The sequence below is a fragment of the Streptomyces sp. NPDC031445 genome (assembly GCF_055581365.1).
In genome coordinates, this window is sequence record NZ_JBVIJO010000021.1 from 1 (window position 1) to 97,808 (window position 97,808).

Annotated in this window: 81 protein-coding genes and 16 pseudogenes; 53 read left to right on the forward strand and 44 right to left on the reverse strand. The window is 70.1% G+C overall.

Annotated elements, in window-relative coordinates:
* Positions 1–214 precede the first annotated feature (214 nt).
* The gene (locus tag ACZ5DC_RS37160) at positions 215–2,461 is read right to left on the reverse strand and encodes a SpoIIE family protein phosphatase (RefSeq protein WP_468660325.1); all 2,247 of its coding nucleotides are present in this window, start codon (positions 2,459–2,461) and stop codon (positions 215–217) included.
* 420 nt (positions 2,462–2,881) lie between these two features.
* Here ACZ5DC_RS37160 and ACZ5DC_RS37165 point away from each other — a divergent pair, with 420 nt between their 5' ends.
* From ACZ5DC_RS37165 to ACZ5DC_RS37175, 3 genes are all read left to right on the forward strand, one after another.
* A complete protein-coding gene (locus ACZ5DC_RS37165; RefSeq protein WP_468660327.1) occupies positions 2,882–3,484 on the forward strand; it encodes a hypothetical protein in 603 nt (200 codons plus the stop codon).
* A 177-nt stretch (positions 3,485–3,661) separates the two neighbouring features.
* Positions 3,662–4,072, forward strand: coding sequence for an NAD-binding protein (locus ACZ5DC_RS37170; protein WP_468660329.1), 411 nt, complete (start codon positions 3,662–3,664; stop codon positions 4,070–4,072).
* A 238-nt stretch (positions 4,073–4,310) separates the two neighbouring features.
* A complete protein-coding gene (locus tag ACZ5DC_RS37175) occupies positions 4,311–5,429 on the forward strand; it encodes an NAD(P)/FAD-dependent oxidoreductase (RefSeq protein WP_468660331.1) in 1,119 nt (372 codons plus the stop codon).
* 180 nt (positions 5,430–5,609) lie between these two features.
* Here the strand turns inward: ACZ5DC_RS37175 and ACZ5DC_RS37180 are convergent, their stop codons facing one another.
* Both ACZ5DC_RS37180 and ACZ5DC_RS37185 read right to left on the reverse strand, forming a co-directional pair.
* Positions 5,610–5,993, reverse strand: coding sequence for a MarR family winged helix-turn-helix transcriptional regulator (locus ACZ5DC_RS37180; RefSeq protein ID WP_468660333.1), 384 nt, complete (start codon positions 5,991–5,993; stop codon positions 5,610–5,612).
* Positions 5,994–6,694: 701 nt separating this feature from the next.
* Positions 6,695–7,183 (reverse strand): SsgA family sporulation/cell division regulator, encoded by a 489-nt coding sequence (locus tag ACZ5DC_RS37185; RefSeq protein WP_468660335.1) that lies wholly within the window; start codon positions 7,181–7,183, stop codon positions 6,695–6,697.
* A gap of 221 nt (positions 7,184–7,404) precedes the next feature.
* Between ACZ5DC_RS37185 and ACZ5DC_RS37190 the strand changes: the two genes are divergently transcribed.
* A complete protein-coding gene (locus ACZ5DC_RS37190) occupies positions 7,405–8,058 on the forward strand; it encodes a mycothiol-dependent nitroreductase Rv2466c family protein (RefSeq protein WP_468660337.1) in 654 nt (217 codons plus the stop codon).
* Positions 8,059–8,166: 108 nt separating this feature from the next.
* On the opposite strand, the gene ACZ5DC_RS37195 is transcribed toward ACZ5DC_RS37190, so the two are convergent.
* Positions 8,167–9,405, reverse strand: coding sequence for an acetamidase/formamidase family protein (locus tag ACZ5DC_RS37195; protein ID WP_468660339.1), 1,239 nt, complete (start codon positions 9,403–9,405; stop codon positions 8,167–8,169).
* Positions 9,406–9,905: 500 nt separating this feature from the next.
* Between ACZ5DC_RS37195 and ACZ5DC_RS37200 the strand changes: the two genes are divergently transcribed.
* Together ACZ5DC_RS37200 and ACZ5DC_RS37205 are read left to right on the forward strand one after the other, a co-directional pair.
* Positions 9,906–10,073 (forward strand): hypothetical protein, encoded by a 168-nt coding sequence (locus tag ACZ5DC_RS37200; protein WP_468660341.1) that lies wholly within the window; start codon positions 9,906–9,908, stop codon positions 10,071–10,073.
* Between the two features lie 142 nt (positions 10,074–10,215).
* The gene (locus tag ACZ5DC_RS37205; RefSeq protein ID WP_468660343.1) at positions 10,216–10,929 is read left to right on the forward strand and encodes a hypothetical protein; all 714 of its coding nucleotides are present in this window, start codon (positions 10,216–10,218) and stop codon (positions 10,927–10,929) included.
* A gap of 437 nt (positions 10,930–11,366) precedes the next feature.
* Here the strand turns inward: ACZ5DC_RS37205 and ACZ5DC_RS37210 are convergent.
* The 3 genes and pseudogenes from ACZ5DC_RS37210 to ACZ5DC_RS37220 form a co-directional block, all read right to left on the reverse strand.
* Positions 11,367–11,852, reverse strand: a pseudogene (locus tag ACZ5DC_RS37210) (transposase); the annotation flags it as partial.
* Positions 11,853–12,343: 491 nt separating this feature from the next.
* Positions 12,344–13,375: an LLM class flavin-dependent oxidoreductase gene (locus tag ACZ5DC_RS37215; protein WP_468660345.1), complete on the reverse strand. Its 1,032-nt coding sequence runs from the start codon at positions 13,373–13,375 to the stop codon at positions 12,344–12,346.
* Between the two features lie 81 nt (positions 13,376–13,456).
* Positions 13,457–13,636: a hypothetical protein gene (locus tag ACZ5DC_RS37220; RefSeq protein WP_468660347.1), complete on the reverse strand. Its 180-nt coding sequence runs from the start codon at positions 13,634–13,636 to the stop codon at positions 13,457–13,459.
* Between the two features lie 213 nt (positions 13,637–13,849).
* Here ACZ5DC_RS37220 and ACZ5DC_RS37225 point away from each other — a divergent pair, with 213 nt between their 5' ends.
* The 5 genes from ACZ5DC_RS37225 (at position 13,850) to ACZ5DC_RS37245 (ending at position 17,919) form a co-directional block, all read left to right on the forward strand.
* On the forward strand, positions 13,850–14,623 hold the full coding sequence (locus tag ACZ5DC_RS37225; RefSeq protein ID WP_468660349.1) for a hypothetical protein: 774 nt from the start codon (positions 13,850–13,852) through the stop codon (positions 14,621–14,623).
* A 5-nt stretch (positions 14,624–14,628) separates the two neighbouring features.
* A complete protein-coding gene (locus ACZ5DC_RS37230; RefSeq protein WP_468660351.1) occupies positions 14,629–15,321 on the forward strand; it encodes a DedA family protein in 693 nt (230 codons plus the stop codon).
* A gap of 3 nt (positions 15,322–15,324) precedes the next feature.
* Positions 15,325–15,750, forward strand: a complete 426-nt coding sequence (locus tag ACZ5DC_RS37235) for a hypothetical protein (protein WP_468660353.1) — start codon at positions 15,325–15,327, stop codon at positions 15,748–15,750.
* Between the two features lie 176 nt (positions 15,751–15,926).
* The gene (locus ACZ5DC_RS37240) at positions 15,927–16,691 is read left to right on the forward strand and encodes an SDR family NAD(P)-dependent oxidoreductase (RefSeq protein WP_468660355.1); all 765 of its coding nucleotides are present in this window, start codon (positions 15,927–15,929) and stop codon (positions 16,689–16,691) included.
* 319 nt (positions 16,692–17,010) lie between these two features.
* Positions 17,011–17,919 carry a LysR substrate-binding domain-containing protein gene (locus ACZ5DC_RS37245; RefSeq protein WP_468660357.1) on the forward strand — a complete coding sequence of 303 codons (909 nt, stop codon included), beginning with the start codon at positions 17,011–17,013 and terminating at the stop codon, positions 17,917–17,919.
* 49 nt (positions 17,920–17,968) lie between these two features.
* Here the strand turns inward: ACZ5DC_RS37245 and ACZ5DC_RS37250 are convergent, their stop codons facing one another.
* The 11 genes and pseudogenes from ACZ5DC_RS37250 to ACZ5DC_RS37300 form a co-directional block, all read right to left on the reverse strand.
* Positions 17,969–18,118, reverse strand: a complete 150-nt coding sequence (locus tag ACZ5DC_RS37250; RefSeq protein WP_468660359.1) for a thiolase C-terminal domain-containing protein — start codon at positions 18,116–18,118, stop codon at positions 17,969–17,971.
* Entirely contained in the window at positions 18,115–18,534 is a 420-nt protein-coding gene (locus ACZ5DC_RS37255) for a thiolase C-terminal domain-containing protein (protein ID WP_468660361.1), read from the reverse strand. Before ACZ5DC_RS37255 ends, ACZ5DC_RS37250 begins: the two co-directional genes overlap by 4 nt.
* Positions 18,535–18,969: 435 nt before the next feature.
* Positions 18,970–19,812 carry a fumarylacetoacetate hydrolase family protein gene (locus ACZ5DC_RS37260; RefSeq protein ID WP_468660363.1) on the reverse strand — a complete coding sequence of 281 codons (843 nt, stop codon included), beginning with the start codon at positions 19,810–19,812 and terminating at the stop codon, positions 18,970–18,972.
* Complete coding sequence (locus tag ACZ5DC_RS37265) at positions 19,812–21,611, reverse strand: FAD-dependent monooxygenase (RefSeq protein WP_468660365.1); 1,800 nt, start codon at positions 21,609–21,611, stop codon at positions 19,812–19,814. The genes ACZ5DC_RS37260 and ACZ5DC_RS37265 overlap by 1 nt, the downstream gene beginning before the upstream one ends.
* Positions 21,612–21,948: 337 nt before the next feature.
* Positions 21,949–22,439 (reverse strand): annotated as a pseudogene (locus tag ACZ5DC_RS37270) (enoyl-CoA hydratase-related protein).
* A 330-nt stretch (positions 22,440–22,769) separates the two neighbouring features.
* Positions 22,770–23,105: an enoyl-CoA hydratase-related protein gene (locus tag ACZ5DC_RS37275; RefSeq protein ID WP_468660474.1), complete on the reverse strand. Its 336-nt coding sequence runs from the start codon at positions 23,103–23,105 to the stop codon at positions 22,770–22,772.
* Positions 23,039–23,227, reverse strand: coding sequence for a hypothetical protein (locus ACZ5DC_RS37280; protein ID WP_468660476.1), 189 nt, complete (start codon positions 23,225–23,227; stop codon positions 23,039–23,041). The genes ACZ5DC_RS37275 and ACZ5DC_RS37280 overlap by 67 nt, the downstream gene beginning before the upstream one ends.
* Positions 23,228–23,394: 167 nt before the next feature.
* Positions 23,395–23,622: pseudogene (locus ACZ5DC_RS37285) on the reverse strand (enoyl-CoA hydratase/isomerase family protein); the annotation flags it as partial.
* Entirely contained in the window at positions 23,582–23,980 is a 399-nt protein-coding gene (locus tag ACZ5DC_RS37290) for a Zn-ribbon domain-containing OB-fold protein (RefSeq protein ID WP_468660367.1), read from the reverse strand. The pseudogene ACZ5DC_RS37285 and the gene ACZ5DC_RS37290, both read right to left, overlap by 41 nt.
* Positions 23,981–24,208: 228 nt before the next feature.
* Positions 24,209–24,826: pseudogene (locus ACZ5DC_RS37295) on the reverse strand (alpha/beta fold hydrolase); the annotation flags it as partial.
* 185 nt (positions 24,827–25,011) lie between these two features.
* The gene (locus ACZ5DC_RS37300) at positions 25,012–25,911 is read right to left on the reverse strand and encodes a VOC family protein (RefSeq protein WP_468660369.1); all 900 of its coding nucleotides are present in this window, start codon (positions 25,909–25,911) and stop codon (positions 25,012–25,014) included.
* Between the two features lie 497 nt (positions 25,912–26,408).
* On the opposite strand from ACZ5DC_RS37300, the pseudogene ACZ5DC_RS37305 reads away from it, so the two are divergent.
* Both ACZ5DC_RS37305 and ACZ5DC_RS37310 read left to right on the forward strand, forming a co-directional pair.
* Positions 26,409–27,127, forward strand: a pseudogene (locus tag ACZ5DC_RS37305) (IS5 family transposase); the annotation flags it as partial.
* A gap of 113 nt (positions 27,128–27,240) precedes the next feature.
* Positions 27,241–27,618: a hypothetical protein gene (locus ACZ5DC_RS37310; protein WP_468660371.1), complete on the forward strand. Its 378-nt coding sequence runs from the start codon at positions 27,241–27,243 to the stop codon at positions 27,616–27,618.
* Between the two features lie 452 nt (positions 27,619–28,070).
* On the opposite strand, the gene ACZ5DC_RS37315 is transcribed toward ACZ5DC_RS37310, so the two are convergent.
* From ACZ5DC_RS37315 to ACZ5DC_RS37325, 3 genes are all read right to left on the reverse strand, one after another.
* Positions 28,071–28,691, reverse strand: coding sequence for an FMN reductase (locus ACZ5DC_RS37315; protein WP_468660373.1), 621 nt, complete (start codon positions 28,689–28,691; stop codon positions 28,071–28,073).
* The gene (locus ACZ5DC_RS37320) at positions 28,688–29,785 is read right to left on the reverse strand and encodes a CE1758 family FMN-dependent luciferase-like monooxygenase (protein WP_468660375.1); all 1,098 of its coding nucleotides are present in this window, start codon (positions 29,783–29,785) and stop codon (positions 28,688–28,690) included. Before ACZ5DC_RS37320 ends, ACZ5DC_RS37315 begins: the two co-directional genes overlap by 4 nt.
* Before the next feature lie 711 nt (positions 29,786–30,496).
* Positions 30,497–30,964: a MarR family winged helix-turn-helix transcriptional regulator gene (locus ACZ5DC_RS37325; RefSeq protein WP_468660377.1), complete on the reverse strand. Its 468-nt coding sequence runs from the start codon at positions 30,962–30,964 to the stop codon at positions 30,497–30,499.
* Between the two features lie 278 nt (positions 30,965–31,242).
* On the opposite strand from ACZ5DC_RS37325, the gene ACZ5DC_RS37330 reads away from it, so the two are divergent.
* The 4 genes from ACZ5DC_RS37330 to ACZ5DC_RS37345 all read left to right on the forward strand — a co-directional run bounded on the left by ACZ5DC_RS37330 (position 31,243) and on the right by ACZ5DC_RS37345 (position 34,463).
* The gene (locus ACZ5DC_RS37330; RefSeq protein ID WP_468660379.1) at positions 31,243–31,725 is read left to right on the forward strand and encodes a MarR family winged helix-turn-helix transcriptional regulator; all 483 of its coding nucleotides are present in this window, start codon (positions 31,243–31,245) and stop codon (positions 31,723–31,725) included.
* Between the two features lie 179 nt (positions 31,726–31,904).
* A complete protein-coding gene (locus tag ACZ5DC_RS37335) occupies positions 31,905–32,273 on the forward strand; it encodes a DoxX family protein (RefSeq protein WP_468660381.1) in 369 nt (122 codons plus the stop codon).
* 175 nt (positions 32,274–32,448) lie between these two features.
* Complete coding sequence (locus tag ACZ5DC_RS37340) at positions 32,449–33,264, forward strand: alpha/beta fold hydrolase (protein ID WP_468660383.1); 816 nt, start codon at positions 32,449–32,451, stop codon at positions 33,262–33,264.
* A 521-nt stretch (positions 33,265–33,785) separates the two neighbouring features.
* Positions 33,786–34,463 carry a response regulator gene (locus ACZ5DC_RS37345; RefSeq protein WP_468660385.1) on the forward strand — a complete coding sequence of 226 codons (678 nt, stop codon included), beginning with the start codon at positions 33,786–33,788 and terminating at the stop codon, positions 34,461–34,463.
* A 62-nt stretch (positions 34,464–34,525) separates the two neighbouring features.
* Here the strand turns inward: ACZ5DC_RS37345 and ACZ5DC_RS37350 are convergent, their stop codons facing one another.
* Complete coding sequence (locus ACZ5DC_RS37350; protein WP_468660387.1) at positions 34,526–35,011, reverse strand: winged helix-turn-helix transcriptional regulator; 486 nt, start codon at positions 35,009–35,011, stop codon at positions 34,526–34,528.
* Between the two features lie 108 nt (positions 35,012–35,119).
* Between ACZ5DC_RS37350 and ACZ5DC_RS37355 the strand changes: the two genes are divergently transcribed.
* The 3 genes and pseudogenes from ACZ5DC_RS37355 (at position 35,120) to ACZ5DC_RS37365 (ending at position 37,298) form a co-directional block, all read left to right on the forward strand.
* The gene (locus ACZ5DC_RS37355; RefSeq protein ID WP_468660389.1) at positions 35,120–35,956 is read left to right on the forward strand and encodes an enoyl-CoA hydratase/isomerase family protein; all 837 of its coding nucleotides are present in this window, start codon (positions 35,120–35,122) and stop codon (positions 35,954–35,956) included.
* A gap of 394 nt (positions 35,957–36,350) precedes the next feature.
* A pseudogene (locus ACZ5DC_RS37360) lies at positions 36,351–36,563 on the forward strand (enoyl-CoA hydratase-related protein); the annotation flags it as partial.
* Between the two features lie 333 nt (positions 36,564–36,896).
* The gene (locus ACZ5DC_RS37365) at positions 36,897–37,298 is read left to right on the forward strand and encodes an alpha/beta hydrolase family protein (protein ID WP_468660391.1); all 402 of its coding nucleotides are present in this window, start codon (positions 36,897–36,899) and stop codon (positions 37,296–37,298) included.
* Between the two features lie 608 nt (positions 37,299–37,906).
* Here the strand turns inward: ACZ5DC_RS37365 and ACZ5DC_RS37370 are convergent.
* Entirely contained in the window at positions 37,907–38,707 is an 801-nt protein-coding gene (locus ACZ5DC_RS37370) for an enoyl-CoA hydratase/isomerase family protein (RefSeq protein ID WP_468660393.1), read from the reverse strand.
* Positions 38,708–39,041: 334 nt separating this feature from the next.
* Here ACZ5DC_RS37370 and ACZ5DC_RS37375 point away from each other — a divergent pair, with 334 nt between their 5' ends.
* The 3 genes from ACZ5DC_RS37375 (at position 39,042) to ACZ5DC_RS37385 (ending at position 41,986) form a co-directional block, all read left to right on the forward strand.
* Positions 39,042–39,599: a dihydrofolate reductase family protein gene (locus tag ACZ5DC_RS37375; protein WP_468660478.1), complete on the forward strand. Its 558-nt coding sequence runs from the start codon at positions 39,042–39,044 to the stop codon at positions 39,597–39,599.
* Positions 39,600–39,796: 197 nt separating this feature from the next.
* On the forward strand, positions 39,797–40,309 hold the full coding sequence (locus ACZ5DC_RS37380) for a cupin domain-containing protein (RefSeq protein WP_468660395.1): 513 nt from the start codon (positions 39,797–39,799) through the stop codon (positions 40,307–40,309).
* 825 nt (positions 40,310–41,134) lie between these two features.
* Entirely contained in the window at positions 41,135–41,986 is an 852-nt protein-coding gene (locus ACZ5DC_RS37385; protein ID WP_468660397.1) for a methyltransferase domain-containing protein, read from the forward strand.
* Positions 41,987–42,067: 81 nt separating this feature from the next.
* Here ACZ5DC_RS37385 and ACZ5DC_RS37390 read toward each other — a convergent pair.
* Positions 42,068–42,378: pseudogene (locus ACZ5DC_RS37390) on the reverse strand (PIG-L deacetylase family protein); the annotation flags it as partial.
* Between the two features lie 197 nt (positions 42,379–42,575).
* On the opposite strand from ACZ5DC_RS37390, the gene ACZ5DC_RS37395 reads away from it, so the two are divergent.
* Together ACZ5DC_RS37395 and ACZ5DC_RS37400 are read left to right on the forward strand one after the other, a co-directional pair.
* Complete coding sequence (locus ACZ5DC_RS37395; protein ID WP_468660399.1) at positions 42,576–43,169, forward strand: DUF1700 domain-containing protein; 594 nt, start codon at positions 42,576–42,578, stop codon at positions 43,167–43,169.
* Positions 43,170–43,429: 260 nt separating this feature from the next.
* Positions 43,430–43,579 (forward strand): hypothetical protein, encoded by a 150-nt coding sequence (locus ACZ5DC_RS37400; RefSeq protein WP_468660401.1) that lies wholly within the window; start codon positions 43,430–43,432, stop codon positions 43,577–43,579.
* 1,474 nt (positions 43,580–45,053) lie between these two features.
* Here ACZ5DC_RS37400 and ACZ5DC_RS37405 read toward each other — a convergent pair.
* Positions 45,054–46,520, reverse strand: a complete 1,467-nt coding sequence (locus tag ACZ5DC_RS37405) for an MFS transporter (RefSeq protein ID WP_468660403.1) — start codon at positions 46,518–46,520, stop codon at positions 45,054–45,056.
* A gap of 351 nt (positions 46,521–46,871) precedes the next feature.
* On the opposite strand from ACZ5DC_RS37405, the pseudogene ACZ5DC_RS37410 reads away from it, so the two are divergent.
* The 3 genes and pseudogenes from ACZ5DC_RS37410 to ACZ5DC_RS37420 all read left to right on the forward strand — a co-directional run.
* Positions 46,872–47,021, forward strand: a pseudogene (locus tag ACZ5DC_RS37410) (IS5/IS1182 family transposase); the annotation flags it as partial.
* A complete protein-coding gene (locus ACZ5DC_RS37415; protein ID WP_468660480.1) occupies positions 47,013–47,567 on the forward strand; it encodes a hypothetical protein in 555 nt (184 codons plus the stop codon). The pseudogene ACZ5DC_RS37410 and the gene ACZ5DC_RS37415, both read left to right, overlap by 9 nt.
* Positions 47,568–47,574: 7 nt before the next feature.
* Positions 47,575–47,901: a hypothetical protein gene (locus ACZ5DC_RS37420; protein WP_468660408.1), complete on the forward strand. Its 327-nt coding sequence runs from the start codon at positions 47,575–47,577 to the stop codon at positions 47,899–47,901.
* A 460-nt stretch (positions 47,902–48,361) separates the two neighbouring features.
* Here ACZ5DC_RS37420 and ACZ5DC_RS37425 read toward each other — a convergent pair whose 3' ends face one another.
* The 3 genes and pseudogenes from ACZ5DC_RS37425 to ACZ5DC_RS37435 form a co-directional block, all read right to left on the reverse strand.
* Positions 48,362–49,606, reverse strand: a complete 1,245-nt coding sequence (locus tag ACZ5DC_RS37425) for a hypothetical protein (RefSeq protein ID WP_468660411.1) — start codon at positions 49,604–49,606, stop codon at positions 48,362–48,364.
* Positions 49,603–50,703 (reverse strand): HesA/MoeB/ThiF family protein, encoded by a 1,101-nt coding sequence (locus ACZ5DC_RS37430; RefSeq protein ID WP_468660413.1) that lies wholly within the window; start codon positions 50,701–50,703, stop codon positions 49,603–49,605. Before ACZ5DC_RS37430 ends, ACZ5DC_RS37425 begins: the two co-directional genes overlap by 4 nt.
* A gap of 662 nt (positions 50,704–51,365) precedes the next feature.
* Positions 51,366–51,661, reverse strand: a pseudogene (locus ACZ5DC_RS37435) (transposase); the annotation flags it as partial.
* 124 nt (positions 51,662–51,785) lie between these two features.
* Here ACZ5DC_RS37435 and ACZ5DC_RS37440 point away from each other — a divergent pair.
* Together ACZ5DC_RS37440 and ACZ5DC_RS37445 are read left to right on the forward strand one after the other, a co-directional pair.
* Positions 51,786–52,484, forward strand: coding sequence for an alpha/beta hydrolase (locus ACZ5DC_RS37440; protein WP_468660415.1), 699 nt, complete (start codon positions 51,786–51,788; stop codon positions 52,482–52,484).
* A gap of 1,039 nt (positions 52,485–53,523) precedes the next feature.
* Complete coding sequence (locus ACZ5DC_RS37445) at positions 53,524–54,123, forward strand: DUF6058 family natural product biosynthesis protein (RefSeq protein ID WP_468660417.1); 600 nt, start codon at positions 53,524–53,526, stop codon at positions 54,121–54,123.
* 341 nt (positions 54,124–54,464) lie between these two features.
* On the opposite strand, the gene ACZ5DC_RS37450 is transcribed toward ACZ5DC_RS37445, so the two are convergent.
* The 5 genes and pseudogenes from ACZ5DC_RS37450 to ACZ5DC_RS37470 form a co-directional block, all read right to left on the reverse strand.
* Positions 54,465–55,139: an alpha/beta fold hydrolase gene (locus tag ACZ5DC_RS37450; RefSeq protein ID WP_468660419.1), complete on the reverse strand. Its 675-nt coding sequence runs from the start codon at positions 55,137–55,139 to the stop codon at positions 54,465–54,467.
* 1,570 nt (positions 55,140–56,709) lie between these two features.
* On the reverse strand, positions 56,710–57,177 hold the full coding sequence (locus ACZ5DC_RS37455) for a signal peptidase II (RefSeq protein ID WP_468660482.1): 468 nt from the start codon (positions 57,175–57,177) through the stop codon (positions 56,710–56,712).
* Between the two features lie 136 nt (positions 57,178–57,313).
* Positions 57,314–57,517: pseudogene (locus ACZ5DC_RS37460) on the reverse strand (transposase); the annotation flags it as partial.
* 15 nt (positions 57,518–57,532) lie between these two features.
* Entirely contained in the window at positions 57,533–58,270 is a 738-nt protein-coding gene (locus tag ACZ5DC_RS37465) for an IS630 family transposase (protein ID WP_468660421.1), read from the reverse strand.
* A 416-nt stretch (positions 58,271–58,686) separates the two neighbouring features.
* Positions 58,687–59,748 carry a LacI family DNA-binding transcriptional regulator gene (locus tag ACZ5DC_RS37470; protein ID WP_468660423.1) on the reverse strand — a complete coding sequence of 354 codons (1,062 nt, stop codon included), beginning with the start codon at positions 59,746–59,748 and terminating at the stop codon, positions 58,687–58,689.
* A gap of 155 nt (positions 59,749–59,903) precedes the next feature.
* Between ACZ5DC_RS37470 and ACZ5DC_RS37475 the strand changes: the two genes are divergently transcribed.
* From ACZ5DC_RS37475 to ACZ5DC_RS37495, 5 genes and pseudogenes are all read left to right on the forward strand, one after another.
* Entirely contained in the window at positions 59,904–61,724 is a 1,821-nt protein-coding gene (locus ACZ5DC_RS37475) for a glycoside hydrolase family 2 protein (protein ID WP_468660425.1), read from the forward strand.
* A 134-nt stretch (positions 61,725–61,858) separates the two neighbouring features.
* Positions 61,859–63,202, forward strand: coding sequence for an ABC transporter substrate-binding protein (locus ACZ5DC_RS37480; RefSeq protein ID WP_468660427.1), 1,344 nt, complete (start codon positions 61,859–61,861; stop codon positions 63,200–63,202).
* 34 nt (positions 63,203–63,236) lie between these two features.
* Positions 63,237–64,142 (forward strand): carbohydrate ABC transporter permease, encoded by a 906-nt coding sequence (locus ACZ5DC_RS37485; RefSeq protein WP_468660429.1) that lies wholly within the window; start codon positions 63,237–63,239, stop codon positions 64,140–64,142.
* A 1-nt stretch (position 64,143) separates the two neighbouring features.
* Positions 64,144–65,082: a carbohydrate ABC transporter permease gene (locus ACZ5DC_RS37490; protein ID WP_468660431.1), complete on the forward strand. Its 939-nt coding sequence runs from the start codon at positions 64,144–64,146 to the stop codon at positions 65,080–65,082.
* Between the two features lie 148 nt (positions 65,083–65,230).
* A pseudogene (locus tag ACZ5DC_RS37495) lies at positions 65,231–65,782 on the forward strand (transposase); the annotation flags it as partial.
* 47 nt (positions 65,783–65,829) lie between these two features.
* Here the strand turns inward: ACZ5DC_RS37495 and ACZ5DC_RS37500 are convergent.
* The 5 genes from ACZ5DC_RS37500 to ACZ5DC_RS37520 form a co-directional block, all read right to left on the reverse strand.
* Positions 65,830–66,729, reverse strand: coding sequence for a Gfo/Idh/MocA family protein (locus ACZ5DC_RS37500; RefSeq protein ID WP_468660433.1), 900 nt, complete (start codon positions 66,727–66,729; stop codon positions 65,830–65,832).
* Positions 66,730–66,812: 83 nt separating this feature from the next.
* Positions 66,813–68,015: an ROK family transcriptional regulator gene (locus ACZ5DC_RS37505; protein ID WP_468660434.1), complete on the reverse strand. Its 1,203-nt coding sequence runs from the start codon at positions 68,013–68,015 to the stop codon at positions 66,813–66,815.
* A 16-nt stretch (positions 68,016–68,031) separates the two neighbouring features.
* Positions 68,032–68,898 (reverse strand): carbohydrate ABC transporter permease, encoded by an 867-nt coding sequence (locus tag ACZ5DC_RS37510; RefSeq protein ID WP_366754651.1) that lies wholly within the window; start codon positions 68,896–68,898, stop codon positions 68,032–68,034.
* A complete protein-coding gene (locus ACZ5DC_RS37515) occupies positions 68,898–69,917 on the reverse strand; it encodes a carbohydrate ABC transporter permease (RefSeq protein ID WP_468660435.1) in 1,020 nt (339 codons plus the stop codon). The genes ACZ5DC_RS37510 and ACZ5DC_RS37515 overlap by 1 nt, the downstream gene beginning before the upstream one ends.
* Before the next feature lie 31 nt (positions 69,918–69,948).
* Entirely contained in the window at positions 69,949–71,352 is a 1,404-nt protein-coding gene (locus ACZ5DC_RS37520) for an ABC transporter substrate-binding protein (RefSeq protein WP_468660436.1), read from the reverse strand.
* Between the two features lie 127 nt (positions 71,353–71,479).
* On the opposite strand from ACZ5DC_RS37520, the gene ACZ5DC_RS37525 reads away from it, so the two are divergent.
* The 6 genes and pseudogenes from ACZ5DC_RS37525 to ACZ5DC_RS37550 all read left to right on the forward strand — a co-directional run.
* Positions 71,480–72,526, forward strand: a complete 1,047-nt coding sequence (locus ACZ5DC_RS37525; RefSeq protein WP_468660438.1) for a zinc-dependent alcohol dehydrogenase — start codon at positions 71,480–71,482, stop codon at positions 72,524–72,526.
* A 19-nt stretch (positions 72,527–72,545) separates the two neighbouring features.
* Complete coding sequence (locus ACZ5DC_RS37530; protein ID WP_468660440.1) at positions 72,546–73,346, forward strand: sugar phosphate isomerase/epimerase family protein; 801 nt, start codon at positions 72,546–72,548, stop codon at positions 73,344–73,346.
* Positions 73,343–74,698 (forward strand): MGH1-like glycoside hydrolase domain-containing protein, encoded by a 1,356-nt coding sequence (locus ACZ5DC_RS37535; RefSeq protein ID WP_468660441.1) that lies wholly within the window; start codon positions 73,343–73,345, stop codon positions 74,696–74,698. The genes ACZ5DC_RS37530 and ACZ5DC_RS37535 overlap by 4 nt, the downstream gene beginning before the upstream one ends.
* Positions 74,695–76,599, forward strand: coding sequence for an amylo-alpha-1,6-glucosidase (locus tag ACZ5DC_RS37540; RefSeq protein WP_468660443.1), 1,905 nt, complete (start codon positions 74,695–74,697; stop codon positions 76,597–76,599). Before ACZ5DC_RS37535 ends, ACZ5DC_RS37540 begins: the two co-directional genes overlap by 4 nt.
* Positions 76,600–76,861: 262 nt before the next feature.
* Positions 76,862–77,389 (forward strand): annotated as a pseudogene (locus ACZ5DC_RS37545) (lamin tail domain-containing protein).
* A gap of 316 nt (positions 77,390–77,705) precedes the next feature.
* Positions 77,706–77,854: pseudogene (locus tag ACZ5DC_RS37550) on the forward strand (Ku protein); the annotation flags it as partial.
* A gap of 58 nt (positions 77,855–77,912) precedes the next feature.
* Here the strand turns inward: ACZ5DC_RS37550 and ACZ5DC_RS37555 are convergent.
* Positions 77,913–78,806 carry a helix-turn-helix domain-containing protein gene (locus ACZ5DC_RS37555; protein ID WP_468660445.1) on the reverse strand — a complete coding sequence of 298 codons (894 nt, stop codon included), beginning with the start codon at positions 78,804–78,806 and terminating at the stop codon, positions 77,913–77,915.
* Positions 78,807–78,890: 84 nt separating this feature from the next.
* On the opposite strand from ACZ5DC_RS37555, the gene vdcB reads away from it, so the two are divergent.
* The 5 genes and pseudogenes from vdcB (at position 78,891) to ACZ5DC_RS37580 (ending at position 82,547) form a co-directional block, all read left to right on the forward strand.
* Positions 78,891–79,484, forward strand: coding sequence for a non-oxidative vanillic acid decarboxylases subunit B (vdcB, locus tag ACZ5DC_RS37560; RefSeq protein WP_468660447.1), 594 nt, complete (start codon positions 78,891–78,893; stop codon positions 79,482–79,484).
* A gap of 29 nt (positions 79,485–79,513) precedes the next feature.
* Positions 79,514–80,941: a non-oxidative hydroxyarylic acid decarboxylases subunit C gene (locus tag ACZ5DC_RS37565; RefSeq protein ID WP_468660448.1), complete on the forward strand. Its 1,428-nt coding sequence runs from the start codon at positions 79,514–79,516 to the stop codon at positions 80,939–80,941.
* A gap of 33 nt (positions 80,942–80,974) precedes the next feature.
* Entirely contained in the window at positions 80,975–81,214 is a 240-nt protein-coding gene (locus ACZ5DC_RS37570) for a non-oxidative hydroxyarylic acid decarboxylases subunit D (RefSeq protein ID WP_468660450.1), read from the forward strand.
* Positions 81,215–81,327: 113 nt separating this feature from the next.
* A pseudogene (locus ACZ5DC_RS37575) lies at positions 81,328–81,696 on the forward strand (NF041680 family putative transposase); the annotation flags it as partial.
* Between the two features lie 551 nt (positions 81,697–82,247).
* Positions 82,248–82,547 carry a hypothetical protein gene (locus ACZ5DC_RS37580; protein ID WP_468660452.1) on the forward strand — a complete coding sequence of 100 codons (300 nt, stop codon included), beginning with the start codon at positions 82,248–82,250 and terminating at the stop codon, positions 82,545–82,547.
* Positions 82,548–83,055: 508 nt separating this feature from the next.
* Here ACZ5DC_RS37580 and ACZ5DC_RS37585 read toward each other — a convergent pair.
* Positions 83,056–84,216 (reverse strand): annotated as a pseudogene (locus ACZ5DC_RS37585) (IS3 family transposase).
* A gap of 70 nt (positions 84,217–84,286) precedes the next feature.
* Positions 84,287–84,671 (reverse strand): annotated as a pseudogene (locus ACZ5DC_RS37590) (transposase); the annotation flags it as partial.
* A 257-nt stretch (positions 84,672–84,928) separates the two neighbouring features.
* Here ACZ5DC_RS37590 and ACZ5DC_RS37595 point away from each other — a divergent pair.
* Complete coding sequence (locus ACZ5DC_RS37595) at positions 84,929–85,147, forward strand: hypothetical protein (RefSeq protein ID WP_468660454.1); 219 nt, start codon at positions 84,929–84,931, stop codon at positions 85,145–85,147.
* A 170-nt stretch (positions 85,148–85,317) separates the two neighbouring features.
* Here ACZ5DC_RS37595 and ACZ5DC_RS37600 read toward each other — a convergent pair whose 3' ends face one another.
* Positions 85,318–86,094: a polysaccharide deacetylase family protein gene (locus ACZ5DC_RS37600; protein ID WP_468660456.1), complete on the reverse strand. Its 777-nt coding sequence runs from the start codon at positions 86,092–86,094 to the stop codon at positions 85,318–85,320.
* Positions 86,095–87,313: 1,219 nt separating this feature from the next.
* Between ACZ5DC_RS37600 and ACZ5DC_RS37605 the strand changes: the two genes are divergently transcribed.
* Positions 87,314–88,666: an MFS transporter gene (locus ACZ5DC_RS37605; RefSeq protein ID WP_468660458.1), complete on the forward strand. Its 1,353-nt coding sequence runs from the start codon at positions 87,314–87,316 to the stop codon at positions 88,664–88,666.
* 488 nt (positions 88,667–89,154) lie between these two features.
* Here ACZ5DC_RS37605 and ACZ5DC_RS37610 read toward each other — a convergent pair whose 3' ends face one another.
* Positions 89,155–90,072: an NAD(P)-dependent oxidoreductase gene (locus tag ACZ5DC_RS37610; protein WP_468660459.1), complete on the reverse strand. Its 918-nt coding sequence runs from the start codon at positions 90,070–90,072 to the stop codon at positions 89,155–89,157.
* 81 nt (positions 90,073–90,153) lie between these two features.
* The gene (gene fae, locus ACZ5DC_RS37615) at positions 90,154–90,711 is read right to left on the reverse strand and encodes a formaldehyde-activating enzyme (protein ID WP_468660461.1); all 558 of its coding nucleotides are present in this window, start codon (positions 90,709–90,711) and stop codon (positions 90,154–90,156) included.
* A gap of 257 nt (positions 90,712–90,968) precedes the next feature.
* Between fae and ACZ5DC_RS37620 the strand changes: the two genes are divergently transcribed.
* The 5 genes from ACZ5DC_RS37620 to ACZ5DC_RS37640 all read left to right on the forward strand — a co-directional run bounded on the left by ACZ5DC_RS37620 (position 90,969) and on the right by ACZ5DC_RS37640 (position 97,664).
* Positions 90,969–91,880, forward strand: coding sequence for an IclR family transcriptional regulator (locus ACZ5DC_RS37620; RefSeq protein ID WP_468660463.1), 912 nt, complete (start codon positions 90,969–90,971; stop codon positions 91,878–91,880).
* 414 nt (positions 91,881–92,294) lie between these two features.
* The gene (locus tag ACZ5DC_RS37625; RefSeq protein ID WP_468660466.1) at positions 92,295–93,764 is read left to right on the forward strand and encodes an NAD-dependent succinate-semialdehyde dehydrogenase; all 1,470 of its coding nucleotides are present in this window, start codon (positions 92,295–92,297) and stop codon (positions 93,762–93,764) included.
* Between the two features lie 72 nt (positions 93,765–93,836).
* Positions 93,837–94,613, forward strand: a complete 777-nt coding sequence (locus ACZ5DC_RS37630) for an SDR family NAD(P)-dependent oxidoreductase (protein ID WP_468660468.1) — start codon at positions 93,837–93,839, stop codon at positions 94,611–94,613.
* 43 nt (positions 94,614–94,656) lie between these two features.
* Positions 94,657–96,120 (forward strand): FAD-binding oxidoreductase, encoded by a 1,464-nt coding sequence (locus tag ACZ5DC_RS37635; RefSeq protein WP_468660470.1) that lies wholly within the window; start codon positions 94,657–94,659, stop codon positions 96,118–96,120.
* Between the two features lie 116 nt (positions 96,121–96,236).
* Positions 96,237–97,664, forward strand: a complete 1,428-nt coding sequence (locus tag ACZ5DC_RS37640; protein WP_468660472.1) for an FGGY-family carbohydrate kinase — start codon at positions 96,237–96,239, stop codon at positions 97,662–97,664.
* Positions 97,665–97,808 lie beyond the last annotated feature (144 nt).

Genomic DNA, 97,808 nt, shown 5'->3' on the forward strand with positions numbered 1-97,808 from the left:
CGACGATGCTCGCGCCGAGGCCCTGCGAGGCACCGGTGACGACGGCGACCTTCTGAGTGCTCATGATCATCTCTCCGGGGTGGGTGAAGCTTCCTGCTCCGACATTGGTTGACCGGTCGGCTGGCGGTCAATCGGTCCGCCTTCGGGCCGGACCCGCCGGCCGTCACGCACCAGATGTGTCTGGACCTGGCGCCCGCCGGCGCACCGCCGCCGCTCACCGGCCGGTGATGGGCAGGGTCAGGGACACCGTCTTGCCCTGTCCGTTCGGGGAGCTGTTCCAGGTGTCGGCCAGCGCCTCCACGATCAGCAGACCCCGGCCGTGTTCCGCTTCGGCGTTCTCCTCCTCGCCGAGCGACAGCGAGGAGGGTATCGGCGGGTTGCTGTCGGAGTCCCGTACCTCGAGCCGGAGGTGGTCGTCGAAGGCCCGCAGCCGCACGTCGACGTCACTGCCGGCGTGGATGAGCGCGTTGGTGACGATCTCGGAGACGACCAGCTCCAGGGGCTCCGACATCTCCTCCAGCCCCCAGGAACCCAGCTGGTCGTGGACGAACGCGCGGGCCGCCCGGACCCCGAGCAGATCACGGCGCTGAATGTGCAGGCTCCCCACGCGGGGTTCCTCCTGCGTCACCGCCCCGCCGTACAGCGCCAGCAGCAGGACGGTGTCGTCCCGGCGCTGCTGTGGCGTGGAGCCGTCCTCGACGACCAGGTCGGCGAGCTGTTCGAGATCGGGCACGGGCGCCCCGCTGCCGGCACCGAGCAGCGCGTGCAGGCGCACCTGCGGATCGGGCGCGTCCCAGCCGACGAGGCCGTCCGTATACAGCATCAGGACCGACCCGCACGCGACGCGGTGCTCGCGTGCCTGACAGGCGCCCGCCGGGGCAACGCCCAGCGGCAGGTTGGCCGGGGCGGCCAGGACGCCGACGCTCCCGTCCGGCCGCCGTACCAGGGGCGGGGGATGCCCGGCGAGGGCCACCTCGACGGTGCCGTCCAGCGTGTCCAGCGCGACGACGCCACAGGTCGCGGTGAGGTCGGTGCCCAGCGCCGCCAGGAGCCTGCCGGTCCGGTCGATCACCGCGGCGGGACGGTGGCCCTCGACGGCGTAGGAGGCCACCGCGGTGCGTATCTGCCCCATGACGGCGGTGCTCTCCACGGAGTGCCCCTCGACATCGCCGACGACCAGGACGGCCCGGTCCCCGGGCAGTGTGATCACGTCGTACCAGTCACCCCCCACCCTGGTGGTGACACCGGCGGGCCGATAGCGCGCCGCGGTGGCCAGCCGAGGCAGGTCCGACAGCCGGGAGGGCAGAAGGAAACGCTGAAGGCATTCGCTCATCGCCCGCTGCTGCGTGCTCAGCTCGACCCGGCGCACCGCAGCTCCCAGCAGCCCGGCCATCATGCCGAGAAGGGCCCTCTCCTCGGGCGGGAAGCCGCGCGGCCCGGAGAACTCCAGGCAGCACACCGCGACCACCCGCCCGCCGCCGCCGATCGCCAGGTCGAGGAACTGGCGGTCGCCGGTGAGCGGCAGGTACAGCTCGGCGCGCGACTCGTCGGCCGAGAAGGAACCCGTGGGCGAGTGCCCGGTCAGGAACACCGGGCGGCCGCGGAACGCCTGTGCCGCCGGCGTCCGGTCGTCCATCCTGGCACCGTGCAGAGCGCGGGCCATGCCGGAGGAGGCACCGCTGTGCCCAAGGACCCACAGCCGGCCCTCGACGGCCGACACCAGTGCCAGTGCCCGGGCGCTCAACGGGTCCATGACGCAGTACCGGGCGGCCTGCACCACCTCCTCGATGGTCGTCGCCCGGTTGAGCAACTCCGCCAGGCGGCGCAGCGGGAACATCATGCTCGTGCCCGCGGAGCCCGGGATGTCGCCCAGCCCCCAGCCCGGGACGCACACCGGTGCACGAGGGTCGTCCCGGGACGGCGGCACGATGACCGGCATCGGACCGGCCGCCACGGCCACACCGCCGTCGGCCAGCCCGGCCAGGGCCACGGCCAGCCGGTCCGCGACATCCCGCAGGTCCGCGCACTCGGCGCCCGTGAAGGCGCCCTCGGTCTCCAGCCGCAGCACGGTCAGGGCGCCGAAGCGCCGGTCGCCTGCGACGACGGGGGCCGCTGCCGCCATGTAGGGGTACGGAAGATAGCCTTCGCGGCGCGGGTCGGCGGGGTCCCGGTCCAGCAGCACGGCCGTCTGTCCCGTCAGGACGGCGCGGACCGTGGCGGCGGGCCCCTCCAGTTCCATCCGCCCCGGCAGCGTGAACACAGACGGCGGACTTCCGTCGGCCAGCGCGAGACGGAGTCCGCCGCGGTGCTCGTCCAACAGGTAGACACCCGCCGAGACGCCGTTCAACCGGCGCCTGGCCGCACCGGAGGCACGGTGGAGGGTGTGGCCGAGGTCCGTTACGCGCCTCTGCCCGGGCCCGTTCCGCCGCCGCTGATCCGGTGCTGCGCCGTTGCTCGTCACAAGACGGCTCCTTCCACCGAGGTGCTGGTCGTCGGCTGCCGCCGACCGGTCGTCGAAAGGTGCTCCGCCGTGTTCCGGCGATACCAATTATTCGGCGGCCGGGAGCATCCGCGCGAGCCGTGACCCGCCGTACGCGGTTCCCGAGTCCAGACGCCCGCAGGCCGGTACGTGTGCGTGTCGTGCCCGATTGCCCTCCGGTTGCCGGACCGGCTCGCCCGTTCGAAGACGGTGGGTGGGCCCAGGCCGTGTGCGATCACCCCGGCCCTCCGCGGCTGGCGGCGCCGACCGACTGACCGGCGCGGGCGTCCTGATCATCCTCGGAGACGCTGGAGACCGCCTCGGCCACCCCCGCCGACGACACCGCCTCGGCGAGCCTCGCTGACGGCGCGGCCCGGCTCCGCTGCGGGGAAGCGGTCGAGCATGGCGCGCAGCTCCGCGGCGCTCACGTCGGCGCCGAAGGGTTCGGTGCCCGGTTTGCAGTCGTACGCCGGCGGCGAGCGGGCCGGCGATGACGGGGTCGAAGCCGAGGGCGTGGACGAGGTGCGCGACCGTGGCCCTGTCGTCGGGGTCGTCACCGGCGAGGGCGATCGCCTTGCGGTCGGCCGCCCCGGCGGGCCGGTCCTCGTCCTCCAGGTCGTGGTGGCCCATGTGGTTGAACGCCTTGACCACGCGGGAGCCCGGCAGGAACGCCTGGACCAGTTCGCTGGTGGACGTGCGCGGGTCGGTGAAGTCGTCGCGGCCCTCCCCCTGGGCAAGTACCGCAACGTCCCGGTGGAGGCACTGCGCGGCAGACTCGTCGCCGACGCCATGAACTACTGGTGGGAAGTCGACGGTGTTCGCACCGCGAGCCGCGCCAGCCCGGTTCCCACCTTCCCCGCGCCCAGGATGCCGATCGTGCGGAGGTCGGTGATGTTCATTGCATTCCTTCGCGTCTTCCTCGGGGCCTTCTGTCAGCCGGCCGGCACGAGCGGGGGGATCACCTCGGTGCCGTACCGGGCCGGACACGGGCGGGCTCGTCGCTGAGCAGTTCCCTCACTCATGGGGCGACTTCGCGGCCCATCAGCTCGGTTTCCGGGGAGCCCACGTAGAGCGCGCTGTCGGCCAGTGCGGTCACGACCGGCTCCCAGTACCGCCACCAGGTCTCGACCGCCTCCTCGTCGGTGTCGGCGACGAGGCCCAGGGAGTGCTGGCCGACCGGTCGTGGAGCGTGTCCGGACTGCTGGAGCGCCCGGTGGTAGAGATCGACGTGACCGGTGGCGGCGCGCAGCGCTGCTGCTCGGCCGGCGCGCCGGCATCGACCTGGGCGTCCTCACGGACGTCCTTGCCACGGGCCCCGCCTCGTCCGCCTTCGTCCGCCGGGACCTGCCCGCCCTCCTCGCCGGTGACTACCTCCCCGCGTACGGCCTGGACCGCATCCACGACCAGCTGGCGGCGATCATCGCTCTGGCGGAACAGCGCGGCACTCCGCACGACGTCGCGGACGCCGTCCGGCGCCTGCACGAGCGGGCCCTCGAACGGTACGGGCCCGTCGACGGCGAACTGCTGGCGGTGGCAGTGCTCGAGGAAAGGGCCGGTACGCTGCTGCGCCACCCGAACCCGGCAGCCGGCTGACGTCGCCGCCACGGGCGGGGCCGTGCACGCGGCCCGATCGGCCCGGCCGCCCGCCGCGGCGCCCGGATGCACACGGGATCTTCACACATGTGCCCACATGGAGAGAATTCGCACGTCACGGGAGCCCGTCTGAACCCCGCACGTGTCTCCGGGCGTGCAACGGAAGGCGGCCCCTGGCCGGGCGCCATCGGTTGTCTGTCGAGGAGACTCGGCAGGAGTACGAAGAAGTGAGCTCATCATGGCCATAGTCACGACCCGGCGACGGGTCGTCGTCATCGGCGGGGGGTACGCGGGAGTACGCCTGGCGCGCGAACTCGACGCGGACGCCGACGTCACGCTGATCGACCTCAAGGAGGCGTTCTTTCACCGCGTCGCCTCGCTACGGGCCGGCACCGACGAGGAATGGACGTACGCCCCCTTCATCCCGTACGACTCACTTCTCGCCCGCGGCCGTGTCGTGCGCAACAAGGCCGTCGGCATAGCGACCGCTGAACGTGAGGTGGTCCTCGCCACCGGCCACCGGGTGCCGTACGACGCCCTGGTGATCGCGACAGGTGCCGACTACCAGGAACCGGCGCGCTTCACCGGCAGCACCGTCGAGGAGGCGGCGGAGTCCTTCCGCAGCCACCAGCGACGCGTCGCCGGAGCTCGCAGCATCCTGGTCGTCGGCGGCGGCCCCTCCGGCGTGGAACTGGCGGCGGAACTGCGGCGGGCCAACCCGCGGGCCACGGTGACCCTCGCACACCGCGGCCCCCGCCTGCTCAACCACCACGGCACCGGCCGGATGGGCCGTCAGGCGAGGGCCTGGCTGGAGCGGCACGACGTGCGGGTCCTGCTCGACACCTTCGTCACCTCCGCCGGCGGCGTCGGCGCCCGGCTGCGCGACCAGGCGGGCAGCCCCCTCTCCGCCGACATCGTGTACTGGACGACCGGCACCACTCCGAACACCCTGTGGCTCCGCCTGGCGGGACTCGGCACCTGGCTCGACGGCAGCGGTCACGTCAAGGTGGACACACACCTGAGGGTGCTGGGACAGAGGGACGTCTTCGCGGTCGGCGACGTCAACGACGTGTCCGAGGCCAAGCTCAGCCCCTCGGCGGTGGCGCAGGGGGAGGCCGCGGCGCACAACATCCGCGCGTACCTCGACCACGGCAAGCACGGGGGCCGGCCACGCCCGTACAAGCCCGCGCCGGTCAGGATCTTCTCCGTACCCCTCGGACCCGAAGGGGGCACCACCCTCCTTCCGGCGCTCGGCCGCGACGTCCTCGTCCTCGGCAACAGGGCGACGGCGGCGCTCAAGAGCAGGAATCTGGCCGTCCCGGCGATCCGCAAGCTGCTGGGCATCACCGACGGCTGACGGGTGTCCGCCCGGCACCGCCTGGTCCGACGGTCCGTGGCGGGGACTCCTCGGCAGGGGCGACCGGGGCCGGCGGGGAGGGCGAGGTCCTCGGCCTGCGGCAGGGGATCGCGGAGCACTGGCGCGGCATCCTCTGCCGGGGCCCCGGAGAGGATGCCGGTCCGCTCGGGCGACGGAGCGTCAGGCGGACGCTATGCGCTCCAGGACCTTCGCGGCGGCGGCGATGTCGCAGCCCTCCAGTCGCGAGAACACATGGCGCCGTACGCTCGCGAGATTGGTGGGCCAGGCCTGCTTCAGCTGCGTCCACCCGGCACTGGTGAGAACGGCGAGCCAGGCCCTCCCGTCGTCGGGTGACTTCTCACGGGTGACCAGCGACTGCGCCTCCAGCCGGTTCACCACGCGCGTCATCCCGCTCAGTGACAGCCCGCACATGCCGGCCAGCTCGCTCATCCGGATCCGGTTGTCCGGCGCTTCGGAGAGGTGCACGAGGACGGTGTACTCGGTACTCGAAATCGGATGCTCCTCCAGCATGTCCCCGTCCACGACCCGGGGCAGGAGTGTCATAACTCTCCCCAAGGCCCGTAGGAAAGCCTCCTCGTCGCGGTTCAGGGGCTTGATAGTTGTCGCGTCTGCCATGGCGGCAGTGTAAATGCCGGAACCCTGTCGCAGACCGGTGCGTACCGAGTTATCCGGGACTCAGGTCGCAGAAACAGGAAATTCTCCATTTGGAAAGCGACCGGTCGACTCAAATTGCTGAGGAAACTAAATGCACTGTGAGCGGTGCTCTGGCAGCCGTCGGCGTGCGGGATCTCGCCGGTGGCGAAGGGAGCACCGTCCAGGTGGGACGACGGCCGGATAGTGCCGGTACGTCTTGTCCTGCATGGCGAGGCGGCCCGTGCGGGGGCGCAGTGGAACTGGTCGACCACACGTGCTCGGCCTGGGGTGAGAAGGTTTCTTCTGAGCCTGCATGTGTTCGGGCCACAGGGTCGCGATGTTGTCGGCGGTGGGTGAGCCCAGGTCGAAGCGTGTCCCCGCCAGGACGGCATTTCCATGACCTCCCGGTCGAGGCGGAAAGGCACCGGTCACCGAATACGACGTAGCCCGCCGGGTGATACGTGTGCGGAGTTTATGACACGTGTCTTCGAGCAGTGGGCGGCCCGCCGATGGGTGCGGGTCGCTCGTCGCGGCGGCCTGCGGCCTGCGGGGCCGAGTCGACTCGGCCGGGGTTTCCACCATGCCGCCGCGCGGCCGGGAAGGGATCCGGGTCATTCCGTGCTGCGACCGGTCCCGCGCCTCAGCCCGGCGAGGGACTCGTCCAGCCGCAGCATGGCGCTCTCGGTGCCGGCCGCCACGCTGCCGTAGGCGCGGTCGAGGAAGCGTCGTAGCGCGGTGGCCGGCGCGGACACGATCGTGGTGCCGGCCGACGAGCTGAGCCGAATGCACAGCGCGCCCCGTCCCGCCCGCAGCTGGTGCGGGCGACGCGGCGCGGGCCACGTCTGCACGTCTCCGAGACCGGCGGGCCTCGACAGCCCCTCCGCGAGGAGATCACGCGCGAACACCCATTTCACCGGTGGTGTCACACCCGAGTCCACCACCATCCGCACGGCGTACGGCTCGTCGGTCGCGTAGTGGAAGGACAGGGTGACCGGCACGGTGACCGAACCGTTGAGCAGGACGGTGCCTTCGCAACGGCAGCTGGTGCCCGGCCGGGGTGAGGACGCCGGGCCGGGGCGGTGGGTGGAGTGGTGGCTCATATGCTGCTCATTCGCTCAGGCGCTGCACCGCGATGGCATCTGCGGGCCGGCCGACTCGCCGCGGCGGCGAGGTGCCGTCAGGACATGACGGCCAACAGATGACCGGTCGTCTGAATTCCGGTGGGCCCGGTCATGGAGAGGTTCCCGACACTCGGTGCCCGGCGACGACCGCCCCCGTCCGTGGTGCATACTAGGCGACCGGTCTATTCGAGGAGTCCCCCGTGCGCACACCGACCTCTCACGAGCCCACGACGCCTGTCGACTTCTGGTTCGATCCCGTCTGCCCTTGGACGTGGCTCACCTCCCGCTGGATGCTGGAGGTCGCCAGAAGCCGGCCCGTGAAGGTGACCTGGCACGTCATGAGCCTGGCGGTGCTCAACGAGAACAGGCTGGACGAGCTGCCCGAGCGCATCCGGGTGCTGATGGGCGAGGCGTGGGCGCCGGTGCGGGTTCTCACCGCCGCAGCCCAGCTGCACGGCCCCGAGACTCTGGAACCGCTGTACACGGCCCTCGGGGAGCGCTACCACCTGCGGCAGCAGCCCAAGAACCGGGCCACGCTCGAAGACGCCCTGCGGGAGGCCGGCCTGCCCGTGGACCTCGCCGACGCGGGCGACACCGACCGGTTCGACGAGGAGCTGCGGGCCTCCCACCACAGGGGGATGGCCCTGGTCGGCCAGGACGTCGGCAGCCCGGTCATCGCCGTCCCCGGCCAGGACGCGGGCAGTGACCCCGTCGCCTTCTTCGGCCCGGTGGTGAACCCGGCACCGAAGGGGGAGGAGGCGGCCAGGCTGTGGGACGGCGTGCTCGCCGTCGCCTCCACGCCGGGCTTCTACGAGATCAAGCGCACCCGCACCAGCCCGCCGGACTTCGGCTGAGCGAAGGGGACCGCCACCCGACCGGTCCGCCGCCCTGCGCCGGGCCGGCGTCGGAGAACACCGGTTCCCTCGGCACACGGGCAAGGCCGAGGCATGTCGGCCGAAGCGTCAGCCGAAGATGCCGCGGGGCAGGGTCATCGACACGAGCCACTTGGGCAGGTCGACCGTCTCGTTGATCTTCAGGTCACCGGCCACACTGCACAGGGCGTACGCCTCGTGCAGACTCACCTGCTGGTCGTTCACCAGCCAGTCGATCATCTCCCGGACGGCTGTCTTGGCATTCTCCATCAGATCCGGTCCCGTGCCCACGGTCTGGTAGTACCCCTGCTGGAGCATCTCCGCGGGCATGGTCAGTTGCGTGGGGTCCGCTGCCGGAACGATGGCCCGGGAGGAGGCGATCACGGTGTTCTTCACCACGCCGAAGCGCAGCGTGACGGCCATCAGCGTCTCGACGGCCGTCCCCGTCACCTCCCCGTCGCCCTGCGCCATGTGCCCGTCCCCGGCGGAGAACATGGCTCCCGGCACGTACACGGGGAACTGGACCCGGGCACCTTTGACGAGCTGTCGGATGTCGGTGTTCCCGCCCATCGCCCCGCTGACGTCCGGCGGGAAGGTACGGTACATGCCCCTGTGCAGCGGGGCGACCCCGAGGATGCCCATGAACGGGGCGACGGGGACGTGGGCCGTCTTGCCCGTGTCGACGCCGGTGAACGAGGCGAGGCCGTCGCTCTGGCCCCGCTCGAACGCGAAGGTCTGCAGGAAGGGGGCCCCGCTGTTGTAGGCCTGGTCCTCGGGTATGGCCCCGGCTGCAGGGCCGGGAGTGGGGTCGCTCACCTGCGAGGCCTCGCTCCAGGAGGCGAACGGAGCCAGCGCCTCCGGACGAAGGGAACCGAACAGGCCGAGGGCGGGGCTGATGGCGACGTAGCCGAAGTCCACCAGGGGGCCGACGTCCAGGATCTCCACCTCGAGGATGTCGCCGGGCTCGGCGCCCACGATCTCCACCGGCCCCGTCAGCGGATGCACCAGACCCAGGTCGATGGTGAGGGTCCCGTCGGGCGTCATCGTCCGTGCCGCCTCACCGATGTCCAGCGCGTCCCGGCACAGCAACTGGACCACTTCGCCGGGCCGTACGGTGGCCACCGGCGGCAGGTCCCTGTTCCAGCGGTTGTGCAGCACCCTGCCGTACCCGTCCACGACCGTCTGCCCGCCCGGCCCCGCCGTCACGTCGGGAGTGCCGGAGCCGGCGACGTCCATGCCGCCGATGCCCTCCTCGCCGGCGGCCAGGCGGGACAGCGCGTCCGCGCCCGGCCCGGCGGACGCTTGGTGCCGCAGGCTGCCGGCCGGCATGGTTCCGGAGTGGACGAAGCACATGGTGATACCTCCCGCGATGCCGCGCCGGCCGTACCCGGTGCGCCGGGCCCCGGGAACGGATCCGCCGGCGGGTGACGAGCCGCCGGCCCGCGGGAGTCCTGGGGTCTGGACGGTCCGCACACGACCGTGTGCGGGCGCCTTGTGCCCGCGGGCCCTCCCAGCAGGTTCACTCACTTCGAGCGCGTCGGCAAGCGGGGCGCGGGAGCCGACGGTCCCGCGCGTTCCCGTCCCCAAGTCCCCGCGGTACCTCGTCGACGACGTGGGTGGCGCGGACCTTCGGCCCTCCGGGGCCGGCCTCGTCGGCCTGCACGCCGTACCGGCCCCCGCCGGGGCCCGGTACCGGCCACCCGCCCCCGCGATCCGCTATCCCTTGAGGCCCGAGCGGGAGACACCCTCGATCACCCAGCGCTGGGCCACGACGTACAGCAGCAGGACGGGCACGCCGGCGATCACGGCCCCCGCTGTCCGAGCGGCACGTGACCGTGCCCGCGCACGGCAGCCGATCGGTGCGGCTCACCACGGCGGTCGGCCGCCTGCCCGCCGACCGGCCGGTCAGCGGCACGGTCCTCGGGACCGACGACACCGGAGCCGTCCGGGGCCGGACGCTGATCGGTGCCTCACGCGAGGGGAAGGCCACAACCTGACCCTCGTCGCCAGGGACCGGTCCGGCCGGCCGCTCGCCGGGGAGTCGATCTGGTCGCGTCCGAACACCTGTGGACGTCGGCGACGTTCGACGACTCCGGCCGCGCCACCCTGCGGGTGCCGCCCGGTGTCTACAGCGGATCGATGCTGTCCACCGTCACGGGGGCCAACGGCCCCCATGCGCAGGGTCTGGCACTGCTCGGCTTCCAGGGTGCCGAGGTGGAACAGGACCGCACCGTCACCCTCGACGGACGCCGGCTCCGGCGGGTCGGCGCGGAGGCCCCCCAGGACGCCACGGCACTCCTGTCGCGGCTGGACGTGTCCCAGGCGTTCGGCGACAGCTCCGTGACGACCGTGCAGATGCCCGATGACACGTATGACAGCATCTGGGCACTGCCGACCTCCCGGCAGCACGAGGAGGGCTTCACCTTCGGGGCGCGGTTCCGTCTGGAGGAGCCCGCCCTGACCATCGCGACCAAGACGCACACCTACCGCGACATCCCGGTCAGGCGGGGAGTCACCCCGCTGTCGGCCGGCACCCACCGGCTGACAACGGTCTACGGCGGAACGGGTTCGGCCGACGAGCTGGCCGAGGCCGGTGTGCGCGGCAAGGCCGCGGTGGTGCGCCGCAGTGACACCCTCACCCTTCCCGGGCGGGAAGCTGGAAGCGGACCCGGCTCCCCTGTCGACGGCCACGCTCGACACCGACCAGCGCGCCGGCCTTCTCGGTGCCCTGTGGCACGGCGGTGTCCGCCTGACGGTCACCTCGAACCCCACCACCGACTACGTCTACGACGTGGTGCACCACTGGACCGGGGGCGTCCCCGCGGACCCCACGTGGCGGGAGCGCCGGGGTGACGTCGCAGGAGTTCACCACCTATCGCCACGGGACCACCAGCCCGGTCGCCTGGTTCGGACCGGTCCAGCGGCCCCGGATGGCCCGCTCGGCTACCAGCCGGCGCGCTACGGCGACACGATGTGGCTGCCGGTGCCGGGCTGGGGTGACTCCGGTGCCGGACACATGGGCGACGCCCACGCCAACTTCGACGTCGCGTCACCCTGTACCAGGGTGACCAGGAGGTCGACTGGGGCAATGACGAGAAACTGCTGTCGTCCGGCCTGGCCCCGCGGCGGCTGCCGTACCGGCTGGTGGTCGACAACGACCGCGGCGCCTGGGCCAACCCCTACCCCCGGCACACGCTGACCGAGTGGAAGTTCACCTCGGAGGCCACGGGGGGTGCCTCTATGTCTTTCGTCAAGCGAGGCGTGGGGTCCTGGGTTCGTAGAAGGTTCCGTCGCGGAGCATGTTCGCCGTGGATCGAGGTTCCCGACGATTTGGCGGCCGTGGCGAGGCCGGCGTAGGAGGCCAGGTGGGCGGCGCTTGGGAACGAGCTGCCGTCGCCGACGGTGGTCAGAAGGACTGCGGCGGTCCTGACGCCGATGCCGGGCATCGAGGTCAGGACCTTCGAAAGAGGGTGGGCCTCCAGCAGGGCTTCGATCTCGGCTTCCAGGGCCTGGCGTTGTTCGTGGACGGCGGCCAGCGACTTGGCCAGCGACGGCACGATGACGTCCAGGGTGTTGGTGCCGGGAACGATCACTGTCTGTTCGTCGAGGGCGGTGAAGATGTCGTCGACGAGCCGCTGGGCCATGCGGGGTGCTTGGGGCCGGACGACCTCGACGAGTCTGCGGCGGCCTGCCTTGCGCAGGGCGGCCGGGGATCCGTAGCGCTCCAGGAGCCAGGTGATGGCGGGGTGGTCCAGGCGGGGGCCCAGGACGCGTTCGTCGAGGCGGCCCTTCACCTCGTTCGTACGCCTCCTGCGTGACCGACAGCGCGATGTGGTGGCCGCCGCCGATCGTCTCCGCGCAGTCCGGGTGCGAGTGGCCCGGGAAGTCGAAGAAGGCGAGCATGTTTCGCCGCCGACGTCGAAGAAGAAGTGAGTCGACCCGGGATGGTCCCGGTTCTCGATCAGACCACCAGCGGAAAGCCCGGCACGTCCTGGTGGAAGCGGATCGTCTCCTCGACGTCCCGTGCGATGTACGCGGCGTGCTGGATGCCCCGTGCGGTGGTCCGCGGCCGTTCGCCGCCGGTACGAGGTACTGGTTCCTCAGTTCTCCTGTCGCTTCAGAAGCGCCTGCGGTTCCTCGCCTTGCGGCTGTGCCGTGATCGGGTTCCTTTCTCGTCCGACCGTGGGGATATGGCGGTGACGGACCGCGGTCGCCGCGTACGACGGCGCGGTTCAAGCCGGCTTCTTCCGGCCGGTGCCGGACCGCTTCAGCCGGCGAGCATGTCGCGGACCATGGGGATGACCTTCGAGCCGTAGAGCTCCACCGCGCGGAGGCGGGCGCTGATCGGCTGTGAGCCCGCGGTGTACAGGAGGTCGAACCTGGCGACGTCGAGCCCGCGCACGGCGTCGGCGATCTTGCGCGCGACCGTCTCGGGTGAGCCGATGTACAAGGATCCGTGCTCGATCTCGGCGTCGAACTCCCGCCGGCGCACCGGGGGCCAGCCCCGCAGCGCGCCGATCCGGTCCCGGATCTCCCGGTAGTGAGGCCAGAACACCTCCCTGGCCTCCTCGTCGGTGTCGGCGACGAAGCCGGGGGAGTGCATACCCACCGGGTGGGCGATGGTGCCGAACTGCTCCGCCGCGCGCCGGTAGAGGTCGACGTAGGGCGCGAAGCGCTCGGCCGAACCACTGATCACGGCGAGCATGAGGGGGAGTCCGTAGTGAGCCGTCCGGACGACCGACTGCGGGGAACCGCCTACACCGACCCATGTGGTCAGGCGTCCGGACTCGGTGGTGGGGAAGACCTCCGCGTTCTCCAGGGGGGCCCGCACGGTGCCCTTCCAGGTGACGGGCTTCTCCTCCAGCAGCTGCACGAAGAGGTCGAGCTTCTCCTCGAACAGCGTGTCGTAGTCACTCAGGTCGAATCCGAACAGGGGGAACGACTCCGTGGAGGAGCCGCGGCCGAGGATGACCTCGGCCCGGCCGCCGGAGAGCGCGTCGACCGTCGCGAAGCGCTGGTACACCCGTACGGGATCGTCCGAGCTGAGCACGGTCACTCCGGAGGAGAGACGGATGCGGCTGGTGCGGGTGGCGATGCCGGCCAGCACGGTCTCCGGCGTCGAGACCGCGTACTCGGGGCGATGGTGTTCGCCGAGCGCGAGGACGTCCACGCCGAGGTCGTCCGCGAGCACGGCCTCCTCGACCAGTTGCCGGATCGCCCGTCCGTGGGAGACGAGGACGCCGGAGTCGTCCTCGGGTACCTCGCCGAACGTGTCCAGGCCGAACACGAGATCAGACATGGGCGGACTCCTTGGTGAGCAGTTTCCCGACGCGCGGGGCGACTTCGCGGCCCAGCAGTTCGATCGTGCGGGCGCGCGCCGTCAGGGGGAGGTGCAGGATGTCGTGCTTGAGGCCGAAGCGGCGCAGACGCAGATCGTCTGGACCACGTTGGCGATCTTGCCGAGCAGCCGGACGGTCTCGGCGGCGCCGAGTGTCCGGCCGCCGTGCGAGGCGACATCCCCGAACGAGCCCAGACCTGTCTCGAAGGCCGGGGTCGTCATGATGTCCTCCTCGGGCGGACTCGCTGCGGCAGGCCACTTTCCACCACATCTGTTTGACTCGTCAAGTATTTGCAGCGTCGGCCGCATGTAACTCCGATTGCGGGTCACCTGGCCGCGGGTCGTGGCGCCCATGTCGGAGGGCATGGATGGAACTACTTGCTTGACGGATCAAATAATGTAATGGTTGCGGCGTCAAGTTAGTGAGGTGACCAAGTGGTAACCCACACCACGAAACCGCACGGCTCCACCGAACCGGCGTCCGACCGTGGGCACACGGACCGGCCGCGTGACGACCGGCAGGGGCAGGAGACCGTCACCCGCAGGACCCTAAGGCACCTGGCGACCGGGGCGGCGGCGCTCGCACTGCTCCACGCGGCCCTCCTCGGCGTCTTTTCCGCAGCCGGTTCCCCGCTGGAACCCGACCGGCTGGAAACGGCGCAGACCATGGCCGTCGTCCGCCTCCTCGCTCCCTGGCCGCTGACGGCCCTGGTGCTGCTGTGGCTGGCGCACCACCGGCCGGCGGCCTACGCCCGCACCGCTCTCGCACTGCTGTCGACCGGTGCGGCCGGGCTCGCCTACACCAGCTGGATTCCTCTGAACCACCTCCCGGCGCGTGAGGGCAGTCTTCTCGGCGACTACCTGGCCATGCCCGGTGCGCTGACGGGGTGGTGCCTGCTGATCGCACTCGGGGTCATCAGCGCCGTCTCGTCGTCCCGAGCGCGTGTCGTCGTCATGACGACGGCGCTGGGCGCCGTCGCGACGTCCGTCCTGACCACCGAGCACACCGGGCTCGCCGTCACGTTCGCCGCGGGAGTGCCCCTGGTGAGCTGGCTCCTCGCGGGACGCCTCTCGCGCAGGGGCGCACGAGCCCGCGGCCCTGCGGACGCCTGGGAGCCGGAAGGCCGGGCCAAGCCGGTGCGCGGGCGCGCCGGAACCCGCAAGCGCCTACCGGGCGCGTCCTCCGCGGCCCTGCGGCAGGCGGGCTGAGGGCCATGCACCTCGACCGTGTGATCGAGGCGGCCGGATGGTGGTCGTACGCCGCTGTGTTCGTCCTCACGGCCGGCGAGACCAGCGCCTTCGTCGGCCTTCTGGTGCCCGGCGAGACGGCCGTCCTGCTGGCGTCGGCCGTCGCCGGCCGGGGCGAGCTGAACGCCCCCCTTCTGGCGGCCGTCGTGGTGGCGGGCACCGTCACCGGCGACAACCTTGGCTATGTCCTGGGCCGCAGGTGTGCGCGGCGGTCCGGCCGGCACTCCCTCAGAGCCCTCGTCGGCCACCGTGACGGACGCGCCCGGGCCTTCCTCACCCGCCATGGCGGAGCCGCGGTCTTCACGGGCAAGTTCATCGGGTTCGCGAGGACCTTCCTGCCCTACGCCGCCGGCTCCTCGGGCATGCCCTACCGGCGCTTCCTTCTTTACAGCACCACGGCGTCGCTGGTCTGGGGCACCGGGACGGTGCTGCTGGGCTTCTTCGCCGGTGCCGCCGCGACCGGGTTGCTGCGCACGGCCGGCGCGGTCGCCGTCGCTGCGGTGGCGGCCGTGACGGTTCCGGCACTCCTCGTCAAGGTCCTCGCACGACGCCGGCGCCACCGGCCGGTCACCAGGTCCAGAATCGTGGCGTGCGGCAGGCCGCGGCGCCTGCCGGCGCGGGCCGCGGAACGTGAGTTCACCCCTTCACAGCAGGAATGAACCATGGCGTCCGAGGCTGCGAACTGCGCCGGGGTGCCGCTCGGCACCGCCCTGCTCAAGAACTCCTCCGTCACGGGTGCCACGGTCGCGCACCTGGTGCGCGCCGCCGTGGCCGGGCTTTTGGTACTCCCCGAATTCGTGCTGGCGCCCGCCGCGCGGGTCTCCGGCAGGCCGGCCGGCGTGTATGTGTTGCGCACCGCCTGGCGGGCGCTGTCGCTCAAGCGGAGCCGGGAGTACGGCCCGCCTCGAGCACTCTCCCCGCCCGCCGGCCGGCCGACGTTTCCCTCCCGGTCGGACAGTCCTGCGCGGAGCGAGGACTCTCCGGCGTCGCTGCGGCAGGGCCGCCGCACAACGGTGCCGATCGCGGGCGGCCAGGGCGAGGGACTGAGGTGCCCAAACCACCGGGCAAGCGCCGCTGGGCGCGCCTGACGTGTCAAGCCGTCGGCGGGACGAGTTGACTCAGCCGGGCCCCGGGGGACACCCCGCACATCGGTTGTGAGTGCAGTCACCCGCGTCCGCGCGGCGCATCGCTTGACGCTCGTCCGGGACGGGGCACAAGCTTGCTTCGTCAAGCAAGTACTGATCCAGAGGCAAGGAGAAGCTCGATGGGAATGCTCGACGGGAAGGTGGTACTCGTCACCGGCAGCGCGGGCGGCATGGGGCGCGTCGCGGCACTGGTCTTCGCCCGGGAGGGTGCGAAGATCGTCGGGTCGGACGTCAAGGCCGACCTCAACGACGAGACGGTCGGGCTCGTCCGCGACGCGGGCGGCGAGATGACGGGAATCGCGCCGATCGACCTGACCGACCCGGAGCAGGCGCGGCAGTTGGTCGAGGGCGCCGTCAGCGCCTACGGCGGGCTCGATGTGGTGTACAACAACGCGGCCATGCAGCGTTTCGGCCCCATGCCGGATTTCTCGGTCGAAGACTGGCGGGCGACGGAGGCCGGCGAACTCGACATCCCGTTCTTCGTGTCCAAATTCGCCTGGCCGCACCTGGTCCGGCGTGGCGGCGGCGTCATCATCAACGTGGCGTCGGAGGCCGGCATGATCGCCGGCTCGAACCCTCCGATGGTGGCGCACACCGCGGCCAACGCCGGCGTCATCGGCATGACGCGGCAGCTCGCGCTCGAAGGAGCCCCGCACGGCATACGCGCGGTGGCGATCAGCCCCGGTCCGGTGCTGACCCCGGCCAGCGACCGCGACCTCGGTGACAACCAGGCCCTCCGGGACGCCGTCACCAGCAAGACGCTCCTCAAGCGGTTCGCCAGGCCCGAGGAGATCGTGGAGCTGGCCGCCTTCCTCGCTTCCGACCGGGCGTCGTACATCACGGGTGCCAACTACCCGGTCGACGGTGGCGCGAGCGCCTGGTAGCACCGTCCGCTCGTGGTGGTCCCGAGCGGTCCTCCGTGGCGCCGCGCCTCGCACTCCGGCGGCGGCGCCCCGGGGGGATGTGCCCGATCCGGGCGTCGAACGCTACAGCTCCTGCCAGGTCTTTTTTAGCCGCAGACGCCGATGGACCGAAGACCGGCCATTCTCGATCACATCCTTGACACTGCAACAACATCGGTCCTTCACTTGTCGCAGCAACTAGCCGCCGACCGGCGCGTAAAGGCACCCCGGGGTCTGCGGAGGGCGTGTCGCGATGCCCGCGGCAGCAGTGCGGCACACGCGTGAGAGGGGAGGGCCGCCTGTGGAACTTCGTCACATCGAGGCGTTCATCGCGGTAGCGGAGGAATTGAGCTTCCGGCGCGCCGCCGAGCGGCTGCACATCGCGCAGCCGCCGTTGTCACAGCAGATCAAGCGGCTGGAGCGGGACGTCGGAGCCGTCCTGCTGCGCCGCACCACCCGCCACGTGGCGCTGACCCCCGCCGGGGAGGCCTTCCTGCACCGGGCGCGGCGCGCGGTGCAGGGCGTGCACGCCGCACGCCGGGCGGCCCAGGATGTGGTCGACGGCAAGACGGGGGGCGTACGCCTGGGGTTCGGCGGCGCCGCGTCGCCCGAGGTGCTGATGCTGCTGACCAAGATGTACCGCACCCACCGTCCCGACGTCAGGCTCGACGTGGCCGGCCCGTTACACGGGGCCGAACTGGTCGAGCAGCTCAACCGCGACGAGATCGACGCCGGCCTCCTCCGTCTGCCGGTGCGGGGTTCCCGCATCGCGGTCCGGGAGATCGCCCGGCACGCGATGGCCGTGGTCCTGCCCGCCGAGCACCCCCTCGCGGACCGACCGAGAGTGGATCTGGCCGAACTGCGCGACGAGCCGGTGATCGGCTACCGGAGCGACCTGGGCGGCACGGTTCCCACGCTGATCCAGGGAGCCTTCCTCAGACACGGCATCAGCCCGCACATCGTCCAGCGGGTGTCCGATGTGCACACCCTCCTGGCGCTGGTGGGCGCTGGTGCGGGCATCGGCTTCGCCCCGATGTCGGCAGGTCACATACGGCTGTCCGGCGTCGCGCTGGTACCGGTGCCCGAGATCCCGCCCTTGCCGTTGGCTCTGGCCTGGCGCGAGGACGACACCAATCCGGCACTGCTGTCACTGGTGAACCTGCTGGACGACGTACAGACCCGGCTCGCGGACACTTCCTTGGTGCCGTAGCGCCGTATCCGGGCGCCGGCCCTTTTCGGGGCGGACACCCAGGATCACTTCACGAAGTGGCCTGGCCGCCGAGCACCAAGGTGCTGTGGTGGTCGAGGAATCCGCCGCTCCCGGAGACGAGCACGACGTCGTGCCGGTCCACCTGACGTTCTCCTGCCTGGCCGCGGGCCTGGACGACCGCCTCGGCGAGCGGGGTCATCCCCCACATTTAGGTACGAGGAGAACTGGCCGCCTCCGGCGTTCAGCGGCAGCGAGCCCCGGTCCCAGCACGCCGGGCGTCGAGACGAAGGCACCGCCCTCGCCCTTCGCGCAGAAGCCGTAGTCCTCCAGTGTCAGCAGGACGGTGTAGGAGTAGCAGTCGTACAGCTCGACGATGTCGACGTCCTCCACGCCGATGCCCGCCATACCCAGTGCCGCGGGGCCGGACCGGACGGCTCCGCTCACGAGTCCGAAGGTGTCGTCGCGGCGCCAGCGGTGGCCGGGATGCGCCTGCCCCCAACCGAGCACCGACACCGGGGGCTGGGCCAGCTCCGCGGTACGCTCGCCCGACGTGACGATCACGGCGGCTCCGCCGTTGGACACCAGGCAGCAGTCGAGCAGGTGGAACGGCTCCACGACGAAGCGGGACGCCTGGTGATCGGCGAGCGTGATGGGTGTGCCCCGGGAACGCCGCGGACACGGAGGTGCCCGATCACGTCGATCGCGGCCGGTTCCCCGCGGTCGTCGACCACGGCGACCTCGTACTGCGGTGCGGGACGGCCCATCGTCCCCGGCCGGTTCGGGACCAGCAGGTCGCCGGAGATCGGGGCGCCGACTGGGCGCCTTTCCGGGGAGGACGCGTGTGACGGTGCGGTCGTCTGGCGCGTGACGGCCGGGGCGTACGGGGACCGGCCGGGTGTGGGCGGCTGCCGGCGATGCCGCGCGGCGGCGGTGTGGCCCCTCGGGGCCCTCGGACGGGTCCCGGCCGCGCTCGGCCGGGGTTCGTGGAGGGCCGGGCCCCGCCCACGGCGCGACGGCGTCCGTGAGGTGCCCCGTCGCCGAACGCCCGCGTCAGGCGGCGCGGAAGCGCTGCCTGATCTCGCCGATGCCCTCGATCGTGGTGACGAGTTCGTCACCCGCCTTCAGGAAGACAGGCGGCTTGCGGGCGGCTCCGATCCCGGCGGGTGTACCGGTGAAGAGGACGTCACCGGGGAGCAGCGGCAGCTTCGCCGACAGCTCCGCTATCAGGACCGACACCGGGAACAGCAGGCGGGACGTGACCGTCCGCTGCACCTCTTCCCCGTTGAGGGTGCAGGTCAGTTCGAGGTCGTCCGGGTCGTCGAACGCGTCCGGGGTGACCAGCCACGGGCCCATGGGGCCGTATCCGGGGAAGGACTTGCCCAGGCTCCACTGCGGCATATGATTCTTCATCTGCTCGGTTCGGTCACTGATGTCCTGACCGACCGTCAGTCCGGCCACGTGGTCCCAGGCTTGCCCGGCGGGCACGTTCCGGGCCGGCCTGCCGATCACGACGACGAGTTCCGCCTCCCAGTCCACCCTCGGCCCGCTGAGCACGACCTCGCTGCGGGGCCCGGTGATCGACGTGGGGAACTTGGTGAAGACGACGGGGAACTCGGGTGCCGTCAGCTTGGCCTCCGCGGCGTGCGCCCGGTAGTTCGTGCCGATACCGAACACCTGGGCCGGCCGCGGAGAGGGGGAGGCCAGGTCCTCGACCGCGAAGGGGACGCCGTCGGCCTCTCCGACCGCCTCGGCGGCCCACGCGGTGAAATCGTCCCACTGCTCGTACACGTGGTGGGGGTCGGATCCGAACCGCCCGCCGCTGGCCTTCTCGACGTCGACGGCGCCCGCCGTGGTGAACACGGAGAGCCGCCCCGACAGGTTTCCGATGCGCATCAGACCTCCTTCTCCACGGCGAGGATCTGGTCGAAGACGGCCGTCAGGGCGGCCACCGGGTCGTCGGCCGCCCCGATCGAGCGGAAGGCGACGTGCCCGTCGGGACGGACCAGGAGAGCGCCCTGGGCCGAGATCGCGCGGTTGCGCTGCCACGCGAGCCGGATGTCGATGAGGTCGACCTCGTCGAGACCCACCCGTGCGCTGCGAAGCGGAAGTTGCCGTGCCCGGGCGATCTTCTCCGCCGCCTCGATCCAGGGGCGGCCGTCTTCGCCGGCGATGAAGGCGAAGTGACCGCCGTGGATGAGCGAGCGGAGCGCGAGCCGCTCACCGGAACGTTCCACCCAGGCGTGGGGCAGCGGGTGACCGGGTCTCGTACTCGGCTGGTACAGACGGATCTCGTCCGGGGAAACCGGCTTTTTCGTCCCGTCGGCGACGACGGCGGCGGATTCGTAGACGTAGCCGTAGTCGAGGTTGTGCTGGCGGTACTCCAGTGTGCTAGCAGCGAGCCACTCGTTGAACGCGTGCCGCCGCTCGGCGGCGCCCCGCGCCCCGTCCTCCCAGAACAGGCTCAGCTCCGCCCAGTTCTCCTCGGCGCTCTTGCCGGTCGACAACCCCAGGGCCGAGGCCATCGAGACCTGGCCGCCGACACTCTTGGTCGCGGCCTCGATGTTGTTGAGGTTCACCGGTCTGCGTTCGGCGGAATAGGTGTCGAGCAGGCCGTCCCCGGCGCGCCCCGCCAGCACGGCGGCGAGCTTCCAGCAGAGGTTGTAGGCGTCCTGGACCGCGCTGTTGAGACCGAGACCGCCTGACGGGGGGACACGGTGTGCGGCGTCACCCAGCAGGAACACCCGGCCGGCCCGGAAGTCCTCGATGAGGAACCGTTCCAGGTACCACTCGCTCACCCCCAGGATCTCCGGGTCCAGGTCGGGGATGCCCAGTGCCTCGCTCGCCCAGCGCAGCATCTTCTCGGGCTGCGACCCGTCCAGATCGGGGCGTGACACGGCCAGCAGCCATTCCTCGGAGTGGCGGTCCCACCGTCCGGGGCCCTGCGGCACGAGCACGGCGCCGTAGTCCAGATGCTCCGGGTACTCGGGATTGAAGACCCAGGTGAGGACGGAGTCGTCGCCCGGCAGGTGCTGCGACAGGTCCATGGCGAGGTAGAGGCTGACCAGCTTGCGGAAGCGTTCGTGCATGGTCACCTTGACGCCGGCCAGCTCGGCCACGGTCCGGCCGGCGTCGGCGCCCAGCAGGTAGGAGGAGCGGACGGTGTAGGTCTCACCGGAGTCCCGGTCGAGAATGGTCGAGGTCACCCCGTCGGCGTCCTGCTCCAGGCCGACGAGCTCGTGGTGGAACCGGACCGTTGCTTGCGGGTAGCTCTCCGCGTGCGACTTGAGGATCGGCTCGGTGCGCAGCAGGGAAAGGTTGACGCAGGGCTCAGGGCTCGCCGCGATGTAGTCGGGGTCGGTGTACCCCCCGCCCCACGCCTCCACGAAGCCGAGGAGGCGGCCGTGCCCGTCCTCCGGGCCGCCGCCCCCGAGCCCCGAGTACCAGGCCACACCCTTCATGTTCTCCGGGGGCGTACCCTTCGCCCTGATCTCCGGGGCGACCCCCATGTCGGTGAAGACCTCCATGGAACGCTGGTTGAGGATGTGCCCGCGTGGCAGCCCCGTGGTCTCCGGATAACGGGTGACGAGCAGCGAGCGGACGCCCAGCCTGGACAGGAGGATCGACGAGGTCAGTCCCGCCCCGCCCCCGCCGACTATCAGGACGGGGACATCGACGTCGCTTGTCTGAGTCATGTTGGGCACTCCCTTGCGTAGGTGACTCTCGGGAACAAAAACTGTGTGTGGGACCAGGACTGCTTTTCCGGACGGGTGCGACCGCCGGACGGGGAATACCGAGTGACCCGGCGCTTTTCGCGGCGGTCCCACCGAACGGAAAGCGCGTTGTTCACGGGCGAGAGGGGGTTTTCGGCGACATCCCCACGGTAGGCCCGCCGGATCGGCCCGTCCAATTCCGAATGCCTCTCGCTCTGATATTCGCGGGTGACATTGTTTCCGCGGTCGAACGGCCGCCTCGGAACTGCTGAGTCCGTGAGCAAGCCGTCGGAATGCCGTGTTTCAGGTGTGGCGGGTGCTATTCGCCGAGAAACCGGGGCTTCCGCTTGTGCCGGAAAGCCGAGACGCACCCCGTGAATTCGGCCGTGCCCTTCAGCAGCGTCTGCCCTGCCGCCTCGATCGCGAACGCCTGCTCCGGACGGTCCAGCGTCGCGGCGTTGAGGGTACGTTTCGTCTGGGCGTAAGCCATCGTGGGGCCCTGCGCCAGCCGGGTGGTCAGCCGTTCCACCTCGGAGCCGAACGTCTCGTCGGGGACCGCGCGAGCGATCAGTCCCCAGTCCGCGGCGAGCGGTGCGGGTATCCGTTGGCCGAGCATCGCCATGCGCGCCGCCCGGGCACGTCCGACGGCGTCGGGGACGAGGACACTGGCGCCCCGTCGGGCATCAGCCCGATGCTGGTGAAGGAGAGCCTGAAGTAGGCCGACTCGCGGGCCAGGACGATGTCGGCCGCGAGCGCGATCGAGCAACCACCGTCGGCAGCCAGCCCGTTGACGGCCGCCGGCACGGGCATGGGCACCAGCCGCACCGCTCGTACCAAGCGGTTCACGGCGTCGAGAGTGCCCGATCCGGTCGCGCGTGACGGTCCGGACTCCCGCGCAGGTCGGCTCCGGAGCTGAAGGCCCGTCCGGCACCGGTGAGGACGATCGCCGGAGGCCGGAGTGCTCGCCGGCCGCCTCCACCGCTGCCGTCGCCGAGTTCAGCAACTCGGCGGTGAGCGCGTTGAGTGTCGCGGGGCGGGAGAACGTCATGCGCAGCACCGAGCCGTCCCGTTCGACGCGCAGACCGCGTCCGGCCGTCACGGTCCGCTTCGTTCGGCCCGGCGTCGACGGGGGAGTGGCGCTCACCTGGCCCGCCAGGAGGGCCGCCGCTTCTCCACCAAGGCTCTGGTGTCTTCGCTGAAGCCCTCGCTGGCCTTGGCCAGGGCGGTCTCCTGGCCGATAAGCAGCCAGGCATCGGCCTCGGCGGGCCCCGTGCGCCGGCTCTGACCGGTGGCGACGCGCTTGCTGGGCTGGACGGCGAGAGGCGCGTTGCGTGAGATCGTCTCGGCGAGAAGCAGAGCCGCGTCCAGGACGGTGCCGTCCCGGACGACCCGGTTGGCCGGCCCGAGGCTCAGGGCGCGCCGCGCGTCGATGGGCTCTCCCGTGACGAGCAACTCCATGGCCGCCTTCCGTGGTATCTGGTCGGGGAGCCGGAAGAGTCCGGCGGCCGCGGCGAGCAGCCCTCGGGCGACCCCTCCGGCAGGCCGGACGTCGCGGACCCGGCCGCCAGCGCGAGGTCGCTGGCCGGCACCAGCTCCATCCCGCCGGCCAGGGCGTAGCCGTTGACCGCCGCGATCGTCGGTTGGGAAACGGGGTGCCGGACATAGCCGGCGAAGCCCCACTCGGGGGTGCCCGGGCGTCCGCCACCGACTCGTTGCGGGACACCGCCTTCAGGTCGGCGCCCGCGCAGAAGGCGCGGGTGCCGACCCCGGTCAGGACGACGACTCGTACGCCGGGGTCGTCCTCGGCGTGCGCCAGTGCCTCGCCGACGATGGCGCTGACGTCGGCGTTGACCGCGTTCATCACGTGCGGCCGGTTCAGTGTGATCACCAGGACGTGCCCGCGCCGTCCGGTCAGTGCTGCGGGCTCCGTGCCGCTCATCGCCCCTCCTTCGCTAACCGGTTGCCGCTGGCCGGAAGACCGGCACTGCCTCATGACGGGGGTCGGGGCCGGAGGGGGCGAAGTCGACCTCGACGCGGAGGTCCGACAGGTTCTCGTCGGGATCGACTCCGACGATCCGGCTCCACCACCACGGTCCTTCGCCCAGTTCCACGATGCCGACGACGGTGCGCTCCGACGCCCGGCCATCGCCCCGACCGTGCCGGATCGCCCATGTGACGATCCGTCCGGTGCCCGGGGCGGTGACGGAAGTGAGACCGGCCTCCTCGCAGAGGGCCGGCACCGTGGCCGGATCGAGGTACTCACCCGTGCGGCTGCGACGGAGGAGGAACACACTCCGGCGCGTTCCGTCGAAGAACTCCGCCGAGTTCTTGTCGCGGACCACGGGCCCCATGGCCTGTGCCGTTGTGCCCCGTTTCCCGGGCCGGGCGGCAGACCTGGGGGGGGGGCCAGGGGCGGGGGACGTTTCCTCCCCCGGCGCGGCCGTCGCACGGCGACGGCCGGTACCGTGTGCGGGCTTCCGTGTCCGGGTGGTTCATGCCGTCAGAAAGGAGTCGACGGCGGCGAAGGTGGCCTCGGGTGCCTCCACCACCGGCATGTGCTGCGCACCGGGAACGCTCTCGAACCGTGAGTCGGCGAAGGCCCCGGCGTAGGCACGTCCGTACTCCGGCGGATGGACCGGGTCGTCCTCCCCCCACAGCACGAGGGTGGGCGTCCGTACCCGCCCGAGCCGCCGCAGCAGTTTCGGATCGCTCAGCGACCGCCCCGCGTAGGCGTACACGAGGTGCATATTGGCGGGCATGGGGCGGCCTCCCGGCTGTTCCCAGTCCAGCCGCATGGTGAAACCGTCGATTTCCGGCCCTATGGGGTCGATCAGCACCATGCGGCCGATGCGGTGGCCGCGGTCGCGCACCGCCATCTCCGACGCGATCCAGCCGCCGAACGACGTGGCGACGACCAGGACGTCGTGCAGGCGCTCGTCCTCCAGGAGGTCGAGGTAGCCGTGGGCGAGGTCGTCCACTCCGGAGAACCAGGCCGGCCGGGGCGTTCCGTTCCACCCCGGATGCGTCGGCACCATCACGGTGGACGTCTTCTCGAAATGGTTCTGGATCGCCACGGTGTTGGCAGGGCCGTGGCCGCCGTGGAGGACGAGTACCGGCGGGCCCGAACCGGCCCTCGTGACGGTGAGCGGCAGGCCGGGGTAGAGGTCGACCGGCCGGGGCAGGGGGTCGTTGGTCATGGGACTTGGTCTCCTTGGGGGGTGCCGAGGTGCTCGGCCGGCGGAACGGTGAGCGAGGCCGGCGGACCGGGCAGACCTGCGCCGGGCGGTCGTGCGGCCAGGCGCAGGTGCGGTGCCGCCGGCACGCGCGGATCGGGCGGCGCCCGTGGCGGACGTCGCGCCGCGCACGGGAGGGCGCGATGCCGTCAGTGCGCGCCGGCCATCAGTTCGGCGAGGTCGTCGGGGCTGATGAGCGAGGCGGGCATGGGCGGGCCCCAGACGGCGCCGCCCTCGTGCACGCCGGGCTTCCACAGCTGGTCCTCGGTGATCTCGTCCATCCCGCAGTAGTACTCGCACTGGTTACCGGCGGGGTCGCGCAGGTAGTAGAAGTAGTTGGAGCCGATCGCCAGTCGTCCGAACCCCCAGGTGTGCCGCTCGGGGTGGCCCTCCAGGACCGCCTTGGCCGCACGGCCGATCTCGTCGACGTCGGCGACCTCCCAGGAGCTGTGGTGCAGGTAGTTCACCGGCGAGGCACCCACGACCAGGTTGTGGTGGTCCGTCGAGCAGCGCATGAACGTGGCGGCGTCGCGCACCTCGTCACTGATCTTGAAGCCGATGCCGTCCGTGAAGAATCCCTGTGTGGTCGCCGCGTCGGTCGATCCGAGGTACACGTGGCCGAGCTTGCGCGGGCGCACGGGATCGGAGGCGAACACCGAGGGGGCCCGATGGTTGGCGGGGTGCGCCTTGGGAGCCGGCTTCGCCGGGATCTGCGACGCGACCGACACCGTCACGCTCAGGCCGGTGACCGGCTCGGTGGTCGTGAGCCGGTCGCCGGCCACGTCACTGTGCACGCCGAAACGTGACAGGGAGGCGGAGATACGACCGAGGTCGTCCCGGTCGTCGGCACCGATACCCAGCGAGACGAGCCTGCGGACCGGCGCCTCCACGACGCGGAGCTGGCGCGGGCCTCCGTCGACGGTGCCGAACCAGTGCTCGCCGGGGGTGTCCGGCTCCTGCGGGATGAGGCCGTAGGTGGTGTAGTACTCGAGCGTCTCAGCGACGTTGGGGACGCCGAGTGTGATGTCGGTCAGACGGTGTAGCGACATGGCTGGGTACTCCTTGCGGCCGAGCGTAGGCGCGTCGACGGCGTGTCACGCGCGGTGGGGACATGGCCCGGGGCTGCGGTCTGCTTCCGCGGATTCCTTGGGGCCCTACTTCGACGGTGAGGACGGCTCCGGACCGCCTCGGTACTCCGGGAGCCGTCCGCGACGTCCGACCGTATGCGTGGGGCGCGCACGGCTGTGTTCTGTTCCTGTGGGTGAGCGGACGGCTTACGCGCCCGGGCCGTGGCGACGCCGGTCCCTCAACTCACCTGGTTGGATTCTGGGTTGGCCAGGCGTGGAGGTCAACACGATCCAGGAGGCGCCGACGCCGCGGCACGGCTCGCCCGGGCGAAAGCGGGTCGCCGTCGTCGTCATCCGCCCTGATCAGAGGCGATTGAGTACGACAGGGGAATCAGACGTGCGGCACTTCGGTGTTGGACAACGCCGCGGAGATGCCCTAAGACCGTGTCCTACATGGTCGGTTGGCAGTTGTGCCGGACATGGGGAGTGGGCGGTGGGGATGGATTGTTCCGGATGGCCTGTGGGAGATCGCGAGGCCGCTGTTGCCGCCGGCACGGGTGCGTCCGCAGGGCGGCGGGGTCGCGAACATCGATGACGCGGCGGTCTTCGCCGCGATCGTCTACGTGCTGGTCAGCGGCTGCGCCTGGCGGGCCCTGCCGCCGTGCTTCGGGGCCTCGAAGTCGACTGTGCACCGCCGGTTCCTCATCTGGTCCCGGGCCGGCGTGTGGGGGCGGCTGCACCAGAAGCTGCTCCAGCTCCTGGACGGCCAGGCCCTGATCGATCTATCGCGCGCTGTCCTCGACTCGGCCCATGTCCGCGCTGAAGAGGGGGCGAACTTGCAGGTCCGGGCCCCGTGGACCGGGGTAAGCCCGGTTCCAAGACGCACGTCCCGTCGGATGCGAACGGACTGCCTCTACGCGTCGGACTCTCCGCAGCCAACACCCACGACAGCCTCGCCCTGAAGCCGATGCTGTCCCATTTCCGCATGGGACACGAATCCCATGCGAACGATTCCAAGCCCGGGCGTCTTCACGCCGACAAGGCGTACGACATCCCTCACCTGCGCCGATGGTTATGGGGCAAGCACATCGGCGTCCGCATCGCACGCAAGGGCATCGAGTCCAGCGAGCGGCTGGGCCGCCGCCGCTGGGTCATCGAGCGCACGACGTCGTGGCTGACCGGCTACCGACGTGCGTCCCGCACGGTGCCCTGGACGCGCTCGGCGCTCCGGGGCACCGTGCCCGCGAGGATCGCGACGGGGGAGGACTGGGGCGTGTCGCGGCGCTGACCTTCGCACGGGAGGGTGCCAGGGTGGTCGGCTGCGACATACGGGAGGACCGTAGCTGCGAGACAGGCGGACTCGTACGTCGCGCCGGTGGTGAGGTGACGGACGTCGCGCCGGTCGACCTGCGGGACCCCGCACAGGCCCGGCAGGTTGTCGAAGACGCCGTGACCGCCTACGGCGGGCTCGACGCCGGCCACACCTCATCCGACGCGGCGGAGGCGTCGTCCTCAACGCGGCCTCCGTCGCGGGGCAGGTGCCGCCTCTCCCATACGTGTCGAGTCGAGTGTGCCGTGTGTCCGACGTGCCGCCCCACTGGGTGTGCCGGTCGCTCGAGCCCGGCCGGGGCACGGCGGCGCGTCACCACGCCGCGGCGCCGCCGTCGACCAGGTAGTCCGTGCCGGTGATGTACCCGCGCGGTCGGAGGCGAGAAAGGCCGCGAGTTCAACGATCTCCTCGGGGCGGGCGAAGCGCATGAAGAGCGTGTGCTGACGGGCCCGGGACTGATGGACACGGCACGGATTCCGAGTCCGCGGCGCCACACGCACGTCCGGCATCGCCGTGGACGTCGCCCTTCGCCCCCTACGATTGACGGGTCAAGTAATGGCTCGTAGAGTCTCGGCCACAGCGGAGAGGTGGACCGTGCGCCGCCACAACGGGGCCTGCCGTTCGTTCTCAGCTGGCACGCTGTCCCGTGTCCCCCGTCGCGGAACAGCGTCCCGCACGGTGCCCTGGACGCGCTCGGCGCTCCGGGGCACCGTGCCCGCGAGGACCGGAACGGCCCGGCATGGAACCGGCCGGCACCGCCGTACCGGCAGGGCGGGGGAACCGGCAGCCACCGCCCTCCGGCAGGCTCACCTCACTCCCCGCGCTCCAGCAGGCGCGCGAACGGTATGAGACCCATGTGGGGATCCTCGACGGGCGGCGCCTCGCGCCGGGCCACCGCGTCGGCGAGTTCCCGAGCGGCTCGCCCGATACGCCGCACCAGCGGGCCCTGCGCGTCGCCGCTGCCGTGACCCCAGTCATCCGTCGCGGCGAACACCGCCGTGGGCACGACCGCGGCGCGCAGGTACGCGAACATGGGGCGCACCGCGTGTTCGAGGACCAGTGAGTGCCGCCCGGTGCCTCCGGTGGCGGCTGTCAGCACCGGCTTGTCCACCAGAGCGGTGTCGTCGAGGCAGTCGAAGAACATCTTGAACAACCCGCTGTACGAGGCGGTGAAGGTCGGCGTCACCACGATCAGGCCGTCCGCGGCCGTCACGGCGTCGAACGCGCGGCTCAGCCCGGGTGACGGATAGCCCGCCATCAGATGGTCGACCAGGTCGTGTGCGTGGTCGCGTACCTCGACGACGTCGACGCCGACCTGTGCGCCGCGCCCCTCCAGCTCCTCGCGGACACCGTCGGCGAGCCGGTCCGCGAGCATCCGGGTCGTGGAAGGCAGCCGCAGGCCGGCCGAGACCACGGCGAGTGTGCGCTTCATCGTCCGCCCTCACCGCGTGCGACTGCGGCCGCCGCGCCCGCGGAGGGGTGCGTGGGGGCGTCCGGAACATGGGCGGGCCGGCTCCTGGCGAACTCCTTGCGCAGGACGGGCACGATCTCGCCCAGCGCTTCGATCTGCTCCAGCACGGTCTTGTGCGGGACGCCGATGCCGTCCACGTTGAACAACTGCCGCTGGTAGTCGCCGCCCGCGTTCTCGCGGTAGGCGAGAACGCGCTCGATCACCTCCTGCGGGCTCCCGACGACCATCGCCGTCCGGGCCATGGTGTCCTCCAGTGACGGACCGTTTCCGTACGCGGCGGAGCCGTCGAAGTAGGGGCGGAACTCCCTCACGGCGTCCTGCGAGTTCCGGCGCACGAACAGATGCGCGGCGAGGCCGACGACGGCGTGGTCGGCGGGGCCGTGTCCGTAGTGCTCGAAACGGCTCCGGTAGAGGTCGACCAGCCTGCGGACGTGTTCCTTGGGCCAGAAGAGGTTGTTGTGGAAGAAGCCGTCACCGTAGTACGCGGCCTGTTCGGCGATCTCCGGGCTGCGGATGGACGCGTGCCAGACGAAGGGCGGAACACCGCCGAGCGGGCGCGGGGTGGAGGTGAATCCCTGCAACGGGGTTCGGAACCGTCCGGTCCAGTCCACCACGTCCTCGCGCCACAGCCGGTGCAGCAGGGCGTAGTTCTCCACCGCCAGTTCGATGCCGTCGCGGATGTCCTGGCCGAACCAGGGATAGACCGGGCCGGTGTTGCCACGGCCGAGCATCAGGTCGACCCGGCCGTCCGCGAGGTGTTGCAGCATCGCGTAGTCCTCGGCGATCTTCACCGGGTCGTTGGTGGTGATCAGCGTGGTGGACGTCGACAGCAGGATCCGTTCCGTCCGTGCCGCGATGTGCCCGAGCAGTGTGGTGGGGGAGGACGGGACGAAAGGAGGGTTGTGGTGCTCGCCGATCGCGAAGACGTCCAGCCCGACGTCCTCCGCGAGCTTCGCGTACTCCACGAGTGCCTTGATCCGCTCGTGTTCCGTGGGCGTCCGCCCGGACAGCGGGTCGCGCGCCACGTCACCCACGCCGAAGATACCGAAGTGCATATGTGTGTCCTGCCTGTCGTGCCGACGGATGTGTCGGCCGCCGTGATGGACTGGGAGCTCCCCGGCTGAGCCGACGGCTGCTCTCGGCCGGCGCACGATGCGCCGTGCGGGCCGCGACAGCGGTACGCGGCTGCCCGCGGGGTGCGGACGCCGCGGTGACGGCCGCGGCGTCGGCGGCTGCCACCGGCCGGACGGCGCTCACGCCGGCCGGTCTCGGTTCCGGTCGGGCCGGCCTGCCGTCTGGTCGTCGCCGCTTGCGAGGAGTGCGGCGGGCGGCATCGGGGGTGCGCCGGCCGGCCGGCGGTGACGGCCGTGCCCCACGTAGTCGCCGACGGGAGCGCACCGGTCCTCGTCGGCGTGTGTCCCCCGGTGCCGGCCGGTGCCCCCGAAGGTGAAGACGCGCGTGATCCGGACGTGCTCTGACGGGACGTCGGTGATGCTAGGAGCCATCTCAATGCTTCCTACGTGTGTGCACTGCTGGGCAGTGGAGAACGATCGGGTGTCCGGCGGGCCGCTGCACTCGTCAGGTGTGAGCCAACGCCGCTGACGAGACCGGATGCGCGGCACCCAGTAACTTGCTGCGCGAAGCAAATATACTAGGTATCTCGTCGATCGCCCGACCGGGACCTGTGCCGTGCGCCACACGGGACGCACCCGGCGCGGTCCCGTGAGGAAGACGTACGCCTCTGTGGTGGCAGGGACTCCCGGAGATCAGACGGCGACGTTTTGCAGGGCGGCGGCGAGCTTGGCGAGGTCGAAGCCCTCCAGGTGGTCGAGGAAGTGCCGGCGTATGGCGGCGAGCGCGCTCGGCCACGCCTCCTCCAGGCGCGTCAGCCCGCTGTCGGTGAGGTAGGCGTGCCAGCTGCGGCCGTCCTGGTCGCACCGCACGCGCTGGATGTGACCCTGTTCCTCCAGGCGGTGCACGACCCGGGTCATGCCGCTGAGCGACATCTCGCAGGCGTTCGCGAGGGCGCCCATGCGCATCTGCCGGCCGGGCGCCTCGGACAGGTGCATCAGCGTCAGGTACTCCGTGTTGGACATCCGCTGCTCACGGATCATGTCGGCGTCGATCGCGCGCGGCAGGGCGTAGATGAGACAGGGAAGGGACCGGACGACGGCCTCTTCCTCCGCGGACAGCGGTCGAACGCTGTCGGTGGTTGCTGCGGGCTTCGGTGCCACGGTCACATCCTCGTGTTTCGCTCGATGAAAGATACGCCGACCGATCAGGGGTGGACTCGGCTTCCCCGGCGGCGGGACGTCGCACCCTTTACTTGACGTTACAATCTTCAGTGCTAGATTGCTTGTCGTAGCAAATATATCCCGGACCGTCGCCGGGCTGCGCCTTCGCGAAGGGGTTGGGTATGACCGAAATCAGGCAGCACCCGGCCGGGCGGGCCGGGCCGCTCCCGCCGCCCCGGCCTGGCTGTCTCAGCCCTTCGGACCCGTACTGTGGGGACATGTCCTCCTCCGACGACGCACGGCGTTCGAAGCCCGCTGAGCGGGAACCGCGTCCTCTCACTGCGGACGAGGAGGCCGTCGTGCGGGCGCTCGGCCGTGTCATCTACGCCATGCCGCGCGCCGTCGACGCCGACATGGTCCGGGAGCAGCGGCTCCCTCTCGTCGAGTATCTGGCGCTGATGAACCTCTCGGAGGCCCCGGACCGGCAGATGCGCATGGGCGACCTCGCCGCCGCGGTGGAGATGTCGGTCAGCGGTATGACGCGCCTGGTGGACCGCCTGGAGAGGCGGGGGCTCGTGCGGCGGGTCAGGTCGGCACAGGACGCCCGCGGCTGGCACGCGAGCCTCACCGAGGCGGGGTTCGCCCGGCTGGAGAAGGCCTGGCCGACCAACCTGGCATCCGTCCGACGCCACTTCCTCGACCACCTCGCGGGCCTGGACCTCGCCAGGCTGGCGGCGGCGCTGCACAAGATCGGCACCTGAGGGGTGCGGGCGCCCGCCCTGCCCGACTGAGGCCACCGTGTGCCGATCCGGGCGTGGGCGCGCGGGTTCCCTCCCTCAGGACGCTCCCGCCTCGCGCACGCGGGTGGGGCAGGGCGCGCGAGCACCCTCATCCCTCTCGACCCAACGCTCCTCATCCCATCTCAACGTCAAGGACTGTCATGTACATTGCCGCTGTTGTTCTCAGCGTCCTCCTCGCCCTCTTCTCCCTCGCCGCCGGCGCGCCAAAGGTGCAGCTGAAGGGTGATGTGCCGAACGGCCTCGTAGCGAAGGGGCTCGGCACAGGGCTGGTCCGCTTCATCGGCCTCGCAGAGGCGGCCGCGGCGGTGGGACTCGTCGTGGGCATCTGGTGGCAGCCCCTGGGCATCGCCGCGGCCGTCGGCATGGCCGTCCTGTTCCTGGGGGCGATCAGCTACCACGTCAAGTGGGGCGACTACCGGGACAGCGCGGCTCGTGGGGGTGCCATGGCGCCGGTGCTCTTCCTCGTCGTCGCGGTGGCGGCCGCCCTCACCCTCGCCGCCTCGCAGTGAGACCAGCGGCGCGGTTGACGCCGTCCCGTCCGGCCCGCCCGTGCGTGGAGGCCGATCCCGGCCTGACCGGACGCGCCGCGCCACGCGTTCGCGAGGGCCGGGCGGGTCCACGGGACCCCCACGCACGGCCGCCGGGCGGAGTCCGGACGCATCGTCATACAGGGAGGGAAGCGCTGTGATCGAACGACGGATCGACATCGAGGGTCAGGACATCACCTACAGGACGTCGGAGGGCACCGGACGGACCGTCGTCCTGCTGCACGGCAACTCCTCGTCGGCCCGAGTCTGGGACTCCTTGCTGGAAAGCCCCTTCGGGCAGCGGTTCCGGTGCGTGGCACTCGACCTGCCGGGGCACGGCGGATCAGCGCCCGCCCGGCACCCCGAGGACTACTCGCTGCCGGGCTACGCCTCTCTCCTCGCGTCCTTCGTCGGTGAGACGGACGCCGAGGACGCCGTCATCGTCGGATGGAGCCTGGGAGGGCACATCGCGTTGGAGGCGGCGGAGCGGCTGCCCGGCGCCACCGGGTTCGTCCTCGTCGGCACTCCGCCCGTCGGAAGCGTCACCGACGTGGGCAGGGCGTTTCTCCCGCACCCCGCGATGAGCGTGGGTTTCACCGCGGAGGTGGACGCCGAGGCGGCCCGGGGCTTCGCCGCCGCCTTCCTCGCGCCCGGCTCCACCCTGCCCACCGACGCCTTCGTCGCCGACGTGCTCGCCACCGACGGCAGGGCCCGCGCCGGCCTCCTGGCGTGCATCGGGTCGGGGAACTTTGCCGACGAGGCCGCCGTCGTGGCGCAGCTGACGCGGCCCCTGGCAGTACTGCACGGCGAGGGCGAACAACTGGTCAGCCTGGACTATCTGCTAGGTCTCACCATGCCGACGCTCTGGCGTGGCGCGGTGCAGATCCTGCCCGGTGCCGGGCACGCCCCGCACGTGGAGGCACCGCGGGACTTCGCCGACACACTGACCCGGTTCATGACCGAGGTGGGCTGATCCGCCGCCCTGCCAGGGGTGCCCTCGTGGGGACACCCGTGCCGCAAGCGAAGTGTCCCGTGCTGGACGGGATCCCGTCCAGCAGAAACGGCTTGCGGGACGGGACCCGGGGTCACCGCTCCTGCGGGTCCGGCCGGCCGGTGGCCGGGACGCTCCGGCTCCGCAGCGCCAGGAGCAGCGCGACGGCGCCCGCCGCGGCCAGGGCCAGGTCGGTCAAGGCGGGGGAGGGCAGGGCGAGGCTCCGTGGGCGAGAAGGCGTTCGGCCCGGGGCACGAGGCCGAGCAGAAGCAGGGCCGCGCCCAGCGCACCGGCGGCCAGCCGTGCGGGGCGACGAAACGACCCGCCCACCGGCGAGGCCGCCGGGGCGCGCCAAGGGCTGATCGGCATGTCCGAACGCGCCGGTCCGGCGGGTGGCACGTTCAGGCACGAGCGAGCGTCCGGGCGCTACCAGGTGACGGCCTGGCGCCCGTGGTCGGCATGAGGCCCCGTCGCGGCCGGCATGAGGTCCTGCTGTGGTCGGCATGATCCGCCTGCTGCTGGCCGACGACGACCCCCTTGTCCGCGCCGGGCTGCGCATGACGATGGGGGCCGCCGGCGACATAACGGTGGTCGGCGAGGCGTCGGACGGCGACGAGCTCCCCGCCTTCGTCGACCGTCTCCGCCCCGACCTGGTCCTGATGGACATCCGCATGCCGACCGTGGACGGACTGGACGCGACCCGGGCCCTGCGCGCCCGCCCATACCCTCCCGAGATCGTCATGTTCACCACGTTCACCACGGACGGGTACGTCCTGCGTGCCCTGCAGGCGGGCGCCAGCGGATTCCTGTCGAAGCACACCCGCCCGCAGGACATCGTCACCGCCGTCCGCAGAGCCGCCGCCGGAAAGCCGGTGTTCTCCCCGAACGCCCTGCGTCAGCTCATCGCCGGCGTCGCGGGGCCGCCGTCCGAAGAGAGGCCGGTACGGCGAGAGCCCGCCCGGGACGGGCACGCCGCGCGGGCGCTGCTGGACCGACTGGCCGCCCGTGAGCGCGAAGTCGCCCTCGCCGTGGCCGTGGGCAAGACCAACGCACAGATCGCCGCTGACCTCTACCTGAGCATCCCGACGGTCAAGGCACATGTCTCCCGCGTCCCGACCAAGCTGGAACTGAACAACCGGGTCCAGATCGCCCTCGTCGTCTACCGGGCCGGTCTGCTCTGACCGGGCGGGCGGCTCGCCTCGACGCACCGGACGTCCCCGGGCCGCCCCCTGCCCGTCGGCCGCTACACCACCGGCCGTTCGGCGTCCGCCCCGACCGGTGAGGCCAGGTCGACGTCTTCCAGCGGAGTCTCCCGGCCGGTCTCGTCGACGAAGGCGACGCGCAGGGGGCGGCGGGTCGACCTGCTGCCCCGGCGCACCAGCGGGCCCTCGGGGTGCGGGCGGTACTGGTCGCCCCACTGCTGGAGTGCACCGAAGACCACCATGAGTTCACGCCCCGCGGGGGTCAGGTGGTACGCCATCCGCGGCCGGGTGCCCGCCTCCCGGTAGGGCCGCTTGTCCAGCACTCCGCCGTCCACCAGGACGCCGAGCCTCTGGGTGAGGACATCGCTCGCCACGTGCAGACGTTCCCTGAACTCCGAGAAGCGCGTCGCTCCGTTCAACGCCTCCCGCAGTATCAGCAGACTCCACCGGTCGCCGAAGACCTCCAGCGAGCGAACGATGGAGCAGCGTGCCTCACCAGTCGGGGCTGCGTGGCTTCTTCTCGGCATACCGCCATCCTACCGCTGAGATGGTTTTTCCAATCCAGATGTTAGATTGGAAAACAGGTCTCAGGCTAGGTATCCCCGGAGGTCACCGTTAACGCACAGCAGCGCCTCGTGATAGACAGGTCGGATCCCCGGGTGTGGCGGATCACCTTCGACCATCCGCCGCTCAACCTCATCGATCGCCACACCATCAGCGAACTGACCGCTCTCGTCGAGGAGTTGGAGCAGGATCCCGACGTGCGCGTCGTGGTCTTCGACAGCGCGGTTCCGGACTTCTTCCTGGCGCACTACGACGTCGACGCCCCGCCGCCCCAGAGCCCGCCCCCGGCCGGGCCCACGGGCCTTCCCCCATGGCTGGACGTACTGGCGCGGATCGCCGAGGGCCCGTTCGTCTCGATCGCCAAGATCCGGGGACGCGCCCGTGGCGCGGGCAGCGAGTTCGTCCTGGCGTGCGACATGAGGTACGCCGGCCGGGAGAACACGGTGCTGTCCCAGCCAGAGATCGGTCTGGGACTCGTCGCGGGCGGCGCCCCCACGCACCGTCTGCCCTTCCTCACCGGCCGCGGCCGGGCACTGGAGATCATGCTCACCGGCCAGGACTACGACGCCGACCTCGCAGAGCGCTACGGCTATGTCGACCGGGCGGTTCCGGACTCCGGTCTGGACGGCTTCGTCACGGACGTCGCGGAGAGGATCGCCTCCTTCGACAAGGTCGCGCTCGTCGAGGTGAAGGACTTCGTCGGCGAGGTCACGCTTCCCGCCCACGCCCTCCAGGCCCGGACCGGCCGCGCGTTCTGGTCCTCCGCGGCCCGCCCGGCCAGCCGGCGCCGGCTCGACGCCGCGCGGGAACAGGGACTGGGCAGGCCCGGCGACTTCGAGATGCGCATGGGGCGGCACCTGCCGGGCCTCGACCGCTCGGCCGGCCCCGAGGGCCGCCCATCGTCGTGACCACGCCCGTCTGCCCGCCTGCCCCGGCCCCGGCGACGCAGCACACCTCCGGAAACACACGTACACCTGGACCGAGGAGACACCCATGAGTACCCACGAACAGTTCGCCGTCGAAGAGGTCGGTCCGTCCTACTGGCGGGTGACCTTCTCCTATGGAGAGATCAACCTGATCGACCCGACACCATCGGGTAGCTGACCGAGCTGGTCACCCGCATGGAGCAGGCCCCGGAGCTGACCGCCGTCGTCTTCCGCAGCGCAACCCCGACCTGTTCTTGGCGCACTGGGACATGCTGGCTGACCGGTCCCGCGTCGCCGCGATGCGGCCGGCCCCCTCCGGCCTCCACGCGTTCGCCGACACAATCTGTACCGGCTCGGGAAGGTTCCCGCCGTCACCATCACCGAGCTCAACGGTCGCGCCCGTGGCGCCGGCAGCGAGTTCGCCCTGGCCAGCGACATCCGCTTCGCCGGACCGGGCGCCGTCCTCGGCCAGTTCGAGGTCGGCGTCGAATCCGTCCCCGGAGGAAACCCCAGTGACCGGCTGCCCCACCTGGTGGGCCGCGGGCGCGCCCTGGAGATCGTGCCCGGCGCCGACGACTTCCCTGCCGACCTCGCGGCGGCGTACGGCTACGTCAACCGCGTCCTCCCGGACGGCGAACTGGAGCGGTTCGTCGACGGCTTCGCCCGCCGCATCGCGGGCTTCGACAAGCGGCGATCACCCGGACCAAGGCCCTCGTCGACGCGGAGTCCCTGCCCGCCGAGCAGTCCTAAGGCGCCAGCCTGCAGGCCTTCTTCCAGACCTCCGGACGCCCCGAGAACGCCCACCGCGTGGGCTCACTGTTCGAGCGTGGGCTCCAGCGACCCGACGGCGTGGAGGTCGACCTCGGCCGCCACGTCGCCGAGTAGGACACACGCAGGCTGTTACGGACCCGGAAAGGTGTGCATGACCTTCACCCGTCACGACGTCGAGATACCGGCGGAAGGGGCGACCCTCGGGTCCTGGCTCTTCGTGCCCGACCGTGCCGGCACGCCGCTGTCGGCCATCACCATGGCCATCGGGCTCGACGGGATCGAGGACCAGGGACTCGAACCCTTCGCCAGGGCCTTCGCCGAGGCAGGTTTCGTCGTCCTCGCCCACGATCACCGCACCTTCGGTTCCAGCACCGGAACGCCGCGCCACGATGTCGACCCGTGGCAGCAGGTCGCGGACCGGCGGCGGGCGATCTCTACCTGGAGGCACGACCGGAGGTCGACGCGGGCCGCACCGGTCTGCGGAGCACCAGCCTCGCCGGCGGCCACGCCCTGGTGCTCGGCGCCACCGACCGCCGGCTGCGTGCCGTCGTGACGCAGGTGTTCATCGTCAGCGGCATGGAGATCGCCCTGCGCCGCGTCCTGCCGGAGCACCAGGCGCAGATCGAACGGCGTTACGACGACGAGCGCGCGCAGTTGCGGGGGCACGACCCGGCGACGGTCACGATCGTCAGCGAGGACCCGGCCGTTCCCGCTCCGTACCACGCTCCCGACGTCGTCGACTTCTACCTCCGGCCGTACGACTCCGACGTCCCGTGGGAGAACAGGCTGACGCTGCGATCGAGCCGCAACAGCCGTATGTACGAACCCGGGGTGTACATCAACCGGATCTCCCCCACGCCCCTGCTGACGATCGTCGGCCGTGACGACACCATGACGCCGACCGACAGGGCACTCGCCGCGTACGAGCGCGCGCTGGAGCCCAAGCGGCTGGAACTGATCCCGGGCGGACACTTCTCGCCGTACCTGGAGGAGTTCGACGCGGCCAGCTGCGCGGCCGTCGACTGGTTCGTACGGCACCTGTCCTGTGAGGGTGCGACCACCGGCTGGGACGGCCGGGACGCCGCGCAGAGGCCCACCGGGCGTCCGGTGGTCCTCTGTCGCGTCACGAACGGGGGAGCAGTGGTGCGTGCCGGCGGACGGTCACAGCCCGGCGACGTGGTCGCCGAGGTCGTATTCGACGTCGCCACGTTGCTGCAGGCCCCGCTGGAGCAGCCGGCCGATCCTGTCGTGCGCCTCCGGCCAGGTCAGCGAGGCGCGGAAGGTGTCCTGGCCAGCCGTCAGGTCCGCTTCGGACGGCAGGGTGGACCGGTTGATCAGGGTCTTCACCTCGGAGAGCGGGCGGCGGTCGAAGGACGCGATCCGGGTGGCGAGGCGGTCCACGTAGGCGTCCAGTTCGGCGTCGGGCAGCGCCCGGTTGATCCAGCCGTACCGCTCCGCCGTCTCGGCGTCGAAGTCGTCGGCGCCTGCGATGATCTCCAGTGCGCGTCCCCGTCCGACCAGCAGGGGCAGCCGTTCCGGGGCCCCGCCCCCGGGTGTGACACCCACTCCCACCTCGGGCTGTCCCAGCACGGCGTTCTCCCTGGCGGCGAAGCGCATGTCACACGCCAGGGTGAACTCGTTGCCCACCCCGCGCGCCCGGCCGCGGATGGAGGCGATGCTGATGACGCGGGACCGGGCCATGCGTCCCGCGACCTCCAGCCAGGTGGGGCCCGCGTACGGCTCACTGCGCGGGAGCATGTCGAAATGAGCGAGGAAGAAGTCGGGGTCCGCGCTGTCGAAGACGACGACCTTGAGGTCGTCGTCCGCCTCCATGCGATCGAGGAGATCCCCCAGCGCGGCGAAGAGTTCGAAGGTGACCAGGTTGACCGGGGGGCTGTCGAACGTCACGCGCCAGTAGGAGGACGAACGCGGAGTCACCCGGAACGGCAGGGAAGTGCTCATGAAACGTATCATAAGCATCTTTCTCGTGTTTTTATCCGCTCAGGGTGTGAAGTCGAACAATTCGACGTGCCGGTCCCGGGGCCCGTGGGGAGCGGTGCTCTCCACCCATCGCCGCGTCAAGGTGTGACGGACGTCAACTCGAGGGTGACTTGTAGGAGTCGCCGCGGTGGTCCACATTTCGTGGGGGCAGGCCAACTTCCACACCGGTACGAATCTCACCGGGACGGTGTACCCACCCCGGCCATCGATACAGCCATAAGGTCCCCGACGTGGCCGGCCAGCCGGCCCGCCCCGACCGGGGCGGGCAGAGAACCCCTGTATTCGTCGTGGAGGAATCACGCGCAAGGTCGTCTCGGGTCTGTTCGTCTCGCTCGACGGTGTGGCCCAGTCGCCCAACGAGTGGCAGTTCGCGTTCGACGAGGAGATGGGCGCGGCGCTGGCCGGCACGCTGGAGACGGCCGACACGATCCTGCTGGGCGGGGTGACGTTCACCGAGTGGGCCGGGTACTGGCCGACGGTCACCAGCGGTGAGGACGCCGGTTTCGCGAAGTGGATCAACGAGTCGCCCAAGTGCGTCGTCTCCTCCTCGCTGGACAGCGTCGAGGACTGGGCGAACAGCACGCTGATCAGGGGCGACCTCGCGTCCGCCGTCAACGACCTCAAGCCGGGCGACGGCACGGAGATCACCGTCGCGGGCAGTTCCACGCTGGTGCGTTCGCTCCTGGAACTCGACCTGCTCGATGAGCTCGTGCTGCTGACCCACCCGGTGGTGGCCGGCGAGGGCCGCAAGAAGTTGTTCACCGACGACGCCCCGATGAAGAGGCTCCAGTCGGTCGGGGCCCGGCCCACGAGCAGCGGAGTGATCATCGCGACGTACCGCCCGGCACGCTGAACCTTCGCGTGGCACCGGGCGTCGACAAGCCTCCCGGACCGGCGGCACCTCGTGGCAAGGCGACACATCGGCGTGAGAACACATACTTGACATGGCAAGGAAATGTGCGTTTCGATGCTGGGCACCGGCCGCCGCGACTGCCCCGCCGTTGCCCGGCGCGGAGGCGGCCGGCGTCGCACTGACCATCGGAGCAACCCATGAGCTTTCTGCTGCACGAAGTGGCACCCGACGACCCGATGTGGAACAGGCGCGGCGCGCTCTACGTCCCGTCCGGTGAAGGTCCGACCGTGTGGGGCGCGGACGACGTCTACACGGTCAAGGCCACCGGCGCGCAGACCAACGGGAACCTCGGCTTCATCGAGGCGACCGTTCCGGCCGGCGGCGGCCCGATCCCGCACGCGCACACGAAGGAGGACGAGACCTTCTACGTGCTGGACGGGCAACTGGAGTTCATCGACGGCGACCACGTCTTCACCGCCGTGGCGGGCGACTTCATCCACGTACCGAAGGGCATACGGCACGGATTCAGGAACACGGGCGTGCACGCCGCCAGGCTGCTGTTCATCTACACGCCGCCCGGCCTGGAACAGCTCATGCTGGACCACAGCACGCCCGCGCGCCCGGGGGAGACGCCGCCGCCCCTCGACGAGGACATGGCCGCGCGCGCCGAGCAGGTGATCGAGCGGTCCGGCACCATCATGCTGCCGTGACCGCAGCGGTATCTCCGTGAACCGAGTGATGGACGGTCAGTCCGTTGAGCACTGGCCGGAAGGCAACTCCGGGGTGTTTCTCCACGCACCCGGGGCGAGTCTCCTCCCGGCACCGCAAGGCCCGACTGTGAGATGCGCGGGACGAACAGTGGCTCTGCAACCAGGCATGGAGACCGGCCACGCTCCGCGACGACATCCACCACGCGTTCGTCACCCTCGGAACCATCAGCAGGCTCCGCAACGACCACCGCGCGTGGATCACGTCGAGGTCGATGTCGATGCCATAGCCGGAGATGACGTCGTCGAGGTGCTCCTCCTGTCGAGCGTGAAGGCGGCGAGGTCGTGCAGGCCGGAACGCGGGCCTCGGCGACCTGGCGGTCACACGGCTTTCCACGCGCCCGGCTACCTTGACCGCAAAATTCGCCACGAATTAGGTCCAGCTCCGGCCCCACCTGATCGAGGGCTGCCTCACCGCTACCGGACTCGCCCCCACACCACCGACTCCACCCTGGAAATTTCAGTGACTGCCATCAGGTGACAGGCTCTCAGGCAAGCGCGCCGGTCGAACTTCGAAACCAGCGGGTTCGTGGGATCTGAAGGCCGCCAGTTCGGTAGCCCGCTCCATGGTGAAGCGGTGAGGAAATGCCCGGTCAGTGCGGGCTTGGTGTTGGCATCGACGTCCGCGTCGATCCTCCAGCGGTGTCTGTCCCAGAGGTCGTCCCATCCAGTCGGCCGACGTGACGGTGCTGGGCAGATGTTCCAGATACTTCACTCGGCAAGTACTATGTCGATCAATTGTTCCCTCTCTCGAAGCAGGAAGCGACTATGGACACGACCTCCCCTCTTGCGCACAGCGATGGTTCCCACGGAGCTGAGAAACCGCGGACACCCAGCAATCCGTTTGCACACCTGGACGGTGCTGCTGACGATGCACAGCGCCGCGTTATCCGCTATCTCGATGCCGCAGCGGCTCATCCCGAGATGCAGCGCATGCGGTCCGCGGCATTCGAGATGTTTGCGCCCGCACCGGGTGAGCGGCTGATCGACGTCGGGTGTGGTGCAGGAGAGGTGGCCCGCCAGCTGGCAGCGCGAGTAGGCGCTGCGGGCTCAGTGGCCGCCGTCGACCAGTCCGCCCTGGCCGTCTCGGTCGCCGAATCCAGGCATGACGGCACCTCGGTCGACTACTCGGTCGGTGACATCACGGCTCTCGGCTTTCCCAGCGGCCACTTCGACGGAGTGCGGTGCGAGCGGGTTCTGCAGCACCTGCCCGATCCCGATCTTGCGGTGAAGGAACTGATCCGGGTGACCCGTCCTGGAGGCCGCGTGTGTGTGATCGACACCGACTGGACGTCCTTCGTTTGGGACGGCTTCGACCACATGGCCGATGTCGCGGAGCAATTCCCGTTCCCGCACCCTGCGGCAGGCCGCACCGCCCGTGCCCGCATGGTGAAGGCGGGCCTCGGGGCAACCACCACGCTCCCCGTGACGCTTCGATTCACGGTGCCTGAGGACGCAGCCGCCGTCGTGCCCTTCTTCGACGACGAGGCGCTACGGATCTGCGTCCAGCCGGAGCTGACGGAGCGATTCTTCACCTCGGTCCGTCAGTCGGCCGAGCGTGGGGACTTCCTGTTCGCATTCACCATGTGGATCACCATGGGTCGCGTGGCAGCCGCATGAGAGCAGCTCAGGTGCGGCTCGTCGGCGGCCAGCGAGGCCATGGTGCGCTCCGTGACCGCGTCGTTGACACTGACGGGTGAGTGGGGCGGGGAATCCCGCAACACCCATGAAGCGGACCCCGTCCCAGGGCTCGAGGCCCTGGTCGGTCAGCAGCTCGGGGAAGATCCGGTGGTTGCCCGCGTCGGCTGCGACATCGAGCACTGCCCGTCCGACGATGCGGTGGTGGGGGCTGTTTCACCTGCCGCCGGGAAGCACGTCATGGTGGTTCCATGTGATCAACAACTCCGGGCGGTGCCGGCGGATGGCCGCGGCGATGTCCCGGCGCAGCGCGGATCCGTCCTCGACGCGGCCGTCGGATGGTCGAGGAACTCCAAGACGGCGACGCCGATGGCGGTGCGGGGGCTGCTCCACATCGCGTATGCCGGCCGACTCCTCGGGGGCGGCCGCCCCGCCGTCACTACCGGCTGACCGACGCCGGGCTGGCCGCCCTCTCGGATTTCGCCGGGATCTGGCCCGCTTTCCGCGACGCAGTCGATGACTTCCTCGCTCCCCAACCGCCGTCCCCGATCGAACCGGAGCAGAGTTCACCATGAGCCTCAGCACCTCCCACTCCGTACAGTCCTTCCTTGCCGTTGTCGAGCGTGAGGCGTCGGCGCTTCCGGCCGACCGGCGGCAGGAGCTGCTCGCCGACCTCGCCGAGCACATCGAGGTCGCCCTCTTCGAACGCCCGGGGCAGGAGGAGGCGATCCTGGCCGAGCTCGGCGATCCGCGCACGATCGCGGCTGCCGCCGTGGAGTCCGGCCCCACCGCCCCGCAGAAGCCGCACAGCAAGCGCCCGGGCACGGTCACGGCGCTGCGCGCCCTGCTCTGCGTGCTGTGCGTCATCGTCGTCATAGCCGTGACGGGCCTCGCGGTCGGCTACTACCCGGGCCCGGTCTGGTACCGGGTCCTGACGCTCCTGCCCGCCCTGGCCAGCGCCGCGCACGTCTTCTTCCTCCGGCCCGGGCGCGGCGTCCTGCGCATCACCTTGACGGTGACCACCGGGCTCTACTTGCTCGTGCAGGCGGTCAACGTCGCGCAAGGAGCGCCGGGAGCCGTGATCGGCGTGCTCCTGGCCGCGGCCGTGCTGGTCCTTCTCGGCATGCGCAGCACCCGAGCCTGGTTCACGGGAACCGCCTCGTAGGTGCACTGCACCTGGTGAACCGACCGTCTGCGAGCAGGCGGGCGAGCCCGGGGTGCGGACGGCCGTGCCGCCGTGGTGACGAGGCTGCCGGGGGCGCAGGCGGCAGGAAGCGACCGACGACGGTCGGTGCACCGCTGGGTCGGGAATGATCGGAGCATGACTGATGACCCCCCGCCGGCCCGGACTCCGCGTCGGCTCCGCGTGGCCAGGACGAGCTGCGCGCACCGGCCGCGCCGCGCCGGCTCAGCGTGGACGACCACATGTTCACCGCACCGGAGTTGCCGGGAACGTTCCGGCTGCAGTTGTTCACCGCGGAGGGGACGCGCCCGGTCGCGGTGGCGACCCAGGTCTCCCGCGCGGAGGGGGTGAGCCTGATGAATGGGGTCGAGAAGTTCGCGGGCGCGGTGTAGGAGCGGCGCGGCCCCATCCAGGACCAGCCGCCGATATGGGTGGAGGGCCGGCTCCGGCCGCAGGGCTCCTTCGAGGAGACCCGCTTCCAGCGGGTGGAGTTCGCCGGCGCTGACCGATTCCGGCCGCGGAACCCGAAGTGGTCGGAGATCACCCACGAGCAGGTGCGGCATCTGGTCGGCGTGCCGGTCGCCGCAAACCGTGATGCGCGGCATTCTTCGCAACGATTACCACGCGCAGATCGCGTCGAGGTCGACCTCGGTGTCGTGGTCGGCGGGGTCGATTCCGGCGAAGGCGCGGCTGACGGTGAGAGCCTGGGCCAGAGGGCACATTGACGGCCGAGGGCCGACGCAGTTGCCGGCCGCCCGATCGCCGGTCCCGCCGGAGAACTCGGCCGCGGTCCGGCACTGGGGCAAACCGCGACGGGCGCGACGGGGCGGCACCGCCCGGATACGAGCCACCCAGGATCCGGCTGTCGCACCGCTGCCGACGTGCGGTACATGTCCTCCGCCGAACCTGATGACCTCTCGAGGCGGGCTCAATCAGCCGCGGGATGGCTCCTCGACCGGACCAGGCAGGGAAAGCCTCCGTACCGTTTCCGGACAGGATCCATCACAGGGCTTCGTACGCTTGCCCACCGGCGTCTGAAAATGAGGTGGACGCCGTCGGGTACTGCCGTCATGGCCGTTACCCGACAACTCGCCCGGATCCCGGCGGAGTATCTCGCCGCCCGCCGCCCGCCGCCAGTTCGCCGACGCGTCACCGGACGGTGTTACTGGCCGGGGTGGACGGCCTGGACGCCGGTGCCCGCGTATGCCTTGGGGGTCAGGGCGAGCAGAAACCGGCCGCTCGGATGGGCGGGGGAGGGGCGGGCGGCGTGGATGGCGTGGACGGTGGCCCAGGAGTGTCCGAAGCGCAGCAGTTCGGTGGCGGTGGCCGCGGCGTCGGTGTCGAACGCCTCGATCCGGATGAACCGCAGCCCCTTGATGTAGGAGAGCGGGCCCGGCCGCTCGGTGTCGCCGGCCGTCAGGGACAGGACCGGCGCGTACAGGTCACCGAGTCCGCCGGAGGCCTGGACGTAGAACGCGGCGACCGCCTCGTTGAACGGTCCTTCGGGTCGTACAGCTTCTCGGGCATGGTCTCCCGACAGGCAGGTATCGCATGCTCACAGGGCTCGCGAGAGCCCCGGGCGAGACCGGCCGAGCGGACGGGCCACCGAAACCACTCGCTCGCTCGCCTGCTCCTGTGGCGCTGGCCGGCGCAGTGCCAGATCGGCCGCCCGCTCGGTTTCAGCGTCCCAGTCCGCCTCGCCCAGCAGCCGCTGCGTCCCGACCGGATGGGCCTCACCGGTGCGTTCCACCAGCGACCAGCCGTTCTTACGCCAGGGCCCGACTGACGCACCCCAAGATCAACGGATACCAGGACACGCGATCACACCTGACCCTCTAACTGTGATTGCAGTACTGATGCCTATGCCTACTTCCCTGCCAAGTCCACCGGCAGTGTGGCTACTTCGCCGTCGCCGTCGCCCAACGGCGAGGCGTGCGGCACCGGACTGACGGATGCCCGCGCAGGCGGGATGAGTGCCACACAGATCAGGCTCGTGACCGCAGCCCCGATCCCCACCAGGAACGCAGTGCGCAGCCCCGCTTCCGAGGGCAGCGATGCGGGGCCGACGTGAAGGGTGGCGTGCGCCAGGATCACCGCCAGCAACGCAGCGCCCGTGGCACTTCCCATCGAGCGCATCAACGCGTTCACGCCGTTGGCGGAAGCGGTCTCGGTCATCGGGACGGAGTCGCTGATCAGCTTTGCCGCGGCCGCCGTCGAGATACCTGCACCCGCTCCGATGAGGGCCGAAGCGAAGATGATGTCCGCGACGCTGTCCGTGCGCAGCAACACGTGGAGGTAACCCGCCCCAATCAGCACCGCGGCAACAATCATGGCCATCCGGGGCCCGTAGCGACGGATCGTGCGGGCAGCAAGCGGGGTCAGGAGAAGGGCCACCAGACCGTTCGGGACCAGTACCAGCCCTGACTCGACCAAGCTCTGACCAAAGCCGTAACCGGTGGAACGCGGCGCCTGTAGAAGCTGTGGGAAGACGAAGAACATCGCAAAGATCGCGAACCCGGTCGCGATAGTGGCGAGGTTGGCCATGAGCACCGGGCGACGCGCAGTGACCCGCAGATCGACGAGGGGGGCGTCGATGCGCAACTGGTGCCTGGCCCATCCGAGAAGGACAAGGATCGCCATCGCGCCGGATCCTATGGTCCGGGTGCTTCCCCAACCCCACTGCGCCCCATTGACGATCGGCAGCAGCAGGAGAGTCAGCCCCACGGTCAGGCCGATGGTTCCCGTCACGTCGAAATGGCCTCGGGCATGGCCCGGTGACTCCGATACCGCAACGGCGAGCCAGATCGTGCAGAGCAAGCCCAGTCCCGCCGAGCCCACGAACAGTAGGTGCCAGTCGAAGTTCTCCGCGACCACGCCGGCGAGCGGAATGCCCCCTGCGCCACCGAGGCCCAGGGTGGCGCTCATCAACGCCATGGCCCCTCCGACTCGTTCCGGCGGTAGCTGGTCCCTGACGAGCCCGAGGGCCAGGGGTATCACGCCGGCCGCGATGCCCTGAAGAGCCCGGCCGATCACCATGGGCCACAGCGAGCTGGTGCACGCGGAGATGACCGTGCCGGTGATGACTGCGCCCATGATCAGCAGCAGGACACGCCGTTTGCCGTACAGGTCGCCGAGGCGACCACTTACCGGTGTGGTGATCGCGCCGGTCAGGAGCGTGATCGTCACAACCCAGGACGCATTCGTGGGCGAAGTGTCCAGCAGCGCTGGAAGCTTGGGGACGAGGGGGATGGTCAAAGTCTGCAGGACCGTAGCCAGCAAGCTCGTGACCGCGAGGACAGCCACTACGGCCGAAGCGGAACGGGAAGTTTTCATACCAATTTTCCGTCTGCGGGTCCAGTTGGTACCGAACCCGGAGGGGTCTGGAGAAGGAACCCTAATAACAACTCCTTGTTTCGTCAAGCAATTAGGTGGCGCGCGGCGGGTTTGCAGCGAGCGAACTCTCAGGTACCTCCCATGTGCGGGAGTGGGGACGGGCGGCCGCCAGGCCGAGGGCTTGCCGTCGTCGCCTCGGGCCGGCACCGCGTCGTCCGGCGCCTTGCCGCGGCAGGTGGCCACGCAGCACCTACGACTCCCAAGGCAACCTGACCGAGGTCACACCGCCCACCTCGCTCAGGCCGATGGTCGGCTACGCGCGAGGCGGCTCGGTGGACGTCGCAGGACTGCATGTCCGCACGCCGGCAGCCCCCGCTGCTCTTGAACGAGCTTGAGCGGATCGAGCCGCTGCTGCCCAAGAGGGAACGCAGGTTCCGGCATCCGGGCCGGAAGCCGTTGCCGGACCGGCAGGTGTTGCGCGGGATCCTGTACGTGCCGCACCGCTTCGAAAGGCACTGCGCCGGCTTGATCGGTCAGCTGGCCGTCCCGCAGCCTTTCACCGTCGAGGGTGTGGCCGAGGCCGTGGCCCGCAGGCGGGGGCGACCGCTGCGGCTGATTACGCTGCCCCGGGCCGGCGCCGAGGGCTCGGGGATCTGCGGAGCGTGGATCGCCCTCGGCCGAGCCGATCACGCCTACTACTCCGCGGTGACCAGCCCGGTCCACCATGCGCATATCATCCTGCACGAGCTGGCTCACATGCTGCTGGACCACCGGCAGGACGGGAAGCCGGACCACGAGGTCCTGCGGCAGCTCTTCCCCGACCTGGACCCGGCGATGGCCGCTCGATTACTGGCGCGCGACCGCACGCGGACCAGCACGGGCCAGGAGCAGGAGGCCGAACTGCTTGCGTCCCTGATGTGGCAGCACTTCGACACCGTGCCGGCGGTCCTGCCGGGTGCCTCCCGCGAGTCGGCCGACACTCTCTCCCTGGTCATGTGCACGTTCGCCGACGCCTATGAGTGGAGAGGGCCGATTGAGACCGTATGAGATGGCCGTGTTGCCGGTGCTGTGGTTCCTCGCCCTGTACGGCCTGGCTGGATGGCGGTCCGCTCCCCGGCGCAACCGGGTGCTGTCGACGACGTGGACGCTGTCCGCGTCCTCGGTGACCCTGGGGACGCCGGCGGTGCGGCGGGTGGTCGACGCGGTCATCGGCGTCGACAGTGTCACGAACCTGCTGGTGCACCTGCTGGGCTTCGCGGTGATTGCCACCATGCTGGATTTCATCAGGGAGATGACCGGGCGCGCCCGGGGGCGGGCGGCGCGCGTGAACCTGGTCAGCTCGGCCGCCGCCTCGGCAGCCTCACCGCCGCGTTCGCGGTGATGCCGCGCCCGGACGGTGACGTCGACCTGCTGGCCTACGGGCAGGGCTCGCCCGCGTCCTACCTGTACTGGGTCATCCAGACCGGGTATACGGGCTTCGGTGGTCAACGTCAACGCCCACATGAAGGGCGGCCACTTCGTCCACTACGAGAACCCCGAGGGCTTCGTCGCGGACCTGACCGAGACCATCCGCAGGGTGGTGCGCTGAGCCACACGCACTACGTGGGGGCCTGCTGGGGTTCCCCGAGACGCGAGAAGAGGTGACAAGCCCGCCCGTTTTCCCTTCCCCAGTTGGTTGGACAGTTCAACAGGCTGGGGGAACGTGAGGAGCGGGAGAGCGCGTCGGGGCCCGCCGACTTCGGTCGGCGGGCCCCGACGCTTGATGTTCCCGCCCAGAGCGGTGCCGATGGTGGCGCTTGCGCACCACTGGGTCACGGAGCTAGGTGCGGGCTGCGCAGCCGTTACTGCGGCTCGGTCCGGTTTCTTTTGTGGCGTCGGTAGGTGCGCCAGCGGGTGCGGATCCACAGCACCTGGGCACCGCCCAAGAGGAGCAGGACCACGAGTCCGTCGACGCGTTGCACTGCGCTGTTGCCGGGCCCGAGGTGGCGGGCGGCGGTGGCGAGCACGCTGATGTCGGTGGGCGCGGTGACGGCTGCCAGTGCCGCCAGACACAGGATGGTGCCGACGACGAGGACGACGCTGTAGATGCGGACGGCCCCGCGCTGCGCTGCGGGCATGTTCGCACTGGGATCCGCCGGCCTGGGGTGGCGGCGGCCCGGAAGGAGGAGGCGCGCCAGGTAGCAGGCGTAGGCGCGGCCGTCGCCGAAGAGGTCGGGGCACCCTGTGATGTCCTGCAGGACGAAGTACACGTCCGTCCGCATGAAGACCATGGCCTGGAAGGGCAGCGGGATCAGAGCCAGGATCGCCAGGATCGCGAGGGCATGGTGGGCCGGAGACCCGGCTCTGGTCCACGCCATGGCGAGAATTGCGCAGGACGCGACGGTGACGTTGACGGCGATGCCGGCGAGATAGGCGGTGAGCCGGTGGCGGCGCGGGGCCAGCTCGATCCCGCTCATGTCGGTCTGGACGACCAGGAACTGCAGACGGGTCCCGAGCTCGATGCGCGCGGGGACGCCGGCTGCGCGTGCGGTGATCAGGTGTGCTGCCTCATGCAGCAGGAGCAGGGGCCACCCGACACCGAACATCACGAGCAGGACCAGGCTTCCGTACCGGCTCCACACCAAGTCGTGGTAGCTCGGCACCATCTGGGGACGGGCGGCCAGGGCGGCAGCGGCGGAGAGGGCGAGCACGCCTACGGCGACGGGAAGGACAGGGTTGAGCGACCAGGCCGCGTGGCGGGGTGTGAGCCAGGGGAAGGTGGGGCGCCGCGGTTCGGGGGCCGGCACGGGCAGGCCGTCGACCTCAGCCACGAACCCCAACGTGATCAGCTCGCTGACGAAGTCGGCGACGTCCACCTCCTCGCCGCTCTCCTCGGCCACCCCGGCGCGGGTCTCGGCGACGCTGTGGTGCCGGGAGAGCAGTTCCAAGACCCTCATGCCGACAGTGGGGAGGCTGACGAAGTCGCCGGTCGCCAACCGTCCGACGATCACCTCTTCGGCGCCGTCCGGCCGGCTGGCCAGGTCGTGGAGCCGTATCCGGGTGTCGGCGCCGATCACCGGGAGGGCGGCGGTTTCCAGGGGGGTCATCGTGTGGCCCGCTCGGTCGCCACCTCACCGTCGCGATTCGGATCGGGGCGTTGCCGGGTTCCGCAGGCGAGGCAATCGACCCTGCGGGGGAAGCGCTGCAGGACCGTGTCGTCCAGGGCCGCCAGGTTGATCCCGAACCGCAGGCCCGGCTCCATCGGCGGGGCACCTGTGAGCAGTGCGATGGCGCCGTGGGCCATCAGCAGTCCGGACAAGCCGGCCGTGACGGCCATGACGGGATTCCACGGCATGCGTGGCGAGGCCGCCTCCTCCTCCTGGTCGGCCGGCAGTCCCAGGTCCCGGTGTTCGGCTTCGCCGGTCCGCAGGCACTCCCAGCAGGCTCCTCGGCCGGGAACATAGAGGCCGGCGGTCACGTAAGGGCCCCGGTACCCGCCGTCGACCCACGGTGTCCCGGACGCCAGGCAGACCCTATTCGCCCAGCGGCTGATCTCCGGTGGCTGGTCGGCGCACAGGAGGAGCACGTCGTACCGGCAGGGACCCTCTTCCACCAGCGCGGCCAGGTCGGCCACCGCGTTCACCCACCGGCGTTCGCCCGTGATCTCGACGTGCGAGTTGAGGGCCCGGAGGGCCTCAACGGCCCTGTCGAGCTTGGGGCGTCCGATGTCGGCCTCGCGGAACAGGGGCTGGCGGTTGAGGTTGGACAGTTCGACGCCGTCGGGATCGACGCAGTGCAGGTGCCCCACGCCGGAGGCGACCAAGGCCTGGGCGGCGTACCCGCCGGTTCCGCCGACACCGATCAGCAGCACGTGGGCGGCACCGAGCTGTTCCTGCATCTCCCAGGCGCTGCGGCGAGGACTGCGGTCGAGCCACCGCAGCAGAGGGACACCGCGGCCGTAGCGCTCCTGCTCGTCCGCCGACAGCCGGGAGGGCGGGGCGTCCGCATCCTCGAGGTGGCCGGCGGCCTGAAGATCCTCCACCGCCTGAAGGACGTCGGCCTCAGTGATCACCGGATGAGCGGAGGCGACGCGCTCCGCCACCTCGTCGGGTGTGCGTGTGCCGTCCAGTGCCTGAGCGAGGGACCACACCCATCCCTCGGGATCATCAATCTCCACACCGATCCCATAGATCACACTGCCCATCCGTACTGCGCCCGATGTCGTTCGGTATGCGGCATGCTCTGGCTTTATTCTCGGACGCGAGATCACGCGCAATCAACTCCCATATTCGCGGATCCACTTGACACCCCCATAGCTCACATGAAGTACTGACACTACGTCAACCCGGGCAGAGTTCGCGTGTTGGCATCCATCAGGGGAGCTGAAAATGACCAAGATTGTGATCAAGCCGCTCGACAAGAAGCAGACCACCGGTAACAGTGGCCCCAACGGCAACTGACCCGCCACAGAACGCAGCAACTGAGCTCTCGGGCCGTCATTTTCGGCCTCGCAGCGGGGCGCGGAAGGCAAAGCGGGCCGCCGCCGAAGTATTTCTGTGACGGCCCGCGGCGCGGTTTGTAGCAGACTTTGAATTCGGTGGGTCAGAACTCGAACTCGATAAAGCGAACGTGCTGGAGAATTGCGCGCAGACCTTGAGATCGCGTGCGAGCACCTTGACGAACTGCCTGGCGCGCCGTGTAGACGTCCTATTGTCCCGTGCCGACGATACGTCCCGTTCGCCCTGCCCCTCAGAGCTCGTAACACGATCATGGTCGGGCTTTCTTGAGGCGTCTCCAGCAGATGAGGCCGCAGGCCAGGGAGACGAGGGCGTCGTGCAGGTCGAGGCGTCGTTCCCAGCGGACGGCCTCGCCCCTTTTTCAGCCCCGGACGTGGGCGGTGTCCAGGACGACGCGGGTGACGTCGACGAGGCCGGCCTCGTCGAGTCGGTGCAGCACGGCTTCGTGCAGCCGCCCCCAGACGCCGGCTCCCGACCAGATCAGAAACCGGCGGTGGGCGGTCGACTTTTCGATATGCCGAAGCAAGGCAGCAGTTGACGCCAGGCACAGCCGCTGACCAGCATGTAGATAATGGCGGCGAACAGCGTCTCATCAGGCGTGTCCTGCGTTCCGCCGCCCTGCGGCCGCGTCTTCGACGGTGGGATCGCGTGCGCGGTGAGGGAGGGCCGATGACCCGTCGAAGACCGGCCCCGACCCCGAACCCGGCGAAGCTATGCGGTCAGAGCACTAGGCTCACCGGTCTGGTGTCGATCTGAGGAGACGGACGAGTTGGCTGCTGCGGTGCTTGTTCACGGCCTGTATCACCGTCCCGAGCACTTTACGGTGGTGGCGGAAGGATTGCGGACGGACGGAACCGAGGTTGCTGTGCCCGAGCTCCACCGCGGCTCTTTGGCTGCTGACACCGCCGCCGTCCAGGCCGTCGTCGACGCGTTGCCCGAGCCCCCGGTCGTCCTCGGCCACTCCTACGGAGGGTCGGTGATCACGGGGGTCCGCGGAGCGGCACACCTGGTCTACCTGGCAGCGTTCGTGCTGGATGCCGGCGAGAGCGCGGCCCGTCTGGGCGGCGCGTCCCGACAGCTCAAGGACGCCATCGTCACTGAGCCGGATGGCTCGACCACCCTGCACCCCCGCCTGGCCACCGATACCCTCTACGGCGACTGCCCTGAACCGCTCGCAGCGCGGGCGATCGGCCTGCTGCGTACGCAGGCCTCTGGCTGCGGACGAGGAGTCCCCCGGCACCACAGCTGGAAGAAAACTCCCTCTACCTACGTCATCTGCGCACAGGACCGGGCCATCGACCCCGCCCTCCAACGCACCATGGCCTCACGCTGCACCGACGTACGCGAATGGCAGACAGGCCACTCACCGTTCGTGGGGCGGCCTGACCTCATCGTGGAACTCCTGCGAGAACTGCTCCCGGCCCGCATCGCGCCGCGGCGAAACCAGGAAGCCACAAGCACTCGTTGATCACTGTGATCAGGACCGTCGCCTCATATCGGGCCACGAAGTCGCGTGCCTGATCGGCCTTGTCGGGGATGGTGCAGCGGATCCCGCGACAGCGCAGGCAGGCCAGGATCATTCAGCGCGCAAGATCCATTCTCCATCACGACCTCGCGTCGGCCGGTTCGTGCGTCCTGCGGCTCACCGCCTGCGGTCGTCCCCGCGTCCTCGTCCCGCCCCCGCCGCGCCGCCCGGCTCTCCCTCCGGCCCGGCTGCCGACCCGCTCCCACCGTCCGCTTAACTGGCCGTCACGCTCTGCGGGCCCCGCGCCGCGCCTGCACCGGTCGGCCGCCTCAAGCGGTCGTGCGCTGCCCCTGCGCTTGGTGCCCAGAGCCTCCGCCCGCCTGGCCCGCCCAGGCTGCTCCGATGTGTCTGTGCGGCGAGGCTGTGCCGTGCTCCTGGGCCCCACCTCGGATCACTGTGCTGCCCGGGCACCCGTCATGCCGCCTCCTCTGCCCAGCTGCCCGCGCCGCCGCTCGCCGCCCGTCTCCGCCCGGCAGAGCCGCCCCGGGCAGCCTGCCTCAACCGTCTCCGCCGCCGGCCTGACGTCCGGCCGTCCCCCTGCCGCGCCCGCCTCTGCCTCATTCCCCGGTCCTGGGCCGTCGCCGGGTCGTGCCGGCCGTCGGCTGCCTCGGCCGCGCTGCTGCGCCCGGCCGTCGGCCCCGTCTCTGTCCGTGGCCCCGTGCCGGGCGGCGGCGGCTTCCCGCTGTCACCCCGGGCCCCGCCCGCCCTGTCGGCCCCCGGCCTTCCAGGAGCGCCCTGTGGCGAGCACCGCAGACGAGTCCGAGCAGCCCCTTGACCGGATTGGACGGGCCCCCTCCGTTGGTCCCTCCATCACCCCCTCCGCGCCCCGTCGCCAAGGGCCGGGAGTTTCCGCAGGTCAGCCCCGGCGGACAGAGGGCCCTCGCAGGTCCGACACCAGTTCGGTGAGTGCCGAACCGTCCGGCCTGTAGCGTGCGGAGTCCTGTGCGGGAGATGCCCGCGCTGATGACACCGGAGGCCTCCTGTGCCGGAGACGGACCTGAAGCAGCAGCTCGTCGGGCGGTTCCAGGAGGTCAACGGCGACCATCCGATGACCGACGCGGATGACGTGTATGTCAGCGCGCAATTCGTTGCCCTGGAGGAACTGTGCGCGGTCCATGGTCGCGATGTCGATGCGGTCCGTCGGCTGATGCTGGGGCAGCGTCTGCCGCTTCCGGGATATCTGCGCTCCGACGGTGCTGAGATGGTGCCGGCCGACCTGTTCGCTCTCGCCGACGAGGCCGGCGGCGTAGACGTGCTCGAAGCGTGGTTCACCGCTCACTGGGCCGACCCGATCACCGGGAAGGCGGAGTGGAATGCGTATCTCAGCGGACAGTACGTGTGTCTGCACTCGGTGACCCCGGCCACCATTCAGCGCAAGGATTACCTGACGACCGCGATCGGCGCCGCGGCGAACGAGCCGGATGCCGGTTCGGCGCAATGGTCTGAGCGGCTGCACGCTCTGGTCGACGAACTCGACACCCTCGAGCCGGCGTTCACGGCCTATGACCGCCTTCGGTTCGGCGGGCCCACGTCCAGGGACACCTGCATCGACGCCGTGCGCGCCCGCTTCCCGCGCCCGTGACCCGGAGCCGTGGGTAGCGTTCTGCGGATCGGTTGGGTCGTTCATGCCGCGCGGACTTCGGGACGCTCGACGAGGTGGCCGCGTTCGAAGCGGGCCCCGGCGCAAACGAGGGCGATGAGGTGGGGAGCGTTCACAGCCGCTGCACGGACCGGCTTCCGAACCAGGCTCAGCCGGCCGGGCACCCAAGAACCGCACGGACGCCACCGCCACCGTGACTTCGTTCACGTTCAGCAGCAGCGTTTGTCGAGGAGATTCAGCAGCGGTCGACGATCGACGGGCTCGCGAATGTTCGTGGGAAACAGCGACGCTGTGGCGCTGTCAGGGGAACGTCCCGCCGCTGTTCAGGGCAGGTACTCGATCAGCCGGTCGACCAGGTCGACCGGGCGCGACAGCGCAACCAGGTGCCCGCCCGACACCTGGTCGATGTCGATCCCGAGGCGGTCGCGCGTCACTCGGCGCTGGAACTCCAAGGGGAAGAACCGGTCCCCGGCCGCGGCGAGCACGCGTGTGGTCACGTCTGGCCACCGCTCAATGTCACAAGGCTGGCTGAACGCGACGTTGGCCTCAGGCCGCTCGTGCGCCGCGCTGGCAGCAACGATCTCGTCCGGCACGTCGTGAAGAAAGTAGGTGGCCAGGTCGAACTCGGCGGTGTACCCGCCTGCTTCGGCTGCCGCGACGCGGGCCTCCGTCGATCCGGTGTTGTCCCACCATTGTTCAGGCGTCTCGCCAGGCAGGGGGACCATCGCGTTGACCAGCACCAGCAGATCCACTGGCACATGAGCGCAGACCATCGGGGCGGTGAAGCCGCCCATCGAGTGGGCCACCAGCACGACGTCATCATGGTCGCCGATCGAGGAAACCACCGCCTCGGCGTATTCAGGCAACCCGACGCACTCGTCGGCGCCGGGCAGATCGACAGCGACTGCGTCGTGTCCGCCGGCCTGCAACTCGGGCACCACACGATGCCAGTACCAGGCCGCGCCGCCAGCCCCAGGAATCAAGACGAACTTGCTCATCTTTCGCACTCCTCGCTTCGTCCTCAGAGCATGGAGATCGTCGGGACCGCCGAAAGTCATCGGTGACGACGTGCTGGCTTCGATCACTTCTTGCGGTTCTGGCTCGCTTTCCGTGATGCGCGCACACTGAGTGAAGGCTGTCGCTCCGATCAGGCTCCGGGAAGTTGCCTGAAAAGAACCGGGCCGATCTTGGTGTGGTCGACAGCGCGGCGTCGTGGAAGAGACCTCGCCCCGTTCGGAGGGCCTGCTGTTACCGTCCATCGCGGACGTGCCCAGTGGGGGACGTCTTGTGATTTTCCGGCTGCGAGTCCGGCGGTTCTCCTGCCAGGAGACTTCGTGTGCTCGGCGGACGTTCGCTGAGCAGGTGCCGGGACTGACCCGGCGGCACAGCAGGTGGACGGAGCGGTTGCGGTCGGCTCTCGCCGCGGTGGGTGTCGCCCTCGCCGGCCGGGCCGGCGCCCGGACGGCACGAGCCTTTGGGGTGTCCATCAGCCGCAGTGCGGTGTTGCGGCTGCTCGATGCATTGCCCGAACCCGAAGTCCCGGCCCCGCGGGTGGTGGCGGTTGATGAGTGCGCGACACGCAAAGGACGGGTCTACGGCACGGTGCTCGTCGACGTCGAGACCCGTCGGCCAGTGGATTTGCTGCCTGACCGGATTCCTTCGTCCGAGGCAGCCGTATCAGGGAGCCATGCATGGGAACGTGGGGAACCGGCCCGTTCGACAGCGACCTCGCCGCAGAGAGCGGGCGTTCCAGCGAGTCACCGCCTCGGGAGAACGCGTCGATGGCGGAGACGGGGCGAAGCCGCTGCCGCCGGCGCTCTGGTCGCCAGCACCCTCCCGGACAGCCCCATAGTGATCGACCCTGATGACAGCCCCACGGGACCGCTGCCCGAACTGCCGGCCTCGCTTCGCGCGTCGGCGAGACGCGCACTGGACCGGGTTCTCCAGGACGGATCAGAAGGCAGCGCACCGCGCCGGATGTTCACGACTTCGGGCAGCGGCTCGGTGGTGACCGAGGGCGAGCCGTCTGTCGCCGATCCGGGACCCGGGGCAAAGGCGCTGGCTACGGGCGTCGGTGGCAGCCGCCGTCGCGCCGTTGCCGTAGGCCCTCACCCCGCGGACAAGCGCACCCGCTCGGATGAAAACCACCCGATCCCCCCGCGCCGCGGCCCCCACTGCGCCTTACTGCCACTTGGGCCTGGACTCGGACGTCGCGCTAAAGGAGGACTTCGGGCCACGGGACGGCAGACTGCAGTGATCACATCCGAGGGCCGCTTCTACCTCAAGCACGGCAAGCACCCCAAAGAGGTGGAGCAGGAGAAGCAGCGTCTGAGGAACGATCACGCCCAGGCCGCCCTGGCACCCGCTGACAGACCTGAGCTGCCAGTGGCCAGCCCTCCCCGGCCAGCCAGCTGAAGCATGCAGCGCCCCTGCCCGCCACCACCCGAGGAACCCTGGAGCACCCGACCCGCGCGTCGTGCCACGGCCATGCCCGCCGACGAAAAGCAGCCGAACCACCACTGCACACCAGCTCGGACCGGCTCAGCCACTCGAAGCGAAACAGGGAGGTTAGGCGGATTCTTCGCCCGGCACCTTGACGAGTTGCACACCACGCAGGCTGAGCAGCACCAACCCAGCGCACCCGCAGACGAGCGCGATGTCGGCGACGTTACCCACGAACGGGCCGTAGTCGATGAAGTCCACAACATGCCCGCGGCCCAGGCCGGGCTCGCGGAAGAGTCGGTCGCCCAGGTGGGATACCGCACCGCCGAGCAGCGCGCCCAGCACGAGCGCCCAGCTCGCCGAGGCCAGTCGGCGTGCGGTGTAGAGAATGCCGACCACTGCCGCTGCCGTTGCCAGGGTGAACACCCATGTCGCCTCGATGCCTATGGAAAACGCGGCGCCAGGGTTGTACAGCAGCCGGAAGTGGATGAAAGGCGGGATCACGGCGACGCGCTCGCCGTCGGACAGCGCGGAGACCGCCCACAGTTTGGTGAGCTGGTCCGCGAGCAGGACTACCGCCGCCAGTATGAGCATCACGCCGTACAGTCGTCTTGAACCCCGCGCCAACCGCATCATCGTGGCCTCCGTGCGTAGCGATATCCGAACCAGGATTCCCCGAGACTATCGGCCCCTTCGTCATGGCAAGGTGCTCGTCGTGGGTGCGATGATCGGTGCCGTTCAGCGCGAAGTAGCGCAGGGCTGCGAACTCGGATTCGATCCAGATCAGCCAGGATCCGTAGGTCGGCAGCAAGACCGGCTCGACGTCGTTGTCGGCGGCCCAGGCGCGTACCTCGGCGTGCCGGTGCGGGGAGAAGTTGTCGAGCACGATGTAGAGCTTCTCCCCAGGCCAGCGCTCTCGCAGGGCCTTGAGCAGGCCGAGGAACTCGCGTCACCGTTCGCGCTCGCGGATCCGGTAGTGGATCTTGCCCGTGGCCAGGTCGAGGGCGGCGAGCATGTGCATCACCCCGCCGTGACGGTTGTAGGTCGCCCACAGGCGGTGGGGCCTGCCGGCCGGGCGCCAGGCCTTGCCTTTGCGTGGCTGGAGGTTCAGCGGGCCGAACTCATCGACGCATAGCACCCGGCAGTCGGTGGGCTGGGTGTCGTATAAGGCCAGGATCCGGTGCATCTTGGCGATGAAGTCCGGGTCGGTGGAGGCTTTCCAGGTGGTCGTGGTCTGCCAGGAGACCTTGCCCTCGCGCAGGATCCGCCGGAGTGTTTCACGGCTGATGCGGGGGACCACGTGCCGTTCGGTCAGGTGGTCGGCGAGCTTGGCCAGGCTCCAGGTGGCGAAGCCGGTGATGCCCCAGTCGGCGGGGGACGTCCGGGCGATCAGACGGATGTGTTCACGCACCCGCTCACTGATCCTCTTCGGGCGTCCCCCGCTCCATTTCGGGTCCAGGGCGTCGAACCCCCGCTCGTTGAACGCGTCGATCACGTCACGGACGTAGCCCTCGCCGACCTGCATCAGCGAGGTGATGTCCTTGGCCGTCTGGCCCCGGGCGGACATCAGCACCACGATCGCCCGCCGCAGCCGCACCGGATCCTTCGACGTCCGGCTGACCCGTTGCAGCCTGCGGCCCTCCTCCATGCTGACCGGCCGGACGAACACACTCGGTCGACGCCCCACGGCCACCTCCAAGATCGATCACTGGAGATGGTGTGCTGTCCGCCGGACGGCACGTCGATCACTCGGTCAACGATGCGAGACGAGCCACTAGCCCGGCTCCGTGAAGCCCACGGCACGCTCACGGTGCCGCATCCCGGCCCCCGCGCCCGCTGGCGAGCCGCCTACTACCACGCGCTTCATCACGGGCACGTCCCTGACGGCTGCATCCGACTGGCCGTGCTGGTCACGCCAGCCTCCACGACCGACCGGGACGCTGCCCGCAGCCTGCTGCCCGCGGCGAAGAAGCACTTCCGGCGGCTGGCGCACCTCTGGGCCGGCGGCGGTCACACCGGCCACCACACCGACTGGACTGTCCAGCACCTCGGAGTCGCCCTCGACATCGTCCGCCGCAGCGACGACGTTCCCGTCGACCTCGGTCAGCTGGTCGCCGTTCCGCCGGCGTGGGGAGAGAACGGCGTTCGGTCCGTGCCCCCGCTGCTTTCCCGCACCAGCAGCCGGTGCTCCACGATGTGCTCGATCACGTCCCCGGCGGTGGGCTGGTCGATCCGGTCGACCAGGAGTGACAGCGCAGAGGTGGCGATGGCTGCCTTGTCCGGGGCGATCGTGGTGAGGCTGGGCACGCTGAATCGCCCGGCCTCGATGTCGTCGAAGCCGACCACGTCGAGGTCGGCGGGCACCTGGAGGCCCGCCTCGTGCAGGGCGCGCAAAGCTCCCAGCGCCAGGTGGTCGTTGAGACACAGCAGCGCGTCGGGGCGCAGCCCCCGGTCCAGCACTTCGCCGACGGCCCGCGCTCCGTCTTGCCAGTGGAACGCACCGACCGAGACGACCAGCTCCGGTTCGAAGGCAACGCGCGCCGCGTGCAAGGCCTCGCAGTATCCTTTCGTGCGCAGTCGATCGGTGCTCTGTCGTCCTTTGAGGGATCCGCCAAGGACCGCGATACGCCGCCGTCCGCGGGCCAGCAAGTGCTCGGTGGCCTCCCGGGCCGCGCGCACATTGTCGATGCCCACGTGATCGGCCGAGCCGGCCTGATATCGCTCGCCCAGCAGTACGACCGGCAGTCGCGTGTCCCGGGTAGCCAGGTCGCGTGGCAGCAGGGACAGCGGGCTGAGGATCACCCCGTCGGTGAACTGCGCGTCGAATCCGTGCAGCGCGGCCAGTTCCCGGTCGCGCACGCCGCCGGTCTGGTGGATAAGCACAGTCAGACCCCGGCGGTCCGCCGCTGCCATCACATGCTTGGCCAGCTCCGAGAAGTACGCGACATCGAGTTCCGGGACGGCGAGCGTGATCATTCCGGTGCGCCCGCGGCGCAGTTGCCGGCCGGCGATGTTCACCCGGTAGCCCAGCGCGTCGATGGCCTCGCGTACGGCCGTACGGGTCGCCTCGGAGACGTGCTCGTAGTCGTTGATCACATTGGAGACCGTCTTGGGTGAAACGCCCGCATATTCGGCGACATCCTTGATCCGGGGTCTGGCGGCCACGCTCCCCCTCCTTCCCTCCAGCTGGCGCGATCTTATCGGCCTGTCACGAATCGGCTTCGACGCACACCCTCTCGATCCCCGACGCTTTACATCGATGTAACCCACGTGGTGCCATAGCTCCGGATCGCATCGCCCCAGGTATCACAAGGAGCACCATGTCCGTCCCGCACTCGTCGGATCAACCGCGCCCCGAGTACCCCAGGCCGCAGTTCGTCCGTGACGCGTGGCTCAATCTGAACGGAACGTGGCAGTTCGAGATCGATGTCTCTGACACCGGTCTGGAGCGGGGCCTGGCGGAGGGTGATCTGGCGGACTTGATCACTGTGCCGTTTTGCCCAGAGTCCTTGCTGTCGGGAATCCAGAACACGGACTTCCTGGAGGCGGTGTGGTATCGGCGCACGGTGACCGTGCCGGAAGACTGGACCGACGCCCGCGTCCTGCTGCACTTCGGCGCGGTCGACCACGACACCACGGTCTGGGCGAACGGCGTCGAGGTGGCCCGCCACCGCGGCGGTTTCACCCCCTTCACCGCCGACCTCGACGGCATCGCGGAACCCGGCTCCGACGTGACGCTCGTAGTCCGCGCGCGCGACAGCCGGCACGGAGCGCAGGCGCGCGGCAAGCAGGCCACCTGGTACGCCAACTCGCACTGCCACTACACCCGCACCACCGGCATATGGCAGACGGTGTGGATGGAGCCGGTGCCCCGCTCGGTCGCGCTCAAACGGCCGCGCATCACGCCGGATGTTTCCTCCGGCAGCTTCTACCTGGAGCTTCCGCTGACCGCCAATCTCCCCGGCCACCGCGTGCGGGCGGTGCTCAGCGACGAATCCGGAGAGGTGGTGGCCGCCGAGGCGCGTGCCGACCTCGACCTGTGCCCGAGGCTCGTGCTCGCGGTGCCCGAGGACCGTGTGCGGCTCTGGGCGCCCGAAGACCCCCACCTGTACGGGCTGCGCCTGCAGGTGCTGGACGCCGACGGCACCGTGATCGACACCGCCGACTCCTACGCCGGCCTGCGCTCAGTCGCGATCCGAGGCAAGCGGATCCTGATCAACGGGCGCCCGGTCTTCCAGCGCCTCGTGCTGGACCAGGGCTACTGGCCCGACGGCTTGATGACCGCCCCCAGCGACGAGGCCCTGCTGAAGGACATCACACTCGCCATGGATGCCGGGTTCAACGGCGCCCGCCTGCACCAGAAGGTCTTCGAGGAGCGCTACCTCTACCACGCCGACCGCCTGGGCTACCTGGTCTGGGGGGAGTTCGGGGACTGGGGCTGCGAGACCGGGGAGCGGGACAACAACCAGCGCCCGGACGCCAGCTACGTCGCCGAGTGGATGGAGGCACTGGAGCGGGACTACTCGCACCCCTCGATCATCGGCTGGTGCCCGCTCAACGAGACGTACCAGCACCTGCACGACCGCATCACACAGCTCGACGACGTGACCCAGGCGATGTTCCTGGCCACCAAGCAGGCCGACCCCACCCGGCCCGTCGTAGACGCCTCCGGCTACGCGCACCGCGTCCGCGAGACCGACATCTACGACTCTCACTGCTACGAACAGGATCCCGCCGTCTTCGCCAAGACGATGTCCGGCCTCGCTGAAAACCGGCCGTACGTCAACGCGGGACCCGACGGACGGCCCTGGTCGGTGGCGTACCGGGGCCAGCCCTACTTCTGCAGTGAGTTCGGAGGAATCTGGTGGGACCCGCAAGCGGCGCAGGCTTCCGGTGACGAGACGCACGAATCCTGGGGCTATGGCGACCGACCCCGGACGGAAGAGGAATTCCACGACCGCTTCGCAGGCCTGACCGGCGTGCTGCTCGATGACCCGGACATGTTCGGATACTGCTACACCCAGCTCACGGACGTGTTCCAGGAACAGAACGGCCTCTACCGCTTCGATCGCTCCGTGAAGCTCGACATCGAGCGGATCCGCCAGGCGCAGATACGCCCGGCCGCCTACGAGAACAACTGAAACAATCCGTCGGACGCAGACGGCGACCGACGCTCCCTGACAGCAGTTACAACGATGTACACGCAAGGCGGTCCGGTGCGTACACACCACGGAAGAATGTCCGAACCGAACCGCCTGGTGAGGGAAGGAGTCGCATGACCGACCGGCCGGAACCAGAGGAAGGCCGTGGGCTGACGCGCCGCAGGATCCTCACGGCTGCACTCGCCTCGGGAGCGGTGTCCCTGGCCGGCGCCGCACTCAGCAGCTGCGGCTCAGCCCAAGCCTCGGACACCTCGACGGTTCGCCTGTGGGACCTGTTCAGCGGCGCCGATGGCGGACTGCTTAACGACATGGTCAAAGCGGCACGGCCGCACATGCCGGGCACCCGCGTCGAACGCACGGTACTGGAGTGGGGCACGCCCTACTACACCAAGCTGGCCATGGCCTCCGCCGGCGGGCGCGGCCCCGATGTGGCCGTATCCCACATGTCCAGGCTCGCGGGCTACGCCCCCACCGGATTGCTCGACCCGTGGGATATGGACCTGCTGGCCGAGTACGGCGTCAGGAAGAGCGACTTCACCGACGCCGTGTGGTCCCGCACGCAGTTCGAGGGCAAAACGTATGCCGTCCCCCTGGACACTCACCCGTTCATCGTCTTCTACCACCCCGGACCTGCCGCCAAGGCGGGCCTGCTCACGAGCGACGGCACCCTGGACGCCGAGGCATTCTCCTCCCCGGACTCGTTCCTGAAGGCCGGCCGCGAGCTCGCCAAGGCATCGGGCAAACAGGGCATCGCCTTCGGCTACGTCACCGACAGCGCGCAGTGCTGGCGTCTGTTCTACGGCCTGTACCGGCAGACCGGCGGCCGGTTCGGCCTGCCGCAGGGGGGCCCTGCCGAGGTCGACGTGGATCGCATGACCGAGGTCATCGCGTTCATGGTGAAGATCGTTGACGGACGGGTCAACCCGAAGCACCTCGACTACGCTGCCGCGATCGCGTCCTTCGCCAACCGGCAGACGGCGATGATCCTTTCAGGGGAATGGGAACTGGGAACGTTCCGCAGCGCCGACTCCAAGGTGGGAGCGGCGCCCTTCCCGACGGTGTTCGGCACCCCTGCCGTCTACGCCGACTCGCACTCCTTCGTCCTGCCGCACCACCCGGATCCGGACCCGAAGCGGCGCCGGCACACCCACCAGGCAGTGGCAGCCCTGCTCAAGGCCGGCCAGATCTGGGCCACGGCCGGGCACATCCCCGCCTACGGTCCCATCACCCGCACCGACGCCTACGCCGAACTCCAGCCGCAGTCACACTACGCCCAGGCCCAGCAGCATGTCGTCCTCGACCCCTCCGTGTGGTTCGCAGGCGCCGGCTCAGACTTCCAAAACTCCATGTCCCAGACCCTGCAGCAGGCTCTGCTCGACGGCCTCGCACCGGACCGCGCGGCGCGCGCGATGGTACGGCGCCTGAACACCTTCCTGTCCAAGCCCAGCCCGGCCTGACCCGGCCACCACCTTCTGCGCAGGAGGCACGACGATGTCCTCTCCCTCAGCCCCGCCCCGCCCAGGGGCCCTGTCGGTGCGCCGGCTGCTCCCTCCGGGTCTGCTGTTCGCGCTGCCCTTCCTGGTCCTGTTCGCCCTCTTCATGCTGTGGCCCCTGGCCCAGGGCCTGTGGACCAGTCTGACCGACACCTCTTTGTCGGCCCACGAACCCTCCTACGTCGGTCTGGACAACTTCACCGAGGCCCTCGAAGACGCCGAGATGTGGCGCGCCCTCGGGCACACGGTGTGGTTCACCGTCCTGTCCACCATCCCGCTGGTCGCCGTCTCGCTCGGCATGGCCCTGCTCGTGCACACCGGCCTGCCCGGCCAGTGGGTGTGGCGCCTGGCGTTCTTTGCGCCCTACCTGCTGCCCGTGGGCGTGGTGAGCCTGCTGTGGATTTGGCTCTACCAGCCCGACCTGGGCCTCCTCAACCACGTCCTCGCCCTCGTCGGGATGGAGCCGGTCGGCTGGCTCAGCGACGAGTCGGTGACGATGTGGGCAATCGTCCTGACCACCCTGTGGTGGACGGTGGGCTTCAACTTCCTGCTCTATCTCGCTGCCCTGCAGGCCATACCGGACCACCTGTACGAGGCCTCGGCGATCGACGGCGCGGGTGCCTGGCGCCGCCTGTGGTCGATCACTCTTCCTCAGCTCAACCGAATCACGGTGGTCATCACGGTGCTGCAGATCCTGGCCTCGTTGAAGGTCTTCGACCAGGTCTACCTGCTCACCAAGGGCGGCCCCAACGGCTCGACCCGCCCCATCGTCGAGTACGTCTACGACGTCGGGTTCACCGGCTACCGGCTCGGCTACGCCTCCGCGATCAGCTACATCTTCTTCGCACTCGTCCTGCTCGCCTCCGCAGCCCAGTACGCCGCCCTCCGCCGCCGGGAGAAGTGACATGACGTCAACCGAACTGTCGATCCGCACGCCACCGGCCCCGCAAACCCCGGGGGCTGCCCGACCCGCCGCCTCCCGCCGGCCCCGCCTGCGGGGCAACCACCTCGTCCTCGGTAACAGCAGACTGGCACGCATACTCGCCCTCACCGTGCTCTGCGTCCTGGCGCTGGTCTGGCTGCTTCCGATGCTGTGGGCAATGCTGACCGCCTTCAAGTCCGAGCAAGACGCCAGCGATGCTGATCACTGGGTGTGGCCGCGCCACGGTTGGACCCTGAAGGGCTTCAGCACCGTATGGGAGCGCGGCGACCTGCCGCTGTGGATGCTGAACAGCTTCCTGATCGCGGCGGCCGTCACCGTGATGACCGTTTTGGTGTCCGCGATGGCCGGCTACGCCTTCTCACGCACGCTCTTCGCCGGCCGCCGTCTCTTCTTCGCCCTCACCGTGGCCGCCGTGCTGGTGCCCCCGCAAATCCTTATTGTGCCGTGGTTCCGGCAGATGCTGAGCTTGCACCTGCTCGACACCTACGCCGCAGTGATCCTTCCTCAAACGGTGGCACCGGTGATGGTCTTCATCCTGAAGAAGCACTTCGACTCCCTGCCGCGTGAACTGGAGGAAGCCGCGCGCATTGACGGAGCGGGCCACTGGCGCATCTTCTGGTCCGTGCTGCTGCCGCTGTCGCGGCCGATGCTCGCGGCCGTGGCGATCTTTGTGTTCATCGGGGCCTGGAACAACTTCCTGTGGCCGTTCGTATCCACCTCGGACCCGGCCCTGATGACCCTTCCCGTTGGTATCACCTCGGTGAAGGACGCCTACGGCATCCAATACGCGCAGACCATGGCGTCCGCGGTTCTGGCCGCGCTACCCCTGGTGCTGGTGTTCCTCTTCTTCCAGCGCCAGATCGTCAAGTCGGTCGCGACCACAGGACTCGGCGGCCAGTGAGTCCGGAGACGACGCGAACCTAGTGCATCCAGATTGTCCGTGAGGGGCGGACGGAATTGGTTGGCCAGGAGCGCTCTCCGCACATGCAGGGGGGTGGGCAAGTGCCCACCCCCCTGCATGTGCCGTCTGATGGCTCGCAGCAGGCGGTACGGCGCTGGCTTATGGGCGGGACCTGATCGCTCCGTTGCAGCGCAAGAACGGCTGGGCCCTGGCCGAGGAGGCGGGCCATGGCGGCCCAGACCGTATCCAGCGGATGCTGAACCGGATCGAGTGGAACGCCGATGAGGTCCTGGACGATGTGCGCCACTACGTGGTCGACAACCTCGGTGACCGCGATGCGGTGCTCATCGTCGACGCCACCGTCGTCACTCGCTGTGCACTCGACCACCCCGTCCACGACCTGTTTCCCGGCCTGCCGCGCCGAAAGTGGAAATGCCGTTCCTACGGTGAGGGCGCCCACGGCCGACGGATCCACGACTGGGCCCGGGTCGAGGTGCGGCCCTGGCACCGCGAGGACCGCCGGCACTGGGTGCTCGTCCGCCGCAGCGTCAGCCGTCCCGAGGAGATCTCCTACGCGAAGCAGGAGTGCGGCCTGGACGACTACCAGGTCCGCCGCTATGCCGGATGGCACCGCCGCATGACCCTCGCCATGGATCAGACGCCTGACACCCCTGGAGCACATTCTGCACTGGTCACACTGGTGCCGACGTCGTCAGCACCAGGCCCGCGTCAGTCGTTGGACCGGGGTCACGGCGTCGTCCGGATCGCCTGGTCCATGAGGCGTTGCAGATACAGCCCGCGCGCTGCGTCGAGTTTCGTCGGCTGGTTCGTGCGTATGGCGGTGGCGAAGCTGCGGCGCAGGATCGGCCAGCACTCCTCGTGGTCGATCTCGGCTGTGTCGTAGGTCAACGTGGTTTCGGGGCCGAAGAGGTCGACCCGGGTGAGCGCGCGGTCGACGGCGACGGAACCGGACAGGGACGCCTGACTGACGGCCCCGTTCTCGTGCTCGCAGGTGAGTTCGATCCATCGGCGGGGGTCGCCGGAGCCGCGTATGGCGGTGATGGGTGAGACGGCGGTATCCAGGAGGTCGAGCAGATGCGGGCCGAGGTCGAGCAGCGCCCCGTACTCTAGGCGCCATCCCGTCGCGAAGTCGCCGCCGAGGAAGGCTCCGTGGAGGTAGCAGGAGCGGGCGCCGCTGATCGTGCGACCCCGCGCGGCGTCGAGGAAGGCGTCGGTGAGCGGATGGTAGCGCTTGGTGAGGACGAGTTGCGAGACCACGCCCGCGTCGAGCACGGCGTCGGCGACACGTTGTGCTGCGGGCAGATCCGGGCCGAGCGGCTTTTCCAGCAGCAGCGCTTTTCCCCGTCGCGCCGCGGACGGCGCCAGTTCAGCCTGTACGGCGGGGGGGACGGCGAACGCCACGGCCTCGCACCGGTCGAGGAGGTCGTCGAAGGAGGCGGCGACGTGTGCGCCGTAGGGTGCGGCGGTCTGCCGCGCGGCGTCGGGGCGGCGGGCCCACACCGCGGCGAGCCGGGTCTCCGGCCCGGCGGCGAGCATACGGGCGTGCATGGCCCGGGCCCAGGGGCCCGCGCCCACGAGGCCGACCTCGACGGGGCGGCCCGTCCAAGGGGCAGAGGTGACGATCACGGTCTTCCTGTCTGTACGAGTGTGCTGCGCGCGTGGGGCCCGGCAGCCCCGCTCGCCGTGGCGGATCCGCGTGGGCGGCCCGTTCAAGCGGTGAGTGAGCCGAGCCGGGCGTCGGCCCGGTCGGGGGAGTAGAGGATCTCGACGACCATGGCGGCCGCCCCTATGACGCCCGCGTGAGCGCCCAGGCGTGAGGTGACGACCTGGAGGTTCGCGGTGGCACGAGGGAACGCGCGCTGGTAGAGCAGCTCCCGGACACCGGTCATGAACGGGACCCCGGAGAGCTCGCCGGCGATCATGAGGACGCCGGGGTTGAGCAGGCTGACCACGGTCACCAGAACCTCGCCCGCCCTCCGCCCGGCCTCCCGGGCCAGCCGGACGGCGTCGGGGTGTCCTTCGGCGAGCAGGCGCCTGACATCGGCGGCCGACGCGGCGTCGAAACCGAGGGCGCTCAGGTCCCTCGCCAGCGCCCGGCCGCTGGCGACGGCGCCCAGGCAGCCGTGGGAGCCGCACATGCACAAGACGTCGATCCGGTCGTGCAGGCGGATGTGCCCGATGTCGCCGGCGCCGCCGTCGACCCCGCGGTACACCTTGCCGTCCACCACGACACCGGCGCCGATGCCGGTGGAAACCTTCACGAGGACGAACGCCGTGCAGTCCCGGTGATTGGCCTGCTGTTCGGCCAGTGCCATGAGGTTGGCGTCGTTGTCCACGAACACGGGGACGGGCCCCCCCTCCAGGCTCCCGCCGACGTGCTCGGCGTAGGCCTGCTGAAGACGCTCCGGGATGGGGTACCGGTCCCAGCCGGGCATGATCGGCGGTTGGATGACCCGGCCCGTCTCCCATTCCACGGGACCGGGGACGGACAGCCCGATCCCGCAGACGTGCCCCGCGTCGACTCCCGCGGCGGCGAGGAGGTCCGGGAACCACCCGGCCAGTCGGTCCAGCACCACCTCCGGCCCCTCGGTGATGTCCAGCGGCCCGGTGTTCTCGGCGAGGATCGTGCCGCTGAGATCGAGGACCGCGGCGCGGGCGTATCTGGTTTCCAGGTCCACGGCGATGACCGAGGCGTGCCTCGGGTCGAACACGATCCGCTGGGACGGACGGCCTCCGGTGGAGGAACCCGTCACGTGCCTGAGCCATCCCGCCCGGTTGAGCAGGTCCAGTCGCTGGCCGACGGTCGAACGCGAGAGCCCGGTGATCCGCTGGAGATCGGCGCGGGTGTTCGCGTGGCCGCTGCGGATGAGCTGCAACAGCTCGCCCGCGCTGATCTGGCTCGGTGTCAGCATCGGTTCCCTCATGGTCTCAGCTCTTGTCGGCACCGCTGGTCAAACCCTCGGTGAGCAGCCGCTCGGCGGCGAAGAACAGGAGTACCACGGGGATCGTCAGGACCACCGATCCGGCCATCAGTACGGTCTTCGGCACCTCGACGCCGTTGGAGAGCTGGGCCAGGCCCAGCGGCACCGTCCACTTGCCCGGGTCCGCGGCGAGGAAGAGCAGGGCGAACAGGAACTCGTTCCACGCGATCATGAAGACGTACAGCCCGGTCGCCATGAGGGAGGGCAGGGCCAGGGGAAGAACCACCTTGCGGACGGTCTGCAGCCGGCTGCACCCGTCGAGCGCCGCAGCCTCCTCGATCGAGGGGGGAATGGTGACGAGGTAGTTCTTCAGCATGTAGATGGCCACCGGCACGGTCTGGGCGACGTAGACGACGGCGAGGCCGAACAGGCTGGAGGACAGGTGCAGTTTGGCGAAGACGACGAACAGCGGGACGGCCAGCAGCGTCGCAGGGAACAGGTAGACGGCGAGGAAGAGGGCGCTGACCTGGCGGTGCCCGAAGAACTTCAACCGGCTGATCGCGTAGGCGCCGGGCACCGCGGCCAGCATGGTCAGGGCGACGGTGCCGAGCGAGACCAGCGCGGAGTTGAGCAGGAACTTCAGGAAGCCCTGGCCACCGTCGTCGGTGGAGCGCAGCACGTCGCGGTACGTGGAGAGGGTGAAGTCCTTCGCCGAGACCCACAGGGAGCCCGGGTCGAGCAGCAGCGCGTCGATCGGCTTCAGCGACAGCAGCAGCATGTAGTAGAAGGGCACCACCGTGATCACGGCGAGGAACGCGATGACCACCCAGCGCGCGACGCCGAAGAATCTCTCCTCGAACTGAGCCCGGCTCATCACGACTCCTCCTGGACCTTGTTGCCGAAGAACTTGAAGTAGAGGCCCATCAGGACCATGAGCGAGACGGCCAGGACCAGGGCCTGGGCGGCCGCGGCACCCACGTCGTAACGGGCGGTGAGGAAGTCGTAGACCCGCACGGCGGCGACGTCGGTACCGGCGCCGCCGCCGGTCAGCAGGTAGACGTCGTCGAACTTGTTGAAGGTCAGGATGAAGCGCAGCACGCACAGCAGCGCGATGACGGGCATCAGCTGGGGCAGCAGAATGTGGCGGAAGCGCTGGGTGGTGGTCGCGCCGTCCACCAGGGCGGCCTCCTCCAGCCCGCCAGGCACCGCCTGGAGCCGGGCCAGGATGAACAGGAACGCGAAGGGGAAGTACCGCCAGGTCTCGAAGGCGATGACGGTCAGCAGCGCCAGCGGCACGTCGAAGTGCAGGCCGAGCAGGTGCACTTCGTACGAGCGGGTGGACAGGAAGGCGATCGGATCGTCCCAGCCGAACAGGCGGTGGCCCCAGTTGTTGACCACGCCGTACTGGGGGCTGAGCGCGACCTCCCAGACGAAGGAGACCGCGACGACGGGGGCGACGTACGGCAGCAGCATCGCCGCGCGCAGCAGGCCGCGGCCGCGGAACGGCTTGCGCAGGGCGAGCGCGGCGACCAGGCCGAGGGCGACGGAGCCGAACGTGGCGCCGGCGGTGTACAGCAGGGTTGTGCTCAGGCTGGACCAGAAACCGGCCGAGCCGAAGACCTGGTCGAAGTTGTCCAGGGTCCAGTTGCCGAACAGGCCCATGCCCTGGATGTCGACCAGCTTGGCGTGCTGGAACGCCAGCAGGACGGTCCACAGGATGGGGAGGATCACCACCACCAGGACCACCACGAACGTGGGGGAGACGAACGCGAGGCCGGCGCGGTTGGCGCGGCGGCTCGCCGTCATGGGGCGGCGGGCGCGTTCGGCGGGCCGGTCCGTGGACCTGCCGCCGGTGTGCCGGCGCTGGGGTGTGCCGGCTGGAGCTGTTGTCATGAGGGGACCTTTGTAACGTGCAGGAGGGCGGCTACTGAAGGGACTTCTGCAGGGCGGTGACCTCGTCGTCGGCCTCGCCGGCCGCCTCGGAGGGGGAGACCTGTCCGCTGGTCATGGCGCCGATGGCCTTCGGTACGGGCAGTTCGCCGTTGGTGGCGCCGACGAGCGCGCCCTCGCCCTGGGTGATGCCCCAGCGCCGCATGTTGCTGACGCCGGCGGCCAGCTGGTTGAGCAGGCTGGCGGGATAGACCTTGTCGAACGGCTGTTTAGTGTCGACGCCGATGCTGCTGTGGCGCCAGGCCTCCAGGTAGCGCACGGGCTGTGCGGCGGTGCCGGTCCGGACGGGGATCTTGCCCTCGGGCGCCATGCCGAACCAGGACTCGTAGCCGGTTTCCATCATGTACTCGATGAACTCGCGGGAGGCCGCCGTCTCGGCGGTCTTGGTGGTCACCCATGAGGTGATCTCGCCGAACTGGGCGGGCTCGGCGGCGTCGGGACCCTTCATCGCGGTGACGATGCCGCTGTTGCGCGCCAGGTACCGCGGGTCGTCCTTGCACTGCGGGCAGCTGGGCAGGGCGTCCTTGCGCAGGCCGGCGAGTTCGTCCAGGAGGAACGAGGACCAGATGATCGCGGAGGACTGGCCGGCGAAGTAGGTGGCGCGGGTAGAGTCCACGGTCTGGGTGCCCGGGGCGCCGTAGGTGCGGGCCAGCTCGTCGTAGGTCTTGAACGCGGTTCGGCACTGCGGCGACTCGAGGGCGACCTGGTGCCGGCCGTCGACGAGCTGGCAGTCGTCGGCGAGTGCGATGCTCTCGAAGCTCTGCGAGGTGAAGGCGTCTCCCGGGTCGGTGGCCACGGAGATGCCGTAGCGCCCCTTGGCGGTCAGCGCCTTGGCGCCGGCGACTGCCCGGGCGTAGGTGTCCGGAGCCTGGAGGTGCTTCGAGTCGAACTGGTCCTTGCGGTAGACCAGCAACTGCAGCCAGGCGTCGGAGGGCACGCCGAGGCTCCGGCCGCTGTCCGAGGTGAGCCTGAGCGCGTTGGCGTTGAAGGTTTTCCGGCCCAGCCCGTCGATGATCTGCCGAGGTATGTCTGTGTTGAGCAGGCCGTTGCTGTACATCTGCCAGACCTGGCCCATGGGCGCGGCGCCGATGACGTCGGGCAGCGAGCCCGAGGCGGCGGCCGACATGATCAACTGGGGCATCTGGCCCTCGTCGACCCCGACGAGATGGACCTTGATACCGGTCTTCTCTTCGAACCCCTTGACGATCCTCTGCGTCACGGCGACGCGATCAGGGAGGTTCTCCTGTGACCAGACCGTAATCTCCCGGTCGGGTCTGCCCGGTCCTGTGCTGCTGGCGCAACCAGTGAGCAGCCCCAGGCCCAAGGCCGCCGTGATGCCCACCGCGATCGTCTTCGATCGCCGGCTCATGGTGTGCATTGCATGTCCTTGCTACGACTTCCGTCTGTTGAAGACGCATCACAGCATCACTTTTGCTGGTTGACAAGACATAAGCTCGGGATATTGTCGACGCAACCGCACTCGCAACCCCCTTCCGGAGTCATCCGTGGAACGCGTCGTCCAATTCACCGGCCCCCGCCAGGTGGAGGTAACCGAGCAGGCCGGAGCCGATCTGCCCCCCGGGCACCTGAGGGTCCGCACCCGCTACTCGGGCATCTCGGCCGGTACCGAACTCACCGCCTACCGCGGGACCAACCCGTACCTGACGCGGACCTGGGACCCCGAGGCCCGGCTGTTCCGCGACGGCGCGGCCGGCATCCAGTACCCCGTGGCCGGCTGGGGCTACTCCGAGGTCGGGGAGGTCGTCGAAGCCGCCCCCGACCTGACCGGGACCCCGGGCCTGCCGCAAGCGGGCGACCTGGTCTGGGGCATCTGGGGCCACCGCAGCGAGGGCATCGTCCCCGCCGAGCGCATGATCGGCCACACCCTGCCCGCTGGCCTGGAGCCGCTGGCCGGCGCCTTCGCCCGGGTCGGCGCCATCGCCTACAACGCCGTCCTGGCCGGCGACATCCACCTCGGCGAGGACGTCGCCGTCTTCGGCCAGGGCGTCATCGGACTGCTCACCACCCGCCTCGCCCAACTCAACGGCGCCCGCGTCACCGCCGTCGACGCCCTCGACAGCCGCCTGAAGACGGCCGAGCGCTACGGAGCCCGGCACACCCTCAACGCCCGCACCGACGAGGTCGCCGAACGCATCCGGGAAGCCACCGGCGGCCTCGGCGCCGACCTCGCCATCGAGATCAGCGGCGCCTACCCCGCCCTGCACACCGCGCTGCGCTCGGTCGCCGTCGGCGGCCGGGTGGTGGCCTCCGGCTTCTACCAGGGCGACGGAATCGGCCTGCGCCTCGGCGACGAGTTCCACCACAACCGCGTGCAGCTCATCTGCTCCCAGATCGGCGGCGTCCCCCCGCAGCTGTCCCACCGCTGGACCGTGGAGCGCCTCCAGCAGACCTTCCTGCGGCTGGTCGCCGAGGGCCAGGTGGACGTCACCTCCCTGGTCAGCCACGTCATCCCGGTCGCCGACGCCGCCGACGCCTACGTGCTGCTCGACGAGCGCCCCGCCGAGGCGCTGCAGGTCGTGCTGGAATTCTGAACGCTCCGAAAGGCCCCTCATGCTCAAGACCGCGGCGCAGGAACAACTCCTGCCCGGAGACACCCTGCAGGCCAAGTGGGAGTTCGCCCAGCAGGCGGGCTACGACGCCATCGAACTGCGCGGCAAGGGCGACTTCCACTTCGCCTCCCGCCTCGACGAACTGAAGAAGGCCCGCAAGGACGGCGTGGTCATGCCCACCGTGTGCGTCGACATGCTGCACTTCCTCGGCGCCTTCGACGCGGACCTGCGCCGCGACGCCGTCGACCAGATGAAATCCCAGCTCACCGTCATCGCGGAGATCGGCGGCCGGGGCGCCCAGACCCCGGCCTCGTACGGCATGTTCTCCCGCCGTCTGCCGCCCTTCGAACCCCCGCGCACCGAGGAAGAGGACCGCGAGGTCCTGCTCAGCGGCCTGACCGAACTCGGCGAACACGCCCGCAGGGAAGGTGTGACCCTCTTCCTGGAGCCGCTGAACCGGTACGAGGACCACATGGTCAACCGGCTGGAGCAGGCCGCCGACCTGATCCGCGCCACCGGCCTGGATTCGATCAGGATCGGCATCGACAGCTATCACATGAACATCGAGGAGAGCGACCCCGCGGCCGCGATCCTCGCGCACGCCGACGTCATCGGCCACGCCCAGGTCTCCGACTCCAACCGCTTCCAGCCCGGAGCCGGCCACCTCGACTGGTCCGCCTGGCTCGGCGCCCTGCACACCATCGGCTACGACGGGCACCTCGCCCTCGAGTGCCGGCTGACCGGCGACCCCGTCGAAGCCGTCCGGTCCGTCCCCGCGTTCCTCAAGAGGTCCGGCGCGTGAAGTCCCTTCTGGACCGACCCGCGCCCACCGCCGCCGCAGACCTGACCCTGCGGCGCGGTGCGGCGCGGGTCCTCATCGACAACTGGACCGGCGCCTCGACCGTTCCGTCCCGCACCCTCTACCCCCACCAGTGGAGCTGGGACTCCGCCTTCATCGCCATCGGCCTGCGTCACCTCTCGGTCCGCCGCGCCCAGCAGGAGCTGGAGTCACTGCTGTCCGCCCAGTGGGCCGACGGACGCATACCTCACATCGTCTTCAACCCTGCCGTACCGGACGACGCCTACTTCCCCAGCCCCGACTTCTGGCGCTCCTCCGCCGCCGGGCGGGCGGCGGGCGCGCCGGCGGCACCCGAGACGTCCGGCATCGTCCAGCCACCAGTGCACGCCCTGGCGGCCTGGCTCGTGCACCGCGCCGACCCCGAGGAATCCCGCCGGCGCGGCTTCCTCACCCGAGTCCGCCCCCGCCTCGCCGCCTGGCACGACTACCTCCTGGGCCAACGTGACCTCGGCGGTGGCGGACTAGCCGCCGTGGTCCACCCCTGGGAACCGGGCATGGACAACAGCCCCTGCTGGGACCAGGCCCTCGTACGCGTGGAACCGGCGGCTCCGGACGCCTTCCGTCGTGCCGACCTCAACCACGGCCATCCCGCGGACAGGCCCACCGACCTGGACTACGGCCGCTACGTCCGCCTGGTCACCGACTACCGCGACGCCGGCTACGACGACCGCGCCGCCCGGCACGCCTTCGCGGTGGAAGACCCCTGCTTCAACGCCCTGCTGATCGTCAGCGAACGGGCCCTGGCGGCCATGGCACGGGAGACCGGAGCGGACGCCTCGGCGCACTCCGCCCGCGCCGACGCCCTCACCCGGCACCTGGTGACCCGTCTGTGGGACGACAACGCGGGTCTGTTCCGCGTCCGCGACCTGGTCACCGACACCCTGGTCGGGGAGGACTCCGTCGCCGGCCTGGTACCGCTCCTCGCCCCTCACCTGCCGCCGCACGTCGTCAGCCGCCTCGTCGACACCCTCACCGGCCCGCGCTTCGACGCACCGGCCACCCAGCTCGTCCCGAGCTACGCCCTGACCGGCCACGCCTTCGACGCCCAGCGCTACTGGCGCGGCCCCGCCTGGTTCAACACCGCCTGGCTGATCCACCGCGGTCTGCGCACGCACGGCCGGGAACAGGACGCCGAACGGCTGCGGCGGGGATTCCTCAGCGAGGCGGGACGGTCCGACTTCGCCGAGTACGTCGACCCGACCACCGGTGCTGCCCGGGGCGCCCGGCACTTCTCCTGGACCGCCGCCCTCACGCTCGACCTGCTGTGCGCCGACCCCAAGGAGCCCACCCCATGACCCCGGCCGACACCCTCGTCCAACTCGTGCGGGACGCCACCTTCGCCCGTGTCGACACCACCGGGGGCATCCACGGCACCCACGGCACCGCACCCGACGGACTGTTCCTGCGCGACGGCCGCCACCTCAGCCGCTGGCACCTGACCGTCGACGGCACCGAACCCGTCGCCCTGGTGCCCGCCGACGCCACGACGGACGACACCGCCGTCTGCGTCCTGACCCCGAGCGCCACCCGGGACAACCCGCCCGCCTACACCGTCTTCCGCGAACAGTCCGTCGGTGCAGGGGAGTTCACCGAACACCTGCGCCTGGTCAGCAACCGTCCCGAGCCGGTCACCGCCCTGGTGGAGATCACCGCCGACGCCGACTTCGCCGACCTGTTCGAACTGCGCGCGGACGACCGCCGCTACGCCAAGCCCGGTGCCCGCCGCGAGAGCCAGCACACCGACGACGGACTGGTCTTCGACTACCGCCGCGACGACTGGCACTCCCGGACCACCGTCGTCAGCCACCCGCCGCCCACCGGTCACGACACCGTCGAGGACCTGCCCACCGCCCGCACGCTGCGGTGGGAGCTGCCGCTCGCCGCGCACGGCGAAGCCGAACTCCGTCTCACCGTCCGCGCGTTGCCGCACGGACTGCCGGCCGGTGCTCCCGCCGTGCCACGGCCGCGGCGACAGACCACGGCGCCGGCCGACGACCTGGCCCGCACCTGCGAACGGGGCCTCGCCGACGTGGACCTGCTGACCATCGCGGTCACCGGCCTGGACGGCGAGGAGGTCGCCGTCCCCGCCGCCGGCATCCCGTGGTTCCTCACCCTCTTCGGCCGCGATTCACTGCTGACGTCGTACTTCCTGCTGCCCGAGCGGCCGGGGACGGCAGCCGCCACACTGAGCGCCCTCGCGGCGACCCAGGGCCGTCTCCACGACCCCGTGAGCGGCGAACAGCCCGGACGCATCGTGCACGAGACCCGTCACGGTGAACTCGCGCACTTCCGGCAGGTCCCCTACGGCCGCTACTACGGCGCCGTCGACGCCACACCGCTCTTCCTCGTCCTGCTCCACGCCCACTACGAGACGACCGGCGACTCGTCCCTGGCCGTTGGGCTGGAGCAGCACGCCCGGCGAGCCGTCGACTGGATGTTCACCGACGGCGGCCTGGACGAACACGGCTACCTCGTCTACCAGCCCGACCCGAACGGCCTGGTCAACCAGAACTGGAAGGACTCGGCAGGCGCCATCTGCTTCACCGACGGCACACAGGCCCAGGGCCCCATCGCCGTCTCGGAAGCCCAGGGCTACGCCTACGACGCCCTGGTCCGCACCGCCGAACTGGCCGCCGCGGTCTGGCAGGACCCGTCCTACGCCGGCCGCCTGCGCGAAGCCGCCGAAGGGCTGCGCACCCGTTTCGTCACCGACTTCTGGATGCCGGACACCGACTTCCCCGCCCTGGCCCTGGACGGCCGGGGACGCCAGGTCGACGCCCTCGCCTCCGACGCCGGCCACCTCCTGTGGTCCGGGATCCTCGACCCGGCACGCGCCCGCCGGGTCGGACAGCGGCTGCTGGAGCCGGACTTCCACTCCGGCTGGGCGATCCGCACGCTCGCCGCGGGCCAGAAGCCCTACCACCCGCTGTCCTACCACCGCGGCAGCGCCTGGCCGCACGACAACGCAGTCATCGCGCTCGGCCTGGCCCGGTACGGACTCGCCGACCAGGTCCGCGCGGTCGTGGACGGTCTGGTGGCGGCGGCAGCGCCCTACGGGTACCGCCTGCCCGAGGTGCTGGCCGGCTACGACCGTACGGCCACGGTCCGCCCGGTGCCCTACCCCCACTCGTGTTCCCCGCAGGCCTGGGCCGCGGCGACCCCGCTCGCCCTGCGAACGGCGTTGCGAATGGTGTGAAGCCGGCAACTCCCCACGGACGCGCGCGGCCGGGTCGGTGCCCGGGACGACGACCTGGACGCCGGTGCCGGCGTACGTCTTCGGCGTCAACGTGAGCAGGTACCGGCCGGCGGGGTGCGCGGCTGACCGGCTGCGCACCAGCACAACGCACCGGGCTGAACCGTGGCTTCGATGCCGCGGGTTGGGCTGGGCGTGCGCACCTTGAAGGGGGACCTCTGTGTCCGTTTCTTCTTCCGTCCGTCGTCTGACCGCCCTCGCCGGTGTGGCCGCTGCGGTGGTGGGGGCGGTGGCGCCGCCGGCTTCGGCCGCCGACCACCACGGCCGCCAGTACCGCCCGGCGGTGTAGTACGGCTCCCCGGGCCGGGACGACCGTTCCAACTGCTCGCTGAACGGCGAATGGGTGGAGCTCACCCATGACTCGCGGCGGGCGGTGAATCTGGACGGCTGGACCCTCTCCGACAAGGACGGCCACACCTACACCTTCGACCACTACCGGCTGAACGGCCGCGCGACCGTCCGCGTCCACACCGGCATCGGTCGCGACACCAGGTCGGACGTGTACCAGGACCGGCGGGCGGATGTGTGGGACAACCACTCCGACACCGCGACCCTGCGCGACGACCGCGACTGGCTTGTCGACGAGGTGTCCTGGGGTTACGACCGCGACCGCCGCGGCGACGACCGGCACCGCGGCGGCGACGACCGCGGTGACGGCTGGCGTCATGGCGGCGGACACCGGGGTGACGGCTGGCGCCACGGCGATGACCACCGTGACGGACACCGCGACTGACCTCGCGCGGCGGTAGATGACGCCGGGGTGGGTCGCCTCGTGCGGGGCGGCCCACCTTCCATGACGCGCATGGCTGAGTCAGCCGGGGGCGGTAGCCGTCCCTCGCTGTGCGGGCGCGCGCAGGCGTTCGGGGGCCGGCCGCGACACCACCGCCCAGTGGGCGTTCACAACGCACCCAGCGGAGTGCCCTCTTGCCGGCCCACGCACACTGAGCCGAACGGGTGGCCCGATCACGGGCCGGCTGCGTACGCCACGCGGGCCGGGCGCGGGTGTGCGGACAGATGCGGGCCGCTGACGGCGTTCATGGGCTGGAAGTGTGCCGATCCAGGTGGTCGGCGCCACAGAGGACCACAGCATCCGGTTCACCAGTACCACGTGACCGACCAGGGACGGGTCCGCTACCACGAGGTGTGCGAGCTGGAGGACCGCGAGGTCTCCCAGGAGGAGATCGGCAAGGGATACGAGCCGACCAATGTGCAGGCGACAGAGCCGCCGGCGCACCCACCTTGCCTCGCGCTGAGTATCACCTGAGGTCCCTACCGCCGCGGAACGCCCCCGGCGTCACGCCCGTCCGCAGCCGGAAGAATTTGGTGAAGTCGCTGGCGTCGACGAAGCCGAGGCGGTCCGCGACCTCTTTGGCCATCAGGCCGCTGTGCCGCAGCAGTCGCTTGGCCTCCAGCAGCAACCGGTCGTCGACGTACTGCTTGGCCGTGCGGCCGGTCGCGGCGGACGTGGCCCGGGTCAGCGTGCGCGGACTGTAGCCGAGCGCCACCGCGTAGTCCTGCACGCGGCGGGTCATCGCGTGGTCTCGCTCCACGGCCGCGTGGAAGCGGCGGAACACCTCGGACGAGGCGGCGGCACCCGGTGCCGGACCGCGGGCCTGCGCGAGACGCATCACCAGGACGGACAGCAGGGCGCGCAGCACTTCGGTGTGTGTCTCCAGCGGCAGCGAGGCCAGCTGGCCGTACTCGTATCCGAGATGGTCGAGGGCTCGGCGCACGCCCTCCGCGTCCGGGCCCTCGGGCGTGAGAGGCCGCTGCTCATACGGCGGGTCCATGTGCGCCGCCGCCACGGTCGCGGGCGGCAGGAATCCCGCTTCGAACAGCACGATCACCCCGTCCGCGGACCTCAGATCCGGGCCGAACCGCTGTACCTGTCCCGGCCGGATCCACAGCCACGATCCCGGCCGCAGTTCGTACTCGACGAAGTCCACCGCCATCACCAGCGGCCGGTCGCGGGCGCCGATCAGCTGGTGGAAGGACGGGCGCAGCGGCGCGTACGGGTCGTTGCCGTGGCGGCGTGCCCGCTCGTACAGGGCGGCGAGCTCCATCACCTCGACCCCGGCCGGTGCGCCGACGGCCGGGGTGTAAGCCAGGTCCCTGACGTCGGGCGGCCGATCCTGTCCGTTTTTCCCCATCGCGAGTCCCGAGCGTACCGCCACCGCGGCCGGATCGCCTCTTAGCGTGAAAGCACAGGTCAGCAACGTGTGAGGAGTGGTCCTGTGCGGTTGGTCGTGGGAGTGACCGGGGCGACGGGCGCCCCGTTCGGTGTCCGGCTCCTGGAGAATCTGCGCGAGCTGCCGGACGTGGAGACGCATCTCGTCCTGTCCCGGTGGGCGCGCACGACGATCGAGCTGGAGACCAGTCTGTCCGTGGCCGAGGTGTCCGCACTCGCGGATGTCACGCACCACCCCGACGACCAGGGCGCCACCATCTCATCCGGCTCCTTCCGCACTGACGGCATGGTGATCGTGCCGTGTTCGATGAAGACCCTCGCCGGGATCAGGACCGGGTACGCGGAGGGCCTGGTCGCGCGCGCCGCCGATGTCGTGCTGAAGGAGCGGCGCAGACTCGTCCTGGTCCCGCGAGAGACCCCGCTGAGCGAGATCCATCTTCAGAACATGCTGGAACTCGCCCGGATGGGCGTGCAGTTGGTGCCGCCCATGCCCGCCTTCTACAACCATCCGCGCACCGTCGACGACATCGTCGACCACGTGGTGGCCCGCATCCTCGACCAGTTCGAGCTGCCCGCGCCCGCCGCGCGGCGCTGGGCCGGAATGCGCGCGGCCCGCACCGCTGCCCGCGACGCCGCCTGACATCCGATACCCCCGTGAAGGAGTTCCCCGTGGCTTATGACGATCTGCGCAGCTTCCTCGACACCTTGGACAAGCAGGGGCAGCTGCTGCGCATCTCCGACGAGGTGTTGCCCGAACCCGATCTCGCGGCCGCCGCCAACGCGACGGGCCGCATCGGCGAGAACGCCCCCGCCCTCTACTTCGACAACGTCAAGGGCTTCACCGACGCCCGGATCGCAATGAACGTGCACGGTTCCTGGGCCAACCACGCGCTCGCACTCGGACTGCCGAGGAACACACCGGTCAAGGAACAGGTGGAGGAGTTCGCGCGGCGCTGGGACGCCTTCCCCGTCGCGCCCGAGCGCCGCGAGGACGCGCCCTGGCGCGACAACACCCAGGAGGGCGACGCCGTCGACCTCTTTTCGGTGCTCCCGCTGTTCCGCCTCAACGACGGCGACGGCGGCTTCTACCTCGACAAGGCCGCCGTCGTCTCCCGCGACCCCGAGGATCCCGGCCACTTCGGCAAGCAGAACGTCGGCACGTACCGCATCCAGGTGATCGGCACCAACCGGCTCGCCTTCCAGCCGGTCCCCATGCACGACGTCGCACAGCACCTCCGCAAGGCCGAGGAGAAGGGCGAGGACCTGCCCATCGCCATCACTCTCGGCAACGACCCGGTGATGGCGATCGTCGCCGGGATGCCGATGGCCTACGACCACAGCGAGTACGAGATGGCCGGCGCACTGCGCCAGGCACCCGCTCCGATCGCCACCGCGCCGCTCACCGGCTTCGACGTGCCCTGGGGCAGCGAGGTCGTCATCGAAGGCGTCATCGAGTCGCGCAAGCGGCAGATAGAAGGCCCCTTCGGCGAGTTCACCGGCCACTACTCGGGCGGGCGCCGCATGCCCGTCATCCGCGTCGACCGCGTCTCCTTCCGTACGAACCCGGTCTTCGAATCGCTCTACCTCGGCATGCCGTGGACCGAGTGCGACTACCTCGTCGGCCCCAACACGTGCGTGCCGCTGCTCAAGCAGCTGCGCGCCGAGTTCCCCGAAGTGCAGGCCGTCAACGCCATGTACACACACGGCCTCATGGTGATCATCTCCACGGCCAAGCGGTACGGCGGTTTCGCCAAGGCCGTCGGCATGCGCGCCATGACGACACCGCACGGACTCGGCTATGTGTCCCAGGTGATCCTCGTCGACGAGGACGTGGACCCCTTCAACCTGCCGCAGGTCATGTGGGCGATGTCGGCCAAGGTCAACCCGAAGGACGACGTTGTCGTCATCCCCAACCTGTCCGTCTTGGAGCTGGCCCCGGCGGCCCAACCCGCCGGCATCACCAGCAAGATGATCATCGACGCGACGACGCCGGTATCGCCGGACGTCCGCGGCAACTTCTCCACACCCGCCAAGGACCTGCCGGAGACCGCGCAGTGGGCGGCCCGGCTGCAGAGCATGCTCGCAGGCCGCGCCTGAACGACCTCCCAGCTCCCCTGAAAGGACACCCCCATGAGCAATCCGCCTGCCGAGTGCCCCCGCTGTGCCTTCGACACGGTCGCCCGGCTCGCCACCTCACCCGTCCCCGGGGTGTGGGACGTGCTCCAGTGCGGCCGCTGCCTGTACACCTGGCGTACGACCGAGCCCGCTCGCCGTACGCGGCGCGACGCCTACCCCGAGAACTTCAAGCTGACGCCGGCCGACATCGCGAACGCGATGGAAGTCCCGACGGTGCCACCGCTTCTCAAGTAGCGCCTTCGCCGCTAGCGCCCCGACTGCTGCCGCGCACCACCAGGTGCGCGGTTGCTCGGCCCGCGTCGCGTCCGGCTGCCCGCCCGGCATCAGGTGGACGGGCAGCCGCGGCGCGGCGATGCAAGCAGACATTGGGCTGGACGACTCCCGGACTCCGCGAGCCGGCCGCCGCCGACCGCTGGACCTGGCTGCTCATCGCCGCCCACACCCAGCTCCGCCTGGCCCGGCCCCTTGCCGAGGACCTTCGCAGACCCTGGGAGCGGCCCGCACGCCAAGGACGTCTCACCCCTGCCCGGGTCCGCCGAGGATTTCGCCGCCTCCACGGCAAGGCACCTCAACCGGCCGGTGCACCGAAACCCAGCACGGCAGGTCCGGGCCGACCAATCGGCATGAAGAACAAGCGCCGAGCACGCGAGCACACCGTCGGGAAACAGGGGCAACCGGACCTCATGGCAACCATCACAAGCAGCAGACCTGGATAAACGTCTAGCCAAGTTGTGGAGGCCCGGGATCCCGGTGCGGCGCTGATCGCGGACGACACCAGGTTCTTGGTCCGCGAGTGGCTACATCTATGTCGCCCACTCCTGCGTTCACGCCTGCAACACAGCCAGCGCGTGTTGTGCCGACGCCGGGGCGCTTCGGCTCGCCATGGGCGAAGCCGAGCGGGCGACGGGGGTCCACCGGGACAGTCGGACGGCCGAGAGCGGGGTCACCGGGAGCTGCCAGTCGTCCGGACGATGGCTGATCTGGCACTGCGCCGGCCAGCGCGACAGGAGCACGCGAGCGAGTGATTTCGGTGGCCCGTCCGCTCGGCCGGTCTCGCCGCGGCTTCCTCGAGCCCTAATGTGCTTGACTAGGCAAGCACTGGTTGACACGCTGTCGGGCACGACGTCGTTTATGCCGTCTTTGTCTGGCCTAGTAGCTGATTGGGGTTTATGTAGTGAGCAGTGTGGATTCTATTTCGGTGGTCCGTGTATTCTGGGAGAACTTCGGCCCTACGTGTGAGCATGCGATATCTGCCTGTCGTGAGACCATGCACGAGAACGTGACATGGGAGTCGGCCTTTACGGAGACTGCACCCGTCGTGACCCTTGAGGACCTGGTGGCGTTCCTCGACCATGCCCGCATCGAATCGGGCGCCGCGAGGTACCACGTGGAGGTCAAGAGCATCGCCGAGCATGAAGGCGTGGTGCTGAGCCAGCGAATCCAGAAAATGATGGACGAGGACGGCAATGTGCTGGGTGTGCTCGACGTCATGGCGTTGACCCGGGTGCTGGACGGGAAGATCGTCTGGAACCGGGACTACTTCTACAGCACCCAGGCCGAAAGGTGACGACTCGGTTCTGGGCCTGTGCCGTCGGTGGGGCACACCCGGAGCGGTCGACATCGACATCCCACGGTAGCCTTCAGCCCGGGCCACGCGCGCCGTGCCGCTCGTAGGGGCTACAGGCCGAGAGGTGGAGCGGGCCGTCGTCCTGGGTGAGCGCGCGTCCGTGACTGTGTCCGTTTCCATGAAATGGGACGGTTCTACAGACACCCAGATGTGTCGCACCGACTGGTGCCGGTGCAGGCCCGACGCAGACTGCCGCGCCCCGGCGAGGTTCCGGGATCAGCTCCGGCAGGAGAGACAAGCGGCTATCGGTGTCTCGCGTTCCGACGCTGCGCGGGTACCGCCCTTGTCGACGTAGCCCAGGCGGATCACGTCACGGGCCAGCAACGTGGCTCGGTAGGAGTTGGCTTCGTACCGACGGGTGGGAGGTGCCCATTCTCACCATGGTGTCGGCGGCGAATGAGCTTCTTCGAGCCGAGGGGTCTGATGCAGGTTCGGGTGACAGGTGCGGTCACGCGGCCTTGAGGGCCGGCGTGGTCATGACGGTCTCGAATTCGACGGGTGTCAGCCGGCCGAGCGACGTTTATCTGCGGCGTCGGTGGTAGGTCCGCTCGATCCAGGTCACGATCGCGATCCGGAGTTCTTCGCGGGTGGCCCAGACACGGCGGTCGAAGACGTTCTTTTGCAGCAGGCTGAAGAAGGACTCCATGGCTGCGTCGTCGCCAGCAGCTCCGACCCTCCCTATCGATCCGGCCATCCGGTGGCGGTCGAGCGCCCGGACGAACTTCCGGGAGCGGGACTGCGATCCGCGAGCGCTGTGCAGAGTGCACCCGTCGACGTCTCCACGCCGGGCCACGGCGTTGTCCAGGGCTGCCACGGCCAGGGGGGACTTCATCCGCGCATCGATGCAGTAGCCCACGATCCTGTTGCTGAAGGCGTCCTTGATCGCGCGAAGGTAGAGCTTGGCTTCGCCGGTGGCGTGCTCGGTGATGTCGGCAAGCCACAGCCGGTTCGCACAGGTCGCGGTGAAGTCACGACGGACCAGGTCGTCGTGCACCGGCGGGCCGGCCTTCTTGCCCTTGCCACGCTTCTTGCCGAACACGCTTCACCAGCGGTTGTCCCGGCAGATCCGTCATGCAGTCCGGTCCGCCATCACGGCCCCGGCGCCGCGCGCTTCGTCGGCCAGGAAGCGGTAGCCGAACTCCGGGTCGTCACGGTGCGCGTCGAACAGCGCGTTCGCGCGATACGCCTCCTCCAGGATGGCATCGGTCACCGGCTGGTCCAGCCAGCGGTAGTAGGGCTGTCTGGCGAGCTTCAGCACCCGGCACGCAATCGTGACGGGCACCCCGTCCACGGCCAGCTCCTTCACGAGCGGGTAGATCCTTTTCCCGGCAGGTGCGCCTGCGACAGATAGGCCGCGGCCCGGCGCAGGACCTCGTTCTCCTGCTCCAGCAGCTTGATCCGCCGACGCGCTTCCCGAAGCTCGGCGCTCCCTGGCTGGTCACCCCGGGCGTGGTCCCGTCGTCGATGTCCGCGCGACGCATCCACTTCCACAACGTCATCGGATGGACTCCGAAGTCGGTGGCCACCTGCTCGACCTCACACCCGGCCCGCGGTTCCTCGCGACCCGCACGACGTCCTCGCGGAACTCTTCCGGATAAGGCTTGAGCACAGCGACATCCTTCTCACCCGCCCCATAGGGCAAGCCAGTTCAGATGTCACCCGATCGTGCGGCAGACCCTGTCGTAGCGGTGCAGCCAGCGCAACAGGTCGAGTCGGGCTTCGCGCTCGTCGGTCCAGGCACCGCAGTCCTGGAGGGTCTCCGTCTTGCAGGTGGCGTTGAAGGACTCAGCGAGCGCGTTGTCCGCCGAGCTGCCGAGGGCGCTCATGCTCTGGATCACGCCTGTCCTGCGGCATGCGTCGGCGAACGCTCTGCTCGTGTACTGGGCTCCGTGGTCGGTGTGCATGACCGCTCCGGCGAGGCTGCCGCGGGTGCGTTCGGCGGCGGACAGGGCGTCGGTGACGAGGTCAGCGCGCATGTGGTCCGCGATCGCCCAGCCGGCGTGAGGCGAGGTCGATGACGGTGGCCAGATACAGTAACTTCCCGCTCTCCAGCGGGACATAGGTCCCGCCCAGGATCACGTACGCCTTCGTCGACGCCGCTTGTACGGCTTCGGTGAGGGTGAGGGCGAGGGCGGCCAGGAGGTTGACGGCCTCGGTGTCATCCATACTGCCGTGCTGACATGGGAAGTTGAGAAGAGCCCAGTAGGCCGAACGTGGCGAAGACCCTCAGGGGTTCAGTAAAACTGCTCACCGTGCTTGCGAGTTGACGACCCGTCGGAAACCTCGGCTTCCTCGGTCTCGACGACGACCGGGACAACCCGGTGATCATCACCGGCTACCGCGCCGCACGCGGCCGGCGTCTGACCCGCGCGCAGAAGGGGGCGAACAAGCTCGTGGCCCGCGAACGCGCTGCGAACGAGCATGGATTCGCCGACGTGAAAAATTGGCGCGTGCTCACCAAGCTGCGCCTGAACGCCCGTCACGCCACCATGCTGCTGCTGGCTCCGCTCGTCCTCACTCGCGCCGAGGTCTCCCGGTGACGGACGATCACCTGCTACCGATCACGCCACCGGCCAGCACGAGCGCCCTCACGACCGACCGCACCTGAAATGGGATGCCGAACGAGTCGCCGGAGCTCGGCGGAACCGGTGGCCGCCGCTCCCGCGGTGGCGAGGGGCCCAGGGAGGCGGACGCTTCGCGCGTCAGTCAGTCACTTGTAGATCTTGCCGGGCTCGGCCTTGGACGGAGCGAGCAGCTGGGAGACGGTCACGAAGGTGTAGCCCTGCTTGCTGAGCGCCTTCAGGATGGAAGGCATGGCCGGCACGGTGCCCTTGTGCAGCGGGTGGAGCAGGATGATCCCGTCGCGGCCGGCGCCCTCGAGTACGCGCCTGGTGATCAGCGCGGTGTCATCCGTCTCGTAGTCCTTCGCGGTCACCGTCCACAGCACCTGTGCCATCCCCAGTTCTTTCGAGACCTTGGAGACGCGGTCGTCGGTGCGGCCCTGGGGCGGGCGCATCAGCATCGGCTCGCTGCCCGTGATGCCGGAGATGGCCCGTGCCGTGCGGCGCAGCTCGTCGCGGATCTGCGCATCAGAGACATCGGTCAGCACCGCGTGCGTCCAGGTGTGGTCCCCGATCTCGTGGCCGTCCTTGGCGATCCGCCGCACCACATCCGGGAACTTGTGGATGCGCCGGCCCTCGAGGAAGAACGTCGACGGCGCCTTGTACTCCTTCAGGAGGTCCATCAGCCGGTCGGTGGGTTCGCCCGGATTGCCGTCGAAGGTGAGCGCGATGCACTTGACCTTCCGGCAGTCCACCTGCCCCGACGGTACGCGTGCTCCTGACGCGGCCCGGTCGCGTTCCTCGCCCGGGGAGAGCGTCTCCATCTTGTTCGCCTGGATGACCATGACGACGGTCACCGTCACGGCCGCCACCACGGCCAGGGTCAGGATTATGAGCAGGCGAGGCCGCCTCTTCAGGATCTTCACTCGAAAGGAGAAGATTCAAGCGGTGGAGAGGTTGCCTAGCGACCTCGAGTGTGAGGCAGGACACGTGGTGCAGCGCGTTTCCAGTGAGCTGCGGCGCCACCTCGGATGCGATCCGCTCCGGCGCCTCCCCGACGTGCTCGGCCGCCGACAGTGGCGCTGGTGTGCCTCGCGCCGGGCGACGGCCCGCCACTGCGGCCTGCTCCAGGCGGGCCACCTCGGCTTCCGTCTCCGCCAGTCCTTGCCCAGCTGCTCGAACCGGTCCGCCAGCACGACCCGCCGCCGAATCGCCCACGTCTGCACCGCAGCCACCGGTCGCCCCCCTCTCCCGTCCTGTGAACTCCCTTGATTCCGTGGTCAGTAGACGGCACTGACCCCCTGCGGCCGCAGTTCCGGCGAATCGCTCCATGATCAGACGATCACCTGCTACCGATCACGCCACCGACCAGCATGAGCACCCCCATGACCGGCCACACCAGCCCCGTGACCTGCAAATTCAGGATGAAGCGATCTCACTGACCTGCTTCTCGTCACCAAACACCGTGTGACAACTCAGGTTCGTATCGCCCTGCCCGGAAAGCCGGCCGTGACGGCGAGGACCCGCGGCGCAGCACACCCTTGAATCCGGCGCACAGCCGAACGGTTCACGCGCCGGACCCCGCCGTCGAGTGGCCGCTGCCGCCCAGCACCGTGCGCAGCCTCGCCGCTGGCGCGGACTGCTTGGGCGGCGTACCCCCTGCGCCGCTGTGCGCGCACCTTCTCGCCGCCGGGACCGAGGTACGGCACCACGAGCGGGCGGAAACGCCCACGGACAGCTGAGGGCCGGGCCCTGCTCGCCGCCGATGCGCAGGACGACAGCGCCGACCGCGCCCGCTGGTCCGGATGTCCGTCACCCGGCCACGGGCCGGCCGCTGCGCAACCTCAGCCGTGCGGCGACCACTCGCCGCACCGCGCAGGGCGCGCCGTCGGCACACGAGGCGGACCTCGTCCGCCTGGTGGCCCGGGAACAGATCACGCGCATTGTCGTGTCCCGCTGCCGGTGGTCTTCGGCAGTGCGGTTGCCGCTGGCGCAACCATGGTTGCGATATGTGGTCCGATCTTGTTCTCGACCGTGGCCGACCTTACTTTCATGGCAGCCCGGACGGGTAGCCCGCGTGTTGCGTCACCGTCCGCCCAGCGCCACCAAGGGCAATCGAACTTTCGATGACAAGGACAGCCTGACATGGCAATGACGCCCGTCGGACAAACCCCGGTTCAACCACAGTCCACCACCGCGGACCGCGACCGCAGACGGCTGCTGCTCAAGCTGAAGCTGGCCACGCAGATAGGCGAAGGCCTCGACGGCTACATCATCGGCGGCATCGGCATGGCTCTTGCCGCGCTCACCGCCGACCTGCACCTCTCCACCCTGTGGCAGGGTCTGATCGGAGCCTCGCCGCTGATCGGCATCTTCGTCGGCGGCCCGGTCTTCGGATGGCTGGCCGACCGGCTGGGCCGTCGGCCGGTCTTCCTGATCGACATGATGATCTTCCTGGTGGGATCGGTCATCCAGTTCTTCGTCACGGATGGTCCGCAGCTGTTCGTGGTCCGGCTGGTCATGGGCATCGCGATCGGCGGCGAATACGCGATCGGCGCCCCGCTGCTGTCCGAGTACGCTCCACGCCGCAACCGCGGCCGCCTGCTGGCCAGCTTGGAGGTCAGCTGGTACGTCGGCTACATGGTGGCCACGATCGTCGGCGCAGGACTGGCCCACCTGGACGGCGGCTGGCGCTGGACGCTCGGCAGCAGCGCGATCATCGCCGCGATCTGCCTGGCACTGCGAGGAGGGGTTCCGGAGTCGGCTCGATGGCTGCTCAGCAAGGACCGGCGGGCGGAGGCCGAGGAGCTGATCGCGAGGTACGGCATGGAGATCGACGTCGAGGCGGAGGTGGCCGACGCGGAGAGGAAGGACAGCTTTCGGGCCCTGTTCAGCCGTAGACACATTCGCAGCACCGTTTTCTCCAGCTCTTTCTGGGCCTTTCTGGTACTGCCGTACTTCGCGATCGGCACGTTCTGGACCAAGGTCTTCGACGCGCTCGGTCTGGGCGACGACGCTACCGCCGCGCTGTTGGTCTACTCCGTCACCGCGGTACTGGGAGTCGCGCTCGGGACCGCGGTCGTCGACCGCATCGGCCGCCGCAAGCTGCTGATCCCGCCCTTCTGGATCACCGCCGCCAGCCTGGCGGTGGTCGCCCTGTGGCCCGACTCCACCCCGGTCGTCGTCATCGGCTTCCTGTTCTTCATCTTCCTGAATGCCGCATCCAGCGCGCTGACGGCGGTCTACCCCCTCGAGGTCTTCCCGACCTCCGTCCGCACCACCGGCGTGGGCTTCGCGGCCGCGATGAGCCGCGTCGGTGCCGCCATCGGCACCTTTCTGCTGCCCATCGGCCTCAACCACTTCGGCGTCGGTTTCGTGATGTGGACGGGAGCCGGTGTCCTGGCCCTCGGCGGCCTGATCTCCCAGTTCCTCGCACCGGAGACCACGGACATGGACCTCGCGCAGGCCGCCCGGAGCGCGCGTCCCCACCACGGCTGACCGCCCCGGGCACACCCGGGACCGAGGACGCCCGTGGCCACGACAGATATGTCTGCCGTGGCCACGGGCGTTTTGAGTGTCGTGCGGGACGGCCTTCGAGAAGGGCGCGGGAACCGGCGGGCGGCCGCACCAGACCGCACGTGAGCGCGGGAGGCTGCCCACCGATGCGGGCGTCGTGCGTCCCGGCGCCCGGTCGGCCGTGCCGTGGCGAAGCGTCTCGCCGTGACAGGCGCGACAGCGTCGCCGGGCATCGATCAGGATGCGGGGACCGGGAAGTTCGTGTGCCCCGCGCCGAGTCGAACGTGCGGTGCCCGGTCCGCGTTACGAGTCCGTGCGGAGACCGGGCCGGGGCCGTTCCGGCAGTGGGCACGACGACGCCTCGTCCCCGACAGAGTGGGATCGCCGGGCGACCCCCCGCCCGCGCAAACGACAACGCGCGTGTCCCGTCCGGGAACACGCGCGTTGGGATCTCTATGGTTCGCAGGAGTTCAGGAGGCCGCCGCCTCGATGCCGGCCAGCCGGAAGTCCTGGCCGGCCAGCTCCTCGTACAGCCTCACCGGGACCATCTCACCGGACAGGTCGCCGTAGCGGGCCCTGGCCCGGCGGTAGATCTGCTCGACCAGGGCGGACAGCTCGGTGGAGACGCCCACGTCCCGGCCCAGGTCGACGGCGAGGCCCAGGTCCTTGCAGGCCAGCGCCATCGCGAACGACTCGTCGTAGTCACCGGAGTCCAGGATGCACAGGATGTCGTTCTCGAGGAAGTTGGACGCGGCGGGGCTCGCCAGCAGCGCGGAACGCAGCACTCCTAGGTCGACACCGGCCTTGACGCCCATTGCCAGCACCTCCGAGGTGGCGACCAGATGGGCGAACCAGAGGAGGTTGATCATCAGCTTGACGGTGTAGCCGCTGCCCTGGTCGCCGACGCGCATGATCCGCTCCGGGTCTCCCATGACCTCCAAGACCGGCAGCGCACGGGTGAAGTCCGCCTCGGTGCCGCCGACGAAGATCTGCAGGGTGCCCGTGCGGGCGCCCTTGGCCATGCCGCTCACCGGGGCGTCCAGCATCCGCAGGCCCCTGGGTTCCAGTACCTCGTCCATGACCCTGCGCGCGGCCTCCGGAGTCGAGGTGGACATGTCGATCCACAGCGCTCCTTCCGGCAGGGCGGCAGCCGCCCCTCCACGCAGCATGACGTCCTCCACGATGCGCGGGTTGGGCAGCATGGTGATCAGCACGTCGGCCTTCGCGGCGCAGTCGGCCGGGGTCGCCGCCCAGGCGGCGCCCAGGGCTGTATGCTGGGCGGCACTGGCCTCCCGGACGTCGTGCACGACGACCGGATAGCCGGCTTCGATGAGGTTGCGGGCCATGTGCCCGCCCATGTTCCCGAGGCCGATGAATCCGATCTGCATGGTTTTCCCTCGCTGCTATGTGATGGGGTCGGAGTCCGGACAGGCCGCCGGGGCGGGTGGTCCGGCCGCACGGGCGACGGCTCAGTGACGGGCCGTGCCGGGGGCGGAGGCCGCCAATTGCTCGGCGCTCGGCGTGTAGAAGGGGTTGGCCGGTCCGGCCGCGGCGATACCGAGGATCTCGTCGATGCCGGGCAGGGAGCGGACGGCGGCTGCGACAGCCTCGTAGGCGGCGGTCCGCTGGTTGCGGAAGGACTCGTCCAGGTCGTCCACCTGGGGGTTGACCCACACCGCTGCGATGATCAGCAGTTCCTCCACCTCGTCCGCCGGGATCAGGCCCTGCGCGACCGCGTCGCTGACGCCGGCGGCGAGACCGGCCTGTGCGGAGCCCCAGGTGGCGCGCTCGTGCAGTTCGCCCTCGGCCTCCGCCTTGTTCACGAAGAGGGTGAAGGGCTTGACCGGGACGGAGGGGCGCACCACCGTGACGAACGGCGCGTATCCGGCGCTGGGCGAGGCCAGGGCTGTCGCCCAGGCACCCTCCACGGGACCGCCGCGGCGGCCGAGGACGATGTTGGTGTGGGCCGCGTTGGGGCCCTGACCGACGAAGGACTCGCCGATCAGCGCGGTGCGGGCGAAGGTCATGCCGAAGCTCCTCGACAGGCGGTACCAGTGGTGTCCATGTGACGCGGAACGCGTCCGGGAGAAACCCCCGGGCCCGGCGGACACGCTGGTCGGAGGCGTACGACAGCCCGTGCGCCGTCGCCGCGGGGGGCGTGGGCCGGGCCTGCTCCGGAATCTAGGCCGGTGCGGGAGACAGCGGCAAGGCGGCAACGGTAATCGCAATCACAGTTGCGCTTGCGACAACCGCGAACGGTTCGCGGTGTGTTTACCCTGGCCCCGTGCTGAGCATTTCCATGTCGGGCGAGTCGGGCCCCGCGCCCGACGGTCAGGGCCCGCCCACCACCCCCGCCACGGCGTCGCCGGGCCTGCCGGACCCCCGCGGCCCGGTCTCCGACGGCCGCGGCCGCGGACTGCGCCGGGACCTCGAACTTCTGGAAGCGCTGGCCTCCGACGAGGCCCGCGCGAACGGCGGAGGTCTCGGCGTGGTCCGGATCGCCCAGATGGTGGGCCGTGACAAGGGCCAGGTCTCCCGAGCACTGCGGGCGCTGGCCGACGAGGGCATCGTCGAACGCGATCCGGGCACCCTGGAGTACCGCGTGGGCTGGCGACTGTTCTCACTGGTCGGGCGCACCAGTGAGCAGCGCCTGTTCCGGCTGGCCCAGCCGCTGGTGCAGGACCTCGCCGTGGACCTGGAGGAGACCGCGCACCTGTGCGTCCTGCGCGACCGGCAGGTGCTCACGCTGCTGTCCCTGTCCGGGCACTCCTACCGCGCTCACGACTGGGAGGGCCAGTGGGTGCCGGCCGCCTGCACCTCCTCGGGGCGGGCCCTGCTCGTCGACGCCACACCCGACGAGCTGTACGTGCGTTTCGGCTCCGACTTGGACCTGTCACCCGGGAGGCCCGCCTCACCCGTTCACACGCTGCCGCAGCTGTGGGCGGAGATCCAGACCGTTCGGCGGCGCGGCTGGGCCGAGGAGCACGAGGAGTTCGAACCGGGACTGGTTGGGGTCTCCGCGCCGGTACGTGACTACCGGGGCCGGGTCATCGCCGCGGTCAATGTGTCCGGGCCCGTGGAGCGTCTGGGTCCGCGGACGGCCGAGGCGGGCCGCGCCACCGCTCGCACCGCCCTGCGGCTCTCGATCCAGCTGGGCTGGGTGCCGTCCGGTCCGCGGGCCGCTCCCGCCCTGTGACCGGCCGACGAGGACGGTCGGTCGGGGAGAACACCCGGACCCGGTGACGAGGTCTCCGCTGACCCGGTACTGCGGCCGAAGGCCGGGACCGCGATGCCGGACGAGCTGTTCAACGGTCCCGGCGGCGATCGCCATCGCCACCGGGGACACGGTGGGGTCGGCCCGCCGGCGGGGGCGCTGCTCAGGGGGCGGTTGTCGCCAGCGCAACCATTGTTGCGATCTTCGATGCCGCCTTGTCCGGCTCTTCGAACCGCCCGTACATTCGGCACGACCCGCGGGTCCCACCGTGCCGCGCCGACCGGGCCTTTCGGCCATCGGGATGCGGCGGCGGCGCTGCGGCCCATTCCGGCACGGGCAGCGCGGCACGGCCTCTCCCGGGCCTCACGGCACAGCCCACGAGCGAGGAATACCCCCATGGACATCAGCGACATCGCCACGGCCTCGGCCGGTGCCGGCGACCTGTTCATCGACGGAGCCTGGACACCGGCGGCGGACGGGCGCAGCTACCCCGTCGTCGACCCGGCCACCGCCGGGCTCCTGCGCGAGGTCTCCTCCGCAGGCGCCGCCGAGGCCGTCGCCGCGGTGGACGCGGCCGCGACGGCGTTCCCGGTATGGCGCTCGGTCGCCCCGCGGCAGCGGGCGGAGATCCTGCGGCGTGCGTACGACCTGATGCACGAGCGGATCGACGAGCTGGCGAAGCTGATGGTCTGGGAGAACGGCAAGTCGCTGCGGGATGCCAGGGCCGAGGTCGGGTACGCCGCGGAGTTCTTCCGCTGGTACTCCGAGGAGGCCGTGCGCATCGGCTCCGGGTTCGGCGACTCCCCCTCCGGCGGTTTCCGGCACCTGATCCGCAAGCAGCCGGTGGGCGTCACGGCCCACGTCACCCCGTGGAACCTGCCCGCCGCCATGGTGACCCGCAAGGCCGCGCCGGCCCTGGCCGCCGGCTGCACGGTCGTGCTCAAGCCTGCCCCCGAGACCCCGCTGACCGCGATCGCGATCGCGGCGATCCTGCACGAGGCGGGGCTGCCGGCGGGCGCCTTCAACGTGGTGCCCACCGACCGGGCGGCCGAGGTGGTCGGCGTGTGGATGGACGACGAGCGGGTGCGGAAGTTCTCCTTCACCGGTTCCACGGGGACGGGCAAGCTGCTGCTGCGGCAGGCCGCCGAGACGGTGAAGAACACGACGATGGAGCTGGGCGGCAACGCGCCGTTCATCGTGCTCGCCGACGCCGACGTCGATGCCGCCGTGCGCGGCGCCATGGACGCCAAGATGCGCGGCGGCGGCGAGGTCTGCATCGCCGCCAACCGCTTCTACGTGCACCGGGACGTGGCCGAGGAGTTCACCCGCAAGTTCGGCGAGGCGATGGAGGCGGTGCGCATCGGCCCCGGTCTGGAGGACGGGGTCGAGCTGGGGGCGATGGTGAACCAGGCGGCGATCGACAAGATCCACTCGCTCGTCGCCGACGCGGTCGAGCGGGGTGCGACCGTCACGGCCCAGGGACCCACGCCCGACGGGCCGGGCTGCTTCCACCCGGCGACGGTACTGTCCGGCGTCACCCCGGACGCGCGGATCATGCGCGAGGAGGTCTTCGGCCCGGTCGCCCCGATCGCCGTGTTCGACGACGAGGACGAGGTGGTGGCCGCGGCCAACGACACCCCGTACGGGCTGGCCGCCTACGTGTACTCCCGCGACCTCGGCCGTGCCGTCAGGATCGCCGAGCGGATCGAGGCGGGCATGGTCGGGATCAACCGCGGCCTGCTGTCCGATCCCGCCGCCCCCTTCGGCGGTGTCAAGCAGTCCGGCCTGGGCCGGGAAGGCGCTACGGACGGCATCGAGGCGTTCCTGGAGACCCAGTACCTGGCCGTGGAGTGGCCCGCCGGCTGACGCCGGCCAGCCGCCCGCGGCGGCACGAGGTCACCAGCGGTCCACCCACCAGCACGACGAGGTGCAGCACTCATGAACATCACCGAATTCTCCCGGGACTTCTTCTCCCTGGACGGCAAGAACGCGATCGTCACCGGCGGCAACACCGGCCTGGGGCAAGCGTTCTCCCTCGCGCTCGCCAAGGCCGGCGCGAACGTCTTCGTCCCCGCCCTGGCGGAGGACGGCGGCGAGACCGGCCGGCTCATCGAGGCCGAAGGCCGCCGGATGGAGTTCCTGGAGGCCGACATCACCGCCCCGGACGTTCCCCGGCAGGTGGTCCAGGGCTGCGTGGACGCCTTCGGATCGGTCGACATCCTGGTGAACTCCGCCGGGATCTCCAAGCTGGCCAAGGTCGAGGACTTCGGCCGCGCCGAGTGGGACCCGATGGTCTCGGTCAACCTCACCGCCGCGTTCGAGCTGGCGCACGAGGCCATCGCGCACATGATCCCGCAGCGTTCCGGGAAGATCATCAACATCGCGTCGATGTTCTCCTTCCTGGGCGGCCAGTGGTCGCCCGCCTACGCCGCCACCAAGCACGGCATCGTCGGCTTCACCAAGGCGTACTGCGACGAACTCGCCCAGCACAACATCCAGGTCAACGCGATCGCCCCCGGCTACTTCGCCACGAAGATCACCGAAGCGACCAGGTCCGACCCCGAGACCAACCAACGCGTCCTGGACCACATCCCCGCCGGCCGCTGGGGAGAGGTCGCCGACCTGATGGGCGCGACCGTGTTCCTGGCCAGCCGCGCTTCCGACTACGTGAACGGCCACGTCCTGGCCGTCGACGGCGGATACCTGGTCCGCTGAGCGGTTCAGCCCCCCTCCACCCGCAGATACGAGGTAGATCCCCATGGTCCAGTCCGCATCGAAGCTGAGCCGCGACGAGATCGTCGCCCGCCTCCGGGAGCTGGTCGGCCCCGCCCGCGTGGTCACCGACGAGGAGCAGTTGCGCCTGGCGAGCGTCGACCGCTTCAAGAAGTACCAGTCGGTGCACGGCATCTTCGACGGGCCGATCCCCGCCGCGATCGTCGAGGCCGGAAGCACGCAGGACGTGGCCGCCGTGCTGGCCTTCGCCGACGAGAACCGCGTCAACGTCGTCGCCCGCACCGGCCGCACCGGGACCGAGGGCGGTCTGGAGACCGTCGTCGAGGACACCATCGTCCTGGACGGCTCCGGCCTCGATCGGATCGTGTCCATCGACGTGGAGAACATGCAGGTCACCGCGGAGTGCGGAGTGCCGCTCCAGGTGCTGGAGGACACCCTGCGGGCGCAGGGCCTCACCACCGGCCACTCGCCCCAGTCCAAGCCGCTGGCCCAGATGGGCGGCCTGGTGGCGACCCGTTCCATCGGCCAGTTCTCCACGCTCTACGGCGCGATCGAGGACATGGTCGTCGGACTGGAGGCGGTCTTCCCCGACGGCACGGTCAGCCGGATCAAGAACGTCCCGCGCCGCTCGACCGGCCCGGACATCCGGCACATCGTCATCGGCAACGAGGGTGCCCTGTGCTACGTCACCGAGGTCACCGTCAAGGTCTTCAAGTACATGCCGGAGAACAACGAGTTCCACGGCTTCCTGGTCGACGACATGGCCACCGGCATCGCGGCGATCCGGGAGGTCGTGACCGGCGGCTTCCGGCCCTCGGTCGTCCGGCTGTACTCGCCCGAGGACGCCCGCCAGCACTTCGCCCACTTCCACCAGGGCAAGTGCGTGGTGGTCTTCGTCGCCGAGGGGCCCAAGGGCATCGTGCGCGCCACCAGCGACGAGATCGAGCGCGTCATCGACCAGTACCCGCACGAGAAGGTCGATCCGGACCTCATCCGCACCTGGTTCGACAACCTCAACTGGGGCTCGGACAAGATAGAGGCCGAGAAGGCGAGCATGCTGGCGGACCGGCACCTCGGCTACACCACCGAGGTCTCCGCCGACTGGTCGCGCACCGTCGAGTTGTACGAGAACGTGATGCGCCGCATCCGCAGCGAGTATCCGCACGCCGGCGACCTCACCATGCTGGGCGCCCACTCGTCCCACAGCTACCAGACGGGCACGAACCTCTACTTCGTGTACGACTACGACATCGACTGCGAGCCGCGCGAGGAGATCGAGAAGTACCACATCCCGATCAACGCGATCATCGTCGAGGAGGCCCTGAAGGTCGGCGGCTCGATGGTCCATCACCACGGCATCGGCAAGTACCGCACCGCCTGGACGCAGGAGGAGCACGGCAGCGCCTACCACATGCTGGCGAAGCTCAAGGCGGCCTTCGACCCCAACGGGATCATGAACAAGGGCACGATCTTCCCGATCGAGGGCTGACACCCGGCCGGGACCGACAGCCGGTCCCGGCCCACGTCGTGCGGACGTCGCGACCGGGCCGCGTCCGTACGGCTCCCACGGCGGAGCACACGGCCCGAGAAACACACGGAGCAGGCATGGCGCGCTACCTCATCGGCATCGACAACGGCTCGCAGAGTTCGAAGGTCACCATCTTCGACGAGTCCGGGACCGTCGTGTGCGAGGGCCGTCAGGCGCTGCGCCCCTACGACACCCCGCGCCCCGGGATCATCGAGCACCCGCAGGACGACCTGTGGACCTCCATCGGCGAGGCCAGCCGGCGCGCCCTGGCCGCCTTTCCCGGTGACCCGGCGGACATCGTCGGCGTCGGCCTGTGCACCATCCGCTTCTGCCGCGCCCTGCTGCGCGCCGACGGCACTCTGGCGAGCCCGGTGATGAGCTGGATGGACGAGCGCGTCTCGCGCCCGTACGAACACACCGATCCGCAGGTGCGGTACGTCACCACCTCCTCCGGCTACATCACCCGCCGCCTCACCGGGCGGAGCAGGGACACCGCGGCCAACTACGCGGGCATGTGGCCGATGGACTCCGACACCTGGCGGTGGACGGCCGACGACGCGGAGCTGGCGAAGTACGGCATCCCCCGGGAGATGCTCTTCGAGACGGTGCAGCCCGGCGACGTACTCGGAGAGGTCACCGCCGAGGCGGCCGCGCACACCGGGATCCCGGCCGGCCTGCCGGTGGTCGCCACCGCCAACGACAAGGCCGTCGAGGCACTCGGCTGCGGTCTGAGCGACCCCGGCACCCTGCTGGTCTCCCTGGGCACCTACGTGGCCGGGATGGCCACCGGGGCCCGCAACGTCAAGGACGCGACCGGCTTCTGGACCAACTACGCGAGCCGGCCCCACGAGTACCTCTACGAGAGCTTCGGGGTGCGGCGCGGGATGTGGACCGTCAGCTGGTTCCGCGACCTGCTGGGTGAAGAGGCGGCGCAGGCCGCGGCCCGCGAAGGAATGTCCGTCGAGGAGGCCCTCAACCGCGGAGCCGCCACCGTTCCGGCCGGTTCGGACGGCCTGATGACGGTGCTCGACTGGCTCGCTCCCACCGACGCCCCGTACCGCAAGGGCTCCATCCTCGGTTTCGACGGCCGGCAGGGGCGGTTCCACATCTACCGCTCCATCCTGGAGGCGCTGGCGCTGACCGTGCACGGGCACGCCATGACGATGGGCGCCGAACTCGGCACGGACTACCAGCAGACGATCGTCTCGGGCGGCGGCTCCCACTCCCACGTGATGATGCAGATCTTCGCTGACGTCTTCGGCGTCCCCGCCGTGCGTGCCGCCGTCAACAACGCCGCGGGCCTCGGTGCGGCGATCTGCGCCGCGGTCGGTGTGGGCCTGTACGCGAGCTTCGACGACGCCGTCGACGCCATGGTCCGCCCCGGAGCCGTCTTCCGTCCCGACCCCGGAAACCACCCTCTCTACCAGCGGATGCACGAGGTGCGCCGGGACATCCTCGCGCAGACGGACCCCATCTACCGCGCCTCGTACCGGCTCTTCGGCTGACCGCATCGGTCACGGGTTCAGCGGACCTGGACGACAGCCGCATGTGCCAGTCCGGCCGCGCGTCCACGGGCACCGGCGGCCGCCCTTCGCCGCGGTCGTGGGAGCGCGGACCGTTCGCCGGCCGCTCACCTCACCTGCGGGCCT

What these genes read in the sequence shown, in the direction of transcription:
- ACZ5DC_RS37165 (WP_468660327.1), top strand. Translation starts at nt 2,882, where the DNA reads ATGGCGCGCAGCTCCGCGGCGCTCACGTCGGCGCCGAAGGGTTCGGTG.
- ACZ5DC_RS37175 (WP_468660331.1), top strand. Translation starts at nt 4,311, where the DNA reads ATGGCCATAGTCACGACCCGGCGACGGGTCGTCGTCATCGGCGGGGGG.
- ACZ5DC_RS37180 (WP_468660333.1), bottom strand. Translation starts at nt 5,993, where the DNA reads ATGACACTCCTGCCCCGGGTCGTGGACGGGGACATGCTGGAGGAGCAT.
- ACZ5DC_RS37185 (WP_468660335.1), bottom strand. Translation starts at nt 7,183, where the DNA reads ATGAGCCACCACTCCACCCACCGCCCCGGCCCGGCGTCCTCACCCCGG.
- ACZ5DC_RS37195 (WP_468660339.1), bottom strand. Translation starts at nt 9,405, where the DNA reads ATGCCGGCCGGCAGCCTGCGGCACCAAGCGTCCGCCGGGCCGGGCGCG.
- ACZ5DC_RS37205 (WP_468660343.1), top strand. Translation starts at nt 10,216, where the DNA reads ATGCTGTCCACCGTCACGGGGGCCAACGGCCCCCATGCGCAGGGTCTG.
- ACZ5DC_RS37215 (WP_468660345.1), bottom strand. Translation starts at nt 13,375, where the DNA reads ATGTCTGATCTCGTGTTCGGCCTGGACACGTTCGGCGAGGTACCCGAG.
- ACZ5DC_RS37220 (WP_468660347.1), bottom strand. Translation starts at nt 13,636, where the DNA reads ATGACGACCCCGGCCTTCGAGACAGGTCTGGGCTCGTTCGGGGATGTC.
- ACZ5DC_RS37230 (WP_468660351.1), top strand. Translation starts at nt 14,629, where the DNA reads ATGCACCTCGACCGTGTGATCGAGGCGGCCGGATGGTGGTCGTACGCC.
- ACZ5DC_RS37235 (WP_468660353.1), top strand. Translation starts at nt 15,325, where the DNA reads ATGGCGTCCGAGGCTGCGAACTGCGCCGGGGTGCCGCTCGGCACCGCC.
- ACZ5DC_RS37240 (WP_468660355.1), top strand. Translation starts at nt 15,927, where the DNA reads ATGGGAATGCTCGACGGGAAGGTGGTACTCGTCACCGGCAGCGCGGGC.
- ACZ5DC_RS37250 (WP_468660359.1), bottom strand. Translation starts at nt 18,118, where the DNA reads ATGACCCCGCTCGCCGAGGCGGTCGTCCAGGCCCGCGGCCAGGCAGGA.
- ACZ5DC_RS37260 (WP_468660363.1), bottom strand. Translation starts at nt 19,812, where the DNA reads ATGCGCATCGGAAACCTGTCGGGGCGGCTCTCCGTGTTCACCACGGCG.
- ACZ5DC_RS37265 (WP_468660365.1), bottom strand. Translation starts at nt 21,611, where the DNA reads ATGACTCAGACAAGCGACGTCGATGTCCCCGTCCTGATAGTCGGCGGG.
- ACZ5DC_RS37280 (WP_468660476.1), bottom strand. Translation starts at nt 23,227, where the DNA reads ATGGAGCTGGTGCCGGCCAGCGACCTCGCGCTGGCGGCCGGGTCCGCG.
- ACZ5DC_RS37290 (WP_468660367.1), bottom strand. Translation starts at nt 23,980, where the DNA reads ATGGGGCCCGTGGTCCGCGACAAGAACTCGGCGGAGTTCTTCGACGGA.
- ACZ5DC_RS37300 (WP_468660369.1), bottom strand. Translation starts at nt 25,911, where the DNA reads ATGTCGCTACACCGTCTGACCGACATCACACTCGGCGTCCCCAACGTC.
- ACZ5DC_RS37315 (WP_468660373.1), bottom strand. Translation starts at nt 28,691, where the DNA reads ATGAAGCGCACACTCGCCGTGGTCTCGGCCGGCCTGCGGCTGCCTTCC.
- ACZ5DC_RS37320 (WP_468660375.1), bottom strand. Translation starts at nt 29,785, where the DNA reads ATGCACTTCGGTATCTTCGGCGTGGGTGACGTGGCGCGCGACCCGCTG.
- ACZ5DC_RS37330 (WP_468660379.1), top strand. Translation starts at nt 31,243, where the DNA reads ATGTCCTCCTCCGACGACGCACGGCGTTCGAAGCCCGCTGAGCGGGAA.
- ACZ5DC_RS37335 (WP_468660381.1), top strand. Translation starts at nt 31,905, where the DNA reads ATGTACATTGCCGCTGTTGTTCTCAGCGTCCTCCTCGCCCTCTTCTCC.
- ACZ5DC_RS37345 (WP_468660385.1), top strand. Translation starts at nt 33,786, where the DNA reads ATGATCCGCCTGCTGCTGGCCGACGACGACCCCCTTGTCCGCGCCGGG.
- ACZ5DC_RS37350 (WP_468660387.1), bottom strand. Translation starts at nt 35,011, where the DNA reads ATGCCGAGAAGAAGCCACGCAGCCCCGACTGGTGAGGCACGCTGCTCC.
- ACZ5DC_RS37365 (WP_468660391.1), top strand. Translation starts at nt 36,897, where the DNA reads ATGACCTTCACCCGTCACGACGTCGAGATACCGGCGGAAGGGGCGACC.
- ACZ5DC_RS37370 (WP_468660393.1), bottom strand. Translation starts at nt 38,707, where the DNA reads ATGAGCACTTCCCTGCCGTTCCGGGTGACTCCGCGTTCGTCCTCCTAC.
- ACZ5DC_RS37380 (WP_468660395.1), top strand. Translation starts at nt 39,797, where the DNA reads ATGAGCTTTCTGCTGCACGAAGTGGCACCCGACGACCCGATGTGGAAC.
- ACZ5DC_RS37385 (WP_468660397.1), top strand. Translation starts at nt 41,135, where the DNA reads ATGGACACGACCTCCCCTCTTGCGCACAGCGATGGTTCCCACGGAGCT.
- ACZ5DC_RS37395 (WP_468660399.1), top strand. Translation starts at nt 42,576, where the DNA reads ATGAGCCTCAGCACCTCCCACTCCGTACAGTCCTTCCTTGCCGTTGTC.
- ACZ5DC_RS37400 (WP_468660401.1), top strand. Translation starts at nt 43,430, where the DNA reads ATGTTCACCGCACCGGAGTTGCCGGGAACGTTCCGGCTGCAGTTGTTC.
- ACZ5DC_RS37405 (WP_468660403.1), bottom strand. Translation starts at nt 46,520, where the DNA reads ATGAAAACTTCCCGTTCCGCTTCGGCCGTAGTGGCTGTCCTCGCGGTC.
- ACZ5DC_RS37425 (WP_468660411.1), bottom strand. Translation starts at nt 49,606, where the DNA reads ATGACCCCCCTGGAAACCGCCGCCCTCCCGGTGATCGGCGCCGACACC.
- ACZ5DC_RS37430 (WP_468660413.1), bottom strand. Translation starts at nt 50,703, where the DNA reads ATGGGCAGTGTGATCTATGGGATCGGTGTGGAGATTGATGATCCCGAG.
- ACZ5DC_RS37450 (WP_468660419.1), bottom strand. Translation starts at nt 55,139, where the DNA reads ATGAGCAAGTTCGTCTTGATTCCTGGGGCTGGCGGCGCGGCCTGGTAC.
- ACZ5DC_RS37455 (WP_468660482.1), bottom strand. Translation starts at nt 57,177, where the DNA reads ATGCTCATACTGGCGGCGGTAGTCCTGCTCGCGGACCAGCTCACCAAA.
- ACZ5DC_RS37475 (WP_468660425.1), top strand. Translation starts at nt 59,904, where the DNA reads ATGTCCGTCCCGCACTCGTCGGATCAACCGCGCCCCGAGTACCCCAGG.
- ACZ5DC_RS37480 (WP_468660427.1), top strand. Translation starts at nt 61,859, where the DNA reads ATGACCGACCGGCCGGAACCAGAGGAAGGCCGTGGGCTGACGCGCCGC.
- ACZ5DC_RS37485 (WP_468660429.1), top strand. Translation starts at nt 63,237, where the DNA reads ATGTCCTCTCCCTCAGCCCCGCCCCGCCCAGGGGCCCTGTCGGTGCGC.
- ACZ5DC_RS37490 (WP_468660431.1), top strand. Translation starts at nt 64,144, where the DNA reads ATGACGTCAACCGAACTGTCGATCCGCACGCCACCGGCCCCGCAAACC.
- ACZ5DC_RS37505 (WP_468660434.1), bottom strand. Translation starts at nt 68,015, where the DNA reads ATGCTGACACCGAGCCAGATCAGCGCGGGCGAGCTGTTGCAGCTCATC.
- ACZ5DC_RS37510 (WP_366754651.1), bottom strand. Translation starts at nt 68,898, where the DNA reads ATGAGCCGGGCTCAGTTCGAGGAGAGATTCTTCGGCGTCGCGCGCTGG.
- ACZ5DC_RS37515 (WP_468660435.1), bottom strand. Translation starts at nt 69,917, where the DNA reads ATGACAACAGCTCCAGCCGGCACACCCCAGCGCCGGCACACCGGCGGC.
- ACZ5DC_RS37520 (WP_468660436.1), bottom strand. Translation starts at nt 71,352, where the DNA reads ATGCACACCATGAGCCGGCGATCGAAGACGATCGCGGTGGGCATCACG.
- ACZ5DC_RS37530 (WP_468660440.1), top strand. Translation starts at nt 72,546, where the DNA reads ATGCTCAAGACCGCGGCGCAGGAACAACTCCTGCCCGGAGACACCCTG.
- ACZ5DC_RS37540 (WP_468660443.1), top strand. Translation starts at nt 74,695, where the DNA reads ATGACCCCGGCCGACACCCTCGTCCAACTCGTGCGGGACGCCACCTTC.
- ACZ5DC_RS37555 (WP_468660445.1), bottom strand. Translation starts at nt 78,806, where the DNA reads ATGGGGAAAAACGGACAGGATCGGCCGCCCGACGTCAGGGACCTGGCT.
- ACZ5DC_RS37570 (WP_468660450.1), top strand. Translation starts at nt 80,975, where the DNA reads ATGAGCAATCCGCCTGCCGAGTGCCCCCGCTGTGCCTTCGACACGGTC.
- ACZ5DC_RS37580 (WP_468660452.1), top strand. Translation starts at nt 82,248, where the DNA reads ATGCACGAGAACGTGACATGGGAGTCGGCCTTTACGGAGACTGCACCC.
- ACZ5DC_RS37605 (WP_468660458.1), top strand. Translation starts at nt 87,314, where the DNA reads ATGGCAATGACGCCCGTCGGACAAACCCCGGTTCAACCACAGTCCACC.
- ACZ5DC_RS37610 (WP_468660459.1), bottom strand. Translation starts at nt 90,072, where the DNA reads ATGCAGATCGGATTCATCGGCCTCGGGAACATGGGCGGGCACATGGCC.
- fae (WP_468660461.1), bottom strand. Translation starts at nt 90,711, where the DNA reads ATGACCTTCGCCCGCACCGCGCTGATCGGCGAGTCCTTCGTCGGTCAG.
- ACZ5DC_RS37625 (WP_468660466.1), top strand. Translation starts at nt 92,295, where the DNA reads ATGGACATCAGCGACATCGCCACGGCCTCGGCCGGTGCCGGCGACCTG.
- ACZ5DC_RS37630 (WP_468660468.1), top strand. Translation starts at nt 93,837, where the DNA reads ATGAACATCACCGAATTCTCCCGGGACTTCTTCTCCCTGGACGGCAAG.
- ACZ5DC_RS37635 (WP_468660470.1), top strand. Translation starts at nt 94,657, where the DNA reads ATGGTCCAGTCCGCATCGAAGCTGAGCCGCGACGAGATCGTCGCCCGC.
- ACZ5DC_RS37640 (WP_468660472.1), top strand. Translation starts at nt 96,237, where the DNA reads ATGGCGCGCTACCTCATCGGCATCGACAACGGCTCGCAGAGTTCGAAG.